Below are 115343 nucleotides of genomic sequence, written 5' to 3' on the forward strand. Positions count from 1 at the left end.
TCGCGGAGTGGGCGAGCCACCTCGCGCCGGACGCGTCGCTGGTGTCGCTGATGAAGGGCATCGAGCTGAGCACCACGAAGCGGATGAGCGAGGTCATCGTGGAGGCCTCCGGCGTGGCCGCGGACCGCGTGGTGGTGGTCACCGGGCCGAACCTGGCGCCGGAGATCATGCTGGAGCAGCCGGCCGCGACCGTGGTGGCCTGCACCGACCTGGACCGGGCGAAGCTGGTGCAGAAGGCGGTCACCGCGCCGTACCTGCGGCCGTACACGAACACCGACGTGATCGGCTGCGAACTGGGCGGCGCGGTGAAGAACGTGATCGCGCTCGCCTACGGCGTGGCCATCGCGATGGGCCTGGGCGACAACACCCGGGCCACGCTGATCACCCGCGGCCTGGCCGAGACGCTGCGGCTGGGCGTGGCGCTCGGCGCCGACCCGCTGACCTTCGCGGGCCTGGCCGGGCTCGGCGACCTGGTCGCCACCTGCTCGTCGCCGTTCTCCCGGAACCGTACGTTCGGCGAGCACCTGGGCCGCGGTGAGACGCTGGAGGAGGCGCAGGCCTCCACCCGGCAGACCGCCGAGGGCGTGAAGAGCTGCCTGGGCATCCGCGACCTGGCCCGCGAGCACGGCGTGGACATGCCGATCACCGAGCAGGTCGAGCGGATCTGCCACGAGGGCGTCTCGCCGACGGTGGCGATGCACGCGCTGATGAACCGCGAGCTACAGCATGAGGTCCGGTGAGCGAGCTTGCGAGCGAACCATCGGCTCAGCGCCGGCCACGCCGGAATCGCAGTGTTGAGGGGAGTCCGGTGAGCGAGCTTGCGAGCGAACCATCGGCTCAGCGCCGGCCACGGCAGTGTTGAGGGGAGTCCGGTGAGCGAGGGTGTGAGCGAATCATCGGCTCAGCGCCGGAACGGCGGCGTCGAGGGGGGTCCGGCAGTGCACGGTGGAGACGGCACCCGTGTGGTGCATGCGGGGCTGCCCGCGCCGGTGCCGGGGGAGCCGTTCCTGCCGGGGCCGGTGTTCGCGGCGCCGTACCACCTGGATCCGGTGGCCGGCCCGGCCGCGGCGGCGGACGGCTACGGCCGCCCGGACAACCGCACTCGGCGGGCGCTGGAGGACGCGATCGGCACGCTGGAGGGCGGTGACTGCCGGGTCTTCGCGTCCGGCCAGGCCGCGATCACGGCGGCGCTGCTGACCGTGCTGCGGCCGGGCGACGCGGTGCTGCTGCCGTCGGACGGCTACTACGCGGTGCGCGCGTTCGCCGCCGGCACGCTCGCGGAGTTGGGCGTGGACGTGCGGACCGCGCCGACCGCGGGGCCGTACCCGTCGTTCGACGGCGTCAGGCTGGTGCTGCTGGAGACGCCGGCGAACCCGAGCCTGGACGTGTGCGACGTGCGCGCGCTCGCGGAGGCCGCGCACGCGGCCGGCGCGCTGGTCGCGGTGGACAACACGGCCGCCACCCCGCTCGGCCAGCGACCGCTCGACCTGGGCGCGGACCTGGTGGTGGCGTCCGGCACCAAGGCGCTGACCGGCCACTCCGACCTGCTGCTCGGCTACGTGGCCGCGCGCGACGAGGCGCTGCTGGCGCGGCTGACCACCTGGCGCGCGCAGACCGGTGGCGTGCCCGGCGCGTTCGACTGCTGGCTGGCGCACCGCTCGCTGGGCACGCTGGACCTGCGCCTGGCCCGGCAGACCGCGAACGCGGCCGCGCTCGCGCCGATGCTGGCCGCGCACCCGGCGGTGACCGGCGTGCGCTGGCCCGGGCTGCCCGGCGACCCGGCGTACGCGATCGCGCGCGCCCAGCTGCGCCGCGTTCCCGGCCTGATCGGCTTCGATCTGGGCAGTGAGGAGCGGGTGGCCGCGTTCCTGAGCCGGTCCAGGCTGGTCTTCGCGGCCACGTCGTTCGGCGGGCTGCACACGTCCGCGGACCGGCGGGCGCAGTGGGGCGACGACACCACGCCCGGCTTCGTGCGTCTCTCCTGCGGCGTGGAGGACCCGGACGACCTGCTGGAAGACGTGAAGACGGCTCTGGACGGTTAGCGGTTTCCCACCCCGGCAAACGGGGTGAATGGGACACTGATGTCGTGGGTGGATGGCGCGAGCGGTCGCACGGGCGCCGGGGCGCGCTGGTGGTGGCCGGGATCGTGCTGGCCGCCGGGCTGATCGTGATGGCCGGCACCGCCTGGGCGCTGCACCGGCGGGACGCCGCGGCGGCCGAACGGATCATGGATCAGCGCACCTCGCTCGCGCAGTCCGCGGTGACCGTGGAGACCCGGCGGTACGTCGACCTGCTGCGCACCGCCGCGGCCGGCCTGGGCGAGGCGTCCGAGCTGGACGCGCGCACGTTCCAGGACGGCACCGCACCGCTGGCCGGGACCGCGCTGCCCGGCGCCACCTCGGTGGTCCTCGTCGCGCCGGTGCCGGCCGGCGACGTGGCGGCGGCGCAGGCGCGCTGGCGGCGGCTCGGCGCGGGCGGGATCACGCTCACGCCGGTGCCGGGCAGCAGCGAGCACCTGTTCACGATCTTCTCCCGCACACTGGACGGCGGGGTCGCACCCGAGCTCGGTGTGGACCTCACCCGGGCCGCGGAGCCGACCGCGGCGCTGGCCGCGTCCCGGCGTACCGGGCTGGCCACGGTCTCCGACGCGTACGTGCTGCTGCGCGATCAGGGCCTTCCGGCCGAACAGCGGCAGCGGTCGTTCGTGTTCGCCACGCCGATCCATCGGGGCGGCGCGTTCCTCGGCTGGCTGGTGATGGGCATGCGCGGTCAGGACTTCCTCGGCGAGGTGCTGGCCGCGGCCGGTCAGGAACTGCTCGGCGGCAGCCTGTCCGCCACCGACGGCTCCGGCATGCCGACCACGGTCGCCACGCTGCCCGCGCCCGGCGAGCCGGACCTGCACCGGGAGAGCACGGTCGAGGTCGCCGACCGCCGCTGGACGCTGACCACCATGGCCGACTCGACGCAGCTGCCCGGTGGCCACAGCGCGCTGCCGCTCACCACCGGCCTGACCGGGAGCGCGATCGTGCTGCTGCTGGCCGGCCTGATCTACGTGCTCTCCACCGGCCGGGCGCGCGCCGAGGCCCGCGTGGTGGCCGCGACCGCGGAGCTGCGCCAGGCCGAGCGCGAGGCGCGCCGGCAGTCCGGCCTGCTGGCGGCCGTGATGAACAGCATCGGCGACGGCGTCGGCGTGGTGAACGAGCACGGCGAGTTCCTGCTGCACAACCGCGCGGCCCGGGCGCTGCTCGGGGTGGAGCACGACATCGCCGGGCTGGCCGGCTGGCAGGCGCACTACGGCATCTTCCGGCCGGACGGCAGCCCGTTCCCGGCCGAGCAGCTCCCGCTGGCCCGCGCGCTGGCCGGCGAGCCGTCGGACGGCGTGGAGATGGTCATCCGCAACGCGGCCCGGCCGGACGGCGTGCTGATCAGCGTGGACGGCCGCCCGCTGGACCCGGCGGCCGGCCAGCGCGGCGCGGTCGCGGTCTTCCGGGACATCACGGCGCTGCGCCGGTACGAGGCCGACCTCGCCGCGTTCGCCGGGGTGGTCGCGCACGACCTGAAGTCCCCGCTGGCCATCGTCTCCGGGCACTGCGAGGCGGCCGACGAGATCCTCGCGGACGTGCTGGCGGAGCCGCCCGGCGGCGCGGACAAGGGCGCGTGGCGGCCCGCGGTGGACGAGGCGCGCGACGCGATCGGCCAGGCGGTGGGCGGCGTGCAGCGGATGGGGGCGCTGATCGACGACCTGCTGGCGTACACCACGGCCCGGGACGCGCCGCTGCGGCTGCGCGCCGTGGACCTGGGCGCGCTGGTGGCCGAGGTGGTGGCGGACCGGACCAGCCGGGCGGCGGTCGGCGACCGGCCCGCGCCGCGCATCTTCGTCGGCGACCTGCCCGAGGTGATCGCGGACGCCGGCATGCTGCGCCGGGTGCTGGACAACCTGATCGGCAACTCGGTGAAGTACGTGCGCCCGGGCACGGCCGCGCACGTGGACGTGACCGCCACCGCGGACCCGGTCGGGTGGGCGCACATCCAGGTGGCGGACCGGGGCATCGGCATCCCGGACGCGCACAAGCCGCACGTGTTCGACAGTTTCCACCGCGCGCACGAGGGCACCGGGTACGCCGGAACCGGCCTGGGCCTGGCCATCTGCCGCCGGATCGTGGAGCGGCACGGCGGCGCGGTCGCGGTCGAGGACAACCCCGGCGGCGGTACGCGCATCTCGTTCACGCTGCCGCTCGCCACCACGCTGAACGGCCCGGTGCCGTCCCCGCACCGGGTGGGCGAGCGGGTGTCCTCGTGAGTGAGCGTGCGCGCACATGGTGATCGATGGGCCGAGGTCAACTAGGCTCGGGGCCGGACGACCGCGATCGGATCGCGAGGGACCACGCGGTGAGCGCGTGGACGGGAGGAGCGTGGATGGCTGGCGACGGCGCCGGAGCGGGCCTCCTCCTCGATCTGGACTTCACCGCGACGGAGGTCACAGCGCTGCGCCACCGCATCGCTGAGCTGGCGCGCGGCGCCGGGCTGGGCGGGGACCGGCTGGACGACTTCGCGCTGGCCGCCTACGAGCTGCTGACGAACGCGGTCCGGCACGGCGGCGGCACCGGGCGGCTGCGGCTGCTGCGCGCGTCCGACCGGCTGATCTGCCAGGTCGCGGACGACGGCGCCGGGTTCGTGGCGGGGGACCGGAAACCGGGCGAGCGCCCGCCGGAGCCGACGTCTCCGGGCGGGCTCGGGCTGTTCCTGGCGGAGCAGTTGACGGATGGGATCGAGATCGTCAGCGGCAACGGCGGGACGACTGTGCGCATTTACATCACTACAGAAAGCGAACAATCGGAGTCGTCGTACCCGATGTCGATCGGTTGACGCATTACCCTTGTTCGGCGGCAAACATCTGGACCAGGATCGGGATGCGGGAAGAGAAGCGCGGGCGGAGCGGAGGGGGTCTCTTGACGTTCACCGTCACACCGGAGACCGGCGACGACCGGACCGCCACCGTGCGCCTCGCCGGTGAGCTGGACATGAGCACCGTGCCCGAGTTGGACACCGCGATCGGCGAGTTGGTCGGCACCGGCCGCAACCGTCTCGTCATCGACCTCGGCGAGCTGGCGTTCTGCGACTCCACCGGGCTGGCCTGCCTGGTCCGCGGCGACAACCGGTGCGCCGCGCTGGGTGGCTGGCTGCGGGTGACCAACCACCGCGGCCACGTCGCGCGCGTGCTGGCGATCAGCGGCCTCGACGAGTTCCTGCGATACCAGCCGTGAGGGCCGTGCGTTACCGGGCGACCGGCCCGTCCTCCGTGCTGCGCGTGGACGACGACGTGCCGGAGCCGCACGCCGGCCCCGGGCGGATCCGGATCGCGGTCGAGGCCGCGGGCGTGAACGCGTGGGACTGGAAGGTCCGCTCCGGTGCGGCCGGCATCGCGGTGACCCGGCCCCGCATCCCCGGCGGCGACGCGGCCGGCGTGGTGGACGAGGTCGGCGACGGCGTCACCGGCGTCGCGGTCGGCGATGCCGTCCTCGGCGTCACGGACGGCGGCGCCACCGCGGAGCACGCGGTGCTCACGCACTGGGCGGCCAAGCCGGAGGCGCTGTCCTTCGCGGTGGCGGCCGGGCTGCCCACGCCGGCCGAGACCGCGGTGCGCGCGCTCGGCCTGCTCGGCGTGGCCGCGGGACAGGTGCTGGTGGTCGGCGGCGCGGCCGGCGGCGTCGGGCTGGTCGCGGCCCAGCTCGCCGGCGAGCGCGGCGCCCGCGTGATCGGCACCGCGAGCCCGGCGCGGCACGACCTGTTGCGGCGGCTCGGCATCACGCCCACGGCGTACGGCGACGGCCTGGTGGCGCGCGTGCGCGCGCTCGCACCGGACGGCGTGGACCGGGCGCTGGACGCGGCCGGGCACGGTGTGGTCCCGGCGCTGATCGAGCTGACCGGCGACGCCGCCCACGTGGTCTCGATCGCGGACTTCTCCGCGCACGGCGCCCGGGTCACGGACGGTGGCCAGGGCCGGTCCTGGCACGCGCTCGGCGAGGTCGCCGCGCTGGTCGCCGCCGGGCGGCTGGAGCTGCCGGTCACGGCGACGTTCCCGATGGCCGAGGCCGGGGCCGCACACGACCTGAGCGAGAGCGGCCACGCCGGCGGGCGCGTCGTCATTCTCGTGCGCTGAGCCCCGGCGTTCCCCGCTGACACACCCCTTCACGTAGCTCCGTCGCGGCACGCGGCCCCCACCCATCCGGGCGGGGGCCGTTTTCGTGCTTCCCTCCGGAGGTTCGTCGGTGCTAGGGTTCATTACACAAGTAATGAACCAACCAAGTTCGAGTGCTCAGTAGCGGCGAAGGGGGCGAGGCGGTGTTCGACGACCGGAGCCCGATCTATCAGCAGATCGCCGACAAGATCAAAGACGAGATCCTCAGCGGTGCGCTCAAGGAGGACGAGCAGGTCATGTCCACGAACCAATACGCATCCTTCTATCGGATCAACCCCGCCACCGCCGCCAAGGGGTTTCAGCAGCTGGTGGACGAGGGCGTGCTCTACAAGAAGCGGGGCATCGGCATGTTCGTCAGCCCGCAGGCCCGTGAGCAGCTGCGCGGCCAGCGCCGCGAGCGGTTCTTCACCGAGGTGGTGGACGCGATGATCGCCGAGGCCCGCATGATCGGCATTCCGCTCGACGAGGTCGTCGCGCGCATCGCGGCCGCCGAGGTGCCCAGCGGGGAGGCCGGCCGATGAGCATCCCGGTCTCCGTGCGCGACCTGCGGCTGCACTACGGCGACACGGTCGCGCTGGACAATCTCTCGTTCGAGCTGGCCGGCGGCAAGATCTACGGGCTGCTCGGCCGCAACGGCTCCGGCAAGACCAGCCTGCTCTCCGTCCTGGCCGCGTTCCGCCGCGCCACCGGCGGCACCGTGCTGGTCGACGGCGAGGACCCGTTCGAGAACGCGCGGGTCACCCGCCGGGTCTGCCTGATCCGCGACAACGTCGACGCGGAGGACGCGGACCGGGTCGGCTCCGTGCTCGACCTCGCGTCCCGCCTCCGGCCGAACTGGGACGCCGACTACGCCTCCCGCCTGGCCAAGCAGTTCGACCTGCCGCTGCGCAAGCGCGTCTCCGGGCTGTCCCGGGGCGGCCGCTCCGCGCTCGGCGTCACGCTCGGGCTGGCCTCCCGCGCGCCGCTGACCATCTTCGACGAGTCCTACCTGGGGCTGGACGCGCCCTCGCGGTACGCGTTCTACCAGGAGCTGATCGCCGACTACGCGGAGCACCCGCGCACGATCATCCTCTCCACCCACCTGATCGAGGAGGTGGCGAACCTCTTCGAGGAGGTGCTGATCCTCGACCGGGGGCGGCTGCTGGTCCACGAGGAGACGGACACGCTGCGCCGGCGCGGCGCCACCGTCACCGGCGAGGCCACCGCGGTCGACGCGTTCGTCGCCGGCAACGACCTGGAGGCGCTGGGCGAGAAGCGGCTCGGCGGCACCAAGGCCACCACGACGTACGGCGCGCTCACCGAGGCGCAGCGCCGGGAGGCGGCCGCGGCCGGGCTGGACCTCGCGCCGGTCGGGTTGCAGGACCTCTTCATCCACCTGACCGCGTCCGGGGTGCCGCGATGACGACCGTGGCATCCTCGCTGTTCCACCGGCTCTGGTGGGCGTACGCGCTGTTCGCCGCGCTGCTCGCCGGCCTGGTCGCGCTCGTCGGCACGCTGATCGCGGTCTACGGCACGATCACCGCGAGCCCGTGGAACGCCGGCGTCGCCTCCACCGCGAAGTGGCTGATCGGCTCGATCGGGCTCATGCTCACCCCGGTCTACCTGCGGCACTACGTGGCGAACGGCGTGACCCGGCGCGAGTTCGTGCGCGGCGGCCTGCTGTTCGGCATCGGCACCGCGGCCTGCTTCGCCGCGCTCGCGCTGGCCGGGTTCGGCGTGGAGCGGCTCGTGCTGGGCGCCACCGGGCTGATGGACGGGCTGACCGAGCCGTACCCGGTGTACTCCGCCGGCACCGCGGTCGCCGTGCTGGTGCGCGCGTTCCTGATCTACCTGGCCACGTTCTGCTCCGGCTGGCTGCTCGGCGCCTGCTTCTACCGGTACGGGGCGTACCTCGGGATGATTCTGATCCCGGCGTGCGTGATCCCCGGGTTCGGCGCCGAGCTGCTCTTCGGCACCGAGTGGGGCCCGGTCGACACGGTCACCGTCGTGGGCGGGCCGCGGCTCCCGTTCGCCGTGCCCGCGCTGATCACCGCCGCGCTGGTCGCGGCCGGGTTCGCCGTCATCCACGTCTCCGTCCGCGCCGTCGCCATCCGCGGCAAGATCGTCTGAGGAAGGCACCGATGAACCGTCACCCCGGCGTACTCGCCGTCCTCCTTCGGCGCATGACCCGGCACATGGCCCCGATCGTGGCGATGTACTGGGGGATTCTCCTCATCGTCTACGTCGTCGTGGCCGGTTCGATCGCGCTCTTCGACACGCTCGAGCAGAGCATGTGGCTGCGGGTCGGCGGCCCGCCACCGCGGTACTGGCTGCTCTCCATGGGCGTCATCACCGTGGTGCAGGCCCGGGTGTACATCTCCATGGGCGTCACCCGGCGCCAGCTCGGCGAGGCGTACCTCGCGCTCTACGCGGTGACCGCGCTGCTCTTCGCGCTGGTCCAGGTGGCCGGGTTCGCACCGGAGCACGCGATCTACTCGGCCGCCGGCGTCATGGGCAATCTCGTCGAGCGCTACCCGGTCACCGGCGCGGGCGACGCCGTCGCGACGCTGCTCTCCGCGTTCGTCCTCGACCTGGTCTACCTCACCGCGGGTGCGCTGATCGGCATCGGCTTCTACCGCTACCGAGTGTGGGCCGGACTGGCGATCATCCCGATCGCGGTGCTGCCCCCGATCGCGGCCGAGGCCGCGTTCAACGCCGAGTGGGCCGGGCTGGGCGTCAACCGCCTCCTCGGCCTGCCCACCGCGCCGCTGCCGATCGGGCTCGCCGTCGCCACCGGCATCCTCGTCCTCTTCCTGGCCGCCACCTACCGGGTGTACCGCACCATGCCGGTCCGCCCCGCCGCCACCCGCTGACCCCCTCTTTCTCTCATCGGAGGCGCTCCGTCATGTCCGTCATCGAGTTGCGCAACCTGAACAAGCGGTACGGCGACACCGTCGCCGTGCGGGACGTCTCGCTCACCGTCGAGCAGGGCGAGATCTTCGGCATCATCGGCCCGAACGGCGCCGGCAAGACCACCACGGTCGAGATGGCCGCCGGGCTCCGCCGGCCGGACGGCGGCACGGTCCGCGTGCTCGGCCTGGACCCGCGGCGCGACGGCCGGGAGCTGCGGCGCCGGCTCGGCATGCAGCTGCAGGAGTCCGCGCTGCCGGACAAGCTCCGGGTCGGCGAGGCGATGCGCCTCTACGCCTCGTTCTATCCGGAACCGGCCGACTGGCGCGAGCTGCTCGACCTGCTCGGGTTGGGCGACAAGCAGAACACGGCGTTCGCCAAACTGTCCGGTGGGCAGAAGCAGCGCCTCTCCATCGCGCTGGCGCTGGTCGGCAACCCGAGGGTCGCGTTCCTGGACGAGCTCACCACCGGACTGGACCCGGCGGCGCGGCGCGAGACCTGGGACCTGATCGAGTCGGTACGCAACCGGGGCGTCACGGTCGTGCTGGTCAGCCACTTCATGGAGGAGGTGGACCGGCTCTGCGACCGGATCGCGATCATCGAGGGCGGCCGGGTGCTCGCGGTCGACTCGCCGGCCGGGCTGATCGGCACGGCCGCGGCGGACGCGCAGCGCATCCGGTTCGTACCGGAGACGCCGTTGCCCGCAGACTTCCTGGCCGACGCGCCGGGCGTCACGGTGGGCACGTCCGGCCGTACCGTCGTGATCACCGGCGGTGGCGACCTGCTCTTCACGGTGGTGTCCGCACTGGCCGTCGCCGGAATCCGTCCCCGCGAGCTGCGCATGGACCAGGCCACGCTCGACGACGCCTTCCTCACCCTGACCGGCCGCGCCCTCGATCAAGACTGATTTTTCAGGAGATATCATCATGCGTCCGCTCACCGCGCTCACCCTGTCCGAGGGCAAGCTGTTCCTGCGCGACGGCATGTCCGTCGGATTCGGCCTGTTCTTCCCGTCCGTCCTGCTCTACGTGCTCGGCGGCCTGATGCCCGGCTTCCGCGAGGTCGACCCGGAACTGGGCGGCGTCCGCGCCATCGACATCTACCTGCCGATCGTGGTCGCCATGGCGCTCGCCACCATCGCCATCACCACGCTCCCGGCCACGCTCGCCACCCACCGCGAACGCGGCGTGCTCCGCCGGATGGCCACCACGCCGGTCGGCCCCGCACCGCTGCTCGGCGCCCAGCTCATCGTGCAACTGATCGCGCTGCTGATCTCGGTCGCCGTCGCGATCACGATCGGCGTCGCGGTCCTGGACGTGTCACTGCCGGCCTCGATCCCGCAGTTCGCCGGCGTGCTGCTGCTCGCCACGGTCGCCATGTTCGCCATCGGCCTGCTGATCGCCGCCGTGGTCCCCACCGCCAAGACCGCCAGCGGCGTCGGCATGCTCGTCTACTTCCCGCTGCTCTTCTTCGCCGGCGTCTGGACCCCCGGCCCGATCATGCCCGAGAACCTTCGCCGCATCGCCGAGTTCACCCCGCTCGGCGCCGCCTCCCAGGCCCTCTCCGACGCCTGGTCCGGCACCACCATCGCCCCCACGGCCCTGGCGGTCCTCGCCGCGTACGCGGTCGCCATCACCTTCCTCGCCACCCGCCTCTTCCGCTGGACCTGACCTCACCGCGACGACGGGCCCGCGATACCGAACGGGGGGTCGCGGGCCCTGCCGTCGCGTCCGGCCCCCGCGCTCGCGCGAGGGCCGGACGGTTCAGCGTGTCCGGCCAACACGCTCGTATGGCCCGCTAGCCGTGCGCTGCGACGGGCTTGCGGAGGGAACGGGACGTGCGGCCGCCGGCTCCGTGCCCGAACATCGCGTTAAGGCGGGCGGGTGCACGGCGCGGATCTTGGCTAAAGATACGTAGAGCACGTTATGAGCCACTCATAACGTGCTCTACGTATCTTTAGTGCTCGATGCGAGATCGATAGCGGGTCGGCGACCGGGGCGCCTACCGCACCCCCGGACGTCCCGTCGGGCGTCGACCCGATAGGGGAACCGGCACCGGGTTCGGCGGGCGGGCCGGTTTGCGCGGGGAACTCGCGGACCCGCGGGACCAGCCGCCGAAGCGGGACCGCGCCAGGCGACGGTTCGTCCGCCGGCCTCCGGCCCGGACCGTGCGGCGAACCGTGGAACCCGCCGTGCTTTCGGGTCCGTCCGCAGCGGAGGCCGGACCGGCCGTGCCCCGGGACCGGCCGTGCCCCGGGCGCGGCGCCCGTCGCACGTGGCGCGGGGTTGCGCGGCTCTCGCGGGACCAGCCGTGTCCCCTCCGGCGCGGCATCCGTCGCAAGTGGTGCGGGAGTCGCGGCTCTTGCGGGACCACCCACGGCACCGGCTCCGGCGCGGCGTCCGGAGCGGAGCGCCAGCGGAGTCGGAGGGCGCCGCGCGGTTTGCCCGCGGGAGCGTGCGGAACCCGGCCCCGCCGGAAGCGGGAAAGGCAAAGGCTTTCAGGTCTTCGACGATCGGCGGGGCGAGCGCCGGCGTCCGGACAGCACGGAGAAACGATCTCAGCTACGGCAGCCGGTCGGCACGTCCTCGCGGGAGAGCAGCGTCGACGCGATGGTGGCGGAGAACTCCGTGGTCCACTGCCCGGGGGACTCGTAGTCCTTCGGGATGGTGACCGTCACCGGGACGCGGCGGTCGACGGTGGTCCAGGTGGAGCCGGAGGCGGTTTCGGTGGCGTGCCAGCAGACGCCGCTCAGCGGGTAGACCAGGTCCGTGGCCAGGAATGACGGCTGATCTCCGCCGCAGGCGACGGTGATGGCGGGCTCGCCGTAGGCCACGTTCTGCTCGGGGCCGGCGGAGACCGGGCGCTGTGGCAGGTCTCGGAGCGTCACGGGCAGTTGTGAGGTCAGCGCGCGGCAGGCGACCGTCTCGTCCGTGCCGAGCGTCGGGGCGGCCATCTCCACCGGGGTCGTCGGCACGGGGCGGGGGGCGCCCGAGGACGGTGCGGCCTCGGGCTCGGCGTCGGGCAGCGCGGAGATGGCGACGAGGGCCACGATCACGGCGACGGGCACCGCGACGATCGTGGCCCACAGCGCTGCCGTACGGGTGGTGCGGTCCATCTAGAGACGCACCACCGAGCAGGTGACCGTGCGGGTGATGCCCGGCACGAGCTGAACCTTGCTCACGACGATCTTCCCGAGTTCGTCCACCGTGGTGGCCTCTGTGAGCACCACCACGTCGTAGGGGCCCACGACCGCGTCGACCCTGATGACGCCGGATATGTTGCTGATCTGCGCGGCCACGTCACGCGCGCGTCCGACCTCCGTCTGGATGAGGATGTACGCCTGGACCACGACACGACTCCTATCCGCCGCCGCCGGCGGCTCGGTTGGTGAAACTACCGTACGGAAGTGCAGGTCCGTGTGCAGGAGGAGCGCAGGGTGACTGAGGGGACGTCAGTGGCGAAGGACGGCGAGTTCGGGTTGATCGCCCGGGTCACCGCGCGACTCACCGCCGGGCCGACCTGTCTGCTGGGTCCCGGCGACGACGCGGCGCTGGTCGCGGCGCCGGACGGGCGGGTCGTCGCCTCCACGGACGTGCTCGTCGACGGCCGCCACTTCCGGCGCGATTGGGGCAGCGGCACCGACATCGGCCACCGCGCCGCCGCGGCGAACCTGGCCGACATCGCGGCGATGGGCGCGTATCCGACCGCGCTCCTGGTCGCCCTCTGCGCGCCGCCGGACCTGGACGCCGCCTGGGCCGAGGAGCTCGCGGACGGCCTCGCCGAGGAGGCGGAGTCGGTCGGCGCCAGCGTGGTCGGCGGCGACATGTCGGCCAGCCCGACGCTCACCGTCGCGGTCACCGCGCTCGGCGACATGCACGGCCTGCAACCGGTGCTGCGCAGCGGCGCGCGGCCGGGCGACATCGTGGCGATGGCCGGGCGGGTCGGGTTCGCGGGCGCGGGTTACACCGTGCTGTCGCGCGGCTTCCGCACGCCGAAGCTGCTGGTCGACGCGTACCGGCGGCCGCAGGTGCCGTACAAGCAGGGCCCGATCGCGAACCGGCTCGGCGCCACCTCGATGATCGATGTCTCGGACGGGCTGCTGGCCGACCTCGGGCACATCGCGGACGCCAGCAAGGTCGCGATCGACGTGCACCGGGACGCGTTCGACCTGCCCGACCAGATGCGCGACGCGGCCACCGCGCTGGGCGTCGACCCGTACAGCTGGGTCCTCGGCGGCGGCGACGACCACGCGCTCTGCGCGACGTTCCCGGCCGGGGTCGCGCTGCCGGAGGAGTGGCGCCGGGTGGGCACGGTCGCCGAGGGCGAGGGCGTCACGGTCGACGGGCGGGCCTGGGAGGGCCGGCTCGGCTGGGACCATTTCAAGATCTAGATTTCCCGCTTCCGGCCCGGTCGCGGCCCGCATGCTCCCGCGGGCACCGGTCGGCCGCGGGCGGCCTCCCTGCCGGTCCCGCGGTGGGCCGGAAAACCCGGGCCCGTCGCGGGCCGTGGCCGAGGCGCTCGGCGACGTTCCGTAGCGCGAATCTCATTTGGCTGTCGGCCTCTGGGTTTCGGCTGGTCGTGGTCGTACCCTCTCGGACTGTGAAGGACTTCGAGGTGCGATCGGTCCGGTACGACGAGCCGGAGGCCCAGACCGTCATGCGCGCGGCGCTGGCGGAGCTGGCCGTCCGCTACGGCGGCACCGGTGACGACACCCCGATGGACCCGGCCGAGTTCACCCCGCCGCGCGGCGACTTCGTGGTCGCGTTCCTGGGCGGCGAGCCGGTCGGCGGCGCGGGCTGGCGCGCGCACGGCGACGAGGACGCGGAGCTGAAGCGGATGTTCACGTCCGTGGCCGTGCGTGGCCGGGGGATCGGCCGCCGGGTGCTGGCCGCGGTGGAGGAGTCGGCGCGGGCACAGGGCCGCAGGCGGATGATCCTCGAAGTCGGCGATCTCCAGCCGGAGGCGATCGCGATGTACCACGCTTGCGGGTATGACCGGATCGAGAACTTCGGCTTCTACCGGAACGACCCGGGCTGCCTCTCCTTCGCCCGGGTCCTCTAGCCGGACACTCCGCCGGCGGGCGCTCGCACCCGCGGTGGCCGCCGTGGTGCTGGCCGCGGCCGGGTTCACGCTGACCGGCCGGCCGACCCACGACCCCGCGGAGGCGAGGGCGGCGGTGCACCGGATGGGCGGTCTGCCCCGGCGGGACCTGGACCACCCCGCGAAGAAGGAGATCGCCATGCGGCTGGTCTCCAGCGCGGAGAACTCGTCGCTGAACTGGCGCGCGCAGTACGGCTACATCGAGGACATCCGGGACGGCCGGGGCTACACCGGCGGCATCATCGGCTTCACGAGCGGCACCGGCGACCTGCTGGCGGTCGTGCTCCGGTACACCGCGGCCCGGCCGGTGAACCCGCTGGCCCGCTACGTCCCCGCGCTGCGCCGGGTGATCGGCAGCGGCTCGCACGCCGGCCTGGACCCCGGGTTCCCGCGCGCCTGGCGGGCCGCCGCCGCCGACCCGCTGTTCCGCGCCGCGCAGGACGCCACGCGGGACCGCGTCTACCTCAGCCCGGCGGTCGGGCAGGCCATGCGGGACGGGCTGCGCGCGCTGGGACAGTTCGCCTACTTCGACGCGATGGTCATGCACGGCCCCGGCCCGGACCCGGCGAGCTTCGGCGGCATCCGCGCCGCCGCCATGCGCCGCGCCCGCACGCCGGCCCAGGGCGGTGCCGAGACCGCCTACCTGCACGCCTTCCTGACCGCCCGCACCGCGGCCATGCGCCGGGAGGCGGCACACCGGGACACCAGCCGCGTCGACACCGCCCAGCGGGCCTTCCTGAAAGCCGGCAACCTCGACCTGAACCCACCACTGCGGTGGAGCGTCTACGGCGACCGCTACGCGATCATGCGCTAGACCGGGACGGACAGCACGTTCTCCACCGCGGTGATCAGCTCCTGCTTGCGGAACGGCTTCTGCAGCAGGACCGTGCCCGGGTCGAGGCTGCCCTTCTCGGTGAGCACCGGCGCGGCGTAGCCGGACATGAACAGCACGGGCAGCCCGTCGCGGAACTCGCGCAGCTTCTCGGCCAGTTCCGTGCCGGACATCTCGGGCATCATGATGTCGGTGATCAGCAGGTCGATGCTGCCGTCGTGAGCGCGCGCCCGGTCCAGCGCCTCGTGCCCGTCCGCGGCGATGAGCACGTCGTAGCCGGACTTGCCGAGCATCCGGCGGACCACCTCGCGCAGGTCCGGCTCGTCGTCGACGACCAGGATGGTGCGGCGGCCGTCCCGCTCCGCCCCGGCGCCCGCCACCGGGTCGCCGGTGCCGCGGCGCGGCTCCAGGACGTCGTCGGCGGGCAACATGATCACCACGGTGGTGCCCCGGCCCGGGTCGGACGCGATGTTGATCTCACCGCCGGCCGCGGTGACCATGCCGTGCGCCACGGCCAGGCCCATGCCGGCGAACGAGACCGGGTCCTTGGTGGTGTAGAACGGCTCGAACGCGCGCTCCAGCACCTCCGGGGGCATGCCGGTGCCGGTGTCGGTGACCCGGATCTTGACCTGGCGGCTGGGCCGCGCGCCCGGCACGCTCTTGGTGCACGGCTCGGCCGTGATGCTCAGCCGGCCGCCGTGCGGCATCGCGTCGCGCGCGTTGAGGGCCAGGTTGACCAGCGTCTGCTCCAACTGACCCGGGTCGACCACCACGGGCGGCAGGTCCTTGTGCGCGTTCGTGGTGATCGTGATGTCGTCGCCGATCGAGTGGGCGAGCAGCGCGTAGACGTCCGCCACGGTACGGGAGATGTCGTGCCGGACCGGCCGGGCCACCTCGCGCCGGCCGAACGCGAGCAGCTGCCGGGCGTACTCGCTGGCCCGGTCCACGGTCTTGCGGATCTGCGCGATGTCGGTGAGTGCCTCACGCACGCTGGCGCCGGTGACCGGCCCGCTCAGCTCCTCGGCCACGAAGCCGGCGTGCGAGTCGATGATGGCCAGCAGGTTGTTGAAGTGGTGCGCGACGCCGCCCGCGAGCTGGCCCACGCTCTCCAGCCGCAGTGCCGCGTTCAGCTCCTGCTCCAGGCGGGTGCGCTCGGCCTCGGCCGCGATCCGGTCGGTGGTGTCCACCACGGTGGCCGAGATCAGCGTCTCGGAGCCGACGTCGATCGGGGACAGCGAGACCTCCGCCGGGAAGCGACTGCCGTCCTTCCGTACCCCGTGCAGGTCCTGCTCCTCGGCGCCGGAGCGGGGGATCAGGCGCTCGACCGGCAGGCCCAGCACCTCCTCCGCGCCGTAGCCGAACAGCCGCTCGGTCTCCGGGTTCACGAAGCGGATCAGGCCGTCCTCACCGATGCCGATGATGCCGATCGGCAGCGCGTTCAGCAGCCCGCGGAACATGCTCTGCGCCCGGTTCGTCTCGCCGATGTCCCGGGAGAAGCCGGCCGCCCCGATGATGTGGCCGCGCGCGTCCGCGATCGGGGAGATGGTGGCCGCGACCGTGAGCAGCCGGCCGTCCTTGTGGCGGCGGACCGCGGAGAACATCTCGACGTGGCTGCCGGAGATGGTCCGGCGGAACCGCTCCTCCTCCAGCTCCTGCCCGTCCGGCGGGAACAGCACGCTGCGCGGGCGGCCCAGCATCTCCGCCGCGGTGTAGCCGTAGAGGCGCTCGGCCGCCGGGTTCCAGATGGTGACCATGCCGTCCCGGTCGGCCGCGATGATGGCGTCGTGCGAGGACCGGACCAGCGCGCCGACCAGGTTGATCGCACCGGCCAGCTGGTCCTCCGCGCTCAGCCGGCGGATCGCGGCCGTGATGGTGAGCCCGTGCTCCTCCATGCTGCGCCACACCGTGACCACCGCGGGGAAGACCGTGCCGTCCGCGCAGCGGCAGCTCAGCTCGAACCGGGAGGAGTCGTTGCCGATCGCGGCGCTCAGGTCGTGGCCGGGGCCGCTGAGCAGCCCGCCGGGCTCCGGGATGACGTCCTCCACCGGGCGCCCGAAGAGCTCGTGCGGGTGATATCCGAGGAGCGTGCGCGCGCCGTCACCGGCGTCGGTGATCCGGCCGTCCAGGGAGAGCGACAGCACGGCCTCGTCGCCGTCGGGATCGGTCGTTCCGCCCATCAGCACCCCGCGCTCGTATCGCCGCAGCCAGTTCCCTCAGGATAGGGACGAAAAGCGAGCCGGTGAGGCGGAAAGCGCAGATAACGCGCACGTACGCCCTGCCGCCGTGGGCGACAGGGCGTACGTCAAGCGAACCTATGTCGTTAGGCCCGGGTGACCTTGCCGGCCTTGATGCACGAGGTGCAGGCCTGGACCTTGCGGGTGTTACCGCCACCGGCCGGGGTGCGCACCGTCTGGATGTTCGGGTTCCAGCGGCGGTTGGTCCGCCGGTGCGAGTGGGACACGTTGTGGCCGAAGCCCGGCCCCTTGCCACAGACGTCGCAGACGCTTGCCACGGAAGTCTCCTGCTGTCGATCGATCGATGCTCGTCGCACGAGGTGACGCCATGTGCTGGCGTGACACCATGCGACAGTCCCGCGGCGCGGGCCGCAGACGTGAGGTCACCCGCGCACGAGGCCTAGGCAACCCGACCAGGCTACCCGACGCGGGCCCCGACCAGCCAATCGGGTCCGAGGACCGTCCCGACCCGCGAAAGTGTCGGTGACCGACTATAGGCTTTTTCCGTGCTGGAGACCCTGGATGCGACGGTCGTGCGCCGCTGGTGCGGTGCCGGGCTGAGCGCGTTGCGGGCGCACCAGCGCGAGATCGACGAGCTGAACGTCTATCCGGTGCCCGACGGCGACACCGGGACCAACCTGGTGCTCACGCTCACCTCCGCGCAGCGCGCGCTCGCGCTCGACCTGGACAACTCGGCCGAGACCGGCCGCACCGCGCACGGCCACACGCTGCACCTGCTGGCCCGTGGCGCGCTGCTCGGCGCGCGCGGCAACTCCGGCGTGATCATCTCGCAGGTGCTGCGCGGCATGGCGGACACGCTGGCCGACGTGCCCGAGGTGCGCGGCCGGCAGCTGGCCGCGGCGCTGCGCGCGGCCACCGCGGCGGCATACTCCGCGGTCGCCGAGCCGGTCGAGGGCACCGTGCTGTCCGTGCTCTCCGCGGCCGCGGACGGCGCGTCCCGGGCCGAGACCGACGACGTGGCCGAGGTGGCGCGCGCCGCGTCCGCGTCCGCGTCGGTGGCACTGGCCCGCACGCCGGAGCAACTGCCGGTGCTGGCCCGGGCCGGCGTGGTGGACGCCGGCGGGCGCGGGCTGTGCCTGCTGCTGGAGGCGCTGGCCGAGTCGTTCGACGGCGAGCCCGGCGAGGTCGAGGAGCCGCCGCCCGTCGCGTCGTCGCCGGTCCCGCGCCCACCCGCCGCGCCGCGCGAGACCGGCTCACCCGACTTCGCGTACGAGGTGCAGTACCTGCTGGACGCGGAGGAGGACGCGGTCGACCGGCTCAAGCGCACGCTGCGCGGGCTGGGCGACTCGCTGGTCGTGGTCGGCTCCGGCGGGCGTCCCCCGGTCTGGCACGTGCACGTCCACGTGAACGACGTGGGTGCCGCGATCGAGGCGGGCGTGGTCGCGGGCCGCCCGCACCAGATCACGGTCACCCGGTTCGCGGACCACGCCGCCGCGCTGCCCGCCCCGCGCGCCCGCGCCCGCGCGGCCGTGGTGATGGCGGACGGCCCCGGGCTCGCCGCGCTCTACACCGGCGAGGGCGCGATCGTGGTCGGCGACAACCCGTCGCCGCGCGAGCTGCTGGAGGCGATCTCGGCCAGCGGTGCCATGGAGGTCGTGCTGCTGCCGAACGACGGCGACACCCGCGCGGTCGCGGTCGCCGCCGCGCGCGAGGTGACCGGCCCGCGGGTCAGCGTGGTGCCGACCCGCTCGCCGGTGCAGACGCTGGCCGCGCTCGCGGTGCGCGACGACGCGCGCAGCTTCGAGGACGACGTGATCGCGATGGCCGAGGCGGCCGGCGCGTGCCGCTGGGCCGAGGTGACGCGGGCCAGCCGGGAGGCGCTGACCATGGCCGGCCGCTGCCGGGCCGGCGACGTGCTGGGCCTGATCGAGGGCGAGGTCACGCTGATCGGGTCGCAGCTCACCGGCGTCGGCACCGAGCTGCTCGACCGGTTGCTCGGCGGCGGTGGCGAGCTGGTCACGCTGCTCTTCGGCGCGGACGCGCCGTCCGGGCTGGAGCCGGCGCTGCGCGCCCACCTGGCGGCCGCCTGGCCGTTCGTGGAGGTCCGCGGCTACGACGGCGGTCAGCCCGTCTACCCCCTGCTGATCGGCGTGGAGTGAGCGCATGACGGAGACGGCCGTCACGGTCGACACCCCCCTGGAGAAGGTCCTCGGCGCGAAGTCGGCGAAGCCGCTGGCCGACAAGCTCGGCCTGCACACCGCCGGTGACCTGCTCTACCACTTCCCCCGCCGGCACGACCAGCGCGGCGAGCACACCGACATCCGCGGGCTGGAGGTCGGCGAGGACGTCACCGTCCTGGCCCAGGTCAAGCGCGCCGAGGTGCGCCCGATGCGGCAGCGCAAGGGCCAGCTGCTGGAGGTGCTGGTCGGCGACGACACCGGCAACACGATCTCGCTGACCTTCTTCAGCCAGGCGTGGCGGCAGCGCGACCTGCGGCCCGGCCGGTGGGGCATGTTCGCCGGCAAGGTCACCGAGTTCCGCGGCAAGCGGCAGCTCAACGGCCCGGAGTACATGCTGTTCGACGAGGAGTCCGAGGTCGAGATCGACGACTTCGCCGGCGCCTTCATCCCGGTCTACCCGGCCGCCGCCGCGGTGCCGACCTGGACCGTCGCGAAGGCGGTGGACGTGGTGCTCGGCGTGATCACCATGCCGGAGGACCCGCTGCCCTCCGCCGTGCGGGCCGAGCACGGGCTGATGAGCCTGGACCGCGCGCTCCGCGAGATCCACAAGCCGTCCGACGAGGCCGGGCTCTACCGCGCCAAGCACCGCCTGAAGTGGGACGAGGCGTTCGCGGTGCAGCTCACGCTGGTCCAGCGGAAGGTGCGGGCCGCGTCCTGGCCGGCCCGCCCGCGCCCGCGCCGGGACGGCGGCCTGCTGGAGCGGTTCGACGCCGCGATGCCGTTCGAGCTGACCGAGGGCCAGGCCACGGTGGGCGAGGAGATCGCCGCCGACCTGAGCACGCCGCACCCGATGCACCGGCTGCTCCAGGGCGAGGTCGGCTCCGGCAAGACGCTGGTCGCGGTGCGCGCGATGCTCCAGGTGGTGGACGCGGGCGGCCAGGCCGTGCTGCTGGCGCCCACCGAGGTGCTGGCCGCGCAGCACTACCGCGGCATCGCGGAGCTGCTCGGCCCGCTCGGCCGCGCCGGCGAGCTGGACTCCGACCCGGACGCCACCCGCCTCACGCTGATCACCGGCTCGCTCGGGGCGAAGGCGCGGCGCGCCGCGCTGGCCGAGGTCGCGTCCGGGCGGGCCGGCATCGTGGTCGGCACCCACGCGCTGCTCTACGAGGGCGTCGACTTCAAGGATCTCGGTCTGGTCGTGGTGGACGAGCAGCACCGGTTCGGCGTCGAGCAGCGGGACGCGCTGCGCGCCAGGGCCGCGCAGCCGCCGCACGTGCTGGTGATGACGGCCACGCCGATCCCGCGCACGGTCGCCATGACGGTCTTCGGCGACCTGGAGGTCTCCGTGCTGGCGCAGCTGCCGCGCGGCCGGTCGCCGATCGCGTCGCACGTGGTGCCGACCGCGGAGAAGCCCGCGTTCTTCGAGCGCGCCTGGCGGCGCATGCGCGAGGAGGTCGAGAAGGGCCATCAGGGGTACGTGGTGTGCCCGCGGATCGGCTCGGAGGACGGCGAGGACGACGTGGAGCCGCCCGGCGACGGCTCGGACGCGCGCCGGCCGCCGATCGCGGTGCTGGAGGTGGCGCCGATCCTGGCCGAGGACTACCTCAAGGGCCTGCGGATCGGCGTGCTGCACGGCAAGCTCCCGGCCGACGAGAAGGACGCGGTGATGCGCGCCTACGCGGCCGGTGACGTGGACGTGCTGATCGCCACCACCGTCATCGAGGTCGGCGTGAACGTGCCCAACGCGACCGTCATGATCGTGCTGGACGCGGACCGGTTCGGCGTCTCTCAGTTGCACCAGTTGCGCGGCCGGGTCGGCCGGGGCAGCGCGCCCGGCCTGTGCCTGCTGGTCACGGACGCGCTGGAGGGCACGCCCGCGCGGGTCCGGCTGGACGCGGTCGCCTCCACCACGGACGGGTTCCGCCTGGCCGAGCTGGATCTGGAGCAGCGCCGCGAGGGCGACGTGCTGGGCGCCGCGCAGTCCGGCCGCCGCTCGCACCTGCGGCTGCTGTCGCTGCTCCGCGACCAGAAGCTGATCACGGAGGCCCGGGCGCAGGCGCTGGCGCTGGTCCGGGACGATCCGGAGCTGGACCGCCATCCGGCGCTGGCCGCGTCCGTCGCGGCGCTCGTCGACGACGAGCGCGCCGAGTACCTGGAGAAGGGCTGACGCATGATCCTGCACTTCTGCACCGCATCCGACTGGGCGGACGCGCAGCGCGCGGGGGAGTACACCGCGGACTCGCTGCGCACCGAGGGCTTCATCCACTGCTCGACGGCCGCACAGGTGCACATCCCCGCCACCATGCTGGCCAAGGGCCGCACCGACCTGGTGCTGCTGGAGATCGACGAGTCCCGGCTGCCGGAGCCGCCGCGCTGGGAGCCCGGGGAGGGGACGGACCTGACGTTCCCGCACGTCTACGGACCGATCCCGATCCACGCGGTGCTCGCGGTGCATCCGTACCCGCCGGAGCCGGACGGCTCCTTCGCACCGCCGACGGGGCTCGGATGAGCCGGGAGGACGCGGCATGACCAGGATCGTCGCGGGCGCGCTGGGCGGCCGCCGGCTGACCGTGCCGGCCGGCTCGCACACCCGGCCCACCTCCGACCGGGTCCGGGAGGCGCTGTTCAACACGCTGGAGACGCTGACCGACCTGGACGGCGCGCGCGTCGCCGACCTCTACGCCGGGTCCGGCGCGGTCGGGCTGGAGGCGTTGTCCCGGGGCGCGGCGCACGCGCTGCTGGTCGAGCACGACCCGAAGGCGGGGCGGATCGTCCGGGCCAACATCGCGGCGCTGGACGCGCGGGACCGCGCGCACCTGCTCGCGGCGAAGGTCTCCACGGCGCTCGCGGCCGGCCCGCCGGACGGGGAGCGCTACGACCTGGTGTTCGCGGACCCGCCGTACCCGATGCCGGATCAGGAGGTCACCGCCGTGCTGGTGGCGCTGGTGGAGCACGGCTGGCTCGCCGAGGACGCGGTGGTGGTCGTGGAGCGCTCCAGCCGCGGCCCGGATCTCGCCTGGGTGGAGGGCATCACTGCGGTCCGCAGCCGTCGGTACGGCGAAACTACTCTTTGGTACGGTCGCCGATCATGACGCGTGCTGTGTGCCCCGGATCCTTCGATCCCGTGACCAACGGCCATCTGGACATCATCGGCCGGGCCAGTCGGCTCTTCGACGAGGTGATCGTCGGAGTGCTGATCAATCAGTCCAAGCGCGGCCTCTTCACCATCGAGGAGCGCATCGAGCTGCTCACCGAGGTGACCGCCTCGTACGGCAACGTCCGGGTGGACTCGTTCCAGGGCCTGCTGGTCGACTTCTGCCGGGCGCAGCGGGCGGGCGTGGTGGTCAAGGGCCTGCGCGCGGTCAGCGACTTCGACTACGAGCTGCAGATGGCCCAGATGAACATCGGGCTCGCCGGCGTGGAGACGCTGTTCATGCCGACGAACCCGCTGTATTCGTTTCTCTCGTCCAGCCTGGTCAAGGAGGTGGCGAAGTGGGGCGGCGACGTCTCCGCGCACGTCCCGGACGAGGTGGACCGCCGGCTGCGGGCACGGTTGCGCCAGGCCTAGATCCGCCGTCGGCCGGTAACGAGATGACGACGGATCCGACGCGCCGACGAGGTAGGTTTCGCCGCAACGGGGCCTCTGGCCGCATGATGAGTGAAGCAGAACGGCGGAGTGGCCGCAGTCAGTGACAGGAGTGAGGCGCCGGTGGACCCGTCCGACCGTATGGACCCGCTCGACCGCATCGACGAGATCATCAACATCGTGGAGCAGGCGCGCTCCGTGCCGATGTCCCGGACGAATTGCATGGTCGAGCGCGGCGAGATGATCGGCATGCTCGAGGACCTCCGCGCCGAGCTCCCCACGGACCTGCGCAAGGCCGCGGCCCTGCTGGAGGAGCGCGACCGGATAATCGACAAGGGCCGCAGCGAGGCCGAGCGGATCATCGCGGAGGGCGAGGCGGAGCACGCGCGCCTGGTCTCGGTGAACGAGATCACGGTCTCGGCCGAGCACGAGGGCGCCCGGATCATCGCGGAGGCCCGCGCCGAGGCGCAGCGGCTGCGCGAGGAGGTCGACGACTACGTCGACACCGCGCTGGCCAACTTCGAGCAGTTCCTGACCCGGGCGCTGGCGTCGATCGAGCGCGGCCGGGACAAGATGCACGCGCTGCGCGAGATCGGCTCGTTCGCCGGGACCGACGAGGGCGAGCGCCCGCTGCCGTTCTAGCCTGGGCCGATTCGACGCTGCGGTTGCCGGTCGGGTAACCTTTTTCGTCGGCCGTCCTCACGGCCGGAGACTGCTGTGCCCTCGACTCGCGCTACAGAGAATCGTTATGCCTAAGAACCCTGAGAATCACCTCGACCCCCGGTCGCCGCTCGTGCTCGACACCGTCGAGCTGCCGCGCCGTCCTGGTGCCATGCGTGAGCTCGCCCGGGTGGTCGAGGCTCCGGCGGATCTCGGCGTGGAGATGATCGGTGTGGCTAAGGGCGCCGAGATCAGCCTGAACCTGCGGCTGGAGTCGGTGTCCGAGGGCGTGCTCGTGTCGGGCTCCGTGTCCGGGCCGATCACCGGCGAGTGCGGCCGATGCCTCCGCACGATCGACGACTCGTTGACCGTCACCATCCAGGAGCTGTATGCGTACGAGCACAGCGCCACGGACGAGACGACCGACGAGGATGAAGTTGGCCGGATGCAGGGCGATCTGATCGACCTGGAGCCGGCCGTGCGGGACGCGGTGGTGCTGGCCCTGCCGACCAACCCGCTGTGCCGCGACGACTGCCCAGGGTTGTGCTCCGAGTGCGGGGTGCACTGGGACGACCTGCCCGAGGACCACACCCACGAGCAGACCGACCCACGCTGGGCCGCCTTGCACAACCTGACCAACACCGAGGAGTAATTACCGTGGCCGTCCCGAAGCGCAAGATGTCGCGCAGCAACACCCGGTCGCGCCGGGCGCAGTGGAAGACCTCGGCGGTCGCGACCGTTGCCTGCCCGCAGTGCCGCTCGCCGAAGCTGCCGCACACGGCCTGCAACGTCTGCGGCACCTACAACGGTCGTCAGGTCCTCGAGGTCTGACGCCGCGCGGTGACGCATCCGGCCGCCGGTCGGACCGCGCCCGCACCACGGCGACTGCCCGGTGCATCGGCTCCCCCCGCGGAGCCGGGCACCGCGCGGATCGCCGTCGACCTCCTCGGCGGGGATTCTGCACCCGCCGTCGTGGTTGACGGCGCTCTGCGAGCGTGCCGGGCCGATTCCGACCTGCATCTGCTGCTCGTCGGCCCCTCCGAGGTGGCCGACGAGATCATCCATGCCCTCCCGCCGAACGACCGGGACCGCGTCGCCGTCCGTGGCGCGCGGCGCGCGGTCGCGATGGCGGACGCACCCGCGAGCGGGGGCCGCGCCGACACCACGGTGCGGGCGGCCGCCGCCGCGGTCGCGGAGGGCCACGCGGACGCGATGACGTCCGCCGGCCCGAGCGGCGCCATCGTCACCGCGGCCGTGCTCGGCTTCGGCCGCATGCCCGGTGTCCGCCGTCCCGCGCTCGCCGCCACGCTGCCGGCCGCGCACGGCCCGGTGCTGCTGCTCGACGTGGGCGCCTCGATCGAGGCCAGCCCCGCCACCCTGGTCCAGCACGGCCTGCTCGGCGTCGCGTACGCCGGCGCCGTCCTCGGCATGTCCGCCCCGCGCCTGGGGCTGCTCTCCATCGGCACCGAGCCCGGCAAGGGCGACCATCCGCGCCGCGCGGCGGATGTCGCGCTGGCCGGCCGCGCGCTGCCCGGCGGCGCCCGCTACGCCGGGCTGGTCGAGGGCTACGAGATCTCCACCGGCGAGCTCGCCGACGTCGTCGTGACCGACGGCTTCACCGGGAACGTCCTGCTCAAGGGCGTCGAGGGCGTCTACGGCACGACCGCCTCCGACGAGACTCCACCGCGCGCCGCCGCCCTGCTGGGCGTCGGCGGGACCGTGGTCGTCTGTCACGGCGCCGCCACCGGCGCCGACCTGGCCTCGGGCATCGCCCTGGCCGCCGACCTGCATCGACGCGCCGCGATGGCGGCGATCTGCGACCTTATCGGAGTGGAGCATGAGTGAGCTTGCGAACGAATCGTCGGCTCAGCGCCGACCACGGCGTCACCGCACGGGATCGGGGTGCCCGGCATGAGTGAGCTTGCGAACGAATCGTCGGCTCAGCGCCGACCACGGCGTCACCGCACGGGATCGGGGTGCCCGGCATGAGTGAGCGGGATAGACGGCGGAGGCCTCCGGTGGGGCATCTGGAGTCCGCCTTCGGGGTGTCGATCGATCCGGAGCTGCTGGAACGGGCGCTGACCCACCGGTCGTACGCGTACGAGAACGGCGGCCTGCCCACCAACGAGCGGCTGGAGTTCCTCGGCGACTCCGTGCTCGGCGTCGTGATCACCACGGCGCTCTTCACCGACCACCCGGACCTGCCCGAGGGCAAGCTCGCGAAGCTGCGGGCCAGCGTGGTCAACATGACCGCGCTCGCGGACGTGGCGCGCACGCTCGGCCCGGAAGGGCTGGGTGCGTACCTCTTCCTCGGCAAGGGCGAGGAGACCACCGGCGGCCGGGACAAGGCCAGCATCCTGGCGGACACGCTGGAGGCGCTGCTCGGCGCGATCTACCTCCAGCACGGCCTGGACGTCGCGGCCGAGGTGATCCACAAGCTGTTCGACCCGCTGATGGCCGCGTCCTCGAAGCAGGGACCGAGCCTGGACTGGAAGACCAGCCTCCAGGAGCTGACCGCCTCGCTCGGGCTGGGCGTGCCGGAGTACCGGATCGACGAGGCCGGGCCGGACCACGCGAAGACGTTCACCGCCTGGGTCGTGGTGGCCGGCGAGCGGTACGGCGGCGCCGAGGGCAAGAGCAAGAAGCAGGCGGAGCAGCGGGCGGCGGAGGCGGCCTGGCGGGTCCTCTCCGACCAGGGCCCGGGCTCGCTCAGCACCGGCGTACCCACCGATGGGGCACCGTGACGGACGTGGCTCGAGCCGGGTCCGTCACCGAGGACCCGGTCCGGCGCCCCGAGCGCCTCTCCACGCTCTGGCACGTCGCCATCGTGCTCGGGATCTACGTCGCGGTGCGCGGCCTCCAGTCCGCGGCCATCGCCTGGCTCGCGCTGCCCGGCGCCACGGTCGCGGACAGCCTGCTCTCCTGGGACGCGGGGTGGTTCATCCGGGTCGCGGCGGAGGGCTACCCGACCGGCTACACCTACGACGACGAGGGCACGCTGGTCGGCAACGGCATCGCGTTCTTCCCGCTCTATCCCGCGCTGATCCGGCTCGTCTCGTACACCGGGCTCGGCCTGGCGGACGCCGCGCTGGCCGTCACCTGGACCTGCGGCGCCGCGGCCACGGTCGCGCTGCTCCTGCTCGGCACGCGCCTCTACGACCGCCGCACCGGCTATGCGCTCACCGTCCTCGTGATCGCGCAGCCGATGTCCGTGGTGCTGAACATGGGCTACTCGGAGGGCCTGTTCCTGGCGCTGGCGGCCGGCGCGCTACTCGCGGCGCACCGGCGGGCCTGGGTCTGGATGGGCGTGCTCGGCCTGGCCGGCGCGCTCGCCCGGCCGACCGGCTTCGCACTCACCGTGGCGCTCGCGGTCGCGGCGCTGCTGGCCTGGCGCACCGAGACCGCGCGCGGCCGGGCCACCTCGCTGGCCGCGGCCGCGGTCGCGCTGTCCGGCACGCCCGCCTACCTGCTCTGGGCCGGTCATCGGATCGGCGACTGGAACGCCTGGTTCACCGTGCAGACCGCCGGGTGGGGCTCCACGTTCGACTTCGGCCGGACCACGATCGCGTTCCTGGACAACACGCTGCGTACCGGGAACAGCTGGGTGCAGGTCAGCGTGGCGTGGATCCTGATCGGCGCGGTCGTGCTCGCGGTCGTGGCCGTGCTTCAGCGGCCGTGGTGGCCGCTCGTCGCGTACGGCCTGGTCACGCTCGTGCTGGTGGTCGGCCAGGGCGGCTACTACCATTCCAAGCCGCGCCTGCTCGTACCCGTGCTGCTGATCCTGCTGCCGCTCGCGACCGCGCTGGGCCGTGCCCGCTGGCGCACGATGGTCCCCGCGCTCGCCGGCTACGCCGCGTTCGGCCTCTGGTACGGCGCCTACCTCGTCACCGTCTGGCCCTACACGATCTGAGGTCACCCGTGCCCGAACTCCCCGAGGTCGAGACCGTCCGCGCGGGCCTGACCAGCTGGGTCATCGGCCGCCGCCTGCACACGGTGGAGGTCCGCCACCCGCGCGCGATCCGCCGTCACGTACCCGGCGCCGAGCACTTCGCGGCCGTGCTGGCCGGGCGCACGATCACGGACGTGTGCCGCCGCGGCAAGTACCTCTGGCTCCCGCTCGACTCCGGCGACGCGATCATCGGCCACCTCGGCATGTCCGGCCAACTGCTGGTCCAGCCGCCCGGCACGCCCGAGGAGACGCACCTGCGCGTCCGCTTCGGCTTCGACGACGACGGCCCGGAGCTGCGCTTCATCGACCAGCGCACGTTCGGCGGCCTGTCCGTCTCGTCCGGCGGCGCCGAACTGCCGCCCGAGATCGCGCACATCGCCCGCGACCCGATGGACCCGCTGTTCGACGACGCCGACTTCACGGAGCGCCTGCGCCGCAAGCACACCGAGATCAAGCGCGCGCTGCTCGACCAGTCCCTGATCTCCGGCGTCGGCAACATCTACGCCGACGAGGCGCTGTGGCGCGCCAAGCTGCACGGCGCCCGCCCCACCGACGCGCTCACCCGCCCCGCCGTCGCCCGCCTGCTCGGCCACGTCCGCGACGTGCTCGCCGCCGCGATCAAGGAGGGCGGCACCAGCTTCGACGCGCTCTACGTCAACGTCAACGGCGAGAGCGGCTACTTCGACCGGTCACTCAACGTCTACGGCCAGGAGGGCCTGCCCTGCACCCGCTGCGGCACCCCGATCCGCCGCGAGTCGTTCATGAACCGCTCCAGCTTCAGCTGTCCACGCTGCCAGCCCAAACCCCGATAGACCCCGATATACCCGCTTCCGGCGGGTCGGTTTCCGCATGCTCCCGCGGGCACCGGTCGTCGCTGGCGCTCCTCCCTTCGGCATCCGTGGCCGCAAGCCCACAACCGCGGCCCCGCACCTCGCCGCCGGCCGCGGCGCCTCGGGTCGCGGCGCCTCGGGTCGCGGCGCCTCGGGTCGCGGCGCCTCGGGTCGCGGCGCCTCAGGGGAGCGGCACCGGGCTGGCCAGCGCCCAGGCCGCGCCGCGCAGGCCGATCAGGCGGCGGGCGACGTCGAGCTGGGCGACCGGCACGTCGTGGACCAGATGCGCGTCGCCCGGCCGCGTGGCGGTCCGCTGGTAGTCCAGCCAGCTCCCGGCGAAGCCCACGATCCGCGCGCCCAGGCACCGGTACCGCGGATGCGGCTCCGCACCCGGCGCGAGCAGCACCTCCGCCAGCCCGAGCCGCTCCGCGTGCCGGACCGCCAGCGCCACCGCGCCCAGTTCGTCCGCCTCCGGCGGGCAGTGGTCCAGCACCAGCCCGTGCACCGGCCGCCCGGCCCAGCCCGCCACGTCGTCGACCAGCGCGGCGACCGGGCGCCGCCCGCGCTCCAGGTCCACCCGGCCGAGCATCCGCACGCCGGCCGCGGCCAGCGTCGCGATCGTGGCCCGCAGTTCCCGGTCCGGCACGTCCAGGATCGCGGTCACCGCGCTGTCCACTCCGGCCACGGCCGCCCAGATCTCCGCCGGACACCGCCGATGCGCCTCCAGCGGCAGCAGCACCGGCACGCCCGTCCCCGGAGCGCCCGTCCTCATCGCAGCCCACTCCACCAGCCCGGTCGGCGGCGCGCTCTCCTCCACCCGCTCCACCGGCGGCACCGCCGTCCTCCACTCCGGACGAGCCTGCGCCGGCACGGCCGGCCGAATCCTCGGCACGGTCATCCCGTCTCCCTCCGCTCGGTGTGCTCCGGCTGCCCCGCACGGGCCAGCCGCTGTCGGCGTGCCGGTAGCTCCGGGAGATCGGCACGAGGTGTCCGCCAGGTCGCCAGGTGCGGCGTGGTCACCGTTCCCCCGCGCGGACCGCTTCCCCGCGGACCGATCCGGGCGGCGCCACCGGGCGTCACGTCCCCAGGTCCCGGTACAGGTGCCGGTAGGCGCCCAGCGTCGCTCCCGGCGCGTGCCGGGCCAGCGCATGCCGCCGGGCCGCCGCGCCCGCCCGCCGCCGCAGGTCGTGGTCGAGCAGCAGCCGGACCGCCGCGTCCGCGAGCGGCTCCGCGCGGCCGGGCGGCACCAGCAGGCCACCGTCGCCGACCGTCTCCGCCACCATGCCGACGTCCGCCGCGACCGCCGGCCGTCCCGCGATCAAGGACCGGATGAGCGGGTACGGCACGCCGTCCGTCACCGTCGTGGCGACCGTGACCTGCCCGTCCGCGCCCGGATCGTCGGTGAACCGCAGCGCCCCGTCCAGCCCCAGCCGGCGCGCCAGGGCACGGCAGCCGGCGGCGTACCGGGGCTCCGCGACCGGCCCGTCCACCAGCAGCCGCGCGCCCGGCACCCGGGCCCGCACCAGTCCGAACGCGCTGATCAGGCACGGCAGCCCCGCGCGTGGCCCGACCGTGCCCCGCCACAGCAGCACCGGCGCCGCCGGTTCGGGCGGCGCGCCGCCCGGATCGTCCAGCCCCGGCGGTACGACCAGCACGCGGGCCGGGTCCGCGCCGAGCCGCAGCTGCCACCGCCGGTGGAAGCGGCTGGCGGCGACCACGAGCGCGGCCTGCGCGTACCCGAGCCGGGCCAGCGCGCGGTGGAAGCGCAGCAGCACGTCGTCGCCGTCGCCCGCCTCCAGGTACCGCCGCCGCAGCTCGATGTCGTGCTCGGTGAGCAGGAACGGCGTGCCGTCGCGCCACCGTGCGGCCAGCGCGACGAGCAGCGGCGGCCCGGCCGCGGCCGCGTGCGTGAGGTCGGCGCCCGGCACCCGGACCGCGAGCGGATCGACCGCGCGTTCCAGCTGGCCGGCCGCGTGCCGCGCGGCGCGCGGCGTGAGCAGGGGGAGCGCCTCGTCGACGCCGCGCGCCGCCCGGACCGCGTCGGCGAGCACGGCCGCGACCGGCGCGCCGCGCAGCGGGTGCCTGCCGTCCCGGGCCAGCGCGGTCAGCCGGTGCAGGCCGTCCGCGAACAGCCGGGCGGACGGCTCGTCCTCGCCCAGCATGCCGCGGCAGAGCAGGGTGGCGGCGGTGACCGCGGCGTGCCGGTCCGCCCGCGGCAGCGGCCTGCCGCGACCGCCGGTCCGGACGTCGCGGACGGAGGCGACGTGCGGCGGCAGGTCCTCGTCCGGCGTGGCGCGGTGCCGGTCCGGGGCGAGCCGGAGCAGGTGGAACGTGTGCCCGGTGACGGCGCCGAGCAGCCGGCGCGCCCAGGTGGCGGCCGGTGTGCCGGTCTCGGTGACGAGCGCGACCCGCACCGGTGACTACCGCCGGTCGCGTGTGGAGGAACAGGTGGTCACGCCGAGCGCAACGAGCGCTCCTCAGGCGGATGCGCGCGCTGTCGGCTTGGGGACAGCCATCCCACCCGGTCGGGGGTCAGGACCCGGCGCCGAACATCTGGGTCCAGATCGGTGTGCCACCGTCGTAGACCAGGCCGACGCCGGTCTCCTTGGCGTCACAGTTCAGGATGTTCGCCCGGTGGCCCGCGCTGTTCATCCAGGACTCCATGACCTGCTCCGGCGTCTGCTGGCCCTTCGCGATGTTCTCGCCGATCGCCCGCGAGTACCCGGCCTCACCGGCCCGGTCCCACGGCGTGTCGCCGTTCAGGCTGGTGTGGTTGAAGTAGTTCTGCTCGGCCATGTCCGCGCTGTGGCCCCGGGACGCGGTGCGGAGCTTCTCGTTCGTGGTGACGGCGCCGCAGCCGTTCTCGGCGCGCCGCGCGTTGACGATCGTGGTGACCGCGTTCTCCATCGAGGTGATCTCGTCGGTGGCCGCGCCGCCGGAGTCGCCGGAACCGCCGCCGGAGTCGCCACCGCCCGTGTTCCCGCCGGTGTTCCCGCCGCCGGTGTTCCCGGTGTCCGGCTCCGGCTCGGCCGGCGCGGGCGGGGCCGGCTTGGTGGGCTGTGGCGCGGCCGAGGGGGACGCGCTCGGCGACGGCGAGGGGGAGGCCGGGTTCTCACCCATCATGGCCTCGCCGCTGATCTCGCCCGCCGGGCGGTCCGCGCCGCGCGCGGCGGCCGGGTCGGCGGCGAGGTCGTCGCGGTCGGCACCGCTCGCGGAGTCGTACGTCTCACCGTCCCGCCCGCCCCCGATGCTCGGCGGCAGCACGTACGCGGCCAGGCCGAAGATCGCGAGCACGGCGGCGACCAGCGCCACCAGCCCGGCCGTGCCGCCGGGGACCCGCCGCGCCTTCTTGACCCTCTTGGCCTTGTGCCGCCCGCCGGAGGTGGTCTCCTCGGCCCGGGGCAGCTCTCGCTGGCTCGTCGCTCGCTCGGCTCGCCGTGACACGGGGTGAACGCCTCCACAGACGGTGGACCGGCCTGCTCACGCAGCGCGGTCGATGGGTGCAGGTTGCCAGTCGAACGTAAACGGGTGACCAGGACACTTCCAACAGACCTAAGGAAGACCTAGGGAAGACCTAAGAAGCGTCGGACCGTCCGCAAAATGCTAGTTACCCGGCGTGACCGACGTGGCGCGGGACACGCCGCGCTTGACTCTTTTGGCGGGTCGGCGGACTATGGAGGAGTCGCCAGTCGCGCCCGATCACGCCCGTGTGTGCCCATGAGCGTGGAGTCGCGATTTGCTGGGCGCGCGTTGGCCGGCCTTTCCGGCAGCGCATTACGAGGAGACGAAATGGCGAAGGCCCTCTACGGCCACGTCGGCATGGCGCAAGACCGGCGCCTCGTCGACGAGGTCACCCGACTGCGTGCCACGGTGCAGGCACTGGAGTTCGAGATCACCAGGCTGCGTGCTGACAACGATCGGCTCGCCGCTGCCGCCGCCGAGGCGGAAGATCTGATGAGTCTGCGCGAACCTGCGCTGACCTGATTCCGGGGCGTCGGCCCGCCGGCGCCCACCGCAGTGCACTGCCCCCGCGGCTACGCCCGAACGAAACAACAGAATCCTTGAGCGCGCCGACACACGTTCCTGTGGCGGCGCGCAGCCTTTTGTACGGGCCCGGACGGCGGCACGTTCCCGTGATCGCGCCCGGCTCGTTGACCATCCGGGAGCACCGGCCTCAGCAGGGCCGCTGCGTGATGGGTTACCCTGCGGAATCTGCCTGCCGCCGGCCTCCACGGCGGGGCACGCCGGGGTGAGGATACGAGGACGTGCATCTCAAGAGCCTGACGGTGAAGGGTTTCAAGTCCTTCGCCAGCGCCACGACCATGCGCCTGGAGCCCGGCATCACCTGTGTGGTGGGGCCGAACGGCTCCGGCAAGTCCAACGTCGTGGACGCGATCGCCTGGGTGCTCGGCGAGCAGGGCGCGAAGGCGCTGCGCGGCGGCAAGATGGAGGATGTGATCTTCGCCGGCACCGCCGGCCGCGCGCCGCTCGGCCGCGCCGAGGTGACGCTCACCATCGACAACACGGACGGCGCGCTGCCGATCGACTACACCGAGGTCTCGATCACCCGGCGGATGTTCCGCTCCGGCGAGTCCGAGTACGAGATCAACGGCAACGGCTGCCGGCTGCTCGACATCCAGGAACTGCTCTCCGACTCCGGCATCGGCCGGGAGATGCACATCATCGTCGGCCAGGGCCGGCTGGACAGCATGCTGCACGCGAAGCCGGAGGACCGCCGCGCGTTCATCGAGGAGGCGGCCGGCGTCCTCAAGCACCGCAAGCGGAAAGAGAAGGCGATCCGCAAGCTGGACGCCATGCAGGTCAACCTGAACCGGCTGACCGACCTCACCGCGGAGCTGCGCCGCCAGCTCAAGCCGCTGGGCCGCCAGGCCGAGGTGGCCCGCCGTGCCGCCGGCATCCAGTCCGACCTGCGTGACGCCCGGCTCCGGCTGCTCGCCGACGACCTGACCACGCTGCGCACCACGCTGGAGAAGGAGATCGCGGACGAGGCCGCGCTCAAGATCCGCCGGGGCGAGCTGGAGCGGGAGAACGAGGTCGCCCAGCGCCGGCTGGCCGCGCTGGAGGCCGCGCACGCGGAGGACGCGCCGCTGCTCGCCGCCGCGCAGGACGCCTGGTACAAGCTGTCCGCGCTGCAGGAGCGCTTCCGCTCCACCGAGCAACTGGCCGGCGAGCGGCTGCGGCACCTGTCCGCGCCGGACGCGGAGGAACGGCCCGGCCGCGACCCCGACCTGCTGGAGGCCCAGGCCGAGGAGGTCCGGGCGCAGGAGGAGGAGCTGCGCGAGGCGCTGGAGGAGGACAAGGCCCGGCTGGCCGAGGCGGTCGAGCAGCGGCAGGAGATGGAGCGCCAGCTCGCGGACGCGGAGCGCGCGCTGCGTACCGCCGCGAAGGCCATCGCCGACCGCAGGGAGGGCCTGGCGAAGCTGACCGGCCAGGTCAACGCGGCGCAGGCCCGGTCGTCCACGGCGCTGGAGGAGATCTCCCGGCTGGCCGCCGCGCACACGGACGCGGCCGAGCGCGCCGAGCGGGCGCAGGCCGCGGTGGACGCGGTCTCCGCCGAGTCGACCGAGGCCGACCGCGACAACGCGGACCTGGACGCGCGGCACGCCGAGGCGGTCGCCGCGCACGACGCCGCGTCGGCCGTGGTCCGGCAGCTCTCCGAGGCCGAGCGCAAGGCGGAGAAGGACGCGGCCAGCTGGAAGGCGCGCGAGGAGGCGCTGGCCATGGGCCTCCAGCGCAAGGACGGCGCCGGCGCGCTGCTGGCGCGCGCCGGGCAGGTCCCGGGCCTGCTGGGCAGCCTCGCCGGGATGCTGTCCGTGCGCCCCGGTCACGAGGCCGCGCTGGCCGCCGCGCTGGGCGTGCTGGCCGACGCGGTCGCGGTGGCCGGCGTCGACGAGGCCGTGGAGGCGATGCGCACGCTCAAGATCGCCGACGCCGGCCGGGCCGCGATGCTGGTCGCGGGCGAGGCGGGACCCGGCGACCTCGGCTCGCTCGACGCACTGCGGCCCGCGCTGCCGGACGGCGCGTCCTGGGCCCCCGACCTGATCACCTGCGCGGAGCAGGTGCGGCCCGCGGTCCACCGGGCGCTGCGCGACGTGGTGTTCGTGCCCTCGCTGGAGGCCGCGGCCGCGCTCGCCGCGAGCAACCCGGAGCTGCGCGCGGTCACGCCCGAGGGCGACGTGCTCGGCGCGTTCGCGGCCGCGGGCGGGTCCGGCAAGGCGGTCAGCTACATCGAGGTGCAGGCCGCGGTCGACGAGGCGAAGGCCAACCGGGAGGCCGCCGAGGCCACGATCGCCGGGCTCAAGGACGAACTGGCCGAGGCGCGCGAGGAGGTGGCCGCGCGCAAGGAGGAGGTCCAGGTGGCGGCCGCGGCCAAGCGCGAGGCGGAGAGCCAGCGCAACGCCGCCGCCCGGCGGCTCGCCGAGCTGGGCGCCGCCGCGCGCTCCGCCAAGGCCGAGACCGACCGGCTCGCCGCGTCCCGGGCCAAGGCCGAGGCCGCCCGCGAGCAGGACCTGATGCGCCTGGCGGAGCTGGAGGAGCGGCTGCGCGTCGCGGAGGAGACGCCGCTGGACGAGGAGCCGTCCACCGAGGAGCGCGACATACTGGCCGCCAGCGTCCCCCAGGCGCGGCAGAACGAGATGGAGGTCCGGCTCGCGGTCCGTACCGCGGAGGAACGGGTGTCGTCCATCTCGGGCCGGGCCGATTCGCTGCTGCGCCAGGCGAACGCGGAACGCGCCGCCCGCGAGCGCGCCGCGGCCCGCAAGGCGGCCCGCGCCCGGGGCGCCGCCATCGCCCGCGCGGTGGTGGCCGGCGCGGGGCAGGCGCTGGTCCGGGTCGCCGCGTCGCTGGAGACGGCCGCGCAGCGCCGCGACGAGATCGCCGCGACCCGGTCCGCGCGCGAGGCCGAGCTGCAGGAGGTGCGGTCCGTCGCCAAGCAACTGGCCGGCGAGCTGGAGCGGCTGACCAGCGAGGTGCACCGCGACGAGGTCGCCCGGGCGGAGCAGCGGCTGCGGCTGGAGCAGTTGGAGGCGAAGGCGGCCGAGGACTTCTCGCTCGACGTGGAGACGCTGACCAGCGAGTACGGCCCGCAGAACCCGGTGCCGCCGAGCCAGGCCGACGTGGCCGCCGCGGAGCAGGAGGGCAAGCCGGTCCCGGAGCCGGTGCCGTTCCACCGGCCGACCCAGGAGAAGCGCGCGGCCAAGGCGGAGCGCGACCTGACGCTGCTCGGCAAGGTCAACCCGCTGGCGCTGGAGGAGTTCGCGGCGCTGGAGGAGCGGTTCAAGTTCCTCTCCGACCAGCTGGAGGATCTGAAGGCCACGCGCAAGGACCTGCTCACCGTGGTCAAGGACGTGGACGACCGGATCCTGGAGGTGTTCACCTCCGCGTTCGAGGACACCGCGCGCGAGTTCGAGCACGTCTTCCAGGTGCTGTTCCCCGGTGGCGAGGGCCGGCTGGTGCTCACCGAGCCGGACGACATGCTGACCACCGGCGTCGAGGTGGAGGCGCGCCCGCCGGGCAAGAAGATCAAGCGATTGTCGCTGCTCTCCGGTGGCGAGCGCTCGCTGACCGCGGTGGCCATGCTCTGCGCGATCTTCCGGGCCCGCCCCAGCCCGTTCTACATCATGGACGAGGTCGAGGCCGCGCTGGACGACGTCAACCTGGGCCGCCTGATCACGCTGTTCGAGCAGCTTCGCGAGCGTTCCCAGCTGATCATCATCACCCACCAGAAGCGCACCATGGAGGTGGCCGACGCGCTCTACGGCATCACCATGCGCGCCGGCGTCACCGAGGTCATCAGCCAGAAGCTCGTCAAGGAGAGTGCGGATGCGTAGGCAGCGGGCACGTGCCCTGCTCGTCGACCTGGACGGCGTGCTCCGGCACATCCCCGTCAACAAAGCCCAGGAGATCGAGCGACGGTACGGAATGGAGCCCGGCCGCCTCCGGCAGACCGCGTCCGTGTGGGGCCGCATGCAGCCCGCGCTGGTCGGCGAGGTGTCGCACGCGCAGTGGATGTCCGTTGTCGCGGACGAACTGGCCTTCGCGGCCGGCGGCCCGGAGCGCGCCCGCGCCGCCGTCGCGGAGTGGCAGGCCGAGCGCGGCACCGTGGACCAGACCGTGCTGTCCTTCGTCCGCGACGTGCGCGCCGCCGGCCTCCCGGTCGGCATAGCCACCAACGGCACCGACGCGCTCGGCGCCGAACTGGACGCGCTCGGGCTGACCGGCGAGGTCGACGTGGTGGTCAACTCGTCCGAGGTGGGCGCGCACAAGCCGGCCAAGGAGTTCTTCCTGGCGGCGTGCCAGGCGATCGGCGTACCCCCGCCGGCCGTGTTCTTCATCGACGCGGACGATCGCGCGGTACGCGGCGCCCGCGCCGCCGGTCTGTCCGCGCTGCGCTGGAGCGGCCCGGACGACCTCCGCTACGTCCGGGCCGCGCTGGAGGTCTAGCGCGTGTCTGGTGGATCTCGTCGAGCCGAGGCGAGGTCCAGGTGTCGTCTGGGTGTGCGGCGCGGAAGTCCGCATCCCGGTGTTGTATGTGGGCTTTCGCGACGTGCGGCCGGGCGGCGCCTGGGCCACGCCGCAGGCCGGCGAAGATCCGCCAGACACGCGCTAGCCGCCGGTCACGCCATCGATGCGTTCCCGGAGGAGGTCCGCGTGGCCGTTGTGCCGGGCGTACTCCTCGATCATGTGGACGTAGATCCAGCGCAGGTTCTTCTCGGTGCCGTTCGTGGGGTGCCGGTAGATGTGGTCGAGCGGAACGCCCTTGACCGCGGCCCGCGCCTGCTCGGTCTCCGCGATGAAGGTGGCGAAATCCCGCTCCGCGTCCGCCTCCGCGACGTTCTCGAAGTCGCCGTCGCGCTGCTCCGGCGTGCAGTAGATGTCGTCCAGGTCCGGCGCCACCCCGGTGAAGACGCGGAACCACCAGCGCTCCACCTCGGCCATGTGCCGCACCAGCCCGAGCAGCGTCAGGTTCGACGGCTCCACGCTCGCGGACTTCAGCTGCGCGGCGGTCAGCCCGGCGCACTTGGTCAGCAGCGTGTGCCGGTGCCAGTCCAGCCAGCCCTCCAGCATCTCCCGCTCCGGGGCGACGTAGGGCTCGGTGGCGCGCTGGATGGTGGGCGCGGTCCATTCGGTCGTCATGCGCGCGATTGTGCCGCAGCGGGCGCCGGTCCTCGCCGGATTTACCGCCGGGCCCGGGCGGCCGGGCCCGGCGGGTGCGCTACGGCGCCTCGTCGCCGGCCGGCGCGGTGCGGGCGGGCCGGCCGCGCGTGACGTCGGAGCCCGCGGCCGGCGTCAGCCCGCGGTGCCGGAGCCCGGGGTGTGGCCGCCGGGAAGCGGCGCGTCCTTGTCCTCGCAGGTCTGGCAGTGCTTGGCGGCCGCCGGGGCGGTCGTCACGGTGAGCGCGCAGGCCAGGCCGATCAGCGCGGCCGCCAGGACGGAACCGGCGCGGGGCCGGCGGTGGTGGGTGTGCATGGAGTCCCCCTCGTGGTCGAGCGGCCCGCCGATGACCTCCGGCCGGCCGATGTCTCGCCAGTATGTGAGCGGGCCTCCCGGGTACGCAGGGGATTCGCCGCCGATCGGCCGCACGGCTGAGCCGATCCGCCCGTGCCGTACCGCCACGGGCGGACGACCGCCGGGCCGGCTACGTCGCGGGGATGGTGTTCGTGGCGACCAGCGCGAGGACGATGGTGCCCAGCACGATGCGGTAGACGATGAACACCGTGTAGCTGTGCTTGGCGACGAACTTGAGCAGCCAGTTGACCGCGAAGTACGCGACGATGAAGCTGACCACGGTCGCGACCAGCGTGTTGACCCAGCCGACGCCGTTGGAGATGTTCTCGAACTCGGTGACGACCTGCAGCAGCGTGGCCGCGGTCAGCGCCGGGATGGACAGGAAGAACGACAGCCGGGTGACCGTGACGCGGTCGAGGTCGCGCAGCAGGCCGGCGGACATGGTGGCGCCCGAGCGGGAGACGCCGGGGATCAGCGCGAGACACTGGGTGACGCCGATGATCAGCGTGTCCTTCCAGGTCACGTCCGACTCGTGGCGGGTCTGGGTGGCCGCGCGGTCGGCGAACCACATGACGAAGCTCCACACGATCAGCGCGCTGCCGACGAACCACAGGCTGCGCAGCGTGGTCTCGATCTGGTCCTTGAAGAGCAGGCCGATGATCGCGATCGGGACCGAGCCGAGGATGACCGCCCAGCTGAACCTGTGGTCCGGCGTGCCGCGGTTCTCCGCCTTGAACAGGCCCAGGAACCACGCCTTGATGATCCGGAGGATGTCGCCGCGCAGGTAGAGCAGCGTGGCCAGGACCGCGCCGGACTGGATGATCGCGGTGAACGCGGTGATGTCCGGCGCGTCGATCTGGTAGCCGAGCAGCTTCTCCAGGATCGTGAGGTGACCCGTGCTGGAGACCGGCAGGAACTCGGTGAAGCCTTCGACGGCGCCGAGCAGCACCGCTTCGAGGATGTTCACGGACTGGCTCTTCCCTCCACCGGCGCGCGTGCCGGCCGTTCAGCGGAATGACAACTGCGGGGGGTGACGAGCGATCAAGATAGCGCGTGCGCGTGCACCGGCTTGAGGTGCAGGGTGACCCGCGCCCCGCCCAGCTCGCCGCGGTCGATCCGGACGGCACCGCCGAGTTCCGTGGCGACCCGGTGCACGATCGACAGGCCGAGTCCGGTCGATCCGCCGCCGCTGTGACCGCGCTGGAGCGCGGCCCGCGGGTTCGCGATGCCGGGGCCGGCGTCGGAGACGGTCAGCGCGTCGTCCGAGACCGTGACCAGGAACGGCGTGCCCTGCGGCGTGTGCTCGAAGACGTTGCCGATGAGCGCGTCCACCACGCCGATCAGGTCCTCCTCCGGCACGCTGACCCAGACCGGCCGGTCCGCGCCCACCACCTGCCAGGGGCGGCCGTGGTCGTCCGCCAGCACGGCCCAGAACGACAGCCGGTCGGCGAGCACCTCGACGAGATCGGTCTGCGCGTCGGTACGCTCGGTGACCGGCCGTCGCGCTCCGCTGATGATCTCGTCGATCTCGTGTTGGAGATCCGACACCGCCTGGCGCACCCGGTCCGCGACCGGGCCTGGCGGAATCCGGTCCGCGTCCAGGCGCAGCGCGGTCAGCGGCGTGTGCAGCCGGTGCGACAGGTCGGACGCGAGCTCCCGCTCCTTGTCGATGAACTGGATGATCCGGTCCGCCATGGTGTTGAACGCGGTGCCGGCCTCGCGCAGCTCCGGCGGGCCCGCGGGCGTGACGCGCACGGAGAGGTCCTTGGCGCCGAACGCGCGGGCGGCGCCGGCCAGCGACCGGGCGGAGCGGACCAGGCGCACGCCGATCCGGTCCGCGACGAAGACCGAGCCGGCCACCAGCACGAGCGACATGCCGGCCATCGCGGCCCAGGCCACGGCGACGCCGCGGTGCAGGTCCTCCTCGGGCACGAAGACCTCGATCACGGCCGTACGGTTGCCGTCGATCGCGGTGGCCTGCAGGTACACCTGACCGCCGGGCACGGCCGCGGTGGTCGCCTGCCGGCGCGACTCCACCAGCTCCACGTCCTGCTGGTCGGCCACGCTGGTGCCCATCGGCGGGGAGTCCGGCAGGTGCACGGCGAGCCGCCCGTCGGCCCCGGCGGCGGTCGCGGCCATGGCGCGGGTGAGCACGCCGGGGTCGTCCGTGACGGTCAGCGCCGCGACCATGCCGACGGCCTGCTGATGCGCGTCGGCGATCGCGCGGTCCTCGGCTATCTCCAGCACGACCAGCGCCAGCGGGATGACGAACGACAGCGCCACCATCGACGTCACGGCCAGCGCGAGCCGGGCGAGCGCGGCCCTCAACTGTGGTCCGCCAGCATGATGCCGACGCCGCGGACGGCGTGCAGCAGGCGGGGCCGGGCCGCGGTCTCGCCGAGCTTGCGGCGCAACCACGAGATGTGGACGTCGAGCGTCTTCTCGAAGCCGGCGTACGGCGCGCGCCACACCTCCGTCACGAGCTCCTTGCGCGTGACCACCTGGCCGGCGCGACCGGCGAGATACGCGAGCAGTTCGTACTCCTTTCGGGTGAGCTTCAGGACCTCGCCGTCGAGCGTGATGGTCCGCCGGGACGGGTCTACGCAGAGCCCGCCCACCCGGATCGGCTCGGAGCTGCGCTCCGGCGCGGCCGGGCGGCCCCGGCGCAGCACGGCGGTGACCCGCGCGGCCAGGTGGGCGGTGGAGAACGGCTTCACCACGTAGTCGTCCGCACCCGCGTTGAGCAGGCGAATGATGTCCAGTTCACCGCGGCGCGCGGTGGCCACGATCACCGGCACGTCGCAGATCGTGCGGAGCATGCGCAGCGCGTCCGCGCCGTCGATGTCCGGCAGCCCCAGATCAAGGATCACCAGGTCGGGCGGGTTGTTGGTGATCTCCTGCAGCGCCTCCATGGCACTGCCGACCGCGCGGACGGCATGTCCGAGGTCGGTCAGCGTATGCGCGATGGCGCCGCGCACCGTGGGGTCGTCGTCGACGAGCAGGACGAGGGGCATGGCAGCACGCTATCCCGAGTTGGCACTATGAGTCCCGTGCGGATCTGGCAGTTGGGTGGCGGCACGGTGGCGTGGGTTCTGGCCACCGTGCTGGGCGCCGTGACGGTGTGGGTGGGGTTACGCCCCGTGTTGAACACGGCGCTGCCCGACCGCGCCATTCCACTGACGGCGTCGGATCTTCGCAGGTTGTCGCCGGCTCCGGTGTCGCCGGTGATCACGCTCACGCCGGAGCCGATACCGACAGTGACGGAGTCGCCGACGCCGTCGCCGACTCCCTCGCCGTCCGGCGCGGCCGAGTCGCCGACGCCGGGCCGTACCGCCGGTCGTAGTAGCGCTCCCACGGCGGAACAGGCGCCCGCGGCGCCGAAGCAGACCACCGTCAACGGCTGGACCGTGACCGATAGCGGCGGCAAAATCACGTATGTCCGAAGTTTCAAGCTTGACGGTGGTCAGGCAGTGATCCAGATCGTGGACCGGGTGGTGAGCCTGGTGTCCGCGACGCCGGCCACCGGGTTCGCCATGGACGCGGCCCAGCCGTCACCGGAGCGCCTCGTGGTGCGCTTCACCGGCGGCGGCCGGGCCTACACGATCGACGCGCTGTGGTTCAACGACGGGCCGTACGCGGAGATCACCGAGTCGTGAGGACCACGTCGGCGACGACGTCCAGGCCGCCGTCCGGCGTGGTGCCCTCGATCAGCACGCGCGCCTCCAGGTCCCGGTGGACCAGCGTGGCGACCGCGTTGCCGAAGTAGGGGCCGTCCCCGGTCTTCCGCCAGCGCAGCGACGGCGTGCGCGCCCCGGACACCCGGGCCAGCCCGTGGGCGATCACGGCGGCCCAGCCGGCCCAGCCGACGCGCATCAGCGGGCGCATGAAGCTCGGCACCTGGTTGTGGATCGGCGAGCAGGTCAGCTGGTGCACCGGCGTGGTCACGTCGCGGCCCAGCTCGGCGCGGGCCACGTAGCTGTGGTGCACGTCACCGGAGAGCACGGAGATCGACGCCGGGCCGGTGCTGCTGCGGCCCACCACCCGGAACAGGTCCGCCAGCGCCTCGAACGACGTGCCGAACGCGGCCCAGTGCTCCAGGTCCACGGCGCGGCGCACCATCTCGCCGAACGCGGCCACCCGCGGTCGCCTCGACGCGCTGAGCCGCTCGTTCCAGGCCTCCAGGTGGTGGATCGCCGGCGGCATCAGCCACGGCAGCGAGGAGCCCACCACCAGGTGGTCGAAGGACGAGCCGTGCGCCTGGGAGAGGAACCACGACCACTCCGCGGCCGGCAGCATCGCGCGATGCGCCGGGTCCAGCACCCGGCTGCACCGGTTGTCGAGCACCACCAGCCGGGTACGGCCCAGGTCCACCGCGAAGCTCCACTGGTACTGCCGGGACTTCCAGCTCTCCGGGTCGTGCCCGAAGTCCGCCTCCTGGTCCACCCGGGACGCGAAATCGCGCAGGATCGCGGTGGCGTCCCCGGCCGCCGCGACCTTCGGGTAGAGCGCGTCGTCCTGCAACAGGTCCGGCGACAGGTTGCCCATGTGCTGGTAGACCCAGTACGAGGCGAGCCCGTTCATGACCCGCTCGGCCCACCAGGGTTGCCGGCGCATGTCCGCGCGCCAGGCCGCGGACGAGTTCCAGTCGTCGATGATCTCGTGGTCGTCGAACATCATCACGGCCGGCACCGTGGAGAACAGCCAGCGGATCTCCGGATCGCGCCACGACTCCAGGTAGAGCTTGGTGTACTCGTCGTACGTCTGCACGTCGTCGCGGACGCCGTGGTGCGGCAGCGTGCGCTCCTTGAGCTGCTGCCGGACGGTCGCGGACGTCTTGTCCGCGTAGACCTGGTCGCCGAGCAGCACCAGCATGTCCGGCCAGGCCTCGGGGTCGTCCCGGTCGCGCATCAGGCGGCGTGCGTAGGCGTCCAGCGCGTCCGGCGGCAGCCGCCGCGCGGTCGCGTGCTGCGTGGTCTCCCGGCAGGAGCCGAACACCAGCCGCGCGGTCGTCGCACCCTCCGCGTCGGCGCGGGTCCGGATGACGCTGCGGGGGTACGGGTAGTCCGCCGGCGGCCAGGCGTGCTCGCCGTCGACGTACACGTCGTAGGGGGTGCTGCTGCCCGGCGTGAGCCCCTCCACCACGACCAGCGCGTAGTGGTGACCGAACGCCGAGAAGGTGGCCGCGCGGCCGCCGGCGTCACCGGCGCGGACCTCGACCTGTGCCGCGTGCGCGGTCTCGACCCAGACCGTGGCCTTCGTGCCGGCGATGCGCCGCAGGAGCGGGCCGATGAGCAGCGGTTCGCCGCCCGTCTCGGTCGTCTGATCGGTCGTCATTCAACAGACCTCCGGGGGATGGTGGGCTTCATCCTGCACACCCGATCGCCGGGCGCGCCACTGCGGCGCGTGTCGCTCATCACCCGCTAATCCAGAGTTCAACTGTGCGGGGAGGGGTACCCGCCATAGTTACCGGCCGGTGAGCCGGGCGTTGCTCTGTCGACGGCCCGGTAAGGGGTGGAACGGTCGGCGGGACGCCTGCGGGCCCATCTGACAGGATTCGGTCATGGATTACGTGGTCGTCGCTCTGGCGTTGCTGGGCGTCCTGGTGCTCGGCGGGATCGGTCTGGTGGTGCCGCGGCTGCGTCGGCGCCCCTCACCCCCGCCCGTTACGCCCTCATCCCCGCCCGTCGTCGGCCCGGCCGTCACCGAGGCGCCGGTCACCGAGGCGCCGGTTACCGAGGAGCCGGTCACCGAGGCGCCGCCGGTCACCGTGCCCGCGGTGGCACCGGAGGCGCCGGTCGTCGAGGCGCCGCCCGAGCCCGTGGTGGAGCGGCCGGAGCCGTCCGCCGGTCGGCTGGTGCGGCTGCGCGCCCGGCTGGCCCGCTCGCAGAACGTCTTCGGCAAGAGCCTGCTCGGCCTGCTCGCGCGCGACCACATCGACGAGGACACGTGGGAGGAGATCGAGGACAGCCTGATCGGCGCGGACGTCGGCATCGAGGCGACCACCGTGATCGTCGAGCGGCTGCGCGAGCGGACCCGCGTGCTCGGCACCCGCTCCGCCGCGGACGTACGCGCGCTGCTGGCCGAGGAGCTGGTCGCGGCGCTCGACCCGGCGATGGACCGGACGCTGAAGTCCTCGCCCACCGGCGACACCCCCGCGGTGGTGATGGTGGTCGGCGTGAACGGCGCGGGCAAGACCACCACCTGCGGCAAGATCGCCCGGGTGCTGATCGCGGACGGGCGTACCGTCGTGATGGGTGCGGCGGACACGTTCCGGGCCGCCGCGGCCGAGCAGCTGGCCACCTGGGGTTCCCGGGTCGGCGCCGAGGTGGTTCGCGGCCCGGAGGGGGCCGACCCGGCGAGTGTCGCGTTCGACGCCGTGAAACGGGGTATCGAGACCCGGGTGGATACCGTGTTGGTGGACACCGCGGGCCGGCTGCAGAACAAGGTCGGCCTGATGGACGAGCTGGGTAAGGTCAAGCGGGTCGTGGAGAAGCACGGGCCGGTGGATGAGACGCTGTTGGTGCTCGACGCCACCACCGGGCAGAACGGCCTGGAGCAGGCGAGGGTCTTCACAGAGGTGGTCGACGTGACGGGTGTCGTGCTGACCAAGCTGGACGGCACGGCGAAGGGAGGGATCGTGATCGCGGTGCAGCGCAAGCTGGGCATCCCGGTCAAGCTGGTCGGCCTGGGCGAGGGCCCGGACGACCTGGCGCCCTTCGAGCCCGTGCAGTTCGTCGACGCGCTCCTCGGGACCGGCGCGTAACCGCCGTGACGCATCCACACCGCGCGCCGGACATGTCGTGGCCGCCCTCGGGCGGTGCGGGCCAGCAGCACTACGCGCCCCAGCACGCGCAGCAGCAGCCGCCGGTCTACCACCAGCCGCCCCAGCAGCCGCCGCCGGTGCATCAGTACCCGCCGCAGACGCCGCAGCAGCCCGGCCGGCCGTACGTGCCCCAGGTCCACCCGGAGCCGGGGTACGAGGAGGTGCCGCTGCGCGGCGGCAACGTCAGCACGGTGCACCGCGTCGGCGACACCGTGCGCCGCAACGCCGGCCCGTGGACGCCGTCCGTGCACGCGCTGCTGCGCCACATGGAGTACGTGGGCTTCAGCGGCTCCCCGCGCGCGCTCGGGATAGACGACAAGGGCCGCGAGGTGCTGTCGTACATCGAGGGCGAGTGCGGCGAATATCCGCTGGCCGAGCACTGGGTCACGGACGAGGCCCTGGTCACCGTGGCGACCATGCTGCGGATGTTCCACGACGCGCAGTACGGGTTCCAGCCGCCGCCCGGCGCGGTGTGGCGCTCGTTCGGCCCGCCGCCGCCGGACACCGAGGTGATCTGCCACCACGACGCGGCGCCGCACAACGTGATCTGGCGGCCGGACGGCACGCTCGCGCTGATCGACTTCGACCTCGCCTCGCCCGGCGCGCGCATCTACGACGTGGCGTACGCGGCGTGGACCTGGGTGCCGCTCTTCTCCGACCGGGACTCGCACACGCTGGGCTGGAAGCGGCCGAACCGCCCGCGCCGGCTGCGGCTGTTCGCGGACGCGTACGGGCTGATCCCGCGCGACCGGCACCGTCTGGTCCGGACCATCCGCAAGCGGATCGTGGACCACGTCGAGGGCATCCGGCGGATGGCGGCGGCCGGTGACCCGGCGTTCGTCACCATCGTGCAGAAGGGACACCTGCGCCGTCCGATGCGCGATTTGCGGCTGCTCGACTACGAGCGGAACGCTCTTGAGTACACTCTGCGATAGGTGACGGCCCGATCGGTGACGCCCGCCTGACTATTCGGGTGATATGGCGCCATCCGTTCCATCGATGGTGAGGTTTTCTTCACACGTTGGAAACAACGCGTCACTCTCAAGAAACTGTTCGGAGACCCAGCGCGAAACAGCGGCCCATGAAGCTCTCGTCCAACCGGCGACGGGGCGATGCCGCCTTGCCACCGGAGGGAGGAATTCAAAACCGAGAGGAGGCAGCGTGCCGGAGATCGCCATTGATTCTGGGCACACCGCCTGGTTGCTTGTTTCGTCCGCTCTTGTTCTGCTCATGACGCCGGGCCTGGCCCTCTTCTACGGTGGCATGACCAAGTCCAAGGGCATCCTGAACATGATGATGATGAGCTTCAGCTCCATCGCCATCGTGTCCCTGCTCTGGGTCTTCTACGGCTTCTCACTCGCCTTCGGCAAGTCGAACGGCGTCTTCGGCGACATCACGCAGTACGCGTTCATGACGCAGGACCTGACCGGCGCCTGGTCCGAGCTGGTCCCGGTGCCGACCTTCGTGTTCGCCGTCTTCCAGATGATGTTCGCGATCATCACGGTCGCGCTGATCAGCGGCGCGCTCGCCGACCGGGCGAAGTTCGCCGGCTGGATCGTCTACGCGGTCGCCTGGGCCTCCATCGTCTACTTCCCGGTGGCCAACTGGGTGTGGGGCGGCGGCTGGATCTTCGAGATGGGCGCGTTCGACTTCGCCGGCGGCACCGCGGTGCACATCAACGCCGGTGCGGCGGCGCTCGGCCTCGCGATCATCCTGCGCAAGCGGAACGGCTGGCCGTCCGGCGCGTACAAGCCGCACAACGTGCCGACCGTGGCGCTCGGCGCCGGCCTGCTCTGGTTCGGCTGGTTCGGCTTCAACGCCGGCTCCGAGGGCGCGGCCGACGCGATCGCCGGCATCGCGTTCCTGAACACCCAGGTCGCCACGGCCGCCGCGGTCATCGGCTGGCTGGTCGTGGAGTGGATCCGCGACGGCAAGCCCACGCTGCTGGGCGCGTCGTCCGGCGCCATCGCCGGCCTGGTCGCCATCACCCCGGCCTGTGCCTTCGTCGAGCCCGTCGCCGCCATCGGCCTGGGCATCGTCACCGGCGCGGTCTGCGCGCTGGCGGTCGGCCTGAAGTACCGGCTCGGCTTCGACGACTCGCTCGACGTGGTCGGCGTGCACATGGTCGGCGGTCTGATCGGCGCGCTGTCCATCGGCCTCATCGCCACCCAGAAGTTCTACGGCGAGGCGGGCCCGCAGGGCCTGTTCTACGGCGGCGGCATCGACCAGCTCGGCAAGCAGGCGGCGGGCGCGTTCGCGGTCCTGGCCTACTCGCTGATCATCTCGGTCGTCCTGGGCTTCGCGATCGACAAGACGATCGGCCTGACCGTCTCGTCCGAGGCCGAGACCGAGGGCGTCGACCAGACCGAGCACGCGGAGAGCGCGTACGACTTCTCCTCGCCCACCGGCGGCGGCGCGTTCGCCATGGCGGGCATCACCCCGTCCGGCGGCACCACGCCGGCCGCGTCCGCCCCGGTCGACGAAAAGGTCGCCGGCTAACCGGTCACCGGTTACGTTGCCACGATGGAGGGACTGAGCATGAAGCTGGTGACCGCGGTCATCAAGCCGTACCAGCTCGACGCGGTGAAGGAGGCTCTGCACGCCCTCGGCGTCGCCGGGCTCACCGTGAGCGAGGTGCAGGGCTACGGCCGGCAGAAGGGGCACACCGAGGTCTACCGCGGTGCGGAGTACACGGTGGAGTTCCTGCCGAAGATCCGCGTCGAGGTGCTGACCGACGAGATCGACGTCGAGAAGGTCGTCGACGCCGTCGTCGCGGCCGCCCGGACCGGGAAGATCGGCGACGGGAAGGTCTGGGTGACGTCCGTCGACGACGTCATCCGGGTCCGGACCGGCGAGCGCGGCCTCGACGCGCTGTAACCACGGATGAGTGACATCGGCGCCGCCGCACGCTCCGCGCGTGCGGCGGCGCTCGACTCATGGCTGGCCACGCTCCTGCCCGCGGGGGTGCCCGGTGTCGCGCTGGTCGCGGTGGGCGGGCTGGGCCGCCGGGAGGTCGCCCCGTTCAGCGACCTCGACCTGGTGCTGGTGCACGCGGGCGTCACCGGCGTGGCGGAGCTGGCCTCCTCGATCTGGTACCCGATCTGGGACGCCAAGCACAAGCTCGACCACTCGGTCCGCACCGTCGACGAGGCCCTCGCGGTCGCGGCCGAGGACGTCAAGGCCGCGCTCGGCATGCTCGACGCCCGCCACCTCGCCGGCGACCGCGCGCTCTCCGACCGGCTGATCGCCGAGTCCGCCGACCAGTGGCGGCGCACCGCGGTCCGCGACCTGGACGCGCTGCGCGAGATCACCCGCGCCCGCTGGGACGCGCACGGCGAGCTGGCGTACCTGCTGGAGGGCGACCTCAAGGAGGCGTCCGGCGGCCTGCGCGACGTCACCATCCTGCGCGGCATGGGGCGGGCCGGGATCGCCGACACCATGCGCCCCGCGGTCCGCGCCGCGAACCTGCACATGCTGGACGTCCGCGACGCGCTGCACCTCGCGGTCGGCCGCCGGGTGGACCGGCTGGTCGCCCAGGAACGGCCGGCGGTCGCGTCCGCGCTCGGCCTGGACGACGGCGACGCGCTGCTGCGCCGCGTCTCCGGCGACGCGCGCACCGTCGCACACGCGGTCGACGACGCCTGGCGCGCCGCGGACCGGCTCCGCAGCGGTCGCCGCCGCCCGCTGGGCGCAGGGCCGCCGGTACGCCGCCCGGTCGCGCGCGACGTGGTCGAGCACGACGGCGAACTCGTACTGGCACGAACCGCGATCGGCCCGCGCCCCGACCCCAGCCTCTCGCTCCGCGTCGCCGCGGCCGCCGCCGTCGCGCGGCTACCGATCGCGCGTGCCACCTGCGAGTGGCTGGCCACGTACTGCCCGCCGTTGCCGGCGCCCTGGCCGGAGGCGGCCCGGTCCGCGCTGATCACGCTGCTCGGCGCCGGCAGCGGGCTGCCCGCCACCTGGGAGACCTGTGACCGGTACGGCCTGGTGGACGGCTGGCTGCCGGAGTGGGCCCGCATGCGCAGCCTGCCCCAGCACAACCCGGTCCACCGGTACACGCTCGACCGGCACCTGGTCCAGGCCGCGTCCGAGGCGACCGCGTTCACCCGCGAGGTGGACCGGCCGGACCTGCTGCTGCTCGCCGCGTTCCTGCACGATGTCGGCAAGGGTCTGCCCGGCGACCACAGCGTCGTGGGCGCGCCGATCGCGGCCGGCATCGCGGAGCGCATCGGATACCCGCCGGACGAGGTCGCGCTGATCTCGCGGCTGGTGCGCCTGCACCTGCTGCTGCCCGAGGTGGCCACCCGCCGCGACCTGGGCGACCCGGTCACCATCAGCCGGGTCGCGGACGAGGTCCGGGACCCGCTCACGCTGGACCTGCTGCACGCGCTGGCCCGCGCGGACGCGATAGCCACCGGGCCGGCCGCCTGGTCGGACTGGAAGGGCCGGCTGATCGGGGAACTGGTCCGGCGGGTACGGACCGCGCTGGACACCGGCGCGCTGCCCCGGCCGGCCGAGCCCGACCCGGCGCTGCTGGACGCGCCGCTGCCCGTGGTGCACCTGGACGGCGACCGGGTGGCGGTGGCGGCCGCGGACCGGCGCGGGCTGCTCGCGGCCGTGGCCGGCTGCCTGTCCATGCACCGGCTCGACGTGCTCTCCGCGGACGTGACCACCGTGGGGGAGCGCGCGGTGCTGGAGGTGCGCGTCGTCCCCCGCTACGGCACGCCCGCGGAGCCGATCGCGCTCACCGCCGACCTGCGCCGCGTGCTCAACGGCGACGTGTCCGTCACGCAGCGGCTGCGCGGGCGCGCGGTGCGGACGCGTACCGGCGCGGCTCCGAAGGTCGTCTGGCACCGGGACGTGGCCACCGACGCCGTGGTCCTGGAGGTGCGGGCCGCGGACTCGCCCGGGCTGCTCTACCGCGTGGCGTCCGTGCTCGAGGACGCGGGCGCCTCGGTGCGCGCCGCGCGGATCTCCACGCTCGGCGGCGACGTGGTGGACGCGTTCTACCTGGTCGGCGCGTGGACCGACGCGACGAAGCGGGACCGGGTCGAGGCCGCCGTGCTGGCCGCCGCAGCGCACGCCTGACCGACCGGGTTACCCTTGCCTGGGGCCTTTCGGCGCCGGTGCGCATTCGACAGGAACGGGATGTTGAGCAGTGTTTGACACCTTGAGTGATCGCCTCTCCGGGATCTTCGGCAAGCTCCGCGGCAAGGGCAAGCTCACCGACGCCGACATCGACGCCACCGCGCGCGAGATCCGCCTCGCGCTGCTGGAGGCGGATGTCGCGCTCCCGGTGGTCAAGGCGTTCATCCACACGCTCAAGGAGCGGGCGCGCGGCTCCGCCGTCTCCGAGGCGCTCAACCCGGCGCAGCAGGTCATCAAGATCGTGCACGAGGAGCTGATCGCGATCCTCGGCGGCGAGGGACGGCGGCTCCAGTTCGCCAAGACCGCGCCCACCGTGATCATGCTGGCCGGTCTCCAGGGCGCCGGTAAGACCACGCTGGCCGGCAAGCTCGCCCGCTGGCTCAAGGCCCAGGGCCACCAGCCGATGCTGGTCGCCGCCGACCTCCAGCGGCCGAACGCGGTGAACCAGCTGCAGGTGCTCGGCGGCCGGGCCGGCGTCGAGGTCTACGCGCCGTCCCCCGGCAACGGCGTGGGCGACCCGATCCAGGTCGCGCGCGACTCGATCGAGCACGCCAAGCGCCAGGCCCGCGACATCGTCATCGTCGACACCGCCGGCCGCCTCGGCATCGACCAGGAGATGATGGCGCAGGCCGCCGGCATCCGCGACGCGGTCGACCCGGACGAGGTCATCTTCGTCATCGACGCCATGGTCGGTCAGGACGCGGTGCGTACCGCGGAGGCGTTCCGTGACGGCGTCGGCATCACCGGCGTGGTCCTCTCCAAGCTGGACGGCGACGCCCGCGGCGGTGCCGCGCTCTCCGTCCGGCACGTCACCGGGCAGCCCATCCTCTTCGCGTCCACCGGCGAGAAGCTGGAGGACTTCGACGTCTTCCACCCGGACCGGATGGCCAGCCGCATCCTCGGCATGGGCGACGTGCTGACCCTCATCGAGCAGGCCGAGGCCGCGTTCGACGAGGACCAGAAGGAGAAGATGACGGCGAAGCTGCTCGGTGGCGAGCAGTTCACGCTGGAGGACTTCCTCGACCAGCTCGTCGCCGTGCGCCGAATGGGCCCGATCGCGAACGTGCTGTCCATGATGCCCGGCATGGGGCAGATGAAGGACCAGCTCTCCGAGCTCGACGACAAGCACTTCGACCGGGTCACCGCGATCATCCGCTCGATGACCCCGGCCGAGCGCACCAACCCCAAGATCCTCAACGGCTCGCGGCGCGCCCGCATCGCCAACGGCGCCGGCGTCCAGGTGATGGACGTGAACCAGCTGCTCAACCGCTTCGCCGACGCGCAGAAGATGATGAAGCAGATGGGCGGCATGATGGGCCTGCCCGGCGGCGGCAACCGCCGCAAGGCCACCAAGAGCCCGAAGAACAAGCGCAAGGGTACGAAGGGCGGCGGCAACAACCGGCCGCGCACCGGCGGCGTGCCCGGCGGCTTCCCCGGCATGGGCGGCATGCCGCAGCTCCCCCCGGGCCTCGACCCGAACGCGCTGGGTGGCGGGGGGATGCAGGGCTTCAAGCTCCCCAACATCGACTTCAACAAGCTCAACAAGTCCCCGAAGAAGCGCGACGACGAGGACTGAGCTTCGTTCTCACCCGATCGGGTGCGCGGGGCAGCGGCCGGGCGACATGGTCGATTAAGTTGGTGACACCCCTCAGGTGCGCCGGCTGTGAAGGAGGAGCGCGACGTCGGCGTCCATCCCGTCCGAGCCGACGGTCGCCCGGACTGCATCGGATGCGGTACGCCCCGGCGTCGAACTCGCTCGAACCGTCGGATGTCAGTCACCCGTTCGAGGGGTCCGGGGCAGCGGAACGTCGACTAAGTCGATTATGTTGACAGCTTCCAATTAGCTCTGCCGACTTCGAGGAGGAACATGTCAGCGACGCCCAATCCGCCCCAGAGTGGCGAGTGGACGGTCGCCGGTCTGACTCGGCTTCCCCCGGATCTGCGGTACGAGCTGATCAACGGGAGGTTAGTCATCTTGGCGTCCCCGACATTCATGCACCAGGAGATCTGCCTCGCGGTCTACGAGGCTCTCAAGCGGAACTGTCCACGCGGCCTGCGCCCGGCCCTCGACCTCTCGCTGCGCGTCGACGACCGCAACGAGCCCCGGCCGGACGTCCTGGTGGCGAACCCGGCCCGCGGCCGGCGCACCCCGCTGCCGATCGAGGACGCGGTCGTGGTGGCGGAGGTGGTCTCGCCCACCTCCACGATCCGCGACCAACGGGACAAGGTGGAGCTCTATGCCCGCGCCGGCGTCAAAGCCTACTGGCTGATCGATCCGTATCATGATCGTCTCGTGCTCACCGAGTGGACGCTGGTCGGCGACGCCTACCAGATCACGGCCAAGACGGACGGCGTCTTCACCACCGAGGTGCCGTGGCCGGTGACGCTCGACCTGCCGGCGCTCCTGCGCCACTGCAACGAGCTGTTCGGGCCGCCGGAGGATGACGCCCCATAGATCTGCGCGTCCTCCACGGCGCCGCGTGATCGATCGCCCGTCGTCGGTAAGACTGGGCGCATGGTGTTGCATGTGCGCGGGGTGCTGCTGCCCGAGGACGAGGTCCGGGATCTGTGGCTGGTCGGGGATCGGGTGACGTTCGAGCCGCGGGCCGGGGCGGAGACGATCGCGGATGGCGGGTTCGTGCTGCCGGGGCTGGTGGATGCGCACTGCCATGCCGGGATCGCGCCCGGTGGGGCGCCGGTGGAGTCGCTGGCGCAGGCGCGGGAACTGGCCTTCAAGGACCGGGACGCGGGCGTGCTGGCGATCCGGGACGCGGGGTCGCCGTTTCCCTACCCGGAGCTGGACGACGAGGTGGAGATGCCGCGCCTGATCCGGGCCGGCCGGCACATCGCGGCGCCGAAGCGCTATCTGCGGGACACCGCGGTCGAAGTGGAGCCGGTGGACGTGCCGGCGGCCGTGAGCGCGCAGGCCAAGGCCGGGAACGGCTGGGTCAAGCTGGTCGGCGACTGGATCGACCGCGGGGCCGGTGACCTGGCGCCGAGCTGGGACGCGGCCACGCTGACCGCCGCGGTCGAGGCGGCGCATGCGGCGGGGGCGCGGGCGGCGGTGCACACGTTCTCCGAGGAGGGCGTGGAGATCATGGTGCGGGCCGGGGTGGACTCGGTCGAGCACGGCACCGGGCTGAGCCCGGATCTGGTGGACGAGATGGCGCGGCGCGGCACGGCGCTGGTACCCACGATGATCAACATTCTGACGTTCGGGGACATCGCGGCGCAGGCCGAGCAGAAGTTCCCCGGGTACGCGTCCCACATGCTCGCGCTCCGCGACCGCCATCCGTCGGTGGTCCGCGCCGCGTACGAGGCCGGCGTCCCGATCTACGTCGGCACCGACGCCGGCGGCGGAATCGCGCACGGCCAGGCCGCCGAGGAGATGCTGCTGCTGCACACGCGCGCCGGCATGCCGGCCGAGGCGGTCCTCGCCGCGGCGTCCTGGGGCGCCCGCGCCTGGCTCGGCCTGCCCGGCCTGACCGAGGGCGGCCTCGCCGACCTGGTCGTCTACGACACCGACCCGCGCCAGGACCTCGCCGCGGTCCGCAGCCCGCGCCGCATCGTGCTCCGGGGGCGCGTCCTCCGCTGACTCGCCGGTTTCCTCGCCGCACACGGCGCGGGACGTGCCATGACACCCGGCCGGCCTGGGTCCGCCGCTCCCGCTCCTCTCATGCGAGGGCGGCGAGGAACGTGGGGCGCCGACGGGCCGTGCCGCTCACGGCGCGGGACGTGCCATGACACCCGGCCGGCCGGGTCCGCCGCTCCCGCTCCTCTCATGCGAGGGCGGCGAGGAACGTGGGGCGCCGACGGGCCGTGCCGCTCACGGCGCGGGACGTGCCATGACACCCGGCCGGCCGGGGTCCGCAGCTTCCGCTCCTCTCATGCGAGGGCGGCGATGAACGTGAGGCGCCGACGGGCCATGCCGCTGCGTGCGTCCGCTGACCGCCCGCCCGGAGGCGTCGAGCGGCATCGGCGAGCGGGTCGGCGTCAGCGGCACCGGCCGCTCGCCGCATCCCTTCGCGCGGGCGGTGGCCGGCCACCCACCGCCACCACGCTTATGGTGACCGTTCGGCTCGGCCGGGGACGGCGTCGACCGCGTGGGCCGGGACGGCGATGGCCGTGGGAATCGCGGGATGCTCCACGCCATGCCGGGACCGGCCTCGATGGCCCGATCGGCGTAGGCGAATAGCGGGTGACGGTGCCGGCCGTTCAGGACAGCGGACGCGCCGGCAATGGAAGGCCGCGGGGATTGCGGGAATCGGCTCCGATCGGCCGGTCGGCTCACGTGGCAGCCGGGCAGCGGGCAGCCGAGAGCGGCGTCGGCCGTGTGAGGCGGGGGCGCGCCGGCAGTGCGGATGACCGCGGGATCGCGGGAGTCCGGGAACCAGGCCGGGACCGATGACCCGCTCGGCTCGGCCGGACAGCGGAGAGGGCGGCGCCGGCCGCGCGGGACGGAAGGGCGGCCGGGAACGCGGCGGCGTGCGAATCGCGGGGTGTTTCGGAACCGGGCTGGGACCGGCTCCGACGCGGAGACCGGAGCGGAGCGCCAGCGGAGTCGGAGGGCGCAGCGCGGTTTGCCCGCGGGAGCATGCGCGGAGTGGCCACGCCGGAAGCGGGAACATGAAGTTGATCTTTAAAGGATTGGAAGGCCCCGGCGGGCGGAGGCGGGGAAACCGCGCGGCCTAGGATGTGCGGTTATGGCTCGTGTGCTCACTCCCCGGGCGGAGGATTTTCCCCGCTGGTACCAGGATCTGATCGCCAAGGCGCAGCTGGCCGACAACGGGCCGGTACGCGGGACGATGGTGATCCGGCCGACGGCGTATGCCATCTGGGAGCGGATCCAGTCCGAGATGGATGCGCGGATCAAGGCGGCGGGCGCGGAGAACGCGTATTTTCCGCTGTTCATCCCGGAGAATTACCTGACCCGGGAGGCGGAGCACGTCGAGGGGTTCTCGCCGGAGCTGGCGGTGGTCACGCACGGTGGCGGCAAGCAACTGGCCGAGCCGGTGGTGGTGCGGCCGACGAGTGAGACCGTGATCGGCGAGTTCATGGCGAAGTGGATCGACTCCTACCGGGACCTGCCGCTGCTGCTCAACCAGTGGGCGAATGTGGTGCGGTGGGAAATGCGGCCGCGGGTGTTCCTGCGGACCAGCGAGTTCCTCTGGCAGGAGGGGCACACCGCGCACGCGACCGAGGCGGACGCGCGGGCCTACGCGAAGAAGATCCTGCACGAGGCGTACGAGGACCTGATGGTCACCGTGCTGGCGATGCCGGTGCTGGTCGGGCGCAAGACGGACCGGGAGCGGTTCGCGGGGGCGACCAGCACGTACTGCCTCGAGGGCATGATGGGCGACGGCAAGGCGCTGCAGATGGGCACGTCGCACGAGCTGGGACAGAACTTCGCGCGGGCGTTCGACATCGCGTTCTCGTCGCAGAGCGGCGCGCGCGAGCACGCGTGGACCACGTCGTGGGGCACGTCCACGCGGATGGTCGGCGGCCTGATCATGTGCCACGGCGACGACAGCGGGCTGCGGGTGCCGCCGGTGCTGGCGCCGATCCAGGCGCACGTGATGATCGTCAAGGGCGGCGAGGGCGTGGCCGAGGCGGCGGCGCGGATCAGGGACGATCTCAAGGCCGCGGGGGTACGGGTCGGCTTCGACGACCGGGTGGACACGCCGTTCGGCCGGCGGGCGGTGGACGCCGAGCTGAAGGGGTACCCGATCCGGATCGAGGTCGGGCCGCGGGATCTCGCCGAGGGGAATGTCACGGTGGCCCGGCGGTTCGACGGGAGCAAGCTGAGCGTGCCGGTGGCCGGCGTGGTCGACGCGGTGGTCACGGCGCTGGCGGCGGATCAGGGCGCGCTCTACGACGCGGCGCTGGCGCACCGCGAGGCGAACACGCACGAGGTCAAGACGCTGAGCGAGGCGCTCGAGGCGGCGGCCACCGGCTGGGCGCGACTGCCCTGGTCCGCGGTCGGCGTCGAGGGCGAGGCGGAGGCGAACAAGCAGGCGGTGACCGTGCGCTGCCTGATCCGCGCGGACGGCACGGTGCCGGAGTCGGAGACCGAGCCGGACCTGATCGCGGTCCTGGGCCGTTCGTACTGATTTTCACTCCCGGTGGTGGTCGCGTCGTAACGGCGTGGTCACCACCGGGGATTAACCTGGCTGATCGTGGGATTCGCGCGCGGCCGACTGATAATGCACCGCAACGTCCGTCATCACCGGATCGGCTGGGTCCGCCCGGTGCGGGTGGTCAGCGACGACGAGCGCGGGCTGCTGGTCTGGCTGGACCGCGGCACCCGGGTGATCAACGAGGTCGCGGCGGACGGCCGGGGCATGCGCGCGATGCCGTTCAGCGAGTGGGTGGGACAGGACTACCGGCTGGCCGAGACCGTCTGGCAGGGGCCCGGCGTGCTCAAGTTCATACCGCCCGGCGAGTCGCACTCGGTCTGGTGGTTCCGCGACGATCACGGGCGGTTCACCGGCTGGTACGTGAACCTGGAGGCCCCGGCGATCCGCTGGGACGACGGCACCGCGGCCGGCGTGGACATGGTCGACCAGGACCTGGACATCGTGGTGGCCCCCGACCGCACGTGGCGGTGGAAGGACGAGGACGAGTTCGCCGAGCGGCTGGCGTTCCCGGACCACTACTGGGTGCCGGACGCGGCCGCGGTGTGGGCCGAGGGCAAGCGCGTGATCGAGCGGATCGAGGCGGGCGAGTTCCCGTTCGACGGCACCTGGACCGACTTCGCGCCGGACCCGTCGTGGAAGCCGGGTGCGCCCGCGCCGGGCTGGGACCGGCCGGTCCTGGAGCGCCCCTGAAAAGCCCTTCGCCCCGCTTTGGGTACGTGTTCCGGGGTCATTTCATCCGCGGGCCCCGGATCTGGCACAATGGTGAGCTGGTATCCGGCACGCGTTTGTTGCCCTCTAACTGCGAACGCGGCGCCAATCCCTGAAGCATCGGATCCCATGCCCCACGTGGGAGCCCGCCTGCTCACCCGCGCACCGGTCGCCCAGACCGGTGTAGATCGCAACAGGAGCGAACAGACAGTGGCCGTAAAGATCCGGCTCCTGCGGATGGGCAAGATCCGCAACCCTCAGTACCGCATCGTCGTGGCCGACTCGCGGACCAAGCGCGACGGCCGGGCCATCGAGTACGTGGGCATCTACCAGCCGAAGGAGCACCCTTCGGTGATCGAGGTCAAGTCCGACCGGGTGCAGCACTGGCTGTCGGTCGGCGCGCAGCCGAGCGAGGCCGTGCAGCGCATCCTGGAGAAGACCGGCGACTGGCAGAAGTTCAAGGGTCTGCCGGCCCCGCCGCCGCTCCTGGTCGCGGAGCCGAAGGCGGACCGCAAGGCCGTCTACGACGCCGAGTCGCAGGCCGCCGCGGGCGTCACCCCGGCGAAGTCCGCGTCGAAGAAGGCCGAGCCGAAGGCTGCCGAGCCGAAGGCCGCCGAGCCCAAGGCTGAGGCCAAGGCCGAGGAGCCCGCCGATGCGGGCGCCGGCGACGCGAGCTGACGGGGCGCTCCGGCCCGCGCTGGAGCACCTCGTCAAGGGCATCGTCGACCACCCGGACGACGTGCGCGTCCGGCTCGTCGACTCGCGCCGCGGCAAGCGGCTGGAGGTGCGCGTCCACCCCGAGGACCTGGGAACGGTCATCGGGCGTGGCGGCCGCACCGCCAAGGCGCTGCGTACGGTGATCGGGTCGATCGGCGGGCGTGGCGTGCGAGTCGACATAGTCGACGCGTACTGAGTCGATGCTCCTCATCATCGGGCACATCGCCCGCGCGCACGGCGTGCGTGGCGAGGTCGCCGTGCACGTGCGCACGGACGAGCCCGAGGCGCGTTTCGTCCCCGGCGCGGTGCTGACCACCGAGATCTCCTCGAGGGTCCGCACCGCTCCGGCGGACGCCGCCGCCCCGGCCGGTTCCGTGCGGTTCGAGATCCCCCCGAAGCTGGTGATCGAGACCGTCCGGCAGCATCAGGACAAGCTGCTCATCACGTTCGAGGGCATCCTCGACCGCGATGTGGCGGAGGCCATGAAGGGCGTCCTGCTCTGCGTGGACAGCGACGAGATCTCGCCGCTGGACGATCCGGACGAGTTCCGCGACCACGAGCTGGTCGGCCTGACCGTGGTCGACACCGCCGGGCAGAAGCTCGGCGAGGTGCTGCGCATCGACCACGCGGCCGCGTCCGACCTGATCGTGCTCAAGCGCGTGCAGGGTGGGACGGCGCTGATCCCGTTCGTCCGGCAGATCGTCCCCGAGGTCGACGTGGCCGGTGGCCGGGTCGTGGTGGACCCGCCGGACGGGCTGCTGGACCTGTAGATGCGCGTCGACGTACTGACCATCTTCCCGGACTACTTCGCCCCGCTGGAGCTCTCCCTGATCGGGAAGGCGCGCACCACGGGGCTGCTCGACGTGGGCGTGCACGACCTGCGGCAGTGGACGCACGACGTGCACCGCACCGTGGACGACACCCCCTACGGCGGCGGGCCGGGCATGGTCATGCGGCCGGAGCCGTGGGGTGCCGCGTTCGACGAGCTGGTACCCCCCGACCGCCCACCCCTGACCGGACCGGAGTCCGTACCGCTGGATGATCGTGCTCCGGTTTTGATCGTGCCCACGCCGGCCGGGCAACGATTCGATCAAGCCATGGCGCACGCGTTCGCCGGCGAACGGCGGTTGATCTTCGCCTGCGGGCGGTACGAGGGGATCGACCAGCGGGTGCTGGAGGAGGCCGCGACCCGGATGCGGGTGCGCGAGGTCTCGCTCGGCGACTACGTGCTGTTCGGCGGCGAGGTCGCGGTGCTGGTGATGCTGGAGGCGGTGGTGCGGCTGCTGCCCGGGGTGATCGGCAACGCGGAGTCGCTGACCGAGGAGTCGCACGCGAACGGCCTGCTGGAGGCGCCGCTCTACACGAAGCCGGCGGTCTGGCGCGGGCGCGAGGTGCCCGAGGTGCTGCGCTCCGGGGACCACGGGCGGATCGCGCGGTGGCGCCGGGCACAGTCCCTTCTGCGCACGGCCGCGCAACGGCCGGATATGCTGGCCAGTACCGCACCGGAGACGCTGGACAAGCACGATGTCGCCACGTTGACCGGGGCCGGATTTCCGGTGCCCGAGGCCGGTGTGGCAAAGTAGAGAGGTTGCCGCGATCGGGGCACGTCCCCGCATGCGCAACGAGTAGTTTTCTTTCGCGCCGCCACTGGCCATGGCGCGGGGATTCGCCACGAGCCTTGAGGATGCAGCAGCGATGAACACGCTCGACGCACTGGACGCCCAGTCGCAGCGGACCGACATCCCGGACTTCCGCGCCGGTGACACCCTGAAGGTGCACGCGCGCGTCGTCGAGGGCAACCGCTCCCGTGTCCAGGTCTTCCAGGGTGTCGTCATCCGGCGCCACGGTGCCGGCCTGCGCGAGACCTTCACCATCCGGAAGGTGAGCTTCGGCGTCGGCGTCGAGCGCACCTACCCGATCAACAGCCCGGCGATCGACCGGCTCGAGGTCGTCACCCGCGGTGACGTCCGCCGGGCCAAGCTGTACTACCTCCGTGAGCTCCGCGGCAAGGCCGCGAAGATCAAGGAGAAGCGCGAGAAGGTCGCCGGCTGACGTCCCCCGGACGGGGACAGCTTCTCTCGCTCCGAGAGCAGCCGTAGCGCCGAACGCGACCTAAGCTTGCTTCTGTGACGTACGGGCGCTACGACGGCGACAGTCGAAGAACACCGCCCTACCGCTCGGCGCCTCCCTCCGGTCAGAACGACGGGGACGGGGCGCGGGCGGTAGTGCTGTATCCGGGCACGGGCGGCAGCGGCTCGTTCTTCGACGATCCGGCTCCGGACGAGGCCGACGAGCGGCCGCGCCGCCGCCGTGGACGCGGCGAGGACGACGGCGACGACGAGCGGCCGCCGCGGCGCCAGGTGAAGCAGATGGCGCTCTGGCTGGAACTGCCCATCCTGCTGGTGGTGGCGTTCTGCCTGGCCGTGCTCATCCGCACGTTCCTGGTGCAGGCGTTCTACATCCCCTCCGGGTCGATGGAGAACACGCTGCTCGTCGGCGACCGCGTGCTGGTCAACAAGGTGGTCTACGACGTCCGCACGCCGCAGCGCGGCGAGGTCGTGGTCTTCCGGGGTACGGACCGGTGGGCGCCCGAGCACACCGACGACACCTCCGGGCTGACGTTCATGACGAAGCTCAGCCGTACCATCGGCGACCTCGTCGGCGTCGGCCGGCCCGGGGAGAAGGACTTCATCAAGCGCGTCATCGGCGTCGCCGGCGACCGGGTCTCCTGCTGCGACGAGCAGGGGCGCATCCTCGTCAACGGCGTCCCGATCGACGAGCCGTACATCTTCGAGGACTCGCCGCTGGACGACACGATCGGCGACGGCAACGACTGCCGGTCCCGGCGGTTCCAGGAGGTCGTGGTCCCGGAGAACCAGATCTTCGTGATGGGCGACCACCGCTCCGTCTCCCAGGACGCCCGCTGCCAGGGCCCGGTCCCGGTGGAGAACGTGGTCGGCCAGGCATTCGTGATCGTGTGGCCGCGGGACAGCTGGGCCGGGATTCCCGTGCCTGAGGTGTGGGACGACGTGCCCGCCTCGTCCGCCGCGCCGCAGAACCCGGCGCCCGACACTCAAGGGGGATTCGTGCTCACTGTCCCCTTGTTGGCATCTCTGGCGTTTAGCGCGCGTTCCCGGTCTCCATTCTCAGCCCGTCGTCGTAGGCTCCCTTCGTGATCGACGAGCAGACCGACAAGCCACGCAGTTCGTTCTGGAAAGAACTACCGATCCTCCTGGGTGTGGCGCTGCTTGTCGCCATCCTGGTCCGGACGTTCGTGCTCCAGACGTTCTACATCCCGTCCCCCTCCATGGAGCACACGCTCAACGTCTACGACCGGGTCCTGGTCAACAAGCTCGTTTACAACTTCCGCGACCCCGAGCGCGGCGAGATCATCGTGTTCGAGGCGCCGGAGGGCTGGCGCAGCACGCCCAAGGGCGAGGACTTCATCAAGCGCATCATCGGCGTCGGCGGCGACCGCGTCATGTGCTGCGACGCGCAGGGGCGCATCCAGGTGAACGGCGTGTCGCTGGACGAGCCGTACATCTACTCGGAGAACGGCGTGCAGGATCCGCCCGCCTCCACCGAGTTCGACATCGTGGTGCCGGCCGACCGGCTCTGGGTGATGGGCGACCACCGCTCGCAGTCCGGCGACTCGCTGGAGCACTGGACGACGTCGTCCGGGGACATGCAGAAGTCCACGATCGCCGAGGACGCGGTGGTCGGGCGCGCGTTCGTCCTGTTCTGGCCGTTCTCGCGCGCCGACTGGCTCTCCGCGCCGGACACGTTCGATCAGGTCCCGTCCGGAAGCGGCGGCTGAGGGTCTCCTAGGCTGGGGTGATGGTGGACTTCGTGCCGCGCCGCGCGGCTCGTGTGCTGCTGGTCGACGAGGCCGGGCGGGTGCTGCTGTTCCGCGGCGTCGACCCGGGGCGGCCCGGCGAGCCGTACTGGTTCACGATCGGCGGCGGCCTGGACGAGGGCGAGACGCCGGCCGAGGCCGCACGGCGCGAGCTGCGCGAGGAGGCCGGGCTGGACCTGCCGGCCTCGGCGATCGGGCCGGCGGTGCACCGGGACGTGACGGAGTTCCCGTTCAACCACGTGTGGTACCGGCAGGAGCAGGAGTTCTTCCTGGTGCGCGCCCCCGGGGTGGAGGTCGACACGAGCGGGTTCGACGACGTCGAGCGGGCCACCATCACGTCGTACCGGTGGTGGTCGGCGGCCGAACTGGCGTCCGCCTCCGAGCCGGTCCATCCGGCGGATCTCGCCGGGCTGCTGCGCCGGGTGACGGCCGGTGCTTAGCCCGCAGCGGACCATCGTGCGGCGCGAGGCCGGCATCTACGCGCTGGAGCGGGCGTTGCAGCGCCGCGGGTTCACGCTGGTCGCCGGCGCGGACGAAGCCGGGCGGGGCGCGTGCGCGGGACCGCTGGTCGCGGCCGCGGTGGTGCTGCCGACCGGGCGGCGCGGCGAGATCGACGGGCTGACCGACTCGAAACTGCTGACCGCCGCGGCCCGGGAGCGGATCTACGCGGAGGTGGTGGCGCGGGCGCTGGCGTACTCGGTGGTGGTCATACCGCCGACCGAGGTGGATGCGCGCGGGCTGCATGTGTGTAACCTCGCGGCCATGCGTCGCGCGCTGGCCTCGCTGACGGTCCGCCCGGAGTACGTCCTCACCGACGGCTTCGCGGTGGACGGGCTCGGCGTGCCCGGGCTCGCCGTGTGGAAGGGCGACCAGGTCGCGGCGTGCGTGGCGGCGGCGAGCGTGCTCGCCAAGGTCACCCGGGATCGGATCATGGTGGAGCTGGACGCGGAGTTCCCGGCGTACGGCTTCGCCGACCACAAGGGGTACGTGACGGCCGAGCACAATGCGGCACTGGCGCAGTACGGCCCGTGCGTGGAGCATCGGTACTCGTACGTGAACGTGGCGGCCGCGTCCGGCCGTGACGGCAGCCCGCCCCGGGCCCGCCGTCCGGTCTCCGCGGAGTCCGACCGTCCGTCGGTGGTGTCCTCCGGCGGCGTCGTGTCGCCCGGCGGCATTGCGTCGCCCGGCGTGTGGTCGTCGTCGGACGGCGTGGCGTCGGGCGGTGCCGAGGCGATGGCGCGGGCCGCCGCGGGCTGGAGTACCGTCGGCGTGGCATCGGAGCAGCAGCCACGACCGCCGACGTGGGTGGGGGAAGATGGCCAGATGAAGGGCGGACAAGGATGAGCGCAGAAGATCTCGAGAAGTACGAGACCGAGATGGAGCTGCAGCTCTACCGGGAGTACCGCGACATCGTCCGCCAGTTCTCCTATGTGGTCGAGACGGAGCGGCGCTTCTACCTGGCGAACCACGTCGACCTGCACGTGCGCAACTCGGACGGCGAGGTCTACTTCGAGGTCGAGATGCAGGACGCGTGGGTCTGGGACATGTACCGCCCGGCCCGCTTCGTCAAGAACGTCCGGGTGATGACCTTCAAGGACGTGAACGTCGAGGAGCTGGAGAAGCCGGAGATCTCCTTGCCGACGGACACCGGCTTCCCCAGCTGACGTCCCCCTCCTTTCCGGCCCGGAGTCGCGGTGTGGTCGTGCCGCACTCCGGGCTTCTTCATGAGTACGAACCGGCGGTCATCCGCCGTCCCCCGGCCCCTCCCCCGCGTGGATGGGCCGTATGTCGTTTGTGACCGTCCGCGCGACGCTGCCCGGCCGCGGGTCATGGTCAAGGGCTGTGGGGCGACGGTCAGGGCCGGTTGGCGGTCAGGTGCCAGCGTCGCGCGGGCCTGTGGCCGGTGGCGCCGGTGACGTGCGATCGTCCGGGCCTGCGGCCTGGAGCGGGGTGACCTGCTTCTGGCGGGGCCTGCGGCCGGTGGTGCAGGCGGCTTGTGGCCGGTGGTCGGTGGCGCGGGTGCCTTGCGGTCGGTGGGGTCTGTGGTCGGTGGTGCTGGTGGTCTTGCGGTTGTCCGGCCTGCGGCTTGCGGTGGGGGTGACGTGGCGGCTGGCTGCGGCTTGTGGTGGGGGTGACGTGGCGGCTGGCTGCGGCTTGTGGCCGGTGGTCGGTGGCGCGGGTGCCTTGCGGTCGGTGGGGTCTGTGGTCGGTGGTGCTGTGGTCTTGCGGTTGTCCGGCCTGCGGCTTGCGGTAGGGGGTGACCTGCGGCTGGCAGGGCCTGCGGCGTGCGGCCGGTGGTGCAGGCGGCCTGCGGTCGGCGGCACGGGGCCTGCCGCCAGGGGCGCGCGAGACCTGGGGCCAGGGCGCGCGAGACCTGCTGCCAGGGCGCGCGGGACCTGCTGCCAGCGGCCGTCCAGGTCGGCGGGTGGTCAAAGGCCAGCGTCGTGTGCAGTCCGGGGTCGGCGCTGGTCTTCGGCTGGCCGGCCGCCGGCGCTCCGGCCTCCTTAAAGCAAGCAAGGACGGCGTTGGTGAGGCCCGGCCGCCGCCTGGCCGCACGACACCTCAATACGACACCGGTACCTCGGCGCCCACGCCGCACCCCCAGACGGCACCTGCACCACGCCGCCTCGATCCGCCCTCCTTTCCGGAGCGGGTCCTAGGCGATGGGCAGACGCGGCGCGGGCGGCGGTCGGCGAGCCGGCCAGCGGTAAGCGCAGGCGGGGCCCGGCAACGGTAGGGCCGGTGGCGGTCAGGGTCCGGCTCCGGACGGCGGTCGGGGAGGCGGCCCGGTGATCAGGGAGGACCGTGTCGGAGAGGCCGGTCATCCTGTCCTCCTCGTAGCCGAGCGCCGGGCGGCGGTTGGGCCGGGTAGTGATCAAGGACTGGCGGTGGGGAGCAGGCGGACGCGGCCGAGCGCCAGTAGGAGCAACGGGTCCAGGTAGTCGGCGCCGCGCCGCAGGCCCCAGTGGAGGCAGGCCGGGGCGGGGCAGCCGTCGTGACCGGTGGCGAGTGTGCCCAGGGGAGTGCCTGTGGTGACCGTTTGGCCGGCCGCGATGTCGACGTGAAGCGGCTGGTACGTGGTACGCAGGCCGCCGGCGTGTTCGATGCTGACCACGCCGTGTCCCGCCACCCGGCCGGCGAAGATCACGGTGCCGGCACCGGCGGAGCGGATGATCGTTGCCGGAGGTGCGCCGAGGTCCACCCCGCGATGGCCGGGGAGCCAGCGTTCCGGGGGAGGATCGAACCGGCGGAGGACCGGAGGCGGTGGCCCGTCGACCGGCCAGTCGTAGGTGAGGCGGCCGCCCGCGGACGGCGGCGGGGTCGGGTCCGTGGGCGCGGGGGACCGCGTTGCTGCCGGAGTTTTCGGGGGCGACGGCGTTTCGGTTGCAGCCGGTGTTCCCGTGGGCGTCAGGGTGCGGGTGGCCGCCGGTGTCGGCGTGGGGGTTGGGGCCGGTGTGCGGAAAGGCCTGGCGGTCGCCGGTGGTGTGCGGGACGGGGCCGGGAAGCCGGATGGCGGCGGCGAGGGCGTCGCGTGTATCAGCGCGGTTGTGGTGGAGGAGCGACCCGGCACGGGGAGAGGCTGTGGCGGGTCACCGGCGGGTAGGAGCGCCGTCATGCCGAAGGTGATCAGGACGAGCAGGGCGGAAGGCATGGGGGAGAGGATCGCGCGCTCGCCGTGCCCGAGAGCCCTCAACTTCACGATCTGTGGATGAAATATTGGCCTGTGGATAAGCGCCCGCAGGCCGACGGCGGTAGTGGACGCTGACTGGTGCCAGCCGAGGCCGCTGACGATCGCGATCCGGGGCGGTGCCGATGCGGCCTGCGGGTGGCGAAGCCCGGGGGTGGTCTTGACGATGCGGAACCGGCAGGGAGGAGCGCCAGCGACGACCGGTGCCCGCGGGAGCATGCGGTGATCGCCGCGCCGGGAGCGGGAAAATCCGGTTCTTGATCTTGTTTAGCTACCGGCCGTGAGCAGGGCCGGAAGGCGTGCGGCGAGGCGGTCGTATTCGTCCGGTTGGTTGTAGACCTGGGCGGAGATGCGGAGCCAGCCGCGGGAGTTCCAGGCGTTGATGCCGACCGCGGCGCCGAGCTTGTCGGCGATACGGTGGCGGAGCGTGACGGCGTCGGCGTCGGTGGTGGCGATGCCGTGCGGGAGGGGCAGGACGCGCATCGCGATGCCGGAGCCGCCGGGGTCGGGCAGGTCGGCGGCGCGGAGACCGAGGGCGGTGCCGATCACGCGCTGGCCGTAGGCGGCGAGCGTGGCGTTGTGGGCGCGCACGCGGTCGTGGCCGAGGGTGCGCAGCACGAACAGGCCGGCCGGAGCGGCGAGCCACGCGGTGTAGTCGAGCGTGCCCTGGGATTCCACGTTGGAGGGAAAGCCCTCGTCGTGGTCCCAGGAGACGGCGAGCGGCTCGATGCGCTCCCGCCAGCGCGGTGCCACGACCAGCATGCCGACCGAGTGCGGTGCGAACGCCCACTTGTGCAGGTTGCCGACCCAGAAGTCGGCGCCGATCTCGTCGATCGCCAGCGGCAGCATTCCCGGCGCGTGCGCGCCGTCGACCAGCACGGCCACGTTCACACGGTGTGCGGCCTCCACGATCGGTACGAGCGGGAACAGCTTGACCGTGGAGGAGGCGATCTGGTCCACGATCAACAGGCGGGTACGGTCGGTGAACGCGGCCCGCAGCAGCGACACCACCTCGCCGTCGGGGGCGGACAGCGGCACCGGCACCGTGCGGACCACCGCACCGGTCCGGCGGCACTCCCGGGCGGCGGCGATCGCGACGGAGCCGTAGCCGTGATCGGTCAGCAGGATCTCGTCGCCGGCCCGCAGCCCCAGCGATTGCAGCACGATCGCGATGCCGGCGGTCGTGTTCGGGATCAGCGCGGTGCCGTCCGGGTCCGCGCCGAACTGCGTCGCCAGGTGCCGGCGCGTGTGACCGACCCGGTCGCGCAGACCGCGGGTGTGGAATCGCATCGGATCGAGCTCGACCTCGTCGCGCAGCCGCTGCTGGGCGCGCTGCACCGCGATCGGGGTCGCGCCGACCGTGCCGTGATTCAGGTAGGAGACGGCCGGGTCGAGCGAGAAGAGAAGCCGCGCGCCGGCTATCGCGTCCGGCGGCCGTACGTCACCAGCGCCCACCCGTCGATCGTAAAGGTCACACCGGTACGGATGCTGCTTTTCACGCCCGGGGATGTGCCTGCCGGTACGCCGCGCGCAGCCGCTCGACCGACACGTGCGTGTAGATCTGCGTGGTCGCCAGCGACGCATGCCCCAGCAACTCCTGCACCGACCGCAGGTCCGCGCCTCCTTCCAGCAGGTGGGTGGCGGCGGAGTGGCGCAGCCCGTGCGGTGTGGTGTGCGGCAGGTTCTCCGCCCGTGCGTAGGTGGCGACGATCCGCCGCGCGATCGTCGCCTGCAGCCGCCCTCCGCGTGCACCGAGCAGCAGGGCGTCGCCACTGTCCGGGGTGGTCAGGGCGGGGCGCCCTCGGCGCAGGTAGGTGTCCAGTGCTTGTTCGGCCGGGACGCCGTACGGGACGGAGCGCTCCCGGTTGCCCTTGCCGAGGACGCGCACCAGACGACGGGTGCGGTCCAGGTCGGCGAGGTCGAGCCCGCACAGCTCACTGACCCGGATGCCCGTGGCGTAGAGCAACTCCAGCACGAGGTGGTCGCGGAGCCGCACGGGGGTGGGCGGCTGGGTCGTGACTTCCTCGGTGGCGGGCGTCGATCCGGCCGGCGCCGTGACCAGGGCGGTTGCCTGATCGGCCCGCAGGGCGCCGGGCAGCGTGCGGTGCGGGCGTGGGCTGGCGAGTTGCGCTCCCACGTCGTGTTCCAGGTGGCCGGCGCGGTACCCCCAGGCCGTGAGGGCACGGGCCGAGGCCGCCCGGCGGGCGAGGGAGGTGCGGGCGGCCCCGTTCGTGCGCTGTGCCGCCAGCCAGCTGCGTAGCTCGGCGATGTCCAGGTCGCCCAGTCTGGTGCACCCGGAGTCGGCGGCGTGCCCGAGTAATGAGACCGCGTCGCCCACATAGGCCCGCACGGTGTGCGCCGACCTGTCCTCGACGGTCGCCAGGTGATGCGCGAACTCGTCGACCACGGTGCGCATCTCGGACGGCAGGGCGTCGTAGAGGTGCTGTGTCGCGCGGGTACGCGCCGGCTCGCTGCTCCCCATCCGTCGACAGTCCGCGTCCCGCCGGTCGGCGTCAACCCGCCGCGCGCGGATTCGGCGTGTTCCTTGATCACAGGGCCTGGCGCGTGGGGTGGGCGGCGTGGCGGGATGATCTCGTACCCGCCGTGATCGGGACGCCCGCCATCGCTGGGGCTATATCCCGTGGGTTGTCTCCAGGGCCACGCACGTCGGCGTGGTCGGGGTCCCGCTCGCTGACGGCCGCGGGCCGGGTTAGCGCGGGTCGGTGTGACGCGTACGTGAGCGAGTGCGGACTTGGGCCCGGATCTGCGGCAGCGGTGGAGGGAGGACGAAGATCCGCCCGAATAAGGCGGGAGAAGGGACTCCGCGAGCCGGGAGTGGGGGCGCCGCCGATCGTTGATACCGGCGGACAGCAACTGCGGGCACTCGTCGTCGACCAGGTCGGTGGGCCTGCGCGGGCGAGCCCGGGGACGACCCCGCTTACAGAGGTGACGAACACCACCGTCACCACGAGGGCGAGGATGAGCCGGCCGAAGCCGGCACCCGGTGTTGTCGGCGACGTCTTGTCATGGGGGGCGTAACAGCCCCCGGTACGGTGGCGCAGTTCGCCGGCCTAGGCGCCGGGCCGCGCCGCCGTCGGTGCCGGTCAGGAGGCGGCCCTCGGCGGTGGCCGGATCGAGGCCGGCTACGCCGACGAGATGTCGTTTCGGCGAGCGTGGCGACTGGAGCGACCTCGCGCGTTCGGTGCGGGCCCGGCGTCGCCAGGCCAGTCGCCCCGCGGTATCGCAACCGTGCGGCGCAGCCGGCCGCGCCGGGCGTGGTGCGCACCGGCGACTCGATGGATCGGTCGCTACCCGCGCGCCCGCGGCGGGCTGGCCCGGTGGGGACGCCCGGCCCGGCCCAGGCGGGCGCCTGAGGACGGCGCCGTGCGCAGCGCGGCGGTGCATGTGACGACCGATCTGGTGCGGAGCGGGCGGAAAACCGCGGCACACAGCGGGGGCAGCGGTCATGGCGGCGAGGTGCAGCGGTCACGGTGGCGAGGTGCAGTGGTCGTGGCGGCGAGGTGCAGTGGTCGTGGCGGCGAGGTGCAGTGGTCGTGGCGGCGAGGTGCGGTGGTCGTGGCGGCGAGGTGCAGTGGTCATGGCGGCGAGGCCAGCGGTCATAGCGGCGAGGTGCAGCGGTCACGGCGGCGAGGTGCAGTGGTCATGGCGGCGAGGTGCAGCGGGGCAGTGGTCGCGGCGACCCTCTCGATCGGCCGGCAGGCACGGCGGGACGGGACGGGACGGGACGGATGGTCATGGTGCGGTGGCGAGCGGCGGGATGAGGCGAGCGATCCAGGCCGAAGCGCGTGACGAGATCGAGGTGCGGGAGTCCGCTCTCGGGCGCATCTGGTGGACCGTCAAGCCACGGCGCTGCCCAGGTGTCGACTGGCGTGCCGGCGCATAAGCCCGCATACCGGTGTCGTATGTGCGACCGGGCGGCGCCGGGACCGCTCCGCAGCCGCAGGCCGGCGAAGATCCGCCAGACACTCGGTGAACCGACGCGGAGATCGACGCCAGAGCGAGAGCCTATGAGCGCGGGACGCGGGAGCGCAGAGCGCGGGCGTGAAAGGCGCGGAAGCCGGGGCGGCGAAGCTGCCGCCGCGACCGGTGATGAAAAGAGATTCGGTAAGAAGCGCCAGGCGGAGAAGCGTGGCGAATTTGATGGGGAACACAGTGTTGGCATGGATCTCCAACGCCGCGACCGGGTCGCGCCGGCCGGCTCTGGTGCGCGGCTGCGCGACGCGGTCCCGCACGCGCTTGACTCAGCCGCGCTGGGCACGCCGTCGCAGAGTGCCAGCGGTGTACGCGGCAGAACATGCCCGGTCTGCGGTGGCCTTGGCGTTGCGGCGGAGGTGGTGTGATGCCCGGTCTGCGGTGGCGTCGGTGTTGCGGCGGAGGTGGTGTGATGCCCGGTCTGCGGTGGCGTCGGCGTCTCGACGGGGACGGTGAGACACCCGGGGAGCGACGGTGTGGCGACGGAGGCGGTGGGACGGAGGGCTCGGCGTCGCCACGGAGGCTGGGACATCTCTGAGGGGCGGCTCCGGCGTCGCGACGAAGGCGGAAGAACAGTCATGACGGCGGCACCCGGCGCGGAGGGACCAGTACGTAACTTCCGCCGTGGTCGACCACGAAGCCGAGCTCCACGAGAAGGGCCAGGCGGCGGAGCGTGGTGCGGGGGTCGATGCCGGCCCGGGCCGAGAGTTGGTCGGCGGTGATCTCGCGGCCGTGGGGGAAGGCGTCGAGCAGCCGGGCGGAGTCCTCGTCGAGTCGGTCGCGGTCCTGGACGGTGCCGCGAGGGCGGGGGGCGAGGTCGTCGCCGATGGAGCCGACCTCCTCGAGGATGTCGGCGGCGCTGGTGACGAGGCGGGTGCCGGGCTGGTTGCGCAGGGCGTCGTGGCAGCCGACGGACATCAGGGAGCCGACCGGGCCGGGCACGGCCATGGCGGTGCGGCCGGGGAGGGCGTGGGCGCGGCCGAGCGTCTGGATGGCGCCGCTGCGGGCGGCGGCCTCGACCACGACGGTGCCGCGGGTGGCGGCGGCGATGAGGCGGTTGCGGACCAGGAAGCGGTGGCGCAGCGGCGGCTCGCCCGGTGCCCACTCCGACAGGAGCAGGCCGGTCTCGGAGATCCTCTCGAAGAGCGCGGTGTTGCCGCTCGGGTAGGGGCGGTCGATGCCGCAGGCGAGGACCGCGATGGTGACTCCGCCGGCGCGCAGCGCGGAACGGTGGGCGGCGCCGTCGACGCCGAACGCGCCGCCGGAGACGACGGTCCAGCCCTGGCTCGCGAGGTCGAAGCCGATCTCCGAGGCGATGCGGTCGCCGTACTCCGTGGCGGCCCGGGCGCCGACGACCGCGACGGAGCGGGCCAGCGAGGCGGCGAGCGGGAGCGGCCCGCGCGCCCACAGGCACAGCGGGGGCCGGGTGTCCCGGTCGACGCGCTCCCGGTCGCTGCGCAGGTCGATCGTGCGCAGGTCGGCCACCTGCTCCGGCCACTCCTCGTCGCCGGGGACGAGGAGCCGCGCCCCGACCTGCTCGGCCCGGGTCAGGAACCCCTCGGCGGTCTGCAACGGGTCACCGGCCCGCAGGCGTGCGGCGGCCGTGTTGCGGGTGGCGGAGTGGCAGGCCGGGTCGTTGAGGATGCGCCAGAGCGCCTCCGGTGCGCCGTAGGCGTGGACCATCTCCCAGCCGATCAGGTGGCCGGGCTCGAGCAGCCAGTTCAGCGCGACCCGGGCCAGCCGGTCGGCCCGCCCGGTCATGCCGGCACCCCGGCTCGTCGCGTCGCCGGGCCGGTGATCGGTGTGCTCATCCGTGCTCCCCGGCCCGCAGCTGGCTGGCCTCGGCGACCTCGCCGGCACCGGGGCGATCGAGGCCGTCCAGGTCGGCGATGGTCCAGGCGAGGCGGAGGGCGCGGTCGAAGCCGCGGGCGGTGAGCGAGCCGCGGTCGAGCGCCCGCTGGAGCAGCGTGACGTCGGCGCGGGGCAGCTGCCAGGGCGGGCGGCGCAGCGCGGCGCCGGGGACCTCCGCGTTGGTCCGCCAGCCGTGCGCGGACCAGCGCGCCCGGGCCGCGGCGCGGGCGCGGGTGACGCGCGCGGCGACGGCGGCGGACGTCTCGCGTGGGCGGTCGTCGCCGACCAGGTCGGCCGCGCGCATCGGGTGCAGGCGGACGCGCAGGTCGATGCGGTCCATCAGCGGCCCGGAGAGCCGGCCGAGGTAGCGGCGCCGGGCCTGTGGCGTGCACTCGCAGCCCGCGTCGCCGGACGGCCTCGCACAGGGGCACGGGTTGGCCGCGATGATCAGCTGTACGCGGGTGGGGTATTCGGTGGTGCCGCCGGTGCGGTTGAGCGTGACCCGCCCGGACTCCAGCGGCTGGCGCAGCGAGTCGAGCACGCGCGCCGCGAACTCGGGCGCCTCGTCGAGGAAGAGCACGCCCCGGTGGGCGAGGGACAGCGCGCCGGGCCGGGCGAGGCCGGAGCCGCCGCCGACCAGCGAGGAGAGGCTGGCCGTGTGGTGCGGGGCCTGGAACGGCGGCCGGCGGATCAGGCGACCGCCGGGCGGGAGCACACCGGCGATCGAGTGCACCGCGGTGACCTCCAGCGCGGCCGCGTCGTCGAGCTCGGGGAGCACGGACGGCAGGCGCTCGGCGAGCATGGTCTTGCCGGCGCCGGGCGGCCCGATGAGCGCGAGGTTGTGCGCGCCGGCGGCGGCGACCTCCAGCGCGCGGCGGCCGACGGCCTGCCCGGCCACGTCCGCCAGGTCGGGCGCGGGTGGCGGCGGGGGCGCCGGGAGGCCGGGCGGCGGAAGCAGCGTGTCCGTGCCGCGGACGAAGCCGATCAGCCGCTGCAGCGTGTCGACCGCGCGGACGTCCAGGCCGGGGACGACGGTGGCCTCGTCCGCGTTCTGGACCGGTACGACGGCGCGGGTGAGGCCGGCCCGGGCGGCGGCGGTGACCATCGGGAGCACGCCGCGGATCGGGCGCACGGCGCCGTCCAGGCCGAGCTCGCCGAGGATCGCCACGCCGTGCAGGCCGACCGGGGGCAGCTCGCCCGCGCAGGCCAGGATTCCGGCCGCGATGGCCAGGTCGAAGGCGGAGCCGCGCTTGGGCAGCGTGGCGGGGAGGAGGTTGACGGTGAGCCGCCGGTTCGGCCACTCCTCGCCGGAGTTGACGATCGCGGCGCGGACCCGGTCGCGGGCCTCGTTGAGCGCGGCGTCGGGCAGGCCGGTGAGGGTGACCCCGGGCAGGCCGGGGGCGATGTCGACCTCGACCTCGACGAGGTGGCCCTCCACACCGACCAGCCCGACGCAGCTCACCTTGGCGTAGCTCATCGCCGGCCGCCTCAGAACGCGCTGCGGACGTGCTCGACCGCGGCCGCGCCTTGGCGCCGGGCGGTCACGGCGACCACGTCGAAGCGGACGTGGCCGCCGTGACCGGGCGCGCCGGCCAGCCAGCGGGAGGCGACGCGTCGCAGCCGTTGCCGCTTGCGCGGGCCGACCGCCTCCGCGGGCGCGCCGAACGTCGTCGACCGGCGCGTCTTGACCTCGCAGAAGACGAGGTCGTCGCCGTCGGAGAGGATGATGTCCACCTCGCCGTCGGCGCACTGCCAGTTGCGGGCGACCGGGGTCATCCCCGCCTCGATCAGATGCCGCAGCGCCACTCGTTCCCCGTAGGCGCCGACCGCGCGGGTTGTGGATGTCATGGGATTCACGGTCGTGAGGGGAGGAGGCGGGGGCAACGGCGCAAGATCGAAATGTGGAGGGGGAAACCGCCTGTGGACAGGCGGATGATCATGGACGATTGTGGTAGGTGAGGTCCGTTTCGCGCACCTCACGGCCGGTGGAACGGGCGGCCCGCGGTAGCGCGCGGAAGGACGGGTGACATACGGTGCCGACCGTGGATGGACGTCGGTATGCAGATGAACCTGAACCGCAGTGGTACGGCGACCGCGACTGGCGCACCCCCGCCGCCGACGCGGCCGAGGCCGACCCCCGGGCAGCCACCCGCCCCCGCCGCGCCTCGGACCCGCTGACCGACCCGACCGGTTACAGCGACCACTGGAACACGCCGCGCACCCCCACCCCGGAGACGCCGGACGTGCCCGCCCAGCCCGACGCCCGCTCCCGGCGCGGCTACGCCGGCGGGTACGAGTACGACGCCGTCACCGGCCGCGGCCTGGAGGCACTGCCGGTGGTCACGCCGGCCACCGCGGCCCCGGAGCCGGTCGCCGAGCCCGCCGTCCCGGACGCGAGCCGCACCGCGGCGTACCCGCTGACCGGCGACATCCCCAAGTTCCGCACCGAGGCGCTGGACCGCGCCGCCCTCCGCCGCCCGCCCGCGGACCCCTCCGCCGCCGCGCGACCGGACGCCGCCGCACCCGACCCGGCCCCCGCCGCCGTCCACCCACCGGCGGCCCCGGCGTTCATCCCACCGGCGGGCGAGCCGCCCTACGGCGTACCGGCCGAGCCGCCCTACGGCGTACCCGCGGAGCCGCCCTTCGGCCCGCCGGTGGAACCGCCGTTCAGCCCGGCCGCCGGCGGCCACCCCGGCCAGGAGCCGGCCTTCGGCCCCGGCGGCGAGCGCGTCTACACCACCCGCCGCCCCATCCTGGCCGTACCCATCGGCCTGGTCGCGGTTCTGCTGGAGATCCCGGCCCTGCGCCTGCTCCTGGACGGGTTCACCGGCGGCACCGCCGCGGCCGGCAACCTGGTCAGCGGCCTCGCGCTCGCGCTCAGCCTCCCGCTCACCGGCTTCGGCCTCTACGCGCTGCTGACCACCGGACGCGCCGCCGACCACCGCACGTGGTGGCGCCCGCCGCTGGCCTACCTGCCCCTCGGCCTCATCCTGCTGATCGCCGCGGCCGTCGCGGCCAGGTGAACAGCCGGCGGGGGAGCTGAAAAGCGCGGACGACGGCCCTCCCGGGGTGGCGCCCCGGGAGCGGCGTATGCTTGTCCACGGCGACCGCGACAGGCGGTCGACCTCGCGCGCCTTCTTCACGGCGGCCATTGATCACTCTCGGTGACCAGTGACACTCCGCCGCGAGGCGCCGGCCTCCCTGGTCCCGATCTCGCGCAAGCGCCGGGCCCACCCTGGCCGGCGACCGGGCGCCAGGCGCCGAGCCGACTGGCATCGGCGGCACAACCAGGGACAACGCAGGGAGCATTTCACCATGGCTGTAGTGACCATGCGCCAGCTGCTGGAGAGCGGCGTTCACTTCGGGCACCAGACCCGTCGCTGGAACCCGAAGATGAAGCGCTTCATCTTCACCGAGCGCAACGGCATCTACATCATCGACCTCCGCCAGACCCTCGACTACATCGAGAAGGCGTACGACTTCATCCGCGACACCGTCGCGGAGGGCGGCAGCATCCTCTTCGTCGGCACCAAGAAGCAGGCGCAGGAGGCCATCGCCGAGCAGGCCACCCGGGTCGGCCAGCCGTACGTGAACCACCGCTGGCTGGGCGGCATGCTGACCAACTTCCAGACGGTCTACAAGCGGCTGCAGCGGATGAAGGAGCTGGAGGCCCTGGGCGACCTGAGCGGCACCGCCGCCGGGTACACCAAGAAGGAGACCCTGCAGCTCTTCCGCGAGAAGACCAAGCTCACCAAGACGCTGGGTGGTCTCCGGGACATGCAGAAGGTGCCGTCGGCGATCTGGGTCGTCGACACCAAGAAGGAGCACATCGCGGTCGACGAGGCCCGCAAGCTGGGCATCCCGGTCATCGCGGTGCTGGACACCAACTGCGACCCCGACGAGGTCGACTTCCCGATCCCGGGCAACGACGACGCCATCCGCTCCGCCGAGCTGCTGACCCGCGTGGTCGCCTCCGCGGTGGCCGACGGCCTGATCGCCCGCTCGGGCCGCGCCTCCCGCGGTGGCTCGGACGACAAGCCGCAGGGCACCGCGGTCGGCGCCGACGAGCCGCTGGCCGAGTGGGAGCGCGAGCTGCTCGAGTCCGGTGAGAAGAAGGCCGCCGACGCCGAGGCCACCCCGGCCGCGGCTCCGGCCGCCGCCGAGTAACACCGCCGCGTCGCGCGGGCCTGTGCAAGCGGGCCCGCGCCGCGTCCGGCGCGCACGATCGACACCGGGCGCGGCAGGTATGACCGCCGCCACACGACACAGACATCGAAGAGAGAGTCATGTCCAACTTCACCGCCGCGGACGTCAAGAAGCTGCGCGACCTCACGGGCGCCGGCATGATGGACAGCAAGAAGGCCCTGACCGAGGCCGAGGGCGACTTCGACAAGGCCGTCGAGCTGCTCCGCATCAAGGGCGCGAAGGACGTCGGCAAGCGTGCCGGCCGTACCGCCGCCAACGGTCTCGTCGCCCACTCCGGCAAGGCGCTGCTCGAGCTCAACTGTGAGACCGACTTCGTCGCGAAGAACGCCGACTTCATCGCGTTCGCGCAGCAGCTGGTCGAGCACGCCGAGACCGCCGGCGTCACCGACGTGGAGGCGCTGAAGGCCTCCACGCTGTCCGACGGCCGCACCGTCGACGCCGCCGTGCAGGAGCTCTCCGCCAAGATCGGCGAGAAGCTGGTCGTCAACCGGTTCGCCGTGCTGGACGGCACCACCGCCGTCTACCTGCACCGCAAGGCGCAGGACCTGCCGCCGGCCGTCGGCGTGCTGGTGGAGTACACCGGCAAGTCGGACGAGGCCGCCGACGCGGACGCGCGCGCCGTCGCGATGCAGATCGCCGCCATGCGCCCGAAGTACGTCACCCGCGACGAGGTCCCCGCGGACGTCGTCGAGTCGGAGCGCCGGATCGCCGAGCAGACCGCCCGCGAGGAGGGCAAGCCGGAGGCCGCGCTGCCGAAGATCGTCGAGGGCCGGGTCAACGGCTTCTTCAAGGACACCGTGCTGATCGAGCAGGCCTCGGTCGCCGACAACAAGAAGACCGTGAAGCAGGTTCTCGCCGAGGCGGGCATCGAGATCACCCGGTTCGTCCGGCTCGAGGTCGGCCAGGCCTGATCCCAGGCTCACGCACGACGGGCGCCGGCCGGCAGGCCGGCGCCGCAGGCCATGACACGAGGAGGCCGTTGGTGTACTGCGACAGGCACCGCGGTCTCCTCGTCGCATATGGTGCACACCGCGACGGCTGCGCGCGGGCGTGGCGGCGCCGGCGGGTAAGTCAGAGACAACAGCTTGAGGGAAGGCGGGTCGCATGACGGTGGTGACCGAGCAGGTCGTTCCGGTGGAGGAACCGGCGGGCTCACCGGCGGGCGGCAAGCCCCGGCGGGTCGTGCTGAAGCTCTCCGGCGAGGTCTTCGGCGGCGGCAGCGTCGGCGTGGACCCGGACGTGGTGTCGGCCATCGCGCGCCAGATCGCCACGGTGGTGCGCCGCGGCGTGCAGGTCTCCGTGGTCGTCGGCGGCGGAAACTTCTTCCGCGGCGCCGACCTGCAGAAGCGTGGCATGGACCGCAACCGGGCCGACTACATGGGCATGCTCGGCACCGTCATGAACTCGCTCGCGCTCCAGGACTTCCTGGAGAAGGAGGGCATCGAGACGCGCGTGCAGAGCGCGATCACGATGGCCCAGGTCGCCGAGCCGTACATTCCGCTCCGCGCGATCCGCCACCTGCAGAAGGGCCGAGTCGTGATCTTCGGCGCCGGCGCCGGCATGCCGTACTTCTCGACCGACACGGTGGCCGCCCAGCGTGCGCTGGAGATCAAGGCCGACGTGGTCCTGATGAGCAAGAACGGCGTGGACGGCGTCTACACCGCGGACCCGCGGACCGACCCGACCGCCACCAAGCTCGACTTCGTCACGTTCTCCGAGGCGCTCCAGCAGGGGCTGCGGGTGGCCGACGCGACCGCGTTCAGCCTCTGCATGGACAACGGCATGCCGATGTTGGTTTTCGGCGCCGAGGGACCTGACACGATCATCAAGGCCGTGGGCGGCGAGAAGATCGGCACCTTGATCACCGCCTAGGTGCAAGGCCCGCCCGAGGGCGGGAAGAACCACAAGATCAAATTCAAGAGCATGATGGGGTACGACGGACGCCGCGCTGTTGGCGATGACGGCGCCCGCCGGACCACTGATGATCCCCGGGTAACCACGTAGCACCCGCCGAGCAGGAGTGAGGAGGCGACGGAGCGGTGATCGACGATACGCTCCTCGAGGCCGAGGAGAAGATGGAGCGTGCCGTCGAGCACGCCAAGGACGAGCTGGCGGCCATCCGCACCGGTCGCGCCACGCCGGCGATGTTCTCCCGGATCGTCATCGACTACTACGGCACGCCCACCCCGCTCCCGCAGATGGCATCCGTCGCCATCCCGGAGCCGCGGATGGCGATCATCAAGCCGTACGACGCCTCGCAGCTGGGCGCCATGGAGAAGGCCATCCGCGACTCGGACCTCGGGGTCAACCCGTCGAACGAGGGCTCGATGCTGCGCATCCTGCTGCCGCAGATGACCGAGGAGCGCCGCCGCGAGATGGTCAAGGTCGCCCGCGGCAAGGCCGAGGACGGCAAGGTGGCGGTGCGCAACGTGCGCCGCCGCGCCAAGGAGGAGCTGGACCGCATCGTCAAGGACGGCGAGGCCGGCGAGGACGAGGGACGCCGCGCCGAGAAGGAGCTGGACGACCTCACCCACCGGTACGTGGCCCAGGTCGACGAGCTGGTCAAGCACAAGGAAGCCGAGCTCCTCGAGGTCTGATGTCGTACCTCGACCCCTACGACGACGCGCGCGACGCACGGCAGCGGGCGCGGCACGGTGGTGCCGCGCCCGACCCGTACCGGCCGGATCAGCGCCCGGACCACGGTCCGGAACGCGGTCCCCGCGGCGACCGGCCGGGCGGCCGGGAGCCGATCGCGCCCGTCTACGCGCCGCCCGGCACGGAGACGAGCTCCACCACGGACTACGTGATGGACCGCCCGTCCGGCCCGCGGCCGGCGGTTGTCCCGGGCCGCCCCGGCACGGACGCGCCGGGCCGCGCGGGTGTGCCGGGTCGCCCGGGGGCGGATGCGCCGGGCCGGGCCGGTGTGCCGGGCCGCCCGGGCACCGATGCCCCCGGCCGCCCTGGTACGCCGGGTCACCCGGATGCGCCGGCCCGTGCCGGTATCCCGGGTCGCTCGGGGGCGGATGCGCCGGGTCACGCCGGTGCGCCGGGCCGTCCGGGGCCGGATGCGCCGGTTCGCTCGGGTGTGCCGGGCTATCCGGAGGCGGATGCGCCGGGTCGCGCGACGGCGGACGTGCCGGGTCGCGCCGGTGCCGCCGTGCCCGTCCGTCCGGGGGCGGAGTCGCCCAGCGGGCTCGACGGTCGTCCGCGGGGTTCGTCGCCGGGGGAGAGGGACCTGCTGGACGAGGAGCTGCCGGAGCCGCCGCGCCGCCGGGTGAAGGGGCGCCGCCGGGCGACCCGCTCCGGTGCCCCGGCGCCGGGCAACGCGCTGCGCCGGGCCGCCTACGAGTCCGGTGACGAGCCGGGGAAGGGCCGCGGCCTGCCCGCGGCCGGCCGGGACCTGCCGGCCGCGATCGTCGTCAGCATCGTGCTGGCCGGGCTGGTCGCCGGCTCGCTGGTCTTCTGGCGCGAGGGCTTCCTGCTGCTGGTCGCGGCCGCCATCGTGGTCGGCGTGTGGGAGATGACGCGGGCGGTCGCGGCCGGCGGCGCTCACCCGCCGCTCATCCCGCTGGCCGCCGGCGGCGTACTGATGGCGGGCCTGGCCTGGTACGCCGGACCGGACGCACTCTCCCTCGGCCTGCTGGTCACGGTGCTGGCCGCCATGCTGTGGCGGCTCGGCGACGGCGTGTCCGGATTCCTCAAGGACGCCGCGGCGAGCACGCTGATCGCGGTCTACGTGCCGTTCCTGGGCGGGTTCGCGGCGCTGCTGGCCTACCCGGAGGACGGCGTGGCCCGGGTGGTCGTCACGATCGCGGCCGTGGCGCTGACCGACACCGGCGGTTACGTCGCCGGCGTCTTCCTCGGCAGGCACTACATGGCGCCGTCGATCAGCCCGAAGAAGTCCTGGGAGGGCTTCGGCGGCTCCGCGCTCGCGTCCGCCCTGGGAAGTGCGCTGCTGGTCTATCTCATGCTCGGCGTGGCACCGTGGTGGGGCGCGCTCTTCGGAATCGGCATAACGATCTCCGCGGTGCTCGGTGATCTGGCAGAGTCGATGATCAAGAGGGATCTCGGCATCAAGGACATGAGCAATCTGCTGCCGGGCCACGGCGGTCTGATGGACCGGCTGGACTCGGTCCTGTTCGCGTTGCCGACGGCGTTCCTGCTGCTCTCCCTGCTCGCACCGGCCTCCTGAGCGCGCCGAGAGGGCCGGGCGGCCCGCGCGTGGAGGGGGTGGGGTGAGCGAGGACGCAGCTTTGGCACCCTGTGCGGCATTGCTACCGGCCGTACCGTGGGAGACTGGACAGGTCGCGGCCTCGTTCCCACTGTGGTGAGATTCCCGCCGCGAGATTTGACCCGACGTAGTGAGGCAGCTGCAGACACCGTGATGGGCCCGACCCTTCCTCTCATCCCCGTCGTTCCCAGCACCCCGGAGACGCCCGACGACGCCGTGCCCGCGCAGGCCGGCCCCCGTCGCCGTCGTCCGGCGATGCCGCCGCGCCACCTGGCCGACCTCGACCCCGAGGCGCGCCGCGCGGCGGTCAAGGAGCTGGGCCTGCCCGAGTTCCGGGCCAAGCAGCTCTCCACCCACTACTTCGGTCGCCTGGTGCGTGACGTCGCGGAGATGACCGACCTGCCGGCCGCGGCCCGGGAGCGGATCGGGGCGGACCTGCTGCCCCACCTGCTCACCCCGGTGCGCGAGCTGGCCTGCGACAACGGGGCGACCCGCAAGGCGCTCTGGCGGCTGCACGACAACGCGCTCGTGGAGAGCGTGCTGATGGGCTACCCGGACCGGATCACCGCGTGCGTGTCCAGCCAGGCCGGCTGCGGCATGGCCTGCCCGTTCTGCGCGACCGGCCAGGCCGGCCTGACCCGCAACCTCTCCACCGCCGAGATCGTGGACCAGGTCGTCTACCTGGCCGGCGTCGCGGCGAGCGGCGCGGTGGCCGGTTCCCCGCCGCGGCTGTCCCGGGTCGTCTTCATGGGCATGGGCGAGCCGCTGGCGAACTATCCGCGCGTCATCGCCGCGATCCGCCGCCTGACGGCCCCGGCCCCGGACGGTTTGGGGCTTTCTCAGCGACATGTCACCGTTTCGACGGTGGGTCTGGTTCCGGCCATGCGTAAGTTGGCCGATGAGGACCTCTCGGTGACCCTTGCGCTGTCCCTGCACGCGCCCGATGATGATCTGCGCGATGAACTCGTTCCGGTCAACCAGCGCTGGAAGGTGGCCGAGGTGCTAGATGCCGCGTGGGATTACGCGGCGCGCACGGGGCGGCGCGTGTCGATCGAGTACGCCATGATTCGGGATGTGAACGATCAACCCTGGCGTGCGGACCTCCTCGGCCGGCTGCTGGCCGGGAAGCTGGCGCACGTCAACCTCATTCCGCTCAACCCCACGCCGGGCAGCCGCTGGGACGCCAGCCCGAAGCCGGTGGAGCGGGAGTTCGTCCGCCGCCTGCGCGCGGCCGGCGTCTCCACCACGGTCCGCGACACCCGCGGCCAGGAGATCGACGGTGCCTGCGGCCAGCTGGCGGCGAGCGTGGTCGACGGCGCGGAGGCACGATGAACCCTCCGTCTCGCGGGTATGTACGTCTTGGCGTCGCACGGATGGACGCTCTTCGTGGCCGCCCGGCTCGGGGCCGCGATGAACGAGGTTCACTGACGGCCGCGCGTGCGAGGGTGCCCGCCGGCGCCGAGCGAGCGAACCAGGACCAGGAGACACAGTGACGAGTCAGGGTCAGCGTTTCCGGAGGCGCGCGCTACGCCGCGGGTACAAGGTGGAAGAGGTCGACGCGTTCCTCGACCGGGTGGAGGCCACGCTCGCGGGTGAGCAGAGCGGCCCGCCGGTGTCCGCGCAGGAGGTGCACGACGTCGTCTTCCGCGTGCGCTTCGGCGGTTACGACGAGTGGCAGGTCGACCTGCACCTGGACCGGGTCGAGCGGCAGCTCGCGGAGCTGGACGAGCGCGGCGGCGCCCGTGGGCCCGAGCGCGTCCCGGCCGGCGCCGACCGGATGGGCCCGCCCGACCGGATGGGCCCGCCGGACCGCATGGGCGGCGGCCCCGGTGGTCCCGGCGGTCCCGGGTTCGGTCCCGGTCCCGGCGGCTTCGACGGCCCGGGTGGCTTCGACGGTCCCGGTGGTTTCGACAACGGCTTCGACGGCCCCGGCGGCCCGGGTGGCTTCGACGAGCCGCGCCCCGGCTTCGGCCCGCCACCGGACCGGATGGGCCCGCCGGACCGGATGGGTCCGCCCGACCGGATGGGCCCGCCCGACCGGATGGGCCCGCCCGGGCGCGTCCCGGCCGGTGCCCGCGGCGGCTTCGACGACGGTCCGCCGCCGTTCGGCGGCTTCGACGAGCCCCGCACCGGCGGGTTCGCCGCCGGCCCGCCTCCGCGTGACCCCCGCGACCGTGGCGGCTTCGACGAGCCGCGCACCGGCGGTTTCGGCGGCCCGCCGCCGCGCGATCCCCGGGACCCGCGCGATCCCCGGGACCCGCGCGACCGTGGCGGCTTCGGCGACGACCCACGGACCGGCGGTTTCGACCTTCCGCCCCGCGACGACCCGCGTACCGGCGGCTTCGACCTCCCGCCGCGTGGCGGACCGCAGGGTCCCGGCGGGCCTCAGGGTCCGCACGGCCCCGGCGGCATGGGCCCCGGCGGCATGGGCCCGGGCGGCCCCGGCAGCATGGGCCCCGGTGGCCCCGGCCCGCGCGGACCCCAGGGTCCGGGCGGCATGGGTCCCGGCGGCCCGGGCGGTCCCGGCGGCTACGACCAGAACCCGTACGACGACCCGCGTGACCCCCGCGACCCGCGCGGTGACCGCGGCGGCTTCGACGCGCCCAGCGGCGGCTTCCCCGGCTTCGAGCCGGGCCGGCACGGCAAGATGGACATGACCGCGGAGATCCGCCTGCCCGAGCTGGAGCGGCGCCCCCGTAACCCGCAGGCCGGCCCGCCCGCGATCGGTGGCCCGCCGCCCGGCGGGTTCGGCGGCCCTCCGCCCGGCGGCGGCTTCGGCGGCCCGCCCATGCCCCCGCCCGGCGGCGGTTACGACGGTGGCTACGACGCCGGCCCGCCCATGGGTGGCCCCGGCGGCGACCTCCAGCGCGTGGACCAGCTGCGGCGCACGTTCCAGCCGCGGCGGTTCGGCAGCGGCTACGACCCGGACCAGGTGGACCGGCTGTTCGAGGGCATCCTCACCGCCATGTCCGGCCGCGGCCCGATGCCGGTGAACGAGAACGACCTGGACACGCTGCAGTTCGGCCTGGTGCCGGGCGGCTACTTCGAGGCCGAGGTGGACGCGGCCCTCAAGGAGGTCAAGGACATCCTGCTCGGCCGTTGAGCAGCGGAAACAGATCAGCCCGCCTCCCGGACGTACCGTGGGAGCGGGCTTGATCTTTTGTGGGGTGGAATCTACTCCCGCAGGCCGGCGCGGCGCAGCACCGCGTCGCCGATGAGCGTCACCGCGATCCCGGCCGCGATGACGATCAGGAAGAGGTTCTCGACGTTGCCCTCGTGGTTGCCCATGGTGCACGCCAGCAGGGCCAGGATGGTCAGCACCCCCAGGATGCGTCCCGCCTTGCGGTTGCCGGGCTTGAGCTGATCGGGTGCGACCACCGGCTCGCTATCCGCCACTGTGGGTCCTTCCTCGCGCTGTGCGTTCACATCCGCGATCAGTCTGACATGCGGCGGATGTTGTGACGCAGAAGCCTCCCGCCCGACGCACCGGAAGTGTGTGCCGCGGGTCGGGTAACGTCTGGCCCGACTCACCGACCGTCGTAGCTTAAGGGAGCAGTGCCGTGCGAGTGACGGGAACCGGTCATGCGAGCATGCGGATCGACACCGCGGCCGGAAGCATCCTCACCGACCCCTGGGTGAACCCCGCCTTCTTCGCGTCGTGGTTCCCCTTCCCGGACAACTCGCAGCTCGACTGGGAGTCGCTCGGCCAGGTCGACTACCTGTACGTGTCGCACCTGCACCGCGACCACTTCGACGCGGAGAACCTCAAGCGGTACGTGTCGAAGAAGGCGGCCGTGCTGCTGCCGGAGTACCCGACCAGCGAGCTCGAGGACGAGTTGCGCGAGTTGGGTTTCCGCAGCTTCATCAAGACCAGGAACGAGGAGGTCGTCGAGCTCGACGGCGGCCTCAAGATCATGATCCAGGCGCTGATCTCGCCGACCGACGGCCCGATCGGCGACTCCTCGCTGTGGGTCGAGTACGACGGCGTCCGCCTGCTCAACCAGAACGACGCCCGCCCGAGCGACCTCTCCCGCTTCGCCGAGCTGGGCCACGTGCACGCGCACATGCTGCAGTTCTCCGGCGCGATCTGGTACCCGATGGTCTACGAGCTGCCGGACGCCGCCAAGCGCGCGTTCGGCAAGCAGAAGCGCGAGCGGCAGTACGACCGGACCTGGCGCTACATCGACGACCTGAAGGCCGACCACGTCTTCCCGATCGCCGGCCCGCCGTGCTTCCTGGACGACTCGCTCTGGCAGTTCAACGACATCTTCGGCGACGAGGGTGCGATCTTCCCGGACCAGAGCGAGTTCCTGAAGGAGTACGCGAAGGTCGGCGGCACCAACGGCGTCGTGCTGCTGCCCGGCTCGGTCGCCGAGCTGAACGCGGAGGGCGGCATCGCCACCGAGCACCCGGTGCCGGTCGACGAGTTCTTCGCGAACAAGGTGGCCCACCTGGAGGAGATGCGGGAGCGCAAGCGCCCGATCATCGAGGCCGAGAAGGCGTCCTGGCGGCACCCGGAGATCGACGTCCTCGCGGAGATGAAGCGCCGGATCGAGCCGCTGCTCGAAGAGTCGATCTACATGGCCAAGGGCGTCGGCGGCCCGGTCCGCTTCGACCTGATCGGGTACGACGGCGAGTCCGTCGAGTCGATCGTGGTGGACTTCCCCGGCAAGCAGGTCCGGCCGTACGCGGACGAGAAGGTCCGGTACCGGTTCAAGACCGAGCGCGCGCTGATCGAGCACCTGCTCTTCACCGGCGAGGTCGACTGGGTCAACTCGCTCTTCCTGTCCTGCCGCTTCTCCGCCGCGCGGATCGGCCAGTACAACGAGTTCGTCTACGCGTTCTTCAAGTGCCTCTCCACCGAGCGCCTGCAGTACGCGGAGGGCTGGTACGACGAGCACGAGCGCGCGGTCGAGGCGGAGAGCATCGAGCTCGGCGACTGGGAGGTCCAGCGCCGCTGCCCGCACCTGAAGGCCGACCTGACCCGCTTCGGCATCGTCGAGGGCGACCAGCTCACCTGCCAGCTCCACGGCTGGCGTTTCGACCTGCCGTCCGGCCGCTGCCTCACCTCGGTCGGCCACAAGATCCGCGCCTCCCGCAAGGGCGCCTCCGCGGAGGCCTGACCCGGGCCGCGCCTCCACCCGTTAACCGGTTGCCGTCGATCCACCGCGCCCGCGAGGATCGGCGATCGTGACGCTGCACGACGACGAGATCCCGGTCGACGAGACGATCGTCCGGGCGCTGCTGCGGGCGGAGCGCCCGGAGTGGGCCGGCCTGCCGCTGGCCCGCGCCGGCGCCGGGACCGACAACACGATGTTCCGGCTCGGCGACGAGCTGCTGGTCCGGGTGCCGCGCCGCCCGTTCACCGCCGGCATGCTGAGCAAGGAGCGGCACTGGCTGCCCCGGTTCGCGCCGCTGCTCCCGCTCGCCGTCCCGGAGCCGGTGCACGACGGCCGCCCGTCGGCCGTGTTCCCGCTGCCCTGGTCGGTCTACCGCTGGATCGACGGCGCCGAGGCCGGCCCGGACACGGTGCGGGACTGGCCCGCGTTCGGCCGCGACCTGGCCGCCTTCGTGCGCGAGCTGCACGGGCTCGACCCGATGGACGCGTCCCGGGCCGGCGACCTGTGCCTGTACCGGGGCGGCGCGCTGCGCGACGCCGGCGACTGGACCGGCCGCAGCTTCGCGGAGTGTGCCGGCCTGGTGCCCGGCATCGACGCGCTGGAGCGGATGTGGCGCGAGGCCGTCGCGCTGCCCGACCCGGCCGCGCCGCACGTCTGGCTGCACTCCGACCTCAAGCCCACCAACCTGCTGGTACGCGACGGCGCGCTGCACGCCGTGATCGACTTCGCCGGCCTGACCCGCGGCTTCCCGGATGCCGAGCACGCCACGATCTGGGACTTCCCGGCGCCGGCCCGCGAGGCGTACTGGGCCGCGCTCGACCTCGACGACGCCACCTGGAGACGCGCCCGCGCCTGGGCGATCGTGGTCGCCACCGGCGGCATCGCCTACTACCGCGACACGTTCCCCGCGTTCGTCGCGGAGTGCCGTGCGCGGCTGACATCCGTCCTTGCCTTCGATCGATAATGTTCCCCCTGTCGTTCTCTCGATCGGAGGCATACTCGTGTCCGAGTCACCGCAGAACCGCGGCCTCGCGCTCTGGCTGCCGTTCGCCGGCGTCATCCTGGCCGCGGTGATCACCGGCGTGTTCGCGCTGGTGGCGGCGCGCGACAACGACGCTCCGGACGCCGCGGTGGCCACCAGCCCGCCCGCCCCGCCCGCCGCCGTCACCACGCCCGCCGCGGCCACCACGACCGGCGCGTCCCCGACGCCGGGCAGCACGCCGGCCGGCACGGAGCTGTTCAACGCCCCGATCACGTTCCAGGCCGGCAGCGACAGCGAGACGGACCTCGACGGTGACGCGCCGAAACGGACGCCGGACGACGAGGACAACGACATCCTCCTCGAGCCCGACATGCGCGAGGACGCCGGCGATCTCTCCGACTTCGACGGCAGCGCGCTGATCGCGAAGTGGGACGGCGACGGCACGCCCGGCTACGAGCAGTGCCGGCAGGCCGCGGCCAACCAGGGCATCACCACGGTCGAGGACGTCCGGAAGGGCACCGTGCTGTGTGTGCGCACCAGCGAGGGCCGCATCGTCCGGATGATCGCCACCGACTACCAGAAGTTCCACAGCATGACGTTCGACACCGTCATGTGGAGCGCCTGACCCCGGTCAGCGCCCCAGGTCCGCGAGGATGGCGCGCGCCGCGTTGTGGCCGGCCGCGCCGATCACGCTGCCGGCCGGGAACGTGCCCGCGCTGCCCGCGTAGAGGCCGTCCAGCCCGGTCGCGTACGGCATCCGGTCGGTGAACGACACGGTGTTGTCGACGTGGTGGATGTGGCCGCCGGTGATGCCGAAGTGGGCCTCGATGCCGGGCGGCGTCAGCGGCACCACGTCCGCGACCAGCGCCCGCGTCCCCGGCGCGTAGGACTCGCAGACGTCCAGCAGCCGGTCCACGTAGGACGGCAGCAGCGCGTCCCAGCTCCCGGCCGCCGGCGCGTACGGCACCGACTGCACGAACAGCGCCGACGAGTGATGCCCGTCCGCGTCCCGCAGCGACGGGTCGACCGTGGTGTGCAGGTACCACTCGATGGTCGGCTCGGCCGGCAGCTCGCCCGCGAGCACGGACGCCCACATCCCGCGCAGCGACGCCATCGGCGCGCCCCCGGCGGACGAGCCGGGCAGCAGGTGGATCGTGGCGCCGAACGGGCTCGGCGCGCCCGGCGGCAGGCAGGAGAAGTCCGGCAGTCCGGAGAGCGCCAGGTTGACCTTCAGGGTGGTGCCCGGCCGGCGCACCGCCTCCATCCGGGACACCAGCGACGCCGGCAGGGTACCGGTCGGGACCAGGGACATCAGCCGGTACGGGTCGCAGGCGCCGAGCACGACGGGCGCGGTCACGGACCGGCCGTCGGCCAGCGTCACGCCGGACACCGCGCCGCCGGTCACGTCGATCGCGCTCACCTCCGTACCGGTGCGGATGGTGGCTCCGGCGGCCCGGGCCGCGGACGCGAACGTGGCGGAGACCGTGCCCATGCCGCCCCGGGCGATCATCCAGGTGCCGTCCGCGCCGGGCAGCCGGCACATGTTGTGCACCAGGAAGTTGTGGCCGGTGCCGGGGTCGTCCGGCCCCGCGTGGAGCCCGGACAGCCCGTCGGTCACCGCGTACATGGAGACCAGCAGCTCGGACGCGAAGCCGAAGCGGGCCAGATAGTCCGCCACCGAGCCCCGGACCAGGTCCGTGAAGACCTCCCGGAGCGCCGGCCGGACATACCGGTCCGCGGTCTCCTCCACCGGCAGCGGCGGCGACAGCCAGGCCGGGGCCAGATCGTCGCGCAGCGCGGCCAGCTCCGCCTGCATCGCGTCGTCGGCCGCCACGTCCGCCGCCGAGAAGAACGACGTCAGCTGCGCCCGCGTCGCCGCCCGGTCGCGGCCGAACAGCAGGTACGGCCCGTCCGGCGTGGGCAGGAAGTAGTGCGGGTCGCGGCGCAGCACCGGGATGTCCACGTCCAGCGTGCGCAGCAGCTCCGGCGGCATCAGGCCGAGCAGGTACGACCCGGTCGAGTGCCGCAGCCCGGGCACGCGCGGGAACGGGGCCTCCGTGCGCGCGGCGCCGCCGAGCACGTCAGACCCCTCCAGCACCAGCACGTCCAGCCCGGCGCGGGCCAGCAGGATCGCGGAGACCAGCCCGTTGTGCCCGGCGCCCACGATGATCACATCGGCCCGCGAGGTCGTCATGGCCGCGAGCCTAGCGGGGCCGCAGCACCTCCGCGAGCAGGTCGAGTTCCCGCTCGAACAGCGCCTCCGGGTCCGGCGTGGCCCACTGGACGTGCCCGAACACCTCCAGCGCGACCAGCCCGTACACCCGGCTCCACGCGGTCAGGAAGGCGTCCGGCGCGAACCCGGTCAGCTCCGCCAGGAACAGCTCCGCGAACCCGGAGCTGTCGCAGTGCTCCAGCACGCCGCCGAACATCAGCGCGAACTCCCGCGGATGCGCCAGGCTCCACCGCCGGAACGCGCGCGCCATCCCGGTCAGCCGCACCATCGGCGGCTCGCCGGCGAGGTCGTCGCGCACCGCCCGGACCGCCTCGGTCAGCTCCGCGAACAGGTCCGCCGCCAGCGCCCCGACCAGCGCGTCCAGCCCCGGGAAGTACCGGTAGAGGGCCGGCGCGGTCATGCCGACCTCACGCCCGATCGCGCGCAGCGACACCGCGGAGAGCCCGCCGCCGACCAGCAGCCGCCGGGCGACCTCCTTGATCTCCGCCACGGTGGCGGTGCGCACCCGTTCCCGCCGGGTCGGCGCCGCGCTCATCCGCCCATCCTAGGCCCGCTTCTCAAAGATCAAGATCATTCGAGGGTACGGTGGACGGGCGCTCGGTCCGCCCCGCGCCGGGCGCCGACCCGCTGTCCCGCTCCGGTGCCGCCGCCCGCGTCTCGCTGCGCTCGGTCCCCCGGCCGCCGCTGTCGCCCCGCTCGCCGCCGCCGATGCTGCTCCGGCTGGCCGCGAATCCCGCCAGCACGATCACGTGGAACAGGTACAGCCACAGCCCCACCGCCACCACGCCGCCCACCGCGTCCAGCCCGCCGAACGGCAGCCCCAGATCCAGCGGCAGCGCGCAGAACAGCAGGAACCCGTGCGCGAACCCGGACAGGTTCGCCGCCGTGAACGACCCGACCAGCACGGTCCGCAGCCACCCCGGGCCGCTCCCCGGCGCCAGCCCCCGGTAGACCCAGATCATCACCGGCGTCAGCGCCAGCCACACCGCCGTGAACGACACCACGATCCCGCCGAACCGCGCCCATCCGCCCTGCTCGAACAGCCGGGCCGCGTACGGCACGCACACCAGCGTCGCGGTCAGCAGCCCCGGCGAGGCCACCAGCAGCGGCAACAGCAGCACCCGCCCGCGCCACCCGACCAGCGACTCACCGGGCCCCGCCACCGACACGAACGCCCGCCGCAGCCCCTCGCCGTAGAACGTGGCCGGCAACAGCGCCGCCAGCGCCAGCCCCGGCGTCAGCCCCAGCCCCGCCTCCAGCAGCGCCGCCGCCGCCCGATCCGCCCCGATCCGGTCCGGCAGCACCGCCACCGCCGGCTCCGCCAGCGCCCGCATCCCGTCCGCCCCGGCCAGCACGCTCGCCGCCCAGATCGCCAGCAGCGCCACCGGCACCACCGCGATCCCCCCATAGAACGTGATCGCCGCCGCATGCAGCGCCAGATCCCGCCCCTTCAGCGGCCTGAACAATCGCATGTCCCCCTTACTTCCCCGGCACCGCCGCCCGCACGCTCACGGTTCAGCGTGGGGGCCGACGCATCGCCGATCCACGAATGGGGAACGTCGCCCGCCACGGGCAGCGCCGATAGGCTGGCTTCGGCATGATGTTCCGCGGCGAGGGAGGGCACGTGGGAACCAGGCCGATCGAGGAACTCGAGGCCGCGGCCGAAGGAGTACGCGGCATCCGGTGTGCCCTTCTTCCTCCGGGTCGATTTCCGCAACAGGGTTCCGGCGATGACGCTGCTGGAACTCGTCGACGGCGAGTACCAGCCGCTCGTCCCGGCCGCGGCCGGGACGAGGTTCGTGATGAGGGAGCCGTTCGGGTTCGAGGTGGATCCCGCGGAGCTGCTGGACGAGTGAGCGGCGGGCGCTCGGTGGGGCGTTGGGGAACGTGGGGAAGAATGGGGGCGTGAGTTCGCCTCGGCATATCGTTCTGCTCGGTTCGACCGGGTCCATCGGCACGCAGGCCATCGACATCGTGGTACGGAATCCGGAACGGTTCCGGGTGGTGGCGATCGGCGCGGGCGGGGGCAACGTGGAGTTGCTGGCCCGTCAGGCGCTGGAGCTGGGCGTCGAGGTGGTCGGTGTGGCGAAGGCCACGGCCGCGCAGGATCTGACGCTCGCCTTCTACGCGGAGGCCTCCCGGCGCGGCTGGACCAGCGGTGAGTTCCGCATCCCGAAGATTCTGGCCGGGCCGGACGCGATGGCCGAGCTGGCCGCGCTCCCGTGCGACATCGTGCTCAACGGCGTGGTCGGCTCGCTTGGCCTGGCGCCCACGCTGGCCGCGCTCAAGCACGGCCGCACGCTCGCCCTGGCGAACAAGGAGTCGCTGGTCGCGGGCGGTTCGCTGGTCCGCGCCGCGATCCAGCGCCCGGACCAGATCGTGGCCGTCGACTCCGAGCACTCGGCGCTGGCCCAGTGCCTGCGCGGCGGAACCGCGGACGAGGTGCACAAGCTGATCCTGACCGCGAGCGGCGGCCCGTTCCGCGGGCGCGAGCGCGACGAGCTGGCCGAGGTCACGCCCGCGCAGGCGCTCGCGCACCCGACCTGGGACATGGGGCCGGTCATCACGATGAACTCGGCCACACTCGTGAACAAGGGGCTCGAGGTGATCGAGGCCCACGAGCTGTACGGCATCCCGTACGACCGGATCGAGGTCGTCGTCCACCCGCAGTCGATGATCCACTCGATGGTCGAGTTCGTGGACGGCTCCACGCTCACCCAGGCCAGCCCGCCGGACATGCGGCTGCCGATCGCGCTGGCGCTGGGCTGGCCGGAGCGGGTGCCGGGCGCGGCCCGGCCGGTCGACTGGAGCACCGCGAGCGCCTGGACGTTCGAGCCGCTGGACGAGGTGGCCTTCCCGGCGGTGGAGCTGGCCAAGCGGGCCGGCCGCGAGGGCCGGTGCCGCCCGGCGATCTACAACGCGGCGAACGAGGAGTGCGTGGCCGCGTTCGCCCGTGGCGACCTTCCGTTCCTCGGCATCGTGGACACCGTGCGGGACGTCCTCGCGGAGGCGCCCGATTTCGGCGAACCGGGTACCGTCGACGACGTGCTTTCCGCTGAGGCCTGGGCGCGTACGCGAAGCCGAGAGATCATTACGACGTTGAGCGCCGGGAGCCCGGCGACCCGTACCGGGGGAGCTGCATGAGCTGGATGTTCTGGGTCGGCGTGCTGGTCTTCGCGATCGGCTTGATCATCTCCTTGGCGCTGCACGAGGCCGGGCACATGTGGTCCGCGCAGGCCTTCAAGATGAAGGTCACCCGTTTCTTCATCGGCTTCGGCCCGACGCTGTTCTCGTTCCGCCGCGGCGAGATCGAGTACGGCGTGAAGGCGATCCCGGCCGGTGCGTTCGTGAAGATCGTCGGCATGGTGCCGCAGGACGACGACGTGGCGCCGGAGGACGAGCCGCGCGCGATGTGGCGGCAGGCGCTGTGGAAGCGGACGATCGTGATGGGCGCCGGTTCCGCGATGCACTTCGCGCTCGGCACGGTGCTGCTCTGGGGCACGTTCGCGTTCATCCCGTTCAGCGACCCGGCCCGGGCCGACGAGGTCCGGCCCGAGGTGGCCGCCGTCACCCAGTGCACCACGCCGAAGCTGGAGGTCCGGGACGGCCGGCAGGTGCTCTGCGACCCGGCGACCGGCACGCCCAGCGCGGCGAAGCAGGCCGGTCTCCAGCCCGGCGACGTGATCACCGCGGTGAACGGCACGCCGGTGACCGGCTGGGGCCAGATGAGCGAGCTGATCCGGGCGGCCGGCGGCAGGTCGACCACGCTCGCGTTCGAGCGCGGCGGCGTCGCGCAGACCGCCACCGTGACCATCCCGCTGGCCGAGCGGGTGAAGCAGGACTCGGACGTGCGGACCGTCGAGGACATCACGCCGGACGACATCGAGACGGTCGGCGTGCTCGGCATCAGCCCGGTGATCCCGAAGACGGTGGCCGGACCGGCCGCCGCGTTCGGGCTGACCTACCACGGCGTGATCGACATGGTGGTGAACACGTTCGAGTCGCTGAGGCGCATCCCGGAGAAGATCCCGCTGCTCTGGGCCGCGATCGTCGGCGAGGAGCGCGACCCGGAGACGCCGATCAGCGTGCTCGGCGCCACCCGGCTCGGTGGCGAACTGGTCGAGCGCCAGGAGTACGCGGTCGCGCTGCGGCTGCTGGTGGTGCTCAACTTCTTCATCGGCATCTTCAACCTGCTGCCGCTGCTCCCGCTGGACGGCGGTCACATCGCGATCGCCTGGTTCGAGCGCATCCGGTCGTGGATCTACGCGCGTCTCGGCCGGCCCGACCCGGGCCGGGTGGACTACTTCAAGCTGATGCCGTTGACGTACGTGGTCATTCTCATCTTCGGTGCGTTCACGCTGCTCACGCTGACCGCCGATATCGTCAACCCGATCACTCTTAACTGAGTCAGAAGGACAGCCTGTGACCGCCATCAACCTCGGAATGCCCGCGGTTCCCCCGCCGCCGCTCGCCCCCCGGCGTGCCAGCCGGCAGATCATGGTCGGCTCGGTCGCGGTCGGCGGTGGCGCTCCGGTGAGCGTCCAGTCGATGACCACCACGCTGACCGCCGACGTCAACTCCACGCTGCAGCAGATCGCGGAGCTCACCGCGGCCGGCTGCCAGATCGTCCGCGTCGCCGTCCCGTCCCAGGACGACGTGCTGGCGCTGCCCGCGATCGCCAAGAAGTCCCAGCTCCCGGTGATCGCCGACATCCACTTCCAGCCGAAGTACGTGTTCGCCGCGATCGACGCCGGCTGCGCCGCGGTCCGGGTCAACCCGGGCAACATCCGCCAGTTCGACGACAAGGTCAAGGAGATCGCGAAGGCCGCGTCCGACGCCAAGGTCCCGATCCGGATCGGCGTGAACGCGGGCTCGCTGGACAAGCGCCTGCTGGAGAAGCACGGCAAGGCGACCGCGGAGGCGCTGGTCGAGTCCGCGCTCTGGGAGTGCTCGCTGTTCGAGGAGCACGGCTTCCGGGACATCAAGATCTCGGTCAAGCACAACGACCCGGTGGTGATGATCCGGGCGTACCGGCAGCTCGCCGAGCAGTGCGACTACCCGCTGCACCTGGGCGTCACCGAGGCCGGCCCCGCGTTCCAGGGCACGATCAAGTCGGCGGTCGCGTTCGGCGCGCTGCTGGCCGAGGGCATCGGCGACACGATCCGCGTCTCGCTCTCCGCGCCGCCGGTCGAGGAGATCAAGGTCGGCAACCAGATCCTGGAGTCGCTGGGCCTGCGCGAGCGCGGCCTGGAAATCGTCTCCTGCCCGTCCTGCGGCCGCGCGCAGGTCGACGTCTACACGCTGGCCGAGCAGGTCACGGCCGCGCTCGACGGCTTCCCCGCGCCGCTGCGCGTCGCCGTCATGGGCTGCGTGGTGAACGGTCCCGGCGAGGCCCGCGAGGCCGACCTGGGCGTCGCGTCCGGCAACGGCAAGGGTCAGATCTTCGTCAAGGGCCAGGTCATCAAGACCGTGCCGGAGTCGCAGATCGTCGAGACGCTGGTCGAGGAGGCGCTGCGCCTCGCCGACGAGATGGGCACGGAGCTCCCGGAGGAACTCCGCGACCTGCTGCCCGCCACGAAGCCGATCGTGACGGTCCACTAGTAATCTTCAGGGGGCGAAGCCCCGGGCCTGCTTCCACCAGGCCCGGGGCTTCACCGTGTGCGGCCGTCACTCCGTTTCGGCGAGGATCGCGTACAGCTTGCGCTTGGTCTCGTTGAGGACGTCCAGCGCCGCCTGCCGCTGCTCCGGCGTGCCGCTGATGCCGACCTGCTTCAGGGCGCTCATGATGCCGACCGCCGCCTGCCGGAAGTCCTGCGCCTGGGACACCCACTCGTCGCCGTACTCCGCCCAGGGCGGCTGCTCGGCCGCGGTGGCCGCCGCCTCCCGGCCGGTGTCGGTCAGCGTGAACCGCTTCCGCCCGCCGTCGGTCTCCGCGACGATCAGGCCCTCGTCCTCCAGCAGCTGCAACGTCGGGTAGACCGACCCCGGGCTCGGCCGCCAGATGCCGCCGGTCCGCTGCTCCAGCTCCTGGATGATCTCGTAACCGTGCATCGGCCGCTCGGCCAGCAGCGCCAGCACCGCGGCGCGCACGTTACGCCCGCGGCCGCCGCGCCCGCGCCCGTGATGCCCGCCCGGCCCGTGATGCCCGCCGTGCCCCCACGGCCCGAACCCGGGACCACCCGGCCCGAACGGCGGGAAACCGAACCCGCGCCGGCGCCCCTCGTCTCCCCAGAACTCCCTGGCGAAGCCCTTCATGACCCTTCTCCATCCTGCCGATCAGACTGTCGGCGTGCTGTCGTTGATACTTCGACGATATATCGGCAAAGTATCGCCGCCAACCCCGAGAAGAACCCTGAAGATCAAAAAGCGCCGGCGGGGGTACGGCGGAGCCGCTCGGCCGGCGCCTGATGCCGGACCACGCCGCAGTTCCCCGGCCGTCTCGCGGGACGGTCGCACCGCGGGCCGATCGCGCTTCGCGGGCGGCGGAGGCTCGGCGCGGCCGGCCCGCCACCGGGCGCAGAACGGCGCGCCGGCCCGGGAGAGGGGGCCGGCGCGCCGAGACCGGATCAGAAGCGGCCGAAGACCTTGAGCGCGGGCAGCGCCCGGCCCGAGTAGTCGAACAGCGCCTGGTTCTCCCAGCCGTCGCCGGAGGCGGGGTCGGCCGGGTCCCAGCCGGCGCCGGGCACCGCGGTCCAGGTCGGCTCCCAGTAGAAGACGCCCAGCGCGCCCGGCACGCCGTCGACCACGGTCAGGATGTCCCGCAGCGCGTCCGCCTGGCCGCGCGGCGTCGCCGGGTAGCCGCCGGCCGCGGCCAGCGTGGCGTTGAAGATGTTCGTCTCGTGGTCCTGCTCCGCGAGCGTGAAGCCGTAGGCGGTCTCCACGACCATGACCGGCTTCCCGTACCGGCCGGAGAGGTCCACGAGGTTCGCCTGCAACTCGCCGAGCGCGCCGTGCCAGTAGACGTAGTGCGAGACCGCGATCGCGTCGAACGGCACGCCGCGGGCGACGGCCTGGTCGAACCACCAGCGGTGGCCGCCGTTGTCCCCGCCCTCGGCCAGGTGCAGCACGACCTTCGTGGCCGGGGACGCGTCCGTCACCGCGGTGCTGCCGGCGGTGAGCAGCGCGGCCAGCCCGTCCCAGTTGTCCCAGCGGCCGTCCGGCCACAGCATGCCGCCGTTGATCTCGTTGCCGACCTGCGCCAGGTCCGCGGGCGTGCCCTGCGCGCGCAGCGCGGAGATCACCTCGAAGGTGTGGTCGTACACGGCCTGCCGCAGCCCGGCGAAGTCCAGCGCGGCCCACGCGGCCGGCTTGTTCTGCTTACCGGGGTCGGCCCAGGCGTCGGAGTAGTGGAAGTCGATCAGCAGCCGCTGGCCGGCCGCGTGCGCGCGGCGGGCCTTGGCGAGCGTGTCGTCGAGGTCGTTGTAGCCGTCGGCCGGGTCCACCCAGACCTTGAGCCGGATGTAGTTCACGTCGTTCGCGGCCAGCAGCCGGAACGGGTCGCGGCGCGGGCCGGAGAAGTCGCGGTAGACGGCGCCGTGGTCCTCGTTCTTCGTCACGTGCGAGACGTCCGCGCCGCGGATCTCCAGGCCGGGTGAGCCGCCGGGCGTGAGCGCGACGGCGTCGAAGTGCGTCCACTGCCCGGCGGCGGCCTCGGAGTGCAGCACGATCGTGCACCGGCCGCCGGTGACGGTCACCGTGACGGCCAGCCGCACCCAGAGCTCGCCGGTGCGCGGGATCGCGGCCCGCCGCTCCGCGGAGCCGCAGTGGCGCAGCGAGACGTACGCGTCCGGCTGGTTGCCGTCCGACCGCACCCAGAGGCTGAGCGTGTGTGGCCCGCGCGCGAGCCCGGTGACGGCCTGCGTGGTCTCCACCCGATATGCCGTGGACGCGGCGTGGGTGAGCCGGCCGCCGCCCTGGTGGCCGCCCGCCTCGGCGAACGAGGCGTCCCGGTTGCCGCTCTCCGACCAGCCGGACAGGCCGGACTCGAAGCCGGCGTTGGCCACGGCCGGGCCGGTGGCGGCGAGCGCGGGGGCGGCGGAACCGAGAAGCAGGCCGAGCGAGATGATCGAGACGAGGACGGGTCTGCGAAGCATGACGGGCTCCTACAATCTGTGAGCGCTCACAGGTGCGTCGGGGGAAACCGCTTCAAAGGCCGTCGACGGTACGCTGTGAGCGCTCACGGAACCATCCACGGCGATCGCTGTCAAGGGGTGGTGCGCAGCACCCGCACCGCGCCCGCCGGCACCACCACGCCGTCCGCGCACGGCTCCCCGGTCAGCAGCTCCACGCCGCTGCCGGGCACGGTCGCGTCCGACTCCGTGTGGTTCAGCGCGATCACGAAGTCGCCGCGCCGCACCACCTCCACGCCCGCGGGCAGGTCGCGCTCGGGCAGGCCCAGCGAGGCGACGAACGCGTCCAGCGCCTCCGCGCGCAGCCGGGTGGAGACGTAGAAGGCCCGCCCCGCGCCGTACGCGTGCGACGTGATCGCCGGCAGCCCGGCCGCCGGCCCGTCCAGGTAGGACGCGATCTCGGTGGCGCCGTCGAGCAGCAGCCGCTCCGCCCACACGTCGCCGGAGACCCCGGTGGACAGCGCGGTCGTCTCGCCCTCGCGCAGCGGCAGGAACTCCTCCACCCGCAGGCCGAGCACGTCGCGCAGCGCGCCCGGGTGCGGCCCCGGGTGCACCGCGTCGTGCTCGTCCACGATCCCGGAGAAGTACGAGACGACCAGCGTGCCGCCGCCGGCCACGTAGTCGCGCAGGCCGGCCGCGGCCGCGGCCGTGAGCAGGTAGCCGGCGGGCAGGAACACCACCGGGTACGCCGCGAGCGGCGCGGACGGCCGGGCGAAGTCCACGGTCAGGTGCCGCCGCCACAGCGCCTCGTAGAACGCCTCCTGCCGCTCGCGGAACGCCAGCTCGGCCGAGGGCCGCCAGGGCAGCTCCAGCGCCCACCACGACTCCCAGTCCCAGATGATCGCGGCGTCCGCGGCGACCGGCGTGCCGCGCACCGCGTCCAGCGCGCCGAGCGACGTGCCCAGCGACACCACGTCCCGCCAGATCCGGGTGTCCGTGCCGCCGTGCGGCAGCATCGCGGAGTGGAACTTCTCCGCGCCGTAGCGGGAGGCCCGCCACTGGAAGAACATGATCCCGTCCGCGCCCCGGGCCAGGTGCGCGAGGCTGTTGCGGATCAGCTCGCCCGGGCGCTTGGCGAGGTTGCGCGGCTGCCAGTTGACCGCGCCGGTGGAGTGCTCCATCAGCAGCCACGGCGCGCCGCCCGCGACCGACCGGGTCAGGTCCGCGCACATGGCCAGCTCGATGTGGTTGTCCGGCCGTTCCGCCTGCAGGTAGTGGTCGTTGGAGACCACGTCCACCTCGGCCGCCCAGCGCCAGTAGTCGATGTTCTTGCAGTTGGCCAGCATGAAGTTCGTGGTCACCGGTACGCCCGGCGACAGCGCGTGCAGGATGTCCCGCTCGCGGCGGAAGTTCGCCAGGTGCGCGTCCGACGAGAACCGGTAGTAGTCCAGCTCCTGCGCCGGGTTGACCGCGGTCGGCGCCTCGGTGGGCGGCTCGATCTCGTCCCAGTCCGAGTAGCGCTGGCTCCAGAACGTGGTGCCCCAGGCCGCGTTGAGCGCGTCCAGTGAGCCGTACCGGTCGGCGAGCCAGGACCGGAACGCGGCGCCGGAGGCCGGGCAGTAGCAGATGCCGTTCGCGCCGCCGTACTCGTTGTGCGCGTGCCACAGCAGCACGGCCGGGTGCGACCCGTACCGTCTCCCCAGTTCCGTGGTGATCGCGGCGGCCGCGGCTGCGTAGTCGGGGGAGCTCGGGCAGAACGTCTGCCGCGCGCCCCCGCCCAGCGGCGTCGACGACCGGGTCATCGGCCGGGCCGCGGGGAAGCGCCGCAGGAACCACGGCGGCGGCGCGGCGGTGGGCGTGGCCAGGTCCACCGCGATGCCGTGCGCGTGCAGCAGGTCGAGCAGCCGGTCCAGCCAGCCGAACTCGTACCGTCCCGGGGTCGGCTCGAGCATCGCCCAGCTGAAGATGCCGACGCTGACCAGGTTGACGCCGGCCTCGCGCATCAGCGCCACGTCCTCGGCCCAGACCTCCTCGGGCCACTGCTCGGGGTTGTAGTCCCCGCCGTAGGCGATCCGATCCAACCCGGGGACGAGCGGCGTGACCTGCGGTACCGCCAACTGAGACACCTGGACCATGTGCGGCTCCGAACTGTGAACGCTCCCAACCGGTTCGACGCATGATTGCACAGCCTTGAACAGCAAGGACAGGTATTGACACGTCGGCATCCGGCCGCCAGGCTGTGAGCGCTCACAGTTGTTTCCGCTCAGTCACGTGCCGGTAACGCCGGCACCGCCGCGCCGCCACGCCACGGGCACCCGTGAGGTCGGCCGGCCGACGTGCAGGTATGCCGCCGTACGGCGAAACCGCACGCCCTCACGCTCACGAAACGTCGAAGAGAGGCTCTTGAGATGAGGCCTTCGATAGGCAAGACCCTCGCCGCCGCGCTGGTCACCACGGTGCTGGCGACCGCGGCCTGCTCCGGCTCCGGGGACACCACCGAGGAGCCGACCGGCCCGGTCGAGCTCAGCTTCTGGTCCTGGGCGCCGGGCATCGAGAAGACCGTCGACCTCTGGAACCAGCAGAACCCGGACACCAAGGTGGTGCTGAGCAAGCAGGCCGGCGGCAGCGACATCGTCACCAAGCTGCTCACCGCCGCGAAGGCCGGCAACCCGCCGGACCTGGCGCAGGTGGAGTACCAGTCGCTGCCCACGCTGGTCAGCAACGACGTGCTCGCGGACATCGCGGAGCGGGCCGGCCCGGTGAAGGAGAAGTTCCCCGAGGGCGCCTGGCAGCAGGTCACGCTCGGCACCGAGTCGGTCTACGCGATCCCGCAGGACTCCGGCCCGATGATGCTCTACTACCGCGCGGACATCTTCCAGGAGCTGGGCCTGAGCGTGCCGAAGACCTGGGACGAGTTCGCGGCCGCGGCGCGCACCGTCCGGCAGAAGGACGACTCGAAGTGGCTGACCACGTTCTCCGCGGCCGACCCGGGCTGGTTCGCCGGGCTCGCGCAGCAGGCGGGCGCGTCCTGGTGGGGCATCGACGGCGAGACGTGGACGGTGTCGGTCAACGACGCGGCCACCAAGAAGGTCGCCGACTACTGGGGCGGCCTGGTCAACGAGGGCGTGGTCTCCGGCAACCCGATGTACACGCCGGAGTGGAACAAGGCGCTGAACGACGGCACGATCATCGCCTGGCCGAGCGCGGTCTGGGGTCCCGGCGTGCTGGAGGGCAACGCGCCGGACACCAAGGGCAAGTGGGCGATGGCGCCGCTGCCGCAGTGGGCCGCCGGGGAGAACCGGACCGGCAACTGGGGCGGCTCGTCGACCGGCGTGACCGCGGCGTCGAAGCACAAGGAGGCGGCCGTCAGGTTCGCCACCTGGATGAACACGGACCCGGCCGCGACCGACTCGCTGATCACCTCGGGCGCGATCTACCCGGCCGCCAGTGACGCGCAGTCCAGCCAGCATCTGCGGAAGCCGCCCGCGTTCTTCCCGGAGCAGGCGGACTTCTACACCTCGGCGAAGGCGATCGCGGGCACCGCGGCCGGCTTCACCTGGGGACCGAACGTGAACGTCACGTACGACACGTACAAGGACGCGTTCGCCAAGGCGATCACCGCAAAGACGCCGTTCTCCGGCGCGCTGGACGTGATGCAGTCGGCCACGGTCGACGACATGCGGAAAAACGGCTTCACGGTCGCGGGCTGAAATGAGCACACCGGCCACCGGCCGGCGGCGGAAGGGTACGGTGCCCCGCGGGGTGCCGTACCTCTTCCTCACCCCGGCCATCCTGCTGTTCACGCTCTTCCTGCTGCTGCCGATCGGCTACGCGGTCTACCTCAGCTTCCGCCGGATCAAGGTCAGCGGGCTCGGCCTGGGGAAGGGCTCCCGCACCGAGATCTGGGCGGGCTTCGACAACTACGCGCGGGCGCTCGGCGACCCGGAACTGCTCGGCAGTGCCGGGCGGGTGCTCGCGTACGGCCTGGTCCTGCTGCCCGTCATGCTCGGCCTGGCGCTGCTGTTCGCGCTGTTGCTGGACGCGCCACGGGTCCGGTTCGGCCGGTTCGCGAAGCTGGCGATCTTCCTGCCGTACGCGGTGCCCGGCGTGATCGCCAGCATGTTGTGGGGCTTCCTCTACCTGCCCGCGGTCAGCCCGTTCAACGACGTCGCGGACGCGCTCGGCCTGCCCGGGCCGGACCCGCTGAACGGCGGCTCGGTCTTCTTCGCGATCGTCAACATCGCGGTCTGGGGCGGCGTCGGCTTCAACATGATCGTGCTGTTCACGTCGCTGCGCGCGGTGCCCGGCGAGATCTACGAGTCCGCGCAGCTGGACGGCGCGTCCGACCTGCAGATCGCGCTGCGCATCAAGATCCCGCTGCTGCTGCCCTCGCTGATCATGACGATGGTCTTCTCGCTGATCGCCACGCTCCAGGTCTTCACCGAGCCGCTGACGATCCGCTCGCTGACCAACTCGATCTCGTCGTCCTGGACGCCGCTGATGAAGGTCTACCGCGACGCGTTCTCGCAGAACGACATCTACTCGGCCGCGGCCAGCTCCGTCGTCATCGCGCTGGTGACGCTGGTGCTGTCCTTCGGCTTCCTGCGCCTGGTGTCCCGGCAGGCCTTCGGAGGTGAGAACCGATGACCACACCGGCTCTTTCCCAGGATCGGCGAGCCGCCACGGTACGGCCGGCGGCCCGCCGCCGCACGTCCTGGCTCGGCTCCGCGATCCTGCTGCTCGGCGCCGTCTACTGCCTGCTGCCGATCGCCTGGGTGGTGGCGGCGTCGACCAAGAACGGCTCGGACCTCTTCACGTCGTTCACGTTCGCGCCCGGCACCGGGTTCGGCGAGAACCTCGGCGACCTCTCCGCGAACGGCGGCGGCATCTACTGGCGGTGGCTGCTCAACACCGCGCTCTACGCGGGCGTGGGCGGGCTGCTCTCCGCGCTGGTCTCCGGCATCTCCGGGTACACGCTGGCCACGTACCGGTTCGCCGGCCGGAACGCGATCTTCAACGTGCTGCTGGCCGGCGTGCTGGTGCCCGGCGTCACGCTCGCCATCCCGCAGTACCTGCTGCTGGCCAAGGTGGGGCTGACCGACACGTACTGGTCGGTGCTGCTGCCGCAGATCATCAGCCCGTACGGCATCTACCTGGCCCGGATCTACGCGGCCGCGGCCGTGCCGGACACCGTGGTCGAGGCCGCGCGCACGGACGGCGCCGGCGAGTTCCGGATCTTCGCCCGGGTGGCGCTGCCGATGATGGTGCCGGGACTGGTGACCGTGTTCCTGTTCCAGTTCGTGGCGATCTGGAACAACTTCCTGCTCCCGTTCATCATGCTCTCCACGGACGACCGCTTCCCCGTCACCGTGGGCCTGTTCACGCTGCTCAACCAGGGTGCGACCGTGCCCGCGCTGTACAGTCAGGTGATCATCGGGTCGCTGCTGTCGATCGTGCCCCTGATCGCGCTGTTCCTCACGCTCCAGCGCTACTGGCGTACCGACCTGATCTCCGGCGCGGTGAAGGGCTGATGCGCGCGTACAGGAGAATGTGAGCCGTGGCCGAGCAGAACCGTCCCCGCAGCACCCGCCCGCAGCGTCACCGCCCGACGATGGACGACGTCGCCGCGGTCGCGGGTGTCTCGCGGGGCACGGTCTCCCGCGTGCTCAACGGCGGCCACAACGTCAGCGGCCCCGCGCTGGAGGCGGTCGAGCGCGCGATCCGCAAGACCGGCTACGTCGTCAATCAGCACGCGCGCAGCCTGGTCACCCAGCGCTCCGACTCGGTGGCGTTCATCCTCTCCGAACCGCAGGACCGGCTGTTCGAGGACCCGAACTTCAACAACCTGCTGCGCGGCTGCACCCAGGTGCTGGCCGAGCACGACATCACGCTGCTGCTCACGGTGGCCGGCACCAGCGAGGACCGCAAGCGCATCGGCCGCTGGGTGACGGCCGGCCACGTGGACGGCGCGCTGGTCGTCTCCAACCACCTGGGCAGCCCGCTGCTCGACGAGCTCAAGGGCCGCGGGCTGCCGTTCGTGGTCTGCGGCCGCCCGCTCGGGCACGAGCGCGAGGTCAGCTACGTGGCGGCGGACGACCGGGACGGTGCCCGGCAGATGGTCGCCTACCTGCGCTCGCGCGGCCACCGGCGGATCGGCATCATCACCGGCCCGCTGGACACGTCCGGCGGCGTGGACCGGCTGGCCGGGTACCGCGACGTGGCCGGCGACGCGGAGCCCGGCCTGATCGAGGCCGGCGACTACAGCCAGGCGTCCGGTGAGGCCGCGATGGAGCGGCTGCTGCGGCAGAACCCGGACCTGGACGCGGTCTTCGTCTGCTCCGACCTGATGGCGGTGGGCGCGATCGCGTACCTGCACCGGATCGGCAAGCGGGTGCCGGAGGACATCGCGATCGGCGGCTTCGACGACTCCAAGGTCGCGACCACCACCACGCCGCGGCTGACCACCATCCGCCAGCCGTTCGCGCGGGTCAGCCAGGAGATGGTCCGGCTGCTGCTGGCGCACATCGCGGGTGAGCAGCACGCCGCGGTCATCCTCCCCACCGAACTGGTGATTCGCGAGTCCGCTTAGCCTGATCCGCCCGAATGTGGGTAACCTCGGCGGATAGCGACAATCGTCGATTTTGCGGAGGAGGTCCGCACCATGCGCAGAACCGTTGCCCTGACCTCGGTCGTCGCGCTCGGGCTGACACTGGCCGGCGCGGTGAGCGTGCACGCGGCGGCCGAGACGAACGACGTACCCCTGGCCGAGGGTTTCGACTTCAACGCTCCTCAGATCATGGCCGAAGGACTCGAGGTGCCGTGGGGGCTGACCTGGCTCCCGGACGGCGACGCGCTGGTCGCGGAGCGGATGACCGCGCGGCTGCTGCGGATCTCGGCGGACGGCGGCACGCCCGTCGTGGCCGGCACCGTGCCCGGCGTCTCCCCGGTCGGCGAGGCCGGGCTGCTCGGCCTCGCGGTGTCCCCGGACGAGTGGGTCTACGCCTATCTGACCAGCGCCACCGACAACCGGATCGTGCGCTTCCGGCTGGACGCGGTCGGCTCGCCGCAGACCGTTCTGACCGGCATCCCGCGCGGCAGCATCCACGCCGGCGGGCGGATCGCGTTCGGCCCGGACGGCAAGCTCTACGCGGGCGCCGGCGACGCGGGCACCACGGCCAACGCGCAGAACCCGGCCAGCCTCGGCGGCAAGATCCTCAGGATGAACCCGGACGGTACGGTGCCGGCCGACAACCCGACCGCGGGCTCGCTGGTCTACTCGCTCGGCCACCGCAACGTGCAGGGCCTGGCCTGGGACGCGGCCGGCCGGCTCTACGCCAGCGAGTTCGGGCAGAACACCTGGGACGAGGTCAACCTGATCACGCCGGGCGCGAACTACGGCTGGCCGGTCGTGGAGGGCGACGGCAACGACCCGCGCTACGTCGACCCGGTGGTGGTCTGGTCCACCGCGGCGGCCTCGCCGAGCGGCGCCGCGATCTCCGGGTCCACGCTCTACGTCGCCGCGCTGCGCGGCGCCCGGCTGTGGACCGTGCCGCTCGGCGCGGACGGTGGCGCGGGCACGCCGGTGGCCGAGCTGCAGGGCCGGTTCGGGCGGCTGCGGACCGTGGAGGTCGGCCCGGACGGGTCCCTGTGGGTGGCCACCAGCAACCGGGACGGGCGAGGTTCCCCGGCGCCGGCCGACGACCGCGTGCTGCGCTTCCCGCCGGCCGCGTCCTGAGCCGGTGATCGAGGCGTCGGTCCCGGTCGTTGCCGCGACGCGACCGACGCCTCGGCCACCAGCCGCTCTCGCTGAGCCTTTGCGCGCGGCGGCTCGCCGCCGGGCACGTGTGTGCGGCGGCTCGCCGTTGGGCGGGTGTGTGCGGCGGCTCGCCGTTGGGCGGGTGTGTGCGGCGGCTCGCCGTTGGGCGGGTGTGTGCGGCGGCTCGCCGTTGGGCGCGTGGGCGCGGCGGCTCACCGTTGGGCGCGTGGGCGCGGCGGCTCACCGTTGGGCGCGTGGGCGCGGCGGCTCACCGTGCGGCGCGTGGGCGCGGCGGCTCACCGTGCGGCACGTGGGCACGGCGGTCACCGTGCGGCACGTGCGTGGTGCTCGGTGTTCGGCATGTGCGCGGGGCGTGCGTGGCGCGCGGCGCGCTCAGCGCGGGTGTGCCGTGGGCAGGGCGGCCTCGATCAGGCCGACCGCGCGGTCCACGCCGCTGTCCGCCCGGACCTCGCGGGACAGTGCCGCGCACCGGTCCGCGACCGCCGGGTCCGTGGTCAGCGCCAGCAGCGTGGACCGCAGCTCCTCGGCCGTCACCGTGGCCGACTCGATCACCCGTCCCACGCCCAGCTCGGCCAGCCGCTCCGCGTTGGCGAACTGGTCGGCCGCCTGCGGCGCGGCGATCATCGGCGTGCCGTGGAACAGTCCTTCGCCGCAGCCACCCATCCCGGCGTGGGTGAGGAACGCGTCCGCCCGCGCCAGGATCGCCGGCTGCGGCACCCACGGGTGCACCTCGACGGACGGCGGCACGTCGCCCAGCTCGGCCGGGTCCACCTCGCGGCCGATCTGGAGCACGGTGTGCCAGCCGGGCAGCCCGCCGAACGCGGCGATGCAGCGCCGGTAGAAGTCCGGATGCCGGGTGAACGCGGAGCCGAGCGAGACCAGCAGCACCTTCTCCGCGCCGGCCGGCCGGGTCCAGCCGCCGCCCGCGGCCCGGTCGCCGAGCAGCGGGCCGACGAACCGGAAGACCTCCGGATCGACCCGGTCCGCGTGCGGTTGCAGCGCTCTCGGGATCAGCGCCAGCCCCCGGTCCGGGCGGCCCATGAACGCGGGCCCGTCGGTGACCGGGAACCCCTGCTCGGTCAGCCAGGCCGTGAACCGGCGGTGGTAGTCGGCGCCGCGCGGGTCCGCGCGCATCGCCTCGATCGCCGGCGCCATCTCCTCCTCGTAGCCGTCCCACGGCACGAACGTGGGGGAGAGCTGGATCGCCGGGACGCCCCACTCCGCGCCGAGGATTCGCGCCGGAGCACCGGCGATGTCGTAGAGGAACAGGTCGGGGCGGTCGTCGGCGTAGGCGGCGCGCAACTGCGGGAGCATCGCGATCGCGTCGTCCAGGAAGAGCGTGAGCTGCGCGATCGTGTCGTAGTCGGCGCCGCCGTCGGTGGGCAGCGTCGACGCGTACGGTCTCAGCTCCGCACCGGCCGCGCGCACGGTCGCGGCCCAGGACGGATCGTTGGCGTAGGTGACCCGGTGGCCGCGGGCGGCCAGCGCGCGCAGCAGGTCCAGGCTCGGGTTGACGTGCCCGTGGAACGGGATGCTGACCATGGCGATGTGTGACACGGGAATCTCCTGTCCGGCGACATGGCGAGACGAGCCGTCTCGTCTCGCCATGTCCACGGTGACCGCGATCGCGCCGGATGTCAAGACGAGACGACTCGTCTCGCGGACGTTAGGATGGCGGCCGTGCCCGCACCCGACCCCGCCCGCCGCAACGAACGCTCCCGCCGCGCGATCCTGGACGCCACCCGCGCGCTGCTGGCCGAGACCGGATACGCGGACCTCACGGTCGGCGCGATCGCGGCCCGGGCCGGCGCCGGGAAGCAGACCATCTACCGCTGGTGGGGCGGCAAGAGCGCGGTCGTGCTGGACGCGCTGGTCGACACGGTCGCGGCCGAGGGCATGACGCTGCCCGACTCCGGCGACCTGCGCGCGGACCTGCGACTGGTGCTGCGCGCCACGGTCGCGGAGTTCGCCGACCCGGTGCTGTCCGCCACCACCCGCGCGCTCACCATCGAGACGCTGATCGACGACGAGTTGGCCGTCCAGGTGCGCGACCGGCTGCTCCGCCCGCAGCTCGACGCGGTCAAGGACCGGCTGCGCGCCGGGCAGCGCGCGGGCGACGTTCGTACCGGTGTCGATCTCGACCAGGCGGTGGAGCTGATCTTCGGCCCGCTCTACCACCGCTGGCTGCTGCGCACCGGCCCGCTCACCGAGGAGTACGCGGACGGTCTCGTCGATCTGGTCATGACCGCGCTGCGCCGGGGTAACGGGAGGGCGGCGGACGACGACGAAAGGCGGGGGAGTTGATGCACGCGAAGACCCGTGGATCTGGCAGGCTTGAGGGCGTGCTGACGGTGCCGGTTCGCCAGCTCGGCGAGACCGAGCGCTCGGCGGTGATGAGGGTCCTCGACTCGGATCCGTACGCGACCGCGCAGGTCGCCGAGCGGATCACCGCGCACGGGCTCTCCTGGTGGCGCAGCGACGGCCGGATCTACGGGTACGGTGCACGCCGCCACCTGGAATCGCTGCTCTGGTCCGGTGCCCACCTCACGCCGATCCTCGCCACGCCGCCCGCCGTCGAGGCGTTCGCCGAGCTGATCGCCGGGGAGCACCGCGTCTGCTCCTCGATCGTGGGCCGCGCCGACGCCGTGCTCGGCCTCTGGGACCGGCTCGCCGGCGCCTGGGACCAGGCCCGCGAGATCCGTCCGAACCAGCCGATCCTGGCCACCGGCGAGCCGCCCTCGGTCCGCCCCGACCCGGCCGTCCGCCTCGCGGAGAACTCGGAGATAGACCTGATCTTCCCGGCCGCCGTCGCGATGTACACGGAGGAGGTCGGCGTCTCCCCGCTCGCCGACGGCGGCGGCAGCGGCTACAAGCGCCGCGTGGCCGAACTGGTGCGCTCCCGCCGGACGTACGTCAGGATCGAGAACCGCCAGGTCGTCTTCAAGGCCGAACTCGCCGTGGTCACCCCGCACACCGCCCAGGTCCAGGGCGTCTGGGTCAACCCGGCCTGGCGCGGCCTCGGCCTGGCCGCCCCCGCCATGGCCGCCGTGGTCACCGACGCCCTCCGCCGCGTCGCCCCCACCGTCAGCCTCTACGTCAACGACTACAACCACGCCGCCCGCCGCGTCTACGCCCGCTGCGGCTTCCGCTCCGCCGGCACCTTCGCCACCATCCTCTTCTAACCCTCCCCCCGCCCGTACCGCCGACCCTCGCTGAGCCCTCACCGCAGCACGCGCAGCACGCGCAGCACGCGCAGCGTGCGTATCGTCGCAGCGTGCGTATCCGCGCGGCGTGCGCATCCCGCGGCGTGCGCATCCGCGCGGCGTGCGTATCCGCGCGGCGTGCGTATCCGCGCGGCGTGCGTATCCGCGCGGCGTGCGTATCCGCGTGGCGTTCGCCTTGTCTCGTGCGTATCGGCGTGGTGCGCCTATGCGCGACGTTCGCCTTGTCGCGGCGTGCGCATCGACGTGGTGCGCCTTCTCTCGTGGCGTTTGCCTTGTCGCGGCGTGCGCATCGGCATGGTGCGCCTTTCCTCGTGGCGTGCGCCTCATCGGCGCGCGCTTGTCCGCGTGGCGCTCCTGTCCCGTGGCGCGAGACCTCCCGGCATTCAGCGGCCCGCCAGCCGTCCCGTCCTCGCCCGATATTTCGTCGTATTTACGGTGGTGGCTGGGTGTCCACTGTGACTATGTGAGCCTCAGGCACGTTATTCGGGGCGAATTACGTGCCTGAGGCTCACATAGATGAAAACTGGTCGATCGACAGGGCGTTGCGGTCTCGGATGCGGCGCAGGTGCGGCCGGGAGGTGGGGGACCGTGTGGATGGCGTGGGTTTCGGTGGCCACACGGATGCCGGCTCCGATCGGCGGACCGGAGCGGAGCGCCAGCGGAGTCGGAGGGTAGCCGGAGGTTTGCCCGCGGGAGCATGCGGGCCGGACCGGGCTGGGAGCGGGAATATCGGGGTCCGGGGTCGTTCCCGGGGTCGGCACAGTGCCTGCGGGAGCGTGCGGGCTGGTCCGGGCTGGGAGCGGGAATATCGGGGTCCGGGTCGTCCCCGGAGTCGGCACAGTGCCTGCGTGAGCATGCGGGCCGGACCGGGCTGGGAGCGGGAATGCCGGGGTTCGGGGTCGGCACAGTGCCCGCGGGAGCGTGCGGGCTGGTCCGGGCTGGGAGCGGGAATATCGGGGTCCGGGGTCGTCCCCGGAGTCGGCACAGTGCCCGCGGGAGTTGCTCTGTGTCAACGTCTCTGGTCGAGTATGAGTTGGAGTTGGCCGTGTTTGTCCTGTTCGTAGGGGGTGTTCGTGGTCCAGCATTTCCAGATCACTGTCAGCCAGGCGCGGGCGAGGATCCGGACGGCGTGCTGGTGTGTGTGGCCGCGTTCGCGGGCGCGGTGGTAGAGGTTCGCCGCCCATGGGTTGGCGTGGCGGCTATCGGCGGCGAAGTCGCAGACCGCGTCACGAAGGTGTTTGTCCGCGCTCCAGCGGAACGTGACCACCTTCGATCGGCCGGACTGGCGGGTCGAGGGAGCGGCGCCGGCCAGGCAGGCCATCGCGTTCGGGGTGGGGAACCGGCCGCGGGCGTCACCGATCTCGGCCAGAAGCCGGGCCGCGCGGATCGTGCCGGCTTTCGGCAGGCCGGCGAAGATCGGCGCGTCGGGGTGGGCGTCGAATGCCTCACCGATCTGCGTGCTGAGGGCTTTGATCTGCGCGACGAGGCTCTGCAGGATCGCCACGAGCGCGACGGTGATCCCTGCCAGCCCGGCCCCGGCCGGGCCCTGCGGCCCGCGGGGCGCGGACCGGATCCGCGCCAGCAACACCGCCGCTGACGTCCGCCCGGAATACCGCTGCCGGGCCAGCCACCGGGCCAGCCGGGCCTCGGTCAACCGGTCCAGGGCGTCCTGGCTGGTGAACACGGCCAGGAACGCCAGACTGATCGGCGAGTCCAGGTCCGCGAACAACCCGACCGTCCCGGGCATGGCGGTGTCCAGATGCGCCCGTAGCTGGTTCGCCGCCGCGACCCTATGCCCGATCACGTCCTTACGCGCCCTCGACAACCGCCGCAACACCACCGTGTCATCCCGATCGGTGCACAGGGGCGTGAGCCGAGCCCGGTCCGTGCGCACCACATCGGCCAGCACGAACGCATCGAACCGGTCATCCTTGTTCCCCGCCGACCCATACCGGCCCCGCAACGCCTTCACCTGCCCCGGAGCAATCACGAACACCGGAAGACCCGCATCGAGCAGCGCATCGACGACCGGCCCGTCACCCCGCTCGATCCCGACCGCGTCCACCTCATGCCGGTCCAGCACCCCGACCATCCGGGCCAGCCCCGCCGCCTTGTGCGTCACCGTGACCCGCTCCACCACCCGCCCGGCCTCGTCGACCACACACACCACATGATCATCTTTCGCCCAGTCGACTCCCGCCCACCGCACTCGACCCGACACCACCGTCTTTGCCACACTCACCACAGGATTCCTCGCTGTTGCAGCAGCAGGGGAAACACCAGGCGGCTCCCGGGGACCACCACCACCGAAAGCTCATTGACCGGCACTCGACAAGGTGCATAGCTCTGTCGTCGGTCAAGGTGGCACCCCGGGCGCCCGTCAGGCCTCGCAGAACTCCCGCAGGACCTCAAAAATCTCGCAAGCAGAGGCAATGACCCAACGAACACCCGGTGCTACCCGACCCATACAGACCCGGGCACCACCCATGTTGACCAATGAGCATGCGGGCCGCACCCCGCTGGGCGCGGGAAGATCATGGGCTTGATTGTGGGAAACGGGGTTTCGGCTGGCCGGCGTCATTACGATCGGTGACGTTTGAGTCGAGACTCAGCGGGGGCGGGACATGGGGCAGATCGTCAAGCAGGTGTCGGAGACTACGACGAAGTACTACTGGTATCCGGGGGAGCGGAAGGAGTGGCTGCGGGCGCTGCTGGCGGTGGTGGCCGGTGCGGCGGTGTTCGGGGCGCTGTGGGTGGTGACGCGGGATCTGCTGGTGGCGGTGGTGGCGGGTACGTCGGTGGCCGCGGCGGTGGCGGGGGTGAACTTCGGGCGGCGGGACGCGCGTGCGCTGGACGGGTTTCCCAAGCTGGGTGACAAGGCGGCGCGGCGGGCGGCGGTCGGGCACACGGGCAAGGCGGCGTGGCGGGCGCTGGCGCACGGGTTCGGGGGTGCGGCCGCGGCCGTGCTGATCCTGAACCTGCCGGATCAGGGGCTGCTGGCGGACTGGGTGCTGCCGGTGGTGCCGACCGTGGTGGGGGCGCTCGGTCACCAGGCGGGGATGCTGCACGAGCGGCTGGGTGTCTCGGTGTCCACGGGCGGCCCGGCCAAGCGGCTCGTTGAAACCTCCTAAATCACGAAATTTCGGTGGATAGCTGGCAAGGTGGGGGCGTGAAGCGAATCCAGCGGCGCGTCGCGGTCGCCGGGATTCTCACGCTGGGCCTGCTCGTGGCGGGGTGCGGCGGTGGGGATGCCGCGGAGACGGCGGGGGACGAGGGCTACCGGGTCGGGCTGCTGCTGCCGGAATCGAAGACCACCCGGTACGACACGTTCGACCGGCCGTTCATCGAGGCGCGGCTGGGCGAGGCGTGCGCGGACTGCGAGGTGCTCTACCGCAACGCGGACTCGGACGCGCGACAGCAGGCGGCGCAGGCGGAGGAGCTTCTCGACCAGGACGTCCGGGTGCTGATCCTGGACGCGGTGGACGCGACCGCGGCGGGGGCGGTGGTGCAGGGCGCGGAGGCGCGCGGCGTGCCGGTGGTGGCCTACGACCGGCTGGCGGCGGGGCCGGTCGACTACTACGTCTCGTTCGACAACGAGAAGGTGGGACAGGCGCAGGCGCGGTCGCTGCTGGAGGCGCTGGGGCCGAGCCCGGCCGGCGGGGCGATCGTGATGATCAACGGGGCGCCGGCCGATCCGAACGCGGCCGGGTTCAAGCGGGGCGCGCACGCGGTGCTGGACGGCGCGGTGACCATCGGCCGGGAGTTCGACACGCCGGACTGGTCCGCGGAGGCGGCCCGGACCGGGATGGCGGCGGCGATCACGGCGCTGGGCGCGGAGAAGATCATCGGCGTGTACGCGGCCAACGACGGTACGGCCGGAGGCGCGATCGAGGCGCTGAAGGCCGCGGGCGTGACGGATCTGCCGCCGGTCACCGGGCAGGACGCGGAGATCGCGGCGGTGCAGCGCATCCTGACCGGCGAGCAGCACTCCACGATCTACAAGGCGATCAAGCCGCAGGCCACGGTCGCGGCGGACATGGCGGTGGCGGCCGCGACCGGCACGCCGTACGCGGGGCACGCCACCACGTTCACCGACAACGGCACGGCCAAGGTCACGTCCGTGCTGTTGCCGCCGGTCGCGGTGACGCGCGCGAACGTGAAGGACACGGTGGTCGCGGACGGCTTCTACACGGCGCCGCAGCTGTGCACCGGATCGTTCGCCGCGGCCTGCCACGACGCCGGCATCCGCTGAACGCCGGCCGCCTCTAGCGATAGACGCGAGTTCGGGCGAAAGCGGTGAAACCGGCCGTTGGGTAGACCATGCGCGGGATCGGATAGGCGTTGTCGCCGCGCGCGTAGACGATCGCGGTGTCGCCACCCGCCTTGCCGAACGCGTGCAGCGTGGCCGATATCGCGGCGCGGGCCAGGCCACGGCGGCGGTGCCCGGGCAGCGTGCCGATCGGCTCCAGCAGCCCGGCCCGGTTGTCCTCGTCGTACCAGCCCAGGCAGTACGCGACCAGCCGGCCGTCCGCGTCCTCGACGACCGTGTCGAATTCCGGCCGGTACGGCGGACGCGAGGCCATCGTGCGGTACCGCTCGTCCGTGACGGAGGACGGGTGCCAGACCGCGCGGTGCAGCGCGGCCCGCCGCGGGATCTCGCCCGGTCCGTGCAGCGGCCGCACCGTGTAACCGGCCGGCGTGCGCGGCGCCGGCGCCTCGTCCAGCGTGACCCGGTGCGCCAGGAAGAACGGGCCGTCGTCGTCCGGGTCGGTGCGCAGCCCGGCGCGGACCAGCGCGGCGGCCAGGTGGTGCTCGGTCTCCAGGATGTCCACGGACAGGTGCGGGTACGTCGTCTTCGCCCAGGACAGCGCCGTGTCGGCGGCATCCGGCCGGGCCTGGTCCGCGTGGAACGTCAGCGTGGCGCCGTCCTGCCGCTCCGCACCGTACGCCGTGATCGCGGCCAGCGTGCGCCCGCCCTCCCGCCACATCGACGTGCGCGTGCCCGGCACCGCGCCGTTGAACTGCCCGAACGTCCACGCGAGGTCGCCGACGTGCCAGCGGGAGAGCGCGGTCCAGGTGCGTCGCGTGAACTCCAGCAGCGCGTCGACGTCCTCCGGGCCGTTCAGCTCGTGCCGCTCCACCGCCATCCGCGGATCTTCGCAGGCACCCGCGCGGCGGGCCACTGTGTTTAGCTGTCCGGATTCCGTCCAGCGGCAGGAGGACTCGTGAATCAGCCGAGCCGTCGCGCCCGGGATCTCGGCGTGGTCGTCGGGACGCTGCCCACCGGCGCGCACAACGCGATCACGGACGTCGGCGGCGTCCTGGTCGGACACACCACGGTCGACGACGGCGCGACGCTGCGGACCGGCGTGACCGCGGTCGTGCCGGTCGGGCTCGGGCCCGGGCGGTGGACGCTGCCGGCCGCGGTGTTCACCGGCAACGGCCACGGCAAGCTGGTCGGCTCCACCCAGGTGGACGAGCTCGGCGTGCTGGAGTCGCCGATCGTGCTGACCGCCACGCTGTCCGTCTTCCGGGCCGCGGACGCGCTGCTCACGTACCTGATGGACCGCCGACCGGACGGTCTGTCGTTCAACCCGCTGGTCGGCGAGGTGAACGACGGCCACCTGTCGGACATCCGCCGGCGGCCGATCACCGAGGAGCACGTGCTGGCCGCGCTGCGCGGCGCGTCGGCGGCGCCGCCGGCCGAGGGGTGCGTGGGCGCCGGCACCGGCACCACCGCGCTGGGCTTCAAGGGCGGCATCGGTACGTCGTCGCGGGCCGTCCGGGTCGCGGGCCGTCCCGGCACGGTGGGCGCGCTGGTGCAGTCGAACGTCGGCGGCGTGCTCACCGCGCTCGGCGTGCCGCTGCCGGTGGAGGAGCTGATCCCGGACGCGCCGCGCGGCACGCCGCCGGGGAACTCCTGCATGATCGTGGTGGCCACGGACGTGCCGGTGGACGCGCGGCAGCTCGGCCGGCTCGCCCGGCGCGCGATCTTCGCGCTGGGCCGGGTCGGCGCCGCGTTCACCAGCGGCAGCGGGGACTACGCGATCGCGTTCAGCACCGCGTATCCCGGGCAGCCGGTGGCCGGCGACGGCGACTTGGACCCGGTGTTCGCGGCGGTGCTGGACGCGGTGGAGGAGGCGATGCTGAACTCGCTGTTCATGGCCGTGACCACGATCGGCGCGGGCGGGCGGACCAGCCACGCGGTGCCGCATCGCGCGGTGATGCGGCGCCTGTCCGCGGCCGGCCGGCTCGCGCCCGGGGTCTGACCGGCGCCTCAGGGGAGCAGGAAAAGGCCGGTCAGCGCGACGGCCATCGCCGCGGAGACGGTCAGGCTGGTCCAGCGGGACGCCGCGGTGCCGCCCGCGGTCACCAGTGGCAGCCCGCGCCAGGACGTCACGGCGTGGACCGCGCCGGCCGCGGAGAGCCCGCAGGCGACCGCCCACAGCCACGGCTGGACGACCAGCCAGTCGCCGGTCACGCGGGCCACGGTAAGGCAGCCGGCCGAGATCAGCGCGGCCTCCACGATCTGCAGCCGGTCCGGTGCGGAGCCCCACACGCGGCGGCCGCGGATTCGTACCGGCCCGATCGCGGTGGTGAACAGCGACGCGCCGGCGAGCAGCAGGAACCCGGTGACCACGGTGACCGCCCACTCCGGCAGCGAGCGGGAGTCGGCCGGCGGGTCCGCGCCGAGCAGCCGCAGCCCGATCGGGTCCACGCTGCGAGCGGTGTCGCCGAGCACGGCCACGCCCCGGCCGGTGGCCGGCTCGAACGCCACGAACGCGCTGAACCCGCCGGTGCCGCCGTTGTGCCAGACGATCCGGCGATCGTCCGCGGTGCGGGTGAACCACCCGTAGCCGATCCGCTGGCCCGGGTCGGCGTCGAACCGGTCCGCGGTCGCGGCCTGGCCCGGCGCGGTGCCGGCGAGCAGCGCGGTGAGCAGCCGGCCGAGGTCCGCCGCGGTGGACCAGGCGCCGACGCCGGCCGGTGCGGTGCCGGACGCGGTCCACGGCGCGGCCGGCCGCCCGGACGGCGTGGCGCCCTCGGCCGCGCCCGGCGGCGGCGCGGCGCCGTCCAGCGTGAACACGGTGTCGCCCATGCCGAGCGGTGTCAGGATCCGGTCGGTGAGCAGCCGCGGGTACGGCGTGCCGGCGCGCGTCGCGAGCGCCAGCCCGAGCACGGACGCGCCGTAGTTGGAGTAGTGCACCTCGCCGCGCCCGTCCAGTTCCCCGGTCTCGCCGATCTCACGTGCGACGTCGTCCGGGCCGATCCCCGCGTACGGGTCCGCGGCCCGGGCCTGGCGCAGGAAGAGCGAGACCGGGTTCAGCGGTGGCAGCCGGGGCAGGCCGGCGCGGTGGCTCGCCAGTTCCTCCGCCGTGATCGACGCGGCCGGGCCGGCGGTGCCGGGCAGCAGCGCGCCGAGCGTGTCCTGCGCGCGGAGCACGCCGCCGGTCTCCAGGTCGGCGAGGAGCATGCCGGTCAGCGCCTTGGTCACGGAGCCGATCTCGAACGCGGTGTCCGGCGTGATGCGGTCGTCGCCGAGCCCGGCGTACCGCACGGCACCGCTCTCCACGTACGCCACGGAGAGCCCGCGGTAGCCGTCGGGGTCTTCCACGGCGTCGCGCACCCGCTGGGCGAGCGCGGCGTCGCCGCTCCGCTCCGGGCCGAGCGACGGTGGGCGTGGACCGGCGACCAGGGCGGCCGCGACGGCGAGGACCGCCACGACGACCGCGGCGACGATCTGCGGTCGGGCACTCACGATGGATCTCCTCTCAGCGGATGGCCGCGGTCAGGATGACCAGCAGCGGCACGACGCGGTCGCCCGGCACCTCGTAGACGCCGCGGGACGGTGATCGCAGCCAGCCGGCGCCGGCCAGCTGCTTCAGGTGGTGGTAGAGCTGCCCGGTGGTGCCCAGCCCGTCCAGCGCGCCGAGCTCGGTCGCGCCGCGCGTGCCGAGCAGCACCTCGCGCAGCAGCCGCAGCCGCACCGGGTGGGCGAGCGCGCTGAGCGCGCCCACGGCCGCGGACCAGTCCGCGTCCAGCACCGCGGGGGTGGGCACCGGGCCCCACTGCCAGTCCCACACCGCGCCGGTCGGCAGCTCGACGTGCCCGGCGTAGACGACGCCGTCGCCGACGGACTGCTTGACGCCGTTCAGCGCGAAGAACCGGTCGTCCTGGTCACGTGGTACGGCCGGCGGCGCGCCGGCGGAGGCCGGCCGGTCGCCCTCGATCGCGGACAGCCGGGCCTCGATCCGCGCGAGGCGCTCGGCGATCTCCAACTCCTCCATAATTCCATTGTTACGTAAAAACGTCATCGTGCAACCCTCGGGGCGGCATGGAATCCGGCGGGGAGGTCGTGGACCGACTGGTCCCTCTCGATCGCGGACACCGCGCGTCCCGGGCCGCCCGACCGAAATTTGAGTATCTCGGCCGATAAAGCGTCGTTTTACCGGGCGTGATGAGTAGCCGGCCGATCTTCGTCATGGGATGTCCGCGGTCCGGTACCACGATGTTGCAGCTCATGCTGCACGCGCACCCGCGGATCGCGATCCCGCCCGAGACCCGGTTCGTGCTGTCCGGGTACGCCCGCCGCCACCGCTTCGGTGACCTGCGCAGGCCGGACAACCGCCGC

At 72.9% G+C, this 115343-nt stretch carries 107 protein-coding genes and 1 pseudogene (2 of these 108 cut by a window edge); 77 read left to right on the forward strand and 31 right to left on the reverse strand.

The genetic code is table 11. The features are described from left to right. The 12 genes from J2S41_RS00245 to J2S41_RS00300 form a co-directional block, all read left to right on the forward strand. Nucleotides 1-740, forward strand: partial view of an NAD(P)H-dependent glycerol-3-phosphate dehydrogenase gene (locus tag J2S41_RS00245; protein WP_310361437.1) — the 3' portion only. 259 nt of this gene lie to the left of the window's left edge; the window shows 740 of its 999 coding nt (coding positions 260-999); its start codon lies off the left edge, out of view; the stop codon is at nt 738-740. Nucleotides 741-938: 198 nt separating this feature from the next. After that, nucleotides 939-2042, forward strand: coding sequence for a cystathionine gamma-lyase (locus tag J2S41_RS00250; RefSeq protein ID WP_310361440.1), 1104 nt, complete (start codon nt 939-941; stop codon nt 2040-2042). A 44-nt stretch (nt 2043-2086) separates the two neighbouring features. Beyond that, a complete protein-coding gene (locus tag J2S41_RS00255; protein ID WP_310361443.1) occupies nt 2087-4300 on the forward strand; it encodes an ATP-binding protein in 2214 nt (737 codons plus the stop codon). Nucleotides 4301-4416: 116 nt separating this feature from the next. Beyond that, nucleotides 4417-4866, forward strand: a complete 450-nt coding sequence (locus tag J2S41_RS00260) for an ATP-binding protein (protein ID WP_310361446.1) — start codon at nt 4417-4419, stop codon at nt 4864-4866. A gap of 83 nt (nt 4867-4949) precedes the next feature. After that, nucleotides 4950-5264: an STAS domain-containing protein gene (locus tag J2S41_RS00265; RefSeq protein ID WP_310361450.1), complete on the forward strand. Its 315-nt coding sequence runs from the start codon at nt 4950-4952 to the stop codon at nt 5262-5264. Continuing rightward, nucleotides 5261-6160: an NADP-dependent oxidoreductase gene (locus J2S41_RS00270; protein WP_310361453.1), complete on the forward strand. Its 900-nt coding sequence runs from the start codon at nt 5261-5263 to the stop codon at nt 6158-6160. Before J2S41_RS00265 ends, J2S41_RS00270 begins: the two co-directional genes overlap by 4 nt. Before the next feature lie 182 nt (nt 6161-6342). Continuing rightward, a complete protein-coding gene (locus tag J2S41_RS00275) occupies nt 6343-6720 on the forward strand; it encodes a GntR family transcriptional regulator (RefSeq protein ID WP_310361456.1) in 378 nt (125 codons plus the stop codon). Next, nucleotides 6717-7601, forward strand: a complete 885-nt coding sequence (locus J2S41_RS00280; protein ID WP_310361460.1) for an ATP-binding cassette domain-containing protein — start codon at nt 6717-6719, stop codon at nt 7599-7601. Before J2S41_RS00275 ends, J2S41_RS00280 begins: the two co-directional genes overlap by 4 nt. Next, a complete protein-coding gene (locus J2S41_RS00285) occupies nt 7598-8308 on the forward strand; it encodes a hypothetical protein (protein WP_310361463.1) in 711 nt (236 codons plus the stop codon). Before J2S41_RS00280 ends, J2S41_RS00285 begins: the two co-directional genes overlap by 4 nt. An 11-nt stretch (nt 8309-8319) precedes the next feature. Beyond that, on the forward strand, nt 8320-9051 hold the full coding sequence (locus tag J2S41_RS00290; RefSeq protein WP_310361465.1) for a hypothetical protein: 732 nt from the start codon (nt 8320-8322) through the stop codon (nt 9049-9051). A 32-nt stretch (nt 9052-9083) separates the two neighbouring features. Continuing rightward, on the forward strand, nt 9084-9995 hold the full coding sequence (locus tag J2S41_RS00295) for an ABC transporter ATP-binding protein (RefSeq protein WP_310361468.1): 912 nt from the start codon (nt 9084-9086) through the stop codon (nt 9993-9995). A gap of 19 nt (nt 9996-10014) precedes the next feature. Beyond that, entirely contained in the window at nt 10015-10758 is a 744-nt protein-coding gene (locus tag J2S41_RS00300; RefSeq protein WP_310361469.1) for an ABC transporter permease, read from the forward strand. A gap of 887 nt (nt 10759-11645) precedes the next feature. On the opposite strand, the gene J2S41_RS00305 is transcribed toward J2S41_RS00300, so the two are convergent. Continuing rightward, nucleotides 11646-12203: a DUF3515 family protein gene (locus J2S41_RS00305; protein WP_310361472.1), complete on the reverse strand. Its 558-nt coding sequence runs from the start codon at nt 12201-12203 to the stop codon at nt 11646-11648. After that, nucleotides 12204-12437 carry an Lrp/AsnC ligand binding domain-containing protein gene (locus tag J2S41_RS00310; RefSeq protein WP_306834349.1) on the reverse strand — a complete coding sequence of 78 codons (234 nt, stop codon included), beginning with the start codon at nt 12435-12437 and terminating at the stop codon, nt 12204-12206. A gap of 87 nt (nt 12438-12524) precedes the next feature. Here J2S41_RS00310 and J2S41_RS00315 point away from each other — a divergent pair, with 87 nt between their 5' ends. The 3 genes from J2S41_RS00315 (at nt 12525) to J2S41_RS00325 (ending at nt 15002) form a co-directional block, all read left to right on the forward strand. Then, a complete protein-coding gene (locus J2S41_RS00315; protein WP_310361481.1) occupies nt 12525-13478 on the forward strand; it encodes a thiamine-phosphate kinase in 954 nt (317 codons plus the stop codon). Between the two features lie 266 nt (nt 13479-13744). Beyond that, a complete protein-coding gene (locus J2S41_RS00320) occupies nt 13745-14149 on the forward strand; it encodes a GNAT family N-acetyltransferase (RefSeq protein ID WP_374728235.1) in 405 nt (134 codons plus the stop codon). A 34-nt stretch (nt 14150-14183) separates the two neighbouring features. After that, nucleotides 14184-15002, forward strand: a complete 819-nt coding sequence (locus J2S41_RS00325) for a chitosanase (protein ID WP_310361487.1) — start codon at nt 14184-14186, stop codon at nt 15000-15002. Here the strand turns inward: J2S41_RS00325 and J2S41_RS00330 are convergent. Both J2S41_RS00330 and rpmB read right to left on the reverse strand, forming a co-directional pair. Then, entirely contained in the window at nt 14999-17197 is a 2199-nt protein-coding gene (locus J2S41_RS00330; RefSeq protein ID WP_310361489.1) for a PAS domain S-box protein, read from the reverse strand. The genes J2S41_RS00325 and J2S41_RS00330 overlap by 4 nt on opposite strands. 143 nt (nt 17198-17340) lie before the next feature. Further along, nucleotides 17341-17532: a 50S ribosomal protein L28 gene (gene rpmB, locus J2S41_RS00335; RefSeq protein ID WP_033343896.1), complete on the reverse strand. Its 192-nt coding sequence runs from the start codon at nt 17530-17532 to the stop codon at nt 17341-17343. Nucleotides 17533-17760: 228 nt separating this feature from the next. Here rpmB and fakA point away from each other — a divergent pair, with 228 nt between their 5' ends. The 12 genes from fakA (at nt 17761) to mutM (ending at nt 28402) form a co-directional block, all read left to right on the forward strand. Further along, nucleotides 17761-19374, forward strand: coding sequence for a fatty acid kinase ATP-binding subunit FakA (fakA, locus tag J2S41_RS00340; RefSeq protein WP_310361492.1), 1614 nt, complete (start codon nt 17761-17763; stop codon nt 19372-19374). Between the two features lie 4 nt (nt 19375-19378). Then, nucleotides 19379-21562 carry an ATP-dependent DNA helicase RecG gene (gene recG, locus J2S41_RS00345; protein ID WP_310361494.1) on the forward strand — a complete coding sequence of 728 codons (2184 nt, stop codon included), beginning with the start codon at nt 19379-19381 and terminating at the stop codon, nt 21560-21562. Between the two features lie 3 nt (nt 21563-21565). Continuing rightward, nucleotides 21566-21904, forward strand: a complete 339-nt coding sequence (locus J2S41_RS00350; RefSeq protein ID WP_310361497.1) for a DUF952 domain-containing protein — start codon at nt 21566-21568, stop codon at nt 21902-21904. A 16-nt stretch (nt 21905-21920) separates the two neighbouring features. Continuing rightward, entirely contained in the window at nt 21921-22487 is a 567-nt protein-coding gene (gene rsmD, locus J2S41_RS00355; RefSeq protein ID WP_310361498.1) for a 16S rRNA (guanine(966)-N(2))-methyltransferase RsmD, read from the forward strand. Next, nucleotides 22484-22963 (forward strand): pantetheine-phosphate adenylyltransferase, encoded by a 480-nt coding sequence (gene coaD, locus J2S41_RS00360; RefSeq protein WP_310361500.1) that lies wholly within the window; start codon nt 22484-22486, stop codon nt 22961-22963. Before rsmD ends, coaD begins: the two co-directional genes overlap by 4 nt. Nucleotides 22964-23122: 159 nt before the next feature. Continuing rightward, entirely contained in the window at nt 23123-23623 is a 501-nt protein-coding gene (locus J2S41_RS00365) for a hypothetical protein (protein ID WP_310376208.1), read from the forward strand. A gap of 106 nt (nt 23624-23729) precedes the next feature. Further along, nucleotides 23730-24293 (forward strand): YceD family protein, encoded by a 564-nt coding sequence (locus J2S41_RS00370; RefSeq protein WP_310361502.1) that lies wholly within the window; start codon nt 23730-23732, stop codon nt 24291-24293. 5 nt (nt 24294-24298) lie between these two features. After that, on the forward strand, nt 24299-24472 hold the full coding sequence (gene rpmF / locus J2S41_RS00375) for a 50S ribosomal protein L32 (RefSeq protein ID WP_310361504.1): 174 nt from the start codon (nt 24299-24301) through the stop codon (nt 24470-24472). A 54-nt stretch (nt 24473-24526) separates the two neighbouring features. Beyond that, entirely contained in the window at nt 24527-25486 is a 960-nt protein-coding gene (locus J2S41_RS00380; RefSeq protein ID WP_310376210.1) for a phosphate acyltransferase PlsX, read from the forward strand. 140 nt (nt 25487-25626) lie between these two features. Further along, nucleotides 25627-26385, forward strand: a complete 759-nt coding sequence (gene rnc, locus J2S41_RS00385) for a ribonuclease III (RefSeq protein WP_310361506.1) — start codon at nt 25627-25629, stop codon at nt 26383-26385. Between the two features lie 5 nt (nt 26386-26390). Continuing rightward, a complete protein-coding gene (locus J2S41_RS00390) occupies nt 26391-27551 on the forward strand; it encodes a hypothetical protein (RefSeq protein WP_310361508.1) in 1161 nt (386 codons plus the stop codon). Nucleotides 27552-27559: 8 nt separating this feature from the next. Next, a complete protein-coding gene (gene mutM / locus J2S41_RS00395; RefSeq protein WP_310361510.1) occupies nt 27560-28402 on the forward strand; it encodes a bifunctional DNA-formamidopyrimidine glycosylase/DNA-(apurinic or apyrimidinic site) lyase in 843 nt (280 codons plus the stop codon). A 199-nt stretch (nt 28403-28601) separates the two neighbouring features. On the opposite strand, the gene J2S41_RS00400 is transcribed toward mutM, so the two are convergent. From J2S41_RS00400 to J2S41_RS00410, 3 genes are all read right to left on the reverse strand, one after another. Next, a complete protein-coding gene (locus J2S41_RS00400) occupies nt 28602-29318 on the reverse strand; it encodes a putative glycoside hydrolase (RefSeq protein ID WP_310361511.1) in 717 nt (238 codons plus the stop codon). A gap of 178 nt (nt 29319-29496) precedes the next feature. Continuing rightward, nucleotides 29497-30834 carry a DUF3492 domain-containing protein gene (locus J2S41_RS00405; RefSeq protein WP_310361513.1) on the reverse strand — a complete coding sequence of 446 codons (1338 nt, stop codon included), beginning with the start codon at nt 30832-30834 and terminating at the stop codon, nt 29497-29499. A gap of 118 nt (nt 30835-30952) precedes the next feature. Further along, on the reverse strand, nt 30953-31864 hold the full coding sequence (locus J2S41_RS00410; RefSeq protein WP_310361516.1) for a CAP domain-containing protein: 912 nt from the start codon (nt 31862-31864) through the stop codon (nt 30953-30955). Nucleotides 31865-32209: 345 nt separating this feature from the next. On the opposite strand from J2S41_RS00410, the gene J2S41_RS00415 reads away from it, so the two are divergent. The 3 genes from J2S41_RS00415 to J2S41_RS00425 all read left to right on the forward strand — a co-directional run bounded on the left by J2S41_RS00415 (nt 32210) and on the right by J2S41_RS00425 (nt 36883). After that, nucleotides 32210-32404, forward strand: coding sequence for a hypothetical protein (locus J2S41_RS00415; protein WP_310361518.1), 195 nt, complete (start codon nt 32210-32212; stop codon nt 32402-32404). A gap of 281 nt (nt 32405-32685) precedes the next feature. Then, nucleotides 32686-36270 carry a chromosome segregation protein SMC gene (gene smc, locus J2S41_RS00420; protein WP_310361521.1) on the forward strand — a complete coding sequence of 1195 codons (3585 nt, stop codon included), beginning with the start codon at nt 32686-32688 and terminating at the stop codon, nt 36268-36270. Further along, on the forward strand, nt 36263-36883 hold the full coding sequence (locus J2S41_RS00425; protein ID WP_310361527.1) for an HAD family hydrolase: 621 nt from the start codon (nt 36263-36265) through the stop codon (nt 36881-36883). The genes smc and J2S41_RS00425 overlap by 8 nt, the downstream gene beginning before the upstream one ends. Nucleotides 36884-37045: 162 nt before the next feature. Here the strand turns inward: J2S41_RS00425 and J2S41_RS00430 are convergent, their stop codons facing one another. From J2S41_RS00430 to J2S41_RS00450, 5 genes are all read right to left on the reverse strand, one after another. Further along, entirely contained in the window at nt 37046-37576 is a 531-nt protein-coding gene (locus tag J2S41_RS00430) for a DinB family protein (protein ID WP_310361529.1), read from the reverse strand. 153 nt (nt 37577-37729) lie between these two features. Further along, nucleotides 37730-37909, reverse strand: a complete 180-nt coding sequence (locus J2S41_RS00435) for a hypothetical protein (protein WP_310361532.1) — start codon at nt 37907-37909, stop codon at nt 37730-37732. 169 nt (nt 37910-38078) lie between these two features. Next, complete coding sequence (locus J2S41_RS00440; RefSeq protein ID WP_310361534.1) at nt 38079-38915, reverse strand: undecaprenyl-diphosphate phosphatase; 837 nt, start codon at nt 38913-38915, stop codon at nt 38079-38081. Between the two features lie 74 nt (nt 38916-38989). Further along, complete coding sequence (locus J2S41_RS00445; RefSeq protein WP_310361538.1) at nt 38990-40276, reverse strand: HAMP domain-containing sensor histidine kinase; 1287 nt, start codon at nt 40274-40276, stop codon at nt 38990-38992. Beyond that, nucleotides 40273-40962 carry a response regulator transcription factor gene (locus J2S41_RS00450; protein WP_310361541.1) on the reverse strand — a complete coding sequence of 230 codons (690 nt, stop codon included), beginning with the start codon at nt 40960-40962 and terminating at the stop codon, nt 40273-40275. The genes J2S41_RS00445 and J2S41_RS00450 overlap by 4 nt, the downstream gene beginning before the upstream one ends. On the opposite strand from J2S41_RS00450, the gene J2S41_RS00455 reads away from it, so the two are divergent. Further along, the gene (locus tag J2S41_RS00455; protein ID WP_310361543.1) at nt 40906-41604 is read left to right on the forward strand and encodes a DNA mismatch repair protein MutL; all 699 of its coding nucleotides are present in this window, start codon (nt 40906-40908) and stop codon (nt 41602-41604) included. The genes J2S41_RS00450 and J2S41_RS00455 overlap by 57 nt on opposite strands. On the opposite strand, the gene J2S41_RS00460 is transcribed toward J2S41_RS00455, so the two are convergent. Next, entirely contained in the window at nt 41591-43282 is a 1692-nt protein-coding gene (locus J2S41_RS00460; protein WP_310361546.1) for an alkaline phosphatase D family protein, read from the reverse strand. The two genes, J2S41_RS00455 and J2S41_RS00460, sit on opposite strands and share 14 nt — an antisense overlap. Nucleotides 43283-43508: 226 nt before the next feature. On the opposite strand from J2S41_RS00460, the gene ftsY reads away from it, so the two are divergent. The 20 genes and pseudogenes from ftsY (at nt 43509) to J2S41_RS00560 (ending at nt 63001) form a co-directional block, all read left to right on the forward strand. Further along, nucleotides 43509-44711 carry a signal recognition particle-docking protein FtsY gene (ftsY, locus tag J2S41_RS00465; protein ID WP_310361549.1) on the forward strand — a complete coding sequence of 401 codons (1203 nt, stop codon included), beginning with the start codon at nt 43509-43511 and terminating at the stop codon, nt 44709-44711. A gap of 185 nt (nt 44712-44896) precedes the next feature. Further along, a complete protein-coding gene (locus J2S41_RS00470; RefSeq protein ID WP_310376212.1) occupies nt 44897-45706 on the forward strand; it encodes a phosphotransferase in 810 nt (269 codons plus the stop codon). A 226-nt stretch (nt 45707-45932) separates the two neighbouring features. Next, entirely contained in the window at nt 45933-47270 is a 1338-nt protein-coding gene (locus J2S41_RS00475) for an ammonium transporter (protein ID WP_310361552.1), read from the forward strand. 39 nt (nt 47271-47309) lie between these two features. Continuing rightward, entirely contained in the window at nt 47310-47648 is a 339-nt protein-coding gene (locus J2S41_RS00480) for a P-II family nitrogen regulator (RefSeq protein WP_310376214.1), read from the forward strand. 15 nt (nt 47649-47663) lie between these two features. Next, a pseudogene (locus J2S41_RS00485) lies at nt 47664-49859 on the forward strand ([protein-PII] uridylyltransferase); the annotation flags it as partial. A 70-nt stretch (nt 49860-49929) separates the two neighbouring features. Continuing rightward, nucleotides 49930-51495, forward strand: a complete 1566-nt coding sequence (gene ffh / locus J2S41_RS00490) for a signal recognition particle protein (RefSeq protein ID WP_310361554.1) — start codon at nt 49930-49932, stop codon at nt 51493-51495. A gap of 291 nt (nt 51496-51786) precedes the next feature. Beyond that, nucleotides 51787-52374, forward strand: a complete 588-nt coding sequence (locus J2S41_RS00495) for a Uma2 family endonuclease (protein WP_310361556.1) — start codon at nt 51787-51789, stop codon at nt 52372-52374. Between the two features lie 60 nt (nt 52375-52434). Beyond that, entirely contained in the window at nt 52435-53514 is a 1080-nt protein-coding gene (locus J2S41_RS00500) for an amidohydrolase family protein (protein ID WP_310361561.1), read from the forward strand. Nucleotides 53515-54622: 1108 nt separating this feature from the next. Next, entirely contained in the window at nt 54623-56029 is a 1407-nt protein-coding gene (gene proS, locus J2S41_RS00505) for a proline--tRNA ligase (protein ID WP_310361564.1), read from the forward strand. Between the two features lie 66 nt (nt 56030-56095). Then, nucleotides 56096-56746 (forward strand): ribonuclease FAU-1 family protein, encoded by a 651-nt coding sequence (locus J2S41_RS00510; RefSeq protein ID WP_310361566.1) that lies wholly within the window; start codon nt 56096-56098, stop codon nt 56744-56746. A 228-nt stretch (nt 56747-56974) separates the two neighbouring features. After that, nucleotides 56975-57442 (forward strand): 30S ribosomal protein S16, encoded by a 468-nt coding sequence (rpsP, locus tag J2S41_RS00515; RefSeq protein ID WP_310361567.1) that lies wholly within the window; start codon nt 56975-56977, stop codon nt 57440-57442. Beyond that, the gene (locus J2S41_RS00520) at nt 57417-57677 is read left to right on the forward strand and encodes an RNA-binding protein (protein WP_033343864.1); all 261 of its coding nucleotides are present in this window, start codon (nt 57417-57419) and stop codon (nt 57675-57677) included. The genes rpsP and J2S41_RS00520 overlap by 26 nt, the downstream gene beginning before the upstream one ends. 4 nt (nt 57678-57681) lie before the next feature. Beyond that, entirely contained in the window at nt 57682-58251 is a 570-nt protein-coding gene (gene rimM, locus J2S41_RS00525; protein ID WP_310361571.1) for a ribosome maturation factor RimM, read from the forward strand. Beyond that, the gene (gene trmD, locus J2S41_RS00530) at nt 58252-59064 is read left to right on the forward strand and encodes a tRNA (guanosine(37)-N1)-methyltransferase TrmD (RefSeq protein WP_310361573.1); all 813 of its coding nucleotides are present in this window, start codon (nt 58252-58254) and stop codon (nt 59062-59064) included. 112 nt (nt 59065-59176) lie between these two features. Next, complete coding sequence (gene rplS, locus J2S41_RS00535) at nt 59177-59533, forward strand: 50S ribosomal protein L19 (protein WP_310361575.1); 357 nt, start codon at nt 59177-59179, stop codon at nt 59531-59533. 317 nt (nt 59534-59850) lie between these two features. Then, nucleotides 59851-60657, forward strand: coding sequence for a signal peptidase I (gene lepB, locus J2S41_RS00540; RefSeq protein WP_310376216.1), 807 nt, complete (start codon nt 59851-59853; stop codon nt 60655-60657). Further along, complete coding sequence (gene lepB, locus J2S41_RS00545; protein ID WP_310361577.1) at nt 60654-61298, forward strand: signal peptidase I; 645 nt, start codon at nt 60654-60656, stop codon at nt 61296-61298. The genes lepB (J2S41_RS00540) and lepB (J2S41_RS00545) overlap by 4 nt, the downstream gene beginning before the upstream one ends. A gap of 20 nt (nt 61299-61318) precedes the next feature. Beyond that, nucleotides 61319-61777 (forward strand): NUDIX hydrolase, encoded by a 459-nt coding sequence (locus J2S41_RS00550; protein WP_310361580.1) that lies wholly within the window; start codon nt 61319-61321, stop codon nt 61775-61777. After that, nucleotides 61770-62681 carry a ribonuclease HII gene (locus J2S41_RS00555; protein ID WP_310361583.1) on the forward strand — a complete coding sequence of 304 codons (912 nt, stop codon included), beginning with the start codon at nt 61770-61772 and terminating at the stop codon, nt 62679-62681. The genes J2S41_RS00550 and J2S41_RS00555 overlap by 8 nt, the downstream gene beginning before the upstream one ends. Next, complete coding sequence (locus tag J2S41_RS00560; RefSeq protein ID WP_033343857.1) at nt 62678-63001, forward strand: DUF2469 domain-containing protein; 324 nt, start codon at nt 62678-62680, stop codon at nt 62999-63001. Before J2S41_RS00555 ends, J2S41_RS00560 begins: the two co-directional genes overlap by 4 nt. Before the next feature lie 1211 nt (nt 63002-64212). On the opposite strand, the gene J2S41_RS00565 is transcribed toward J2S41_RS00560, so the two are convergent. The 6 genes from J2S41_RS00565 to J2S41_RS00590 all read right to left on the reverse strand — a co-directional run bounded on the left by J2S41_RS00565 (nt 64213) and on the right by J2S41_RS00590 (nt 72717). After that, nucleotides 64213-64539: a peptidoglycan DD-metalloendopeptidase family protein gene (locus J2S41_RS00565; protein WP_310361587.1), complete on the reverse strand. Its 327-nt coding sequence runs from the start codon at nt 64537-64539 to the stop codon at nt 64213-64215. Nucleotides 64540-65292: 753 nt separating this feature from the next. After that, nucleotides 65293-66480 carry an aminotransferase class V-fold PLP-dependent enzyme gene (locus J2S41_RS00570; RefSeq protein WP_310361589.1) on the reverse strand — a complete coding sequence of 396 codons (1188 nt, stop codon included), beginning with the start codon at nt 66478-66480 and terminating at the stop codon, nt 65293-65295. A gap of 40 nt (nt 66481-66520) precedes the next feature. Further along, the gene (locus tag J2S41_RS00575; RefSeq protein ID WP_310361592.1) at nt 66521-67507 is read right to left on the reverse strand and encodes a tyrosine recombinase XerC; all 987 of its coding nucleotides are present in this window, start codon (nt 67505-67507) and stop codon (nt 66521-66523) included. A 2087-nt stretch (nt 67508-69594) separates the two neighbouring features. Then, entirely contained in the window at nt 69595-70779 is a 1185-nt protein-coding gene (gene dprA, locus J2S41_RS00580; RefSeq protein WP_310361594.1) for a DNA-processing protein DprA, read from the reverse strand. Nucleotides 70780-70825: 46 nt separating this feature from the next. After that, entirely contained in the window at nt 70826-72346 is a 1521-nt protein-coding gene (locus J2S41_RS00585; protein ID WP_310361596.1) for a YifB family Mg chelatase-like AAA ATPase, read from the reverse strand. A gap of 11 nt (nt 72347-72357) precedes the next feature. After that, entirely contained in the window at nt 72358-72717 is a 360-nt protein-coding gene (locus tag J2S41_RS00590) for a YraN family protein (RefSeq protein WP_310361597.1), read from the reverse strand. 194 nt (nt 72718-72911) lie between these two features. Here J2S41_RS00590 and J2S41_RS00595 point away from each other — a divergent pair, with 194 nt between their 5' ends. The 8 genes from J2S41_RS00595 (at nt 72912) to J2S41_RS00630 (ending at nt 82409) form a co-directional block, all read left to right on the forward strand. Beyond that, nucleotides 72912-73892, forward strand: coding sequence for a hypothetical protein (locus J2S41_RS00595; RefSeq protein ID WP_310361601.1), 981 nt, complete (start codon nt 72912-72914; stop codon nt 73890-73892). Between the two features lie 292 nt (nt 73893-74184). Beyond that, nucleotides 74185-75036, forward strand: coding sequence for a 30S ribosomal protein S2 (gene rpsB, locus J2S41_RS00600; RefSeq protein WP_310361604.1), 852 nt, complete (start codon nt 74185-74187; stop codon nt 75034-75036). 119 nt (nt 75037-75155) lie between these two features. After that, nucleotides 75156-75986: a translation elongation factor Ts gene (tsf, locus tag J2S41_RS00605; RefSeq protein ID WP_310361606.1), complete on the forward strand. Its 831-nt coding sequence runs from the start codon at nt 75156-75158 to the stop codon at nt 75984-75986. Between the two features lie 193 nt (nt 75987-76179). Continuing rightward, nucleotides 76180-76947, forward strand: a complete 768-nt coding sequence (pyrH, locus tag J2S41_RS00610) for a UMP kinase (protein ID WP_310361608.1) — start codon at nt 76180-76182, stop codon at nt 76945-76947. Nucleotides 76948-77114: 167 nt separating this feature from the next. Next, nucleotides 77115-77672 (forward strand): ribosome recycling factor, encoded by a 558-nt coding sequence (gene frr / locus J2S41_RS00615; RefSeq protein WP_310361610.1) that lies wholly within the window; start codon nt 77115-77117, stop codon nt 77670-77672. Between the two features lie 209 nt (nt 77673-77881). After that, nucleotides 77882-79267 (forward strand): phosphatidate cytidylyltransferase, encoded by a 1386-nt coding sequence (locus J2S41_RS00620; protein ID WP_445343946.1) that lies wholly within the window; start codon nt 77882-77884, stop codon nt 79265-79267. A gap of 192 nt (nt 79268-79459) precedes the next feature. Next, nucleotides 79460-80638, forward strand: a complete 1179-nt coding sequence (gene rlmN / locus J2S41_RS00625; RefSeq protein ID WP_510183744.1) for a dual-specificity RNA methyltransferase RlmN — start codon at nt 79460-79462, stop codon at nt 80636-80638. A 157-nt stretch (nt 80639-80795) separates the two neighbouring features. Next, entirely contained in the window at nt 80796-82409 is a 1614-nt protein-coding gene (locus tag J2S41_RS00630) for a DivIVA domain-containing protein (RefSeq protein WP_310361615.1), read from the forward strand. Between the two features lie 71 nt (nt 82410-82480). On the opposite strand, the gene J2S41_RS00635 is transcribed toward J2S41_RS00630, so the two are convergent. After that, on the reverse strand, nt 82481-82702 hold the full coding sequence (locus tag J2S41_RS00635; RefSeq protein ID WP_310361617.1) for a DUF2631 domain-containing protein: 222 nt from the start codon (nt 82700-82702) through the stop codon (nt 82481-82483). Between the two features lie 164 nt (nt 82703-82866). Here J2S41_RS00635 and J2S41_RS00640 point away from each other — a divergent pair, with 164 nt between their 5' ends. The 3 genes from J2S41_RS00640 to J2S41_RS00650 all read left to right on the forward strand — a co-directional run bounded on the left by J2S41_RS00640 (nt 82867) and on the right by J2S41_RS00650 (nt 86033). Beyond that, nucleotides 82867-84429 (forward strand): Rieske 2Fe-2S domain-containing protein, encoded by a 1563-nt coding sequence (locus J2S41_RS00640; protein WP_310361619.1) that lies wholly within the window; start codon nt 82867-82869, stop codon nt 84427-84429. 67 nt (nt 84430-84496) lie between these two features. Beyond that, nucleotides 84497-85390, forward strand: coding sequence for an aminoglycoside phosphotransferase family protein (locus J2S41_RS00645; protein ID WP_310361622.1), 894 nt, complete (start codon nt 84497-84499; stop codon nt 85388-85390). Nucleotides 85391-85427: 37 nt separating this feature from the next. Further along, a complete protein-coding gene (locus J2S41_RS00650) occupies nt 85428-86033 on the forward strand; it encodes a hypothetical protein (protein WP_310361624.1) in 606 nt (201 codons plus the stop codon). 6 nt (nt 86034-86039) lie between these two features. On the opposite strand, the gene J2S41_RS00655 is transcribed toward J2S41_RS00650, so the two are convergent. Genes J2S41_RS00655 through J2S41_RS00665 form a run of 3 tightly spaced genes read right to left on the reverse strand, consistent with a single transcriptional unit; the run spans nt 86040 to nt 89113 of the window. After that, entirely contained in the window at nt 86040-87602 is a 1563-nt protein-coding gene (locus J2S41_RS00655; protein WP_310361627.1) for a phytoene desaturase family protein, read from the reverse strand. Between the two features lie 10 nt (nt 87603-87612). After that, entirely contained in the window at nt 87613-88176 is a 564-nt protein-coding gene (locus J2S41_RS00660) for a TetR/AcrR family transcriptional regulator (protein WP_310361630.1), read from the reverse strand. Nucleotides 88177-88198: 22 nt separating this feature from the next. Beyond that, nucleotides 88199-89113 (reverse strand): YhjD/YihY/BrkB family envelope integrity protein, encoded by a 915-nt coding sequence (locus tag J2S41_RS00665; protein WP_310361632.1) that lies wholly within the window; start codon nt 89111-89113, stop codon nt 88199-88201. A gap of 258 nt (nt 89114-89371) precedes the next feature. Here J2S41_RS00665 and J2S41_RS00670 point away from each other — a divergent pair, with 258 nt between their 5' ends. Genes J2S41_RS00670 through ispG form a run of 4 tightly spaced genes read left to right on the forward strand, consistent with a single transcriptional unit; the run spans nt 89372 to nt 93242 of the window. Beyond that, a complete protein-coding gene (locus tag J2S41_RS00670) occupies nt 89372-89497 on the forward strand; it encodes a hypothetical protein (RefSeq protein ID WP_310361635.1) in 126 nt (41 codons plus the stop codon). Between the two features lie 49 nt (nt 89498-89546). After that, nucleotides 89547-90785: a 1-deoxy-D-xylulose-5-phosphate reductoisomerase gene (gene dxr / locus J2S41_RS00675; RefSeq protein WP_310361637.1), complete on the forward strand. Its 1239-nt coding sequence runs from the start codon at nt 89547-89549 to the stop codon at nt 90783-90785. Further along, nucleotides 90782-92047 (forward strand): M50 family metallopeptidase, encoded by a 1266-nt coding sequence (locus J2S41_RS00680; protein ID WP_310361640.1) that lies wholly within the window; start codon nt 90782-90784, stop codon nt 92045-92047. Before dxr ends, J2S41_RS00680 begins: the two co-directional genes overlap by 4 nt. Nucleotides 92048-92063: 16 nt before the next feature. Beyond that, complete coding sequence (gene ispG, locus J2S41_RS00685; RefSeq protein ID WP_310361641.1) at nt 92064-93242, forward strand: flavodoxin-dependent (E)-4-hydroxy-3-methylbut-2-enyl-diphosphate synthase; 1179 nt, start codon at nt 92064-92066, stop codon at nt 93240-93242. Between the two features lie 66 nt (nt 93243-93308). Here ispG and J2S41_RS00690 read toward each other — a convergent pair whose 3' ends face one another. The 3 genes from J2S41_RS00690 to J2S41_RS00700 form a co-directional block, all read right to left on the reverse strand. Then, entirely contained in the window at nt 93309-93896 is a 588-nt protein-coding gene (locus tag J2S41_RS00690; protein WP_310361644.1) for a PadR family transcriptional regulator, read from the reverse strand. 311 nt (nt 93897-94207) lie between these two features. Next, nucleotides 94208-95734 carry a glycoside hydrolase family 53 protein gene (locus J2S41_RS00695; protein ID WP_310361646.1) on the reverse strand — a complete coding sequence of 509 codons (1527 nt, stop codon included), beginning with the start codon at nt 95732-95734 and terminating at the stop codon, nt 94208-94210. Between the two features lie 110 nt (nt 95735-95844). Continuing rightward, nucleotides 95845-97845 carry a beta-galactosidase gene (locus J2S41_RS00700; protein ID WP_310361650.1) on the reverse strand — a complete coding sequence of 667 codons (2001 nt, stop codon included), beginning with the start codon at nt 97843-97845 and terminating at the stop codon, nt 95845-95847. A gap of 273 nt (nt 97846-98118) precedes the next feature. Between J2S41_RS00700 and J2S41_RS00705 the strand changes: the two genes are divergently transcribed. From J2S41_RS00705 to J2S41_RS00725, 5 genes are all read left to right on the forward strand, one after another. Further along, entirely contained in the window at nt 98119-99420 is a 1302-nt protein-coding gene (locus tag J2S41_RS00705) for an ABC transporter substrate-binding protein (protein WP_310361652.1), read from the forward strand. Between the two features lies 1 nt (nt 99421). Continuing rightward, nucleotides 99422-100357 (forward strand): carbohydrate ABC transporter permease, encoded by a 936-nt coding sequence (locus J2S41_RS00710; RefSeq protein ID WP_310361654.1) that lies wholly within the window; start codon nt 99422-99424, stop codon nt 100355-100357. After that, the gene (locus J2S41_RS00715) at nt 100354-101241 is read left to right on the forward strand and encodes a carbohydrate ABC transporter permease (RefSeq protein ID WP_310361657.1); all 888 of its coding nucleotides are present in this window, start codon (nt 100354-100356) and stop codon (nt 101239-101241) included. Before J2S41_RS00710 ends, J2S41_RS00715 begins: the two co-directional genes overlap by 4 nt. Nucleotides 101242-101267: 26 nt before the next feature. Further along, on the forward strand, nt 101268-102299 hold the full coding sequence (locus J2S41_RS00720) for a LacI family DNA-binding transcriptional regulator (RefSeq protein WP_310361659.1): 1032 nt from the start codon (nt 101268-101270) through the stop codon (nt 102297-102299). A gap of 72 nt (nt 102300-102371) precedes the next feature. Continuing rightward, nucleotides 102372-103445 carry a PQQ-dependent sugar dehydrogenase gene (locus J2S41_RS00725; RefSeq protein ID WP_310361661.1) on the forward strand — a complete coding sequence of 358 codons (1074 nt, stop codon included), beginning with the start codon at nt 102372-102374 and terminating at the stop codon, nt 103443-103445. Nucleotides 103446-103859: 414 nt separating this feature from the next. Here the strand turns inward: J2S41_RS00725 and J2S41_RS00730 are convergent, their stop codons facing one another. Then, complete coding sequence (locus J2S41_RS00730) at nt 103860-105095, reverse strand: macrolide family glycosyltransferase (RefSeq protein ID WP_374728097.1); 1236 nt, start codon at nt 105093-105095, stop codon at nt 103860-103862. Between the two features lie 72 nt (nt 105096-105167). Here J2S41_RS00730 and J2S41_RS00735 point away from each other — a divergent pair, with 72 nt between their 5' ends. Beyond that, nucleotides 105168-105791, forward strand: a complete 624-nt coding sequence (locus tag J2S41_RS00735) for a TetR/AcrR family transcriptional regulator (protein WP_310361665.1) — start codon at nt 105168-105170, stop codon at nt 105789-105791. 38 nt (nt 105792-105829) lie between these two features. Next, nucleotides 105830-106669, forward strand: a complete 840-nt coding sequence (locus J2S41_RS00740; RefSeq protein WP_310361666.1) for a GNAT family N-acetyltransferase — start codon at nt 105830-105832, stop codon at nt 106667-106669. A gap of 1051 nt (nt 106670-107720) precedes the next feature. On the opposite strand, the gene J2S41_RS00745 is transcribed toward J2S41_RS00740, so the two are convergent. After that, nucleotides 107721-108956 (reverse strand): IS110 family RNA-guided transposase, encoded by a 1236-nt coding sequence (locus tag J2S41_RS00745; protein WP_310361669.1) that lies wholly within the window; start codon nt 108954-108956, stop codon nt 107721-107723. A 400-nt stretch (nt 108957-109356) separates the two neighbouring features. On the opposite strand from J2S41_RS00745, the gene J2S41_RS00750 reads away from it, so the two are divergent. Together J2S41_RS00750 and J2S41_RS00755 are read left to right on the forward strand one after the other, a co-directional pair. After that, nucleotides 109357-109842 carry a hypothetical protein gene (locus J2S41_RS00750; RefSeq protein ID WP_310361671.1) on the forward strand — a complete coding sequence of 162 codons (486 nt, stop codon included), beginning with the start codon at nt 109357-109359 and terminating at the stop codon, nt 109840-109842. A gap of 38 nt (nt 109843-109880) precedes the next feature. Continuing rightward, entirely contained in the window at nt 109881-110963 is a 1083-nt protein-coding gene (locus J2S41_RS00755) for a sugar ABC transporter substrate-binding protein (RefSeq protein ID WP_310361674.1), read from the forward strand. A gap of 13 nt (nt 110964-110976) precedes the next feature. Here J2S41_RS00755 and J2S41_RS00760 read toward each other — a convergent pair whose 3' ends face one another. Beyond that, nucleotides 110977-111858 (reverse strand): GNAT family N-acetyltransferase, encoded by an 882-nt coding sequence (locus J2S41_RS00760; RefSeq protein ID WP_310361676.1) that lies wholly within the window; start codon nt 111856-111858, stop codon nt 110977-110979. 78 nt (nt 111859-111936) lie between these two features. Here J2S41_RS00760 and J2S41_RS00765 point away from each other — a divergent pair, with 78 nt between their 5' ends. Next, complete coding sequence (locus tag J2S41_RS00765) at nt 111937-112980, forward strand: P1 family peptidase (RefSeq protein WP_310361678.1); 1044 nt, start codon at nt 111937-111939, stop codon at nt 112978-112980. Between the two features lie 8 nt (nt 112981-112988). Here the strand turns inward: J2S41_RS00765 and J2S41_RS00770 are convergent, their stop codons facing one another. Both J2S41_RS00770 and J2S41_RS00775 read right to left on the reverse strand, forming a co-directional pair. Then, on the reverse strand, nt 112989-114470 hold the full coding sequence (locus J2S41_RS00770) for a serine hydrolase domain-containing protein (protein ID WP_310361680.1): 1482 nt from the start codon (nt 114468-114470) through the stop codon (nt 112989-112991). A 13-nt stretch (nt 114471-114483) separates the two neighbouring features. Further along, nucleotides 114484-114999, reverse strand: coding sequence for a helix-turn-helix domain-containing protein (locus J2S41_RS00775; RefSeq protein WP_310361682.1), 516 nt, complete (start codon nt 114997-114999; stop codon nt 114484-114486). A gap of 194 nt (nt 115000-115193) precedes the next feature. Between J2S41_RS00775 and J2S41_RS00780 the strand changes: the two genes are divergently transcribed. Continuing rightward, nucleotides 115194-115343: the beginning of a sulfotransferase family protein gene (locus J2S41_RS00780; protein WP_310361685.1), read on the forward strand. It continues 813 nt past the right edge of the window; only the first 150 of its 963 coding nucleotides appear in the window; its start codon is at nt 115194-115196; its stop codon lies off the right edge, out of view.

The organism is Catenuloplanes atrovinosus (assembly GCF_031458235.1).
Taxonomy (GTDB): domain Bacteria; phylum Actinomycetota; class Actinomycetes; order Mycobacteriales; family Micromonosporaceae; genus Catenuloplanes; species Catenuloplanes atrovinosus.

Bases quoted from the DNA above. Each gene is read 5' to 3' on its own strand.
- rplS (WP_310361575.1), top strand. From the start codon at position 59,177: ATGAACACGCTCGACGCACTGGACGCCCAGTCGCAGCGGACCGACATC.
- J2S41_RS00320 (WP_374728235.1), top strand. From the start codon at position 13,745: ATGCGCGCGGCGCTGGCGGAGCTGGCCGTCCGCTACGGCGGCACCGGT.
- pyrH (WP_310361608.1), top strand. From the start codon at position 76,180: ATGACGGTGGTGACCGAGCAGGTCGTTCCGGTGGAGGAACCGGCGGGC.
- J2S41_RS00730 (WP_374728097.1), bottom strand. From the start codon at position 105,095: ATGGCGAGACGAGACGGCTCGTCTCGCCATGTCGCCGGACAGGAGATT.
- J2S41_RS00775 (WP_310361682.1), bottom strand. From the start codon at position 114,999: ATGGAGGAGTTGGAGATCGCCGAGCGCCTCGCGCGGATCGAGGCCCGG.
- J2S41_RS00695 (WP_310361646.1), bottom strand. From the start codon at position 95,734: ATGCTTCGCAGACCCGTCCTCGTCTCGATCATCTCGCTCGGCCTGCTT.
- J2S41_RS00585 (WP_310361596.1), bottom strand. From the start codon at position 72,346: ATGAGCTACGCCAAGGTGAGCTGCGTCGGGCTGGTCGGTGTGGAGGGC.
- J2S41_RS00305 (WP_310361472.1), bottom strand. From the start codon at position 12,203: ATGGACCGCACCACCCGTACGGCAGCGCTGTGGGCCACGATCGTCGCG.
- J2S41_RS00455 (WP_310361543.1), top strand. From the start codon at position 40,906: ATGCGCGATGGCGCCGCGCACCGTGGGGTCGTCGTCGACGAGCAGGAC.
- J2S41_RS00295 (WP_310361468.1), top strand. From the start codon at position 9,084: ATGTCCGTCATCGAGTTGCGCAACCTGAACAAGCGGTACGGCGACACC.
- J2S41_RS00670 (WP_310361635.1), top strand. From the start codon at position 89,372: ATGACGCTGCTGGAACTCGTCGACGGCGAGTACCAGCCGCTCGTCCCG.
- J2S41_RS00285 (WP_310361463.1), top strand. From the start codon at position 7,598: ATGACGACCGTGGCATCCTCGCTGTTCCACCGGCTCTGGTGGGCGTAC.
- J2S41_RS00460 (WP_310361546.1), bottom strand. From the start codon at position 43,282: ATGACGACCGATCAGACGACCGAGACGGGCGGCGAACCGCTGCTCATC.
- rsmD (WP_310361498.1), top strand. From the start codon at position 21,921: ATGACCAGGATCGTCGCGGGCGCGCTGGGCGGCCGCCGGCTGACCGTG.
- J2S41_RS00365 (WP_310376208.1), top strand. From the start codon at position 23,123: ATGGACCCGCTCGACCGCATCGACGAGATCATCAACATCGTGGAGCAG.
- J2S41_RS00690 (WP_310361644.1), bottom strand. From the start codon at position 93,896: ATGAAGGGCTTCGCCAGGGAGTTCTGGGGAGACGAGGGGCGCCGGCGC.
- J2S41_RS00520 (WP_033343864.1), top strand. From the start codon at position 57,417: ATGCGGGCGCCGGCGACGCGAGCTGACGGGGCGCTCCGGCCCGCGCTG.
- J2S41_RS00350 (WP_310361497.1), top strand. From the start codon at position 21,566: ATGATCCTGCACTTCTGCACCGCATCCGACTGGGCGGACGCGCAGCGC.
- J2S41_RS00290 (WP_310361465.1), top strand. From the start codon at position 8,320: ATGAACCGTCACCCCGGCGTACTCGCCGTCCTCCTTCGGCGCATGACC.
- proS (WP_310361564.1), top strand. From the start codon at position 54,623: ATGGCTCGTGTGCTCACTCCCCGGGCGGAGGATTTTCCCCGCTGGTAC.
- tsf (WP_310361606.1), top strand. From the start codon at position 75,156: ATGTCCAACTTCACCGCCGCGGACGTCAAGAAGCTGCGCGACCTCACG.
- J2S41_RS00575 (WP_310361592.1), bottom strand. From the start codon at position 67,507: ATGGGGAGCAGCGAGCCGGCGCGTACCCGCGCGACACAGCACCTCTAC.
- J2S41_RS00725 (WP_310361661.1), top strand. From the start codon at position 102,372: ATGCGCAGAACCGTTGCCCTGACCTCGGTCGTCGCGCTCGGGCTGACA.
- J2S41_RS00260 (WP_310361446.1), top strand. From the start codon at position 4,417: ATGGCTGGCGACGGCGCCGGAGCGGGCCTCCTCCTCGATCTGGACTTC.
- J2S41_RS00660 (WP_310361630.1), bottom strand. From the start codon at position 88,176: ATGAGCGCGGCGCCGACCCGGCGGGAACGGGTGCGCACCGCCACCGTG.
- J2S41_RS00280 (WP_310361460.1), top strand. From the start codon at position 6,717: ATGAGCATCCCGGTCTCCGTGCGCGACCTGCGGCTGCACTACGGCGAC.
- rnc (WP_310361506.1), top strand. From the start codon at position 25,627: ATGAGTGAGCGGGATAGACGGCGGAGGCCTCCGGTGGGGCATCTGGAG.
- J2S41_RS00495 (WP_310361556.1), top strand. From the start codon at position 51,787: ATGTCAGCGACGCCCAATCCGCCCCAGAGTGGCGAGTGGACGGTCGCC.
- rimM (WP_310361571.1), top strand. From the start codon at position 57,682: ATGCTCCTCATCATCGGGCACATCGCCCGCGCGCACGGCGTGCGTGGC.
- recG (WP_310361494.1), top strand. From the start codon at position 19,379: ATGACGGAGACGGCCGTCACGGTCGACACCCCCCTGGAGAAGGTCCTC.
- J2S41_RS00590 (WP_310361597.1), bottom strand. From the start codon at position 72,717: ATGACATCCACAACCCGCGCGGTCGGCGCCTACGGGGAACGAGTGGCG.
- J2S41_RS00620 (WP_445343946.1), top strand. From the start codon at position 77,882: ATGGACCGCCCGTCCGGCCCGCGGCCGGCGGTTGTCCCGGGCCGCCCC.
- J2S41_RS00550 (WP_310361580.1), top strand. From the start codon at position 61,319: ATGGTGGACTTCGTGCCGCGCCGCGCGGCTCGTGTGCTGCTGGTCGAC.
- coaD (WP_310361500.1), top strand. From the start codon at position 22,484: ATGACGCGTGCTGTGTGCCCCGGATCCTTCGATCCCGTGACCAACGGC.
- dprA (WP_310361594.1), bottom strand. From the start codon at position 70,779: ATGACCGGGCGGGCCGACCGGCTGGCCCGGGTCGCGCTGAACTGGCTG.
- J2S41_RS00500 (WP_310361561.1), top strand. From the start codon at position 52,435: ATGGTGTTGCATGTGCGCGGGGTGCTGCTGCCCGAGGACGAGGTCCGG.
- J2S41_RS00760 (WP_310361676.1), bottom strand. From the start codon at position 111,858: ATGGCGGTGGAGCGGCACGAGCTGAACGGCCCGGAGGACGTCGACGCG.
- J2S41_RS00705 (WP_310361652.1), top strand. From the start codon at position 98,119: ATGAGGCCTTCGATAGGCAAGACCCTCGCCGCCGCGCTGGTCACCACG.
- J2S41_RS00480 (WP_310376214.1), top strand. From the start codon at position 47,310: ATGAAGCTGGTGACCGCGGTCATCAAGCCGTACCAGCTCGACGCGGTG.
- J2S41_RS00415 (WP_310361518.1), top strand. From the start codon at position 32,210: ATGGCGAAGGCCCTCTACGGCCACGTCGGCATGGCGCAAGACCGGCGC.
- J2S41_RS00680 (WP_310361640.1), top strand. From the start codon at position 90,782: ATGAGCTGGATGTTCTGGGTCGGCGTGCTGGTCTTCGCGATCGGCTTG.
- J2S41_RS00700 (WP_310361650.1), bottom strand. From the start codon at position 97,845: ATGGTCCAGGTGTCTCAGTTGGCGGTACCGCAGGTCACGCCGCTCGTC.
- J2S41_RS00710 (WP_310361654.1), top strand. From the start codon at position 99,422: ATGAGCACACCGGCCACCGGCCGGCGGCGGAAGGGTACGGTGCCCCGC.
- J2S41_RS00430 (WP_310361529.1), bottom strand. From the start codon at position 37,576: ATGACGACCGAATGGACCGCGCCCACCATCCAGCGCGCCACCGAGCCC.
- J2S41_RS00655 (WP_310361627.1), bottom strand. From the start codon at position 87,602: ATGACGACCTCGCGGGCCGATGTGATCATCGTGGGCGCCGGGCACAAC.
- J2S41_RS00425 (WP_310361527.1), top strand. From the start codon at position 36,263: ATGCGTAGGCAGCGGGCACGTGCCCTGCTCGTCGACCTGGACGGCGTG.
- J2S41_RS00300 (WP_310361469.1), top strand. From the start codon at position 10,015: ATGCGTCCGCTCACCGCGCTCACCCTGTCCGAGGGCAAGCTGTTCCTG.
- J2S41_RS00450 (WP_310361541.1), bottom strand. From the start codon at position 40,962: ATGCCCCTCGTCCTGCTCGTCGACGACGACCCCACGGTGCGCGGCGCC.
- J2S41_RS00435 (WP_310361532.1), bottom strand. From the start codon at position 37,909: ATGCACACCCACCACCGCCGGCCCCGCGCCGGTTCCGTCCTGGCGGCC.
- J2S41_RS00715 (WP_310361657.1), top strand. From the start codon at position 100,354: ATGACCACACCGGCTCTTTCCCAGGATCGGCGAGCCGCCACGGTACGG.
- rlmN (WP_510183744.1), top strand. From the start codon at position 79,460: ATGGGCCCGACCCTTCCTCTCATCCCCGTCGTTCCCAGCACCCCGGAG.
- J2S41_RS00370 (WP_310361502.1), top strand. From the start codon at position 23,730: ATGCCTAAGAACCCTGAGAATCACCTCGACCCCCGGTCGCCGCTCGTG.
- J2S41_RS00330 (WP_310361489.1), bottom strand. From the start codon at position 17,197: ATGGGCGGAACGACCGATCCCGACGGCGACGAGGCCGTGCTGTCGCTC.
- lepB (WP_310376216.1), top strand. From the start codon at position 59,851: ATGGCGCTCTGGCTGGAACTGCCCATCCTGCTGGTGGTGGCGTTCTGC.
- J2S41_RS00560 (WP_033343857.1), top strand. From the start codon at position 62,678: ATGAGCGCAGAAGATCTCGAGAAGTACGAGACCGAGATGGAGCTGCAG.
- ftsY (WP_310361549.1), top strand. From the start codon at position 43,509: ATGGATTACGTGGTCGTCGCTCTGGCGTTGCTGGGCGTCCTGGTGCTC.
- trmD (WP_310361573.1), top strand. From the start codon at position 58,252: ATGCGCGTCGACGTACTGACCATCTTCCCGGACTACTTCGCCCCGCTG.
- J2S41_RS00665 (WP_310361632.1), bottom strand. From the start codon at position 89,113: ATGCGATTGTTCAGGCCGCTGAAGGGGCGGGATCTGGCGCTGCATGCG.
- rpsB (WP_310361604.1), top strand. From the start codon at position 74,185: ATGGCTGTAGTGACCATGCGCCAGCTGCTGGAGAGCGGCGTTCACTTC.
- J2S41_RS00400 (WP_310361511.1), bottom strand. From the start codon at position 29,318: ATGACCGTGCCGAGGATTCGGCCGGCCGTGCCGGCGCAGGCTCGTCCG.